Below are 115343 nucleotides of genomic sequence, written 5' to 3'. Positions count from 1 at the left end.
ACAGGCTCTGGTAAAGGTGTTGGTTTTGTAATTCCTAATTTGTTATTTTGGAATGATTCGGTAATTGTGCATGATATAAAATTAGAAAACTATGAAATAACAAGTGGTTGGCGAGAGCGACAAGGACAAAAAGTATATGTATGGAACCCAGCGCAGCCAGATGGGGTAAGCCATTGTTATAATCCACTGGAATGGATTAGTGAAAAACCTGGACAGATGGTTGACGATGTGCAAAAAATAGCTAACCTAATCATGCCTGAACAAGATTTTTGGCAAAACGAAGCAAGAAGCTTATTTGTTGGGGTGGTACTATATTTACTTGCTGCACCAGAGAAAGTTAAATCTTTTGGTGAGGTTGTGCGTACGATGCGTAGCGATGACGTAGTTTACAATCTTGCTGTAGTTTTGGACACAATGGGTAAAATAATACATCCGGTAGCGTATATGAACATTGCAGCTTTTTTGCAAAAGGCTGACAAAGAAAGATCAGGTGTTGTGTCAACTATGAACTCGTCGCTTGAATTGTGGGCAAACCCATTGATCGATACTGCAACTGCATCAAGTGATTTTAATATTTTGGATTTTAAAAAGAAGAAAACTACAGTTTATGTTGGTTTAACTCCTGATAACTTAACTAGGCTCAGGCCTTTAATGCAGGTTTTTTACCAACAGGCAACTGAGTTTTTATGTAGAAAATTGCCATCGGATGACGAGCCTTACGGCGTATTATTTTTAATGGATGAGTTTCCAACACTTGGAAAAATGGAGCAATTTCAAACGGGCATCGCATACTTTCGTGGCTATCGAGTAAGGTTATTTTTAATTGTTCAAGATACTGAACAGCTTAAAGGAATATATGAAGAAGCAGGAATGAACTCCTTTTTATCAAACTCAACCTATAGAATAACTTTTGCAGCCAATAATATTGAAACGGCTAATTTGATATCTCAGCTTATAGGAAACAAAACTGTACAACAAGAATCATTAAACAAACCTAAATTTTTAGACTTGAATCCTGCATCAAGATCATTGCATATCTCTGAAACACAGAGAGCATTGCTCTTACCTCAAGAAATTATTATGCTGCCACGTGATGATCAGATAATTTTGATAGAATCGACTTATCCAATTAAGTCAAAGAAAATTTTGTACTATAGTGATAGCACATTCACAAGAAGGCTGATTAAACCAACACGTGTGCCTACACAAGAGCCATATGATCCAAACAAGGTCTTTTCTGCTGCTAACAAAGATAAGATTAGTAATGAAGAAGAGAGTAATGCTATTGAAGCTGCTGATTATCCTGTTGAAGCTAAAACTGAAGATGCAATATACGATGAGCCAGAGATTGAAGATGGATTTGAAGACGAGGATATTGATGATAAGTTTGAAGGTGGTGATGGGTTTGATGATGAGGAAGACGATGATGGGTTTGATGATGAAGACAGTAAGGATGAATTTGACGATGATGATGAATTTGAAGATGAGGACAAACTAGACGGCAATAAAATCGAGGATAGAGGTTAATTTTACCTATTTTTTAGCTTAGAAAATAATTAGTTTTTTCATATTAAATCATTTTTAATTAATTAGTACTAGATTAGCTATTTTAACTAGAGGAATAGTCATGATGAGTAAAAAAACATTAGCAGTTACAGCACTTGCTTTATTGTTGTCACAACAATCTTTTGCAAGTGAAACAGAAGGATTTTACTTTGGTGGTGGATATTACGGTCAATATTTGAACTTGGGTAAGTTGAAAGCAAAAATTGGAGGCAAAGATGCTAAAGATGATAACCGTGTATCTATAAATGACATAGACGCTCAGAGAACAGAAGGTCAGTTAATAAGTAAGTATAAAGGAGATTATAACCCACCTTTTGCTGCAAATGTAACGTTTGGTTACACAGGAGAACTAGGCAATAATAGCTATAGAGCTGAATTGGAAGGGATGTACTCTTCTGTAAAAGTAGATAATATTGGTTTATCAAGTAATCAAGTAACTGTTTCGTATCTAAAAGACGTTAGTGAGAGTGCTAATAAAAAAACTTATATGTATAAAACTGTAATTAATCATGACCAAGTAGAAAACGCATCTGTAATGGCAAATGTTTATCATTATTGGAAAAGTGATAGTTTATCTTTTTCTCCTTATGTTGGAGTCGGTGCAACAAGAATGACAATGTTTGAAAAATCGTCAATAAGACCTGCAGGTCAATTGAAAGCTGGCTTTGATTATCGTATAAACGAAGATGTAAATATGCACATCGGATATAGAGGTTTTGGTGTTCTTGGTAGTAATGTTGATTTTGAAGCAGAGGTGTTAGGAGAAATGAAAGCAAAGCAACCGGTAAACCCAGATGGAAAAAAGATATTAGAATTGAATAAAAGTCAAAAACCATCGGACCAGAAGTTACACAAAGAAAGTATCAGTATAGGCAATCAAGTGTTTCACACACACGGTATAGAAGCTGGTCTTACTTTTCATTTTGCAAGCAAAGCTTAACTCTGATAGAGACTATTTTCCTGGTAGCACGTCTGCGTCACACGACTGTAGCTGCTAACCAGGTGACAACTTTCTCGTTATCTGAATATTTTCTTTCTTGTAATTCAGGCTCTTTTTTTCTCAGTTCCAGCGTGTAGCGCTGGAACAACAATAAAAAGCATATGGTTATGCAAGAAGTCTACTTTTTATTCTTAATTAACTCTAAAGCCTTCTTCAGATCTATACTTTCAATATCCGCATTCTTGCCCAACGCAACGTTTGTTTTACCGCATTTTATATAGAATCCGTACCTACCGTTGCAGATAAAAACTTCTTTTCCCTTTTCATTAAAACCAAGAGATTTTAGCTCTTTGCGTGGGCTGCTCTCAATAATTTGTATAGCTTCGTTTAATTGTGTGTCTAATACCTCCTTAGAGCTTTTTTTAAGAGAAAAGTATCGACCATCATAGAGAATATAGTACCCAAATCGTCCAAGACCTATTTTTACTTCCTTTCCAGTTTCTGGGTGTTCTCCGATTATTTTCGGCAGGGAAAGTAATCGAGTGGCGGTATTTAGATCAATATCATTAACATTTATATCTTTTGGTACAGAAATCTTTTTTTTCTTTTCTGACTCACTATTAAACTCCAGATAAAGTCCAAAAGGACCTTTTTTGATCATTATCTCTTGGCCTGTCATATCATCTATACCCAAACTTTTTGGATATTCTGAATTGTCATTACTGCCCGTAATTTCTTTTGTATGATTGCATGCAGGATAGTTAGAACATCCAAGAAACACACCGGCTTTTCCAAAATTTAATTTCAATATACCACCAGAGCAATTAGGACATTTTTTACCTATTTCTTCCTTTCCTTCCTCTGAGCAAAACCAATTGACTACCAAATCATGAATACCACTAAAAATCTCATCATGTGTCATTTGCTTAACAGAATTTACATGATTAAAAAATGGCACCCAAAAATAGCCTAGTTCTTTTTTCCAATCTGCATGTCCATTTGAGATTGAATCAAGCCTTTCTTCCATTTGTGCTGTAAAGTCATACTCTACACAACGCTGAAAAAAAGTTTCCAAAAATATAGTCACGATCTTACCGCGGCTGCTTGGAATAAATCTTTTGTTATCCAATGAAACATATTCACGATCTTGTAATACCGAAATAATTGTTGCATAAGTTGATGGGCGACCTATACCGACTTCTTCCATTTTTTTTACTATACTCGCTTCACTATAACGAGGTGGCGGTTGAGTAAAATGCTGTTTCGGATCAACAGAAATCAACTTGCACGCTTCCTCTTCCTTCATGGCAGGTAGCAGGCCTTCATTTTCGGCTTCTATGTTATCTTGATAAACTTTATAAAAACCATCAAAGAATATACTTGATCCACTTGCTCGCAGAATCACTTTCTGGTCAATAGAACTAATTTCAACTACCACTTGATCAAGAATCGCCGATTCCATTTGACTTGCGATGGTTCTTTTCCAGATTAAATCGTATAATTTAAATTGCTCTGGCGTTAAGTAATCCTTAATACTACCCGGTGTTCTATTAATATCAGTTGGCCGGATTGCTTCATGTGCTTCTTGAGCATTTTTGACCTTTTTTACATATTTACGAGGAGACTGCGGTAAATATTTATCACCATATAATGACTTAATTGATCCCCTGATTGAGTTTATAGCCTCATCTGCAATATGAAACCCATCTGTACGCATGTAAGTTATCAACCCTACGGTTTCACCACCAATATTGATACCTTCATATAAATTTTGCGCTACTCGCATAACATTTTTCACATTAAAATACAGTTTATTCACTGCATCTTGCTGAAGACTTGAGGTGATAAATGGAGGAAGCGGGTTTCTCTTAACTTGCTTGCGTTCTACTGTGCTTACAGCATACTGCCTTGACTCGATCTCCCTGACTAAGTTCTTTGCCTCTTCTTCATTCTTAATATCAAATTTTTCTAGCTTTTTATTGTCATAGTGGCTTAGCATAGCAAAAAAAGCCTCATCTTTGCTATTTTGCATTTCTGCCTTTATGCTCCAATACTCCTGTGTTATAAATTTACTAATTTCATCTTCTCGTTCGCATATAAGCTTTAATGCAACAGACTGCACTCGCCCTGCAGATTTGCTTCCCGACAATTTTGTCCACAGCAGCGGTGACAAGCTAAATCCAACTAGATAATCCAAAGCTCTGCGTGCTTGCTGTGCACGCACTAAGTCCATATTAATTTCACGTGGATTTTTTATAGCTTCTTGCACTGCTCTTTTTGTTATTTCGTTAAAGACTACTCTATGAATGTTACTTTCATCATTGATTGCTTTTCTTTCCTTTAGTGCCTCTATCACATTCCAAGCTATTGCTTCCCCTTCTCTGTCTGGATCTGTTGCAAGGTATATATCTGATGTTTTACTAGCTTCCTTGACTAACTCTTTTACATACTTTTCTGCTTTTTCAATAATCTCATACTTCATGGCAAAGTCATTATCAGGATCAACAGAACCATTCTTCGCTGGCAGATCTCTGACGTGGCCAAAAGATGCAGCCACTTTGAATTCTTTACTCAAATATTTACCTATCGTCTTTGCCTTTGCTGGCGACTCAACTATTAATAATGCCATAATTATTAGTACTTAAAGGTAATATGTTGAAATATATAGAATAAAAAGTAAAAAAATATTTTAATGGTCTTTCCAATTTTTCTAAGTAATTGTTTGATGTTCGCAAAAAAACTAATGAAAGAACCTGCTTTATAAATTTTTTCAACTCCCTTACCATAAGGATAACGCTATACTATTTATCTTCGTCTGTGCAGATTAAACGACAAAAGCATAACGCAGTTGTCGTCTTATTTTTAATTTTTTGCACTATGTGCATCTTATTTCTTTACAAAACTTCCAGTTTTTTAACCATATAAGCTGAAACGGGCTGTTTAAGACAGGCCAATTTTCAGGATTAGAGCTAGCTAATAGGGGGTTTCTTTTGTCTTTTTTCTACTTGGTAAATTTCTTGATATTTGTAGCTAAAGTAATTTAAGAGAGGTGTCATCCCAGTGTCGGAGCACTGGGATGACAAGAAAAGGAGTACTGGAATGACACATTCCACCATGTCATTCCAGCGGATGACCAGATTTTTTTATTTGATCCCAGACTGGCTGGTTATGCAAGTTCCAATTTTAATAATATTTACATATAAGCCATACGCTTGAGTTGCAAAGTTCTAAAAAGCAGCCAAAATAAAAATAAGTAGACATTTACAAATTAAACTAAGTGTACAATCAACAAACAAGAGTATTGATTGCAACAATACTCTGTAGAATCGCAATATGGTATGACCATATGCTCTTTATTGATCTGGTTAATATAATTAGTAGAGAATTTTGTTATGCAAAAGATATCTACTACAGCATATTGCAATTGTTTGGAATTGCAGGACTGGGCGCTATGGTAAGACCACTTGGTGCATCTGTATTTGGTCACATTGGTGATAGGTATGGAAGGAGAATGGCGTTAACGATTGCTATCTTGCTAATATCGATTCCTTCTAGTCTCGTTGCGTTTATTCCAAGTTATAGTAAAATAGGAATAACCTCTACTATGTTGCTTCTTACAATCCATCTGATACAAGGGGTTGCACTTGGCGCTGAGCAAGGAGGTAGCTCTGTTTATCTCATAGAGCATTTACCTAATAAGAAAAAACTAGGAATGTTTTTTGGAATAATAAGTTTTGGTCGCTCTATTGGCATATTGCTCTCTGTGGTTGCAGTGATCATCTGTAAAAAAACCACTGATTTTAACGCTTGGGGTTGGAGGCTGCCGTTTATTTTTTCAGCCATTTTAGGATTAATAAGCGCATATAGTATATATACACTAGGAGAAACTCCAGTGTATGAAAAAAATCGAGAACAAAGAAATTTACCTAATTTACCAATAATAGAGCTTACAAAACGCTATAAAAGAGCCCTGATACTTGCCATTTTAATATCTGTACCTGTTAATGTTGCTGTTGGATTTACCATATTTCTTAGAACAATTGCAAAAGAAATAGTGTCTGTTGAAACTTATGTAACAACGTATGTCAACGAAGTTGTACTCATTATAACCAGTATATTAATGCCGATATCTTCAATAATGCTTGGAATTTTAGCTGATAAAACAGGAAGAGAACGCACTGCAATCTTATTTATAGTGATAACAATGGTATTATGTTGTCCTATGTTATCTATTGCATATTACTATAAAAGCTATCTTATAATCATGTTGAGTGTTATGGCTCTTTCTATAATCGAGAGGGGTATTAATCCTATAGGGATAGTTACTGCTGAGCTTTTTCCTACTAATGTTAGATTTAGTGGTGTGAGTTTATCACGTAACATTTCTTATGCCCTGCATGGTGGATTTACTCCTATGATATGCACTGGGTTTACTATAATGTTTCCTAAAATAGACTTTGCTGCTGGGCTTTATGTAATTTTTTGCTTATTAGTCAGCTTAGTAGCAATATTGCAAATAAAACCACAAGATAAAAAGTGTGATTGGTAATTTTCTCTATTTAAATTTATTTCACTTATTTAGCTAATTTTTATTAGAATTATAATTTTGGCTTTTATGAAAACTGCATACGTATGTCAATTCTGCGGTCATAGCACTGGAAGGTGGGTAGGAAGGTGTATTGCATGTGACAGTTGGGATACGGTTGTCGAAGAAATAGTACTAAAAACAGAAACGAGAAGTACATCTGCACCAATTTCAATAAAAGCGTTATCAGATAGTGAAATTATTACCCCCGATCGTTTTTTAACAGGAATAGAAGAGTTAGATAGAGTTTTTGGTGGAGGTATCGTTCAAGGTGCTAGCATTTTAATTGGTGGTGAACCTGGAATTGGCAAATCTACTCTTTTGCTTAGGATTGCAGCTAATGTTGTACAACTTTCCTCTTTTGAATGTCTTTATGTATCTGGCGAGGAATCTTTAGAGCAAGTGAGCCTCAGAGCAAAGCGTCTTAAGATAAATGAACCTAAAATTAAGCTTTTATCTACAGTATCTTTAACTGATGTAGTAGCAACAATAAGGAAAAATAAAAGTATTAAGTTCTTGATAATTGATTCTATACAAACTATGTATGATAGCAAAGTCACATCAGCACCAGGAACTGTAACTCAAGTCCGTACCTGCGCTCATGAATTGACTGTTCTTGCAAAGCAATATAGTGTTTCTCTCTTAATAGTTGGCCATATAACGAAAGATGGACAAATAGCAGGACCTAAAACCCTGGAGCATATGGTAGATACAGTACTATATTTTGAGGGTGAAAATAGTAATCAATATCGCATTTTACGCACTATTAAAAATAGATTTGGCCCTGCAAATGAAATTGGTGTTTTTGAGATGTCTGAAGCAGGACTCATGCCTGTTGATAATCCATCATCATTATTCTTGACCGTACATGATAGAGAAGTAGTTGGCAGCGCCGTATTTGCAGGAGTTGAAGGCTCAAGACCAATCTTAATGGAAGTGCAAGCATTAATAGCAAGGACTAATATGGCAACTCCAAGAAGAGCAGTAGTTGGTTGGGATATTAATAGATTAGCTATGATAATCGCGGTTCTAAGTGCTCGTTGTAAAATGTTTTTGCATGATAAAGAAGTATACCTAAACATTGCGGGAGGACTCAAAATACAGGAACCATCAGCTGATCTTGCTGTTGCTGCTTCCCTTATTTCAAGTTTAGTAAATTTACCGCTACTAACTTCTTCAATAATCTGCGGTGAAGTTGCACTTTCAGGAGAAATTAGAAATGTTTCGCATGCTGATCTCAGACTAAGGGAAGCACAAAAGTTAGGATTTAAAAAAGCGATTATGCCTAAAAATGGCAATTATTCTTCTCATGATATTGAGATAATTAAGCTTGGTCATATAAAAGAGTTAAAAGAGGTCTTCAATCACAATTAAATATTATCTGCATGAACATTTTGCTTGTGGGAAGGGTGTCATCCCAGCTTCCATAATGTCATCTGAGTAGGTGACACTGGCTTCTTTTTTTACTGTTTTTACTGTAATTAAAAATTCATTGGATCTTGATTATATATTTCCTCTGCTATAAGCAATAATTTTTCGCTCTCATCAAAGAGACTTTTTGCGCTAGCTGCTAATTTCTCACTAATTTGTGGTAGACATTGTCATAATATACTCCTTAAATTTTTAAAATATATTTATGTTGGTATACAAGTATCAATATTACATTAATATAATTGCTTTTTAGGCATGAGTGACAAGCTGAAGTGGTTTTTAATTACTCAAAAAACAGAAACGTTTCTATTTCCTACACTTTCTAAAACCATAGGCGCCCATTATTAGCTAAAGTAAAGGTCAAGTATCTGGAATTCTGGACATAAAATCCTCCTGTGTAAAAAAGAGTTAGAAAAAAAATGCAGTGCACATACGACAGATATACACTGAAGAATACATTTTTTAATAAGTTTGATTAAAAAGTCTGCAGACTAAAGATAGATTTTGAGCTCTTAAAATATCTCTATTTGTAATTATAATGAGATTGAAAATATGCGGAAGTAATTTTTATACGTTAACGGCTCACCCAACCCAATAATCACTTGCAACCAGCGTCACATGCTGGAATGAGACCATCTAAAAACGGCTTCTCATGATAATTAAGCTTGGTCATATGAGAAAATTAAAGAGATCTTCAATCACATTTAAACAGCGCTTCAGCAAACTCTTTGCCAGTAAATTCCCTCAGGTCTTCTATACTTTCACCAATTCCTATAGCGTGTAATTTCACCTTATAAGCTTCTGCAAGCCCAATCACTACTCCACCTTTGGCAGTACCATCTAGCTTTGTTACAATTAACCCGGTAACACCAACCATTTTACTAAAGGCCTCTAATTGGCTATAAGCATTTTGGCCAGTAGTTGCATCAAGAACCAAAATAACATCATGAGGAGCAGTATCATCCAATTTCTTTATCGTTCTATGTATTTTTGACAGCTCTTGCATGAGATTTACATTGTTTTGTAGCCTTCCTGCTGTATCAATTAAAACGACATCAACGCTATCTTTTATCGCTTGATTTACAGCTCTATATGCCACACTTGCAGAATCGCTACCGTGTTCTCCAGTAACAATAGAGCAATCAGAACGTTCTGCCCAAATATTTAATTGCTCACTCGCAGCAGCTCTGAATGTGTCGCACGCAACAAGCATAACGGATTTTCCTTTTTCCTTATATTTATAGGCAAGTTTACCTATAGTTGTAGTTTTTCCATTACCATTCACTCCGCACACCATTATTATGTGTGGTTTTTTATTCAAAATGAGCGGCTGCACAACAGGGTTTAATATTGTTTCTATTTCGCTCATTAACTGCTGTGTGATAATGTTATGTTCAACTTCTGATTCAAATTTGATACTTGCGAGCTTATCAATAAGCAATCTAGAAGTTTTATGACCTATATCCATGCTAATCAGCAGCTCTTCCAGATCATCTAAAAGCGACTGATCTAATTTTTTTTTGCCAGAAAAAATATTTTTTACTCCATCACTAAAACGGGAGGAGGTTTTTAATAGTCCTTGATAAAGATTACTGAATAAACTCAAGAAATACTCCTTTCAAAATTACCATATAAAGAATGACATGCACTATATGTATTTGTAAAGTAAATACACTCGTAACCTATATATTTTGTGAGTAAAATGTACTGCTTGCTAGTGTATTTTACTTTAGTTTTTAACCTAAATATGTTATAATGTAAGTAATGGTTTACGGGTAATCTATGAGTTATAATGAGAAAATTTTAGATCATTACGAAAATCCAAGGAATGTTGGTTCTCTGGATAAAAATGATCCAAATGTTGGTACTGGTTTAGTTGGTGCACCATCATGCGGAGATGTAATGAAACTGCAAATAAAGGTCAACGATAAAGGTGTTATTGAAGACGCAAAATTTAAAACTTTTGGTTGTGGTTCTGCTATAGCTTCAAGTTCTTTGCTTACAGAAATGATCAAAGGAAAAACTATTGAGAATGTAACAAAGATAAAGAATACTCAAATAGTGGAAGAATTGTCTTTGCCGCCAGTAAAGATACACTGTTCAGTACTTGCTGAGGATGCTATAAAAGCTGCTATTCATGATTATCAAAATAAACAAAAACATTGAGGAATATGAGTGAATTTCAAGGAGTAAATTCTGTTAAAAAACCTATCACTCTAACTGCAAATGCAGTAGAGAGGGTAAGGTTTTTATTGGACAAAAAGAAGCATGCTAACCTTGAAGAAGCAATAGGAATAAGAGTTCTAATTAAGCAAAAAGGATGCTCTGGTTTAAAATATGATATTGAGTATGCATATGATGTTCGTCCTTTGGAGTCGGTAATTGAAGAAAGCTGCAGTGATGATCAAAAAGTCAAGGTGCTGATCGATCCAAAATCTATCATGTTTATCCTTGGCTCTGAAATGGATTATGTAGAGGAAAAATTCTCATCAGGTTTTATTTTCAAAAATCCTAATGAGAAAGGAAAATGTGGTTGTGGAGAGAGTTTTCATGTCTAGCAACCATTTCACATTATTTGGAATTGAACCGGCTTTTAACATCAGCTTTGATGAGCTGGAGAAAAAATATATTGAGCTAAGCAAAACTGATATAAATGAAAGAGAGTCCAAAAGTATGGAAAATATCAACAAAGCTTATCAGGTACTGAAGTCACCGCTAAAGCGTGCCGAACATTTGTTGGATCTTTTTGACGTAAAAAGCAAAAAAGAGCATCTTGATCCTGAAATATTAAATGAATCAATGGAAATAAGAGAATACTTTCTAGACTGCGATGATTTACAATTTGCAAGTAGGATGATTGATGAAAAGGTAAAAGATTGTACTAAAAACCTAATTAATGCTTTTGCTACAAAAAATTTTGATGAAGCTGCTACGCAAGTTTTTAGATTGAGATATTTATATAAGTCATTTGAGGAGATAAAGGAAAATGCGGCCAGTTCAAATTTCTGAACCAAGTTTAAATGAGGTAGTTTTTGGTATAGATCTTGGAACTACTAACTCTTTAATTGCCATGGTAAATAAAGCTGGCAATGTAGAAATATTTAAAGATGAGCAAGGTCGTGAACTATTACCTTCTGTCATTTCATATGAAAAGGATGTACTAAAAGTAGGCTACGATGTTGGCGAAAACGCTATCTGCTCTATAAAACGCTTAATGGGTAAAAGTGTTAAAGACTTGCATAAAGAAGGTATCAATTGTAAAATAGATAACGAAAGTGAAAAAGTTATTAGGGTAAAATGCTCAGAAGAAAAGTATCTCACTCCTATTGAGATCTCTGCTGAGATACTAAAAACTCTATGCAAGAGGGTAAAAAAATTCACAGGGATGAAAGTTAACAAAGCAGTGATTACTGTACCAGCTTATTTTGATGATTCAGCACGTAACGCAACCAAATATGCAGCAAAATTAGCTGGCATAGATGTTCTTCGCCTCATTAATGAACCAACCGCTGCAGCACTTTCTTACTCCATTGAAAAGAACAATAACAGTGGCATATATGCAGTTTATGACCTCGGTGGTGGAACATTTGACATTTCAATATTAAAATTACATCAAGGAGTGTTTCAAGTTCTTGCAGTTGGTGGTGATACTAAACTTGGTGGTGATGATTTTGATCATCTACTTAGTTTAATCGTGCTTGAAAAGTATAGAGAACAGGTAGGTTTAAATAAAAAATGCTCTAGTGTCATCCCAGTGCTCCGACACTGGGATCCAGAAAGTTTGATTGCAAGTGAACACACCAGAAAGTTATATAATAAGAACTGGATTCCAGTGTCAAGCACTGCACCATCTGATACAACTACCTACAAATTACAACATTCATACACTAAAACTGGTATCTGCAATATACGTGCTATAAAAGAGTACCTAAGTGAAGATACCTCTGGCACTTTTGAATTCAGCATCAATGGTGAATTATTTAAGTGCAAAATTACCAAAGAAGAATTCGAGCAAGCAATCAGTCCTTTGGTTAATAAGACTATAAATATAGTTACTCGTACTATAAGCAACATAGATCTTAAAATCGATGATATAAAAGGGGTAATTTTAGTTGGTGGCGCAACTAGAGTGCCATTAGTGCAAAATTCACTAATCAAACTCTTTGGCAATAAAGTGCTGAATGATGTGGATCCGGACAAAGCAGTTGCCAATGGGGCAGCTTTGCAGGCTCATTATTTAACTTCAAACTCAAAAGATAGGAATATTCTCCTTGATGTGCTGCCTTTATCACTTGGCATAGAAACTATGGGGGGAATAGTTGAAAAAATTATACCAAGAAATACACCACTACCAGTTTCAGAAATAAAAGAGTTTACAACTTACGCTAACGGGCAAACAGCAATGAAAATTCACGTTTGTCAAGGAGAACGTGAAATGATAAAAGATAATAAATCTCTAGCACTATTTGAACTCAAAGGTATACCACAATTGCCTGCAGGTTCTGCAAAAGTTGAAATAGGATTTACAGTTAGCATTGATGGAATATTGACTGTCACTGCAAGAGAAAAAACTACTGGAGTCGAACAGACAGTTAAAATAAATTCAAGCTCTGGCTTAAATGAAGAAGATATTCAAGATATGGTCAATCAGTCAGTAAGTAACTTTGATGAAGACATGAAGGCTCGTTCCCTTGCAGAGGCTAAAATTAACGGTAACAAGCTCATACATCTAGTTGAAAATGTTTCCACTGAGCAAAAGTTAAAAATTTTACTACAGAACGCAAAAGACGCTTTACAGGAAAATGACTTAGACAACATTAATAATGCTATCTCTGAGTTAGAAAACTCTGCTTTAGAATTATGCGAATCAGCAGACAGATAGAGTTCATACAACTTTGTGAAGTACCCTGTCAAATCTCAGAGCAATAGGTAACCTAAAATCAAACGGCAACCAATCAACTTTGCCTAATTTAAACGATAAACCAACCATGCTTACGCGTCCAACTATATTTTCAGTTGGTATTAACCCAATTTCAGAAAACCTGCTATCAAAAGAATTATTTCTATTGTCTCCCATAACAAAAAATTGATCATCAGGCACATAATAAACTGGAGTATTGTATGATAACTTATTAGAAAGATTATCTATTAGAATTTCATGCTCCTTGCCGCTCGGGAGTGTTTCGATGTATCTTGCTATATTACGCTTTGACTCATAATCAAAAAAATTTTCAATTTGTCTTCGTTTTACTTTCTGATCATTTAAATATAACTCCCCCTCTATCATTTGCACTTTATCGCCCGGTATTCCTATTACCCGCTTAACAAATCTAATGCTGTCATTTCTTGTAGGCTTGAAAACTATTATATCACCACGCTCCGGAGGGGTATAAAAGATTCTACCGCTAAAGATGTTTGGAGAAAATGGAAAAGAGTGTTTACTATAACCATATGAATATTTACTAGTAAAAATATAATCTCCCTCAAGTAGAGTGCTTTTCATTGAACCAGAAGGAATATGAAATGGCTCAAATAAAAAACTACGTATTGATAGCGCAATTAGTAGCAAAAAAAACAGTGAAGATAAAAACTTTCTCGTTCTTGCTATCCGGTTCTCTCTCAATTCTTTCAATTTTATTTTCTTTATAAATTTAAGCTTATCATAACACATAAAAGTGGTAATGTGAAATTTTACTCATGGGTGTTATTGCTCTTTTTCGAAAGTCGAAATAAGCTCTCAAGTAATTGACAGTGATTGATAACCAATAGACATCATTTGCTATGCAATATTGTATAAATCACAATGCTAGTTTTACTAAAAATTATACTATTTTAGATATAATTATAGTATTTAAACTTAAGGTATAGGGATGAACCCTACAATTAGAAAGGTTTTTTGTATTCTACTTATAGTATTATTTATTTCTTTTTCTCATGTTGGAAGTGCTGCTAACTCTAATGACGATACAACTGCTCAAGTAATATGTAATATTATTGGCTACGTTTGGGGAATAGGTGGACCGCTTATGACCGTAGTGATAATAGGAGCAGCTTTACTTGCAATATTTGGTAGAATGCCGTGGCCTGCTCTTTTCGCCCTCGGTGTATTTTGCGCTGTGTTTTTTGGCGCTAAAACTATTGTCATAAAAGTAATGGGTGGTATAAACTCTACAAATGCCTCTTTTATGGAAGAATGTGGAACGGGAGATAAAAAAAAGAGTCAATAGGACTATTTCTTTCTAAAGCAGACTTGGTGCACAGCTTCAACTATATCTTCCACTTGTGGTAATGCTTTCTTTTCTAGGTTTGCAGCATAAGGTAAGGGGACATCCTTGCCGGTTACCCGTACAACCGGAGCGTCAAGGTAGTCAAATCCTTGTTCCATAATCATGGCTGAGAGTTCTGCTCCTATTCCTGCAAATGGCCAACCTTCTTCTATGCTTACTAATCTATTGGTCTTCTTAATAGAGTTAATAACTGTTTCAGTGTCAAGTGGTCTTAAGGTTCTGAGGTCGATAACTTCAGCTTCTATTCCTTCACTAGAGAGTAAATCTGCCGCATTTAACGCATCCATTAGTTTCAATGAAAAAGCAGTGATAGTTACATCCTTTCCTTCCCGTATAACAGCAGCTTTGCCTATCTCAAGTAGATAATCTTTATTTGATAGCTCAGAGTCAGGAACTTCATGCTCATGTCCATAAGCGATCTCGTTTTCTAGAAATATTACCGGATTAGGGTCACGAATTGCAGCTTTAAGCAGACCTCTGCAATCGGAGGCAAAGTAAGGTGCTATTACTTTCAAACCTGGAACATGCGAATACCAAGATGCAAAGCACTGAGAATGTTGTGCGGCAACTCTTGCTGCAGCTCCATTTGGTCCACGAAATACTATAGGGCATCCAAGTTGTCCACCCGACATATAATTTGTTTTTGCTGCGGAATTCACAATTTGGTCGATAGCCTGCATAGAAAAATTAAAAGTCATAAACTCGACTATTGGCCTCAGTCCAGCAAATGCTGCTCCAACAGCAAGACCAGCAAATCCATGTTCAGTAATGGGTGTATCAACTACCCTATTTTCTCCAAACTCTTTCAGTAATCCTTTCGTTACTTTATAAGCACCATCATACTCTGCAACTTCTTCACCCATGATAAATATATCAGGGTCATTTTGCATTTCTTCTCTGATCGCTGTGCATAAAGCTTCTCTTACACTTAAGATTGCCATTTGTAAACCTGTAGATTTCAACTGAAATAACTATATCAAAATTACCAGGAAGCGCACAAGTTAAGTTTTACAAGCATCATGTTGCACTGAGCATTGAATACTTACTTCTTTTAATTCAGTAGGTTGCGGTGATAGTGCGTATGTAACTCCACCGACTATCAATGAAGACATCACAGAAGTTGCAATCATCAATAGAATTGGTAATTGGAAGGCTATACTAAAGGCAACACCTACTGTCAACATGATTGTAAAGTTTACAGAAGCAATTTTTAAGAAAGACAGTTGTCTTTTTTCTGTTTTTTCTAGTAATACTTTATTTGCTTTGGTTTTGCTTAATTCACTATTAAGTGTTGTATTTTTACTTTTTAGATCTTGTATTTGTTGTTTTAGTGATTGATTCTCTTCACTGAGTTTATCAAGTACTTCTAACCTATTCTCATGTCCACCCATGCAATTCTTTACCCGTTTTAATTCCTCATCTGCCTCTTGTAATTTCTGGATTTGGCTATCTCGCAACTGAATTTGAGATGGCAAACTTTCTAAAGTTTGATTATCAACTGCCTCGTCGTGATTTATTTCGGAGCAGGAAGAGGTATTAAATGTAGTTTCAAGTTCTAGACCGCTGTCATCACTACTAACACTTTCGTCAATAGGAGTCTGTTTACCACTACATGTAGCACTTTTTCTTTGCGGTGACTCAAATTTTTCTACCATATTCTTAACACTAACACGTAAGTCTTGCTCACTTACTAAACTGTCACTACTTTCGCACGTAACAGGAGCCTGTGCACCACTACGTATGGTATCATATTGTTTCACAGAATTTATAACATCTGCTGGTGCAGCAGTTTTTTTCTCATGCTTTGTACAAAAATTTTGTTCTGCTTCCTTTAACATTTTTACTATAGCTTCTTTATTTTCTATATTACCAACCACCTCCCTTGGAGTCTTATTTTTGCTTTTTAATGAAGGATTAACTCGATCATCACTTAGTAGTTGTTTTACCATGCTTTCATGTCCACAAGAAGCAGCAATATGCAAAGCAGTTAGCCCATCATTTTTAGAACCATCTTTTACTCGAGCGCTAACACTTGCTTTCTTTTTCATTAGAAATTCCGCTATCAAAAGATTGTTGCATGCTGCAGCAAGATGTAACAACGTCCAATCTTCTGCAGCTTCTTCTGAAAATTTTATACTAAATTGATGTTCTTTACTAAAATTTTTACTAAACTTGTTGTACTCTCCTGCATCTTTTCCTTTTAACTCATTCTTTATTCTTTCAAGTAAATTATCTTCATCCAAATCGCTACTTTCACTTACCTCATTTATTATTTCAAAAAACTTCTCCTTCTCTATTACCATAACCTTTCCCTCTAAATTTATTTTTATCGCTGCATAATCTCACAAAAAAGTTAAATTTATCAAAATTCTATATTTTATATAAAATAAAATTTCCTGTTTCCAAAAATTGGTAAGCATGTTTTTGATGAGATTGTAGAAAACATACTTTTATGACACCATTTGTTGTACGAACTAACTTGGCGAAAACAGATGTTTATATAGTTGTATGGCAAAATGTTTTGCACTAGTTGTGCTACTTCGTTTTCCGTAATAGTTGAAAAAATTAGTAGAAAGTTGTTGTAAGTTTATGTATTTTGAGGCTGTAATGGTCAAAGGTACATGAAGTATGATCAGAGTTAAAGGTGCAAGAGAGCATAATTTGCAGGGTATTGATGTCAATATACCAAAAAATAAGTTAGTTGTTATAACTGGACTAAGTGGTTCTGGTAAGTCTAGCCTCGCATTCGATACGATTTATGCAGAAGGCCAACGCCGATACGTCGAAAGTCTATCGGCTTATGCACGTCAATTTCTTAATATTCAAGATAAACCTGACGTTGAATCGATCACAGGCCTCTCTCCTGCAATATCAATTAACCAAAAATCGATCTCAAAAAATCCAAGATCAACTGTTGGAACCGTTACTGAAATTTATGACTATCTACGCTTAATATATGCGCGAATAGGCATTCCTTACTCACCCGCAACTGGATTGCCAATAACGAAACAGACTGTATCTCAAATTGTAGATACTATTACAGCATTACCTTTAGAAACTAAAGTATATATAATTGCTCCTATTGTACGTGGTAGAAAGGGAGAGCATCTAAAAGAGATACTGGAAATTAAAAAGCAGGGTTACGTAAGACTAAAAATAAACGGTGAAATATGTGATATAGATGACTTGCCTAAGCTCGATAAAAACAAGAAACATGATATTTTTGTGATTGCAGATAGAGTGTCCATATCAGATGATATAGGAAATCGACTACCAAGCAGTATAGAATCAGCATTGAGACTTGCCCATGGCTTAATGTATGCAGAAATAGTTAACTTACCTGATAACCACAATTCCGAGTATAAAAATGGTCAAACTTTAACTTTCTCAGAGAATTTTGCATGTCCTGAGTCTGGCTTTACTCTTGAAGAAATAGAGCCAAGATTGTTTTCTTTTAACAGCCCCTACGGTGCATGCAGTTCATGCAATGGGCTCGGTAAAAAGCTAAGTGTTGATGCAAAGCTAATAGTGCCAGATGAAACGCTCTCGATATCTGAAGGTGCTTTAAAGCCAATTGGATCAATATTCCGTCAAGTGCATACAAACTATGGATTGCTAAAAAATGCAATTCTGTCACTGGCTGAAAATTGCAAATTTAGTCTTGATGTTCCGTGGAAGAATATAGACCAAAAAGTGAAGGATTTAATACTTTTTGGCTCTAGAGAAATGAAATTTCAAGGTTTGGTCAGTATCCTAGAACGCCAGATGGATTACGATGCATCACTTATTGATAGGTATTGTTCTGTTACTGACTGCAAAGAATGTGCTGGCTATAGATTGAGAAAAGAAGCACTTACAGTGAAAATTGATGAAAAACACATAGGTGAAATATCAGGGCTCAGCGTCGATGAATCCCTTGATTGGTTTGAAAATTTGCCAGACAAGCTCACAGAACAACATAAGCAAATTTCAAATAAAATATTAAACGAAATAATCAAAAGGCTGACATTTTTAAAGAATGTAGGGCTAAATTACCTTACACTTGACCGTGAATCTAGCACTCTCTCTGGTGGTGAAAGCCAGAGGATCAGGCTTGCTTCGCAAATTGGCTCTGGTTTAACAGGAGTGCTATACGTGCTTGACGAACCCTCAATTGGCCTTCATCAATGTGATAATGATCGATTAATTGCCACACTTAAAAATCTGAGAGACATGGGTAATACTGTGATTGTTGTTGAACATGATGAAGACACAATAATGGCTGCTGATTATGTGATTGATATTGGTCCTGGAGCTGGTGTAAACGGAGGAAAAGTTGTTGCAGAAGGAACACCAGATCAGTTACAAAAAAATTCAGAGAGCATAACAGGACAGTATTTAAGTGGAAAGAAGGAAATTTCAATTTCAAAAAGAAGAAAGCAAACAACTCAGTTCATAAAGGTAGTTAATGCTTGTGAGAACAACTTAAAAAATATAAATGTTGAATTTCCTATAGGGAATTTTATTTGTGTTACTGGAATATCAGGAGGAGGGAAATCAAGTTTAGTGATAGAAACATTATATAAATACTCAGCACACAAGATAAATCATTCATCTGCAAGGCATGGTCAATGCGACAAAATAGAAGGCCTTGAGTATATAGATAAAATTATAGAAGTTGATCAATCGCCAATTGGTAGGACCCCAGCATCAAATCCAGCAACATATGTTGGTATGTTTACTCACATCAGAAATTGGTTTGCAGGTCTCCCAGAGTCGAAGGCACGAGGTTACAATATAGGCCGATTTTCATTTAATACCAGGGGAGGAAGATGTGAAGCTTGTAAAGGTGATGGGCATTTAAAGATCGAGATGCATTTCCTACCGGATGTTTATGTGAAATGTGAGCAATGTAGAGGACAGAGGTATAACCGAGAAACATTGGAAGTTACTTACAAGGGAAAATCAATTTCTGATGTGCTTGATATGACAATAGATCAAGCATGTGACTTTTTTGAAAATCTTCCAATGATAAAGGAAAAGTTGATTTCTTTACAGGAAGTAGGGCTTGGCTATATAACGCTTGGACAGTCGTCAACAACGTTGTCCGGGGGTGAAGCACAACGAATAAAGCTGTCTAAGGAACTATCAAAGCGATTTACCGGGAAAACATTGTATATTCTCGATGAGCCAACAACTGGGTTACATTTTGAAGATGTAAATAATTTACTGAAAATACTCCATAGGCTAGTTGATTTAGGAAATACTGTTATAGTTATTGAGCACAATTTACATGTTATAAAAACTGCTGATTACATAATAGATATTGGTCCAGAGGGTGGAGTAAAAGGTGGCGAAGTGGTTGCTGTAGGAACTCCAGAAAAAGTTGCACAGACTCCAAAAAGCGTTACAGGCAAGTATCTTAAAACATATTTATTGGATCAAGTATCGACTATTTCTTAATAATTAGGTTATGAGGAGCATTTTAAAAGGTATACCTAACATATTTAATTCATGAATCTTCTCTTATTAAAAAAAGCTACAGATCTCATATTTCCAAACGTATGCGTAAGTTGTGAACGTATAATTGATAAAAGTTATGATTTATGTAGTGAATGCAATAAAAAAATCAATTTTTTAACTAAGCATTACTGTAATGTTTGTGGTGTAGTAATTCCAGATAACATTGATACATGTGGTAAATGCATCAGTAACCCTTCACCATTTAAAGTATTAAGATCAGTTTTTGCTTATGATGAACATAGCAAAAATATGATTATAAATTTTAAATTTTTTGATAATTTAAATTATGTGAAAGTCTATGCAAAGTGGATGTACAAAGCTAACAAAGACATGTTTCAAAATGCAGAGGTCATAGTTCCCATACCGCTACATAAAATACGCTTATTTAAACGTAAATATAATCAAGCAGCATTGCTCGCGAAGGAATTAAGTAAGTTATCTAATTTATCTTATACACCATTTGCAATAAAACGTATTCGTCACACCAAACCTCAAGCTGGTCTTTCACTTAAACAGCGTGAAAAAAATTTGAAAAATACTTTTAAAGTAAGTAACAGCGAAATTATCAAAAACAAAATCGTGATATTGGTTGATGATGTAGTAACAACTGGCGCAACCGCAAGGTCTTGCTCTCAGGAAATTTTAAACTCTGGTGCCAGAGAAGTGAGAGTGCTATCGCTTGCAAGAACTGTATGAAAATCAGCTTTAAGGTATAATTTTCATTTTTGAAAACTGTTTAGTGTCTTAGTACTAACTTGTGTATCATTCCTCTTAAAAAAAAGTCTAGTTATAGTGTATACGGAGTCTATAATTATAGCTCTTTTTCTAATAGTTCGAATAGCTGAATATTCTTTCTGGCTAAATTTTTTATAACAAACCAATGGTTTGATTAAAATCAGGAGAATATGGAGGCAGATATATAACTTCAGCACCGACACTTTTAACAAAGTCACTTATTTTCTATGAAAAGTTGCATTATCCAAAATCACCCAGCAAAAAGCTTGAACTAGCTATTAAAAACGTCTGTATCGCAATAGCCTTCAAAAATCATAGGCGCCATAATTTTTCCCTTATTCAAAGCTGCAATCATATTTTTGAATACTCACTGCATTCAGAAAAAAATAGGTACATGCTAGTGTAATAGCACTGGATGTAATAATTGGAACAAGTAAAAAAGCCTCTATTAGTTTTCTTATAGAGCTGGCTGGTTTAATGCTGTTATTATTCAATGATGCAAAATAATTTTCACTAAGGTTGGCCATCCATTTTGCGCCAGATAAGACCCTCTCACTATTTTTTTAGATAAGTTGACTTGTATTTGCTTTCCCATGTTTATAATTATGCTAATAATAAATATGATAAGATCAGTATAAATTTTTTACTTCCGTGTTTTTTCTATTGTTGTTTATAATGACTATAGTTACATCACATATTTCTTTCAATTAAATGGATCAGTTATTTATTGCAAATCACTGACTTTTTTAATGGATTCTTTTTCTAAATAATTTACAAAAATGTGTTTACTTTTGTTTGTAATTGTGTAGTAACTGCAACGTAAAGTTATAGGAGGTAAAGATGAATTTTGAAAATCTGAAAAAGATATTAAGTGCAATTGATAAAGATGCAAGTGTAAATAAAGATAACGTAATTAATAAAATAAAAGAGGTATTGCGAAGGGAAGATACAATAGCGTATCAAGAGTGGGAAAATAAAAATTTTAGTATAAATCATACATTCATCCAAAGTGATCCTGATGCCGAATTTACATTATTAATTGCAGCTGCAGCATCTAGCTGTAAGGATTTAGTGAATGTTTTATTAGATAGGCATGCGGATGTTCATGTAGAAGATGAAAATAGAGAGACTGCTTTGCATCATGCCGTTTATAGTAGATGTGTAGGTGTAGTAAATGCTCTACTAAAAAAAGGTGCTGATGTTAATGTAAAAGACAGAAGTGGTAGTACTCCTTTGCATTATGCTACTATATATGAACTCATAGATGTAGTAAATGCTCTACTAAAGAGAGGTGCAGGTGTTAATATAAAAGATGGAAATGGTAGTGCTCCTTTGCATTATGCTACTTTAAGTAACCATGTAGAGGTAGTAGATGCTCTGTTAGCTGAAGGCGCAAGTGTTCATGTAAAAGATAGAAATGGTAGTACTCCTTTGCATTATGCTGCTAAAAATGGCTATTTAGAGATAGTAGATGCTCTACTAGACAGAGGTGCAGATGTTTATAAAAAAGATAGTTTGCAGAAAACTCCTTTGTATTATGCCATTATAAATCACCAAGAAGATACGGTAGAGAGTATAAAAGGGTTTTTAAAAAATAAAGTAGTTCAAGGTAGTGTAGTTGTTGGTGGCTTAGTTGCCATGTTAGGGAATTTTGTAACATCGACGCTTTTTATAACCGAGACAATGGAAATTACATTAACATCTGTTACGGCAGCAATAGCTGTATCTGCATCAACAGCATTAACATCTGGTTATGTTAAATATCTAATGTCAAAATTCGATAACGAAATAAAAGAAATAAAAGAGCGACAAAACGTAATGGAAGGGAGGCAAAGCTTAACAGAAGGGTGGCAAAGTGTAGATCTACAAAGCATACGTATACATAATGCTCTTTCGTAAATTTTTACTTCCGCACTTCTTTAGTGTTGCTTATAATAACTATAGATTTAGATCTTAATTAGAGGCTTTAATTACCTACTTTAAGTTATTGAATTTCTTATCATAGCATCTATCATTCCAGTACCCTGGAATGATAGAAAAAGAACACTGAATTAAAAATACAACATACCATCTTATATCTTAATACTGCATAATACCTCGATCATAGATTGATTAAGGATGCCTTAAGTTAGTCTTGCTTTACTATGAAAAGCTTGTACTCTTTAAATGTATTATTTATAAATTAACTGTTTATAAGCTAAAATATGTCTAGTAGAGCTAATATACCTTTTTTTATAGCTGGTGCTATTGCTTCTCTTACATTAATTATCTGGAGTTTTTGCTGTAGCTCCTTACGTTGCATTTTTATCTTCAGTTGCAGCTTTAAATATAGCTCCCCCTGTTATTTTTATTTTATTTGCGCTTTCTGCAGTAGTAATTGTGTTTTCATATAAAATGATTAAACAAAGTAAAAAATCTCAAGAAAACTCGAAAGCTGAAGTCAAAGAGCTAAATAAAGAGTCAAGTAAAGAAGAAAATAAGCTGACTCCAATTAAAGAAGAATTAGAAGATGGAAAGGATAAAGAAAATAAATACGGGTTTAGTGGTCTAGAAGAAAAAGTTCATAGAATTTCAGAGAATTTTGTAACGAAAGATGAAGTGAATGGGTTAAAAAAAGAGGTTAGTGATCTTTCTGCAAGGTTAATTAATAGTCCTACAACAAAAAATGAAGTAGAAGTAAAGCTGAATATGGAATTTTACGCAAAAGGTGAAGCAAGAGGATGGAATACAACATTTGATAATATTATATTACCAAGTGACATAAAAGAAAAGTTGAGAGGAATTTGTGAGTCAAAAAGCGGAGGATATCTCTTGTACAGTCCACCAGGAACTGGTAAGACTAGTATTAGTAAGGCAATTGCAAATCAAACTAAATCTCTGTTTGCGTTTATGTCTGTTTCTGCGTCTTGCTTGTCTAGTCAAAGGAATATAGATCAAGTTTTTGAGAAAGCAGAGACAAACAGTCCTTGTATGATTTTTATAGATGAGATTGACGGAGTTGGTAAAAAGCGAACTGTTCATGAGGATGCAGGGCCTTTAACTTATTTACTCACTAAATTGGATAAAGAGTTTTTATCCTCAAAAAATATAACGGTAGTTGCTGCAACTAATCATAAGAATCATTTAGATCCTGCGCTTATTAGGGGTGGTCGTTTGGAGTGTATTGAGGTTCCTGGGCTGGATAAAGACGATACACGTCAAAAAATATTACAAGAACGGCTCGAAAAATTAAAAGATAGCGATATGAAAATTCTTGTACAGGCTAGTAAGGGATTCTCAATGGCAAATCTGATTTGCTTAATCGATAAAATAAGCGAAACTACAGAAAAGGAAGGCGAAATAAAATATCTTCGCACTTTCTGTAAAAATTTCAAGAAGAAGCATAACATAAAAGATGAGCCAGATAAGAAACATAGTAACGGGAAAACTAAAAACAAGTATATAAGGCTATCATCTGGAAGCTTATCTAGAAGTTCATCAGTAAGCTCTTCATTGAGTGATGTATCTTCTCGAGGAAGTAATCGGCAAATTGAGGAATAAGGAGAATTACTACATAGTCTGGCCATGCAAGTGACACAAATGTCATTCCAGTGCTTGACAATAGTTTTTATCCAGAAGGGTCATTGAACTTCTAAAAGAGTGTCATTCCAGTATCACAGTACACAGCTATTATCTATCAGAAGGATGTCATTCCAGTGCCCAGACACTGGGATCCAGGAGTTTTATTAAACTTGCAAGTATAAAAGTAGCTGCTTTATGTTGAAATACAACGTTTTTGATAATGATAGAAAAATGGATCCCAGTGTCAAGCACTGGGATGACAGGAAAAGGAGGCACTGGCATCCCTTTTCATGGACGCCAATGTCAGCTACTTGCATGACACCATTCAAATCATGTCATTCCAGTGCTTGACACTGGAATCTATATTTTTCATGTAGGCCAGTGTCAGCTACTGACATTTGCTAACTCAACAATTCAAAACAATCTATCAAAAAGGAGAATATTATGTCTACAATAATTTTATCATCAATTTTAGGTCAAGCAGGTAGTATCTTTGGTCCAATTGGCCAAATTATCGGCTCAGAGCTCGGGGCTCTGCTTGGTGCACAGCTTGATAGTGCAATGTTTAGTCTTGATGCTGAGCAAAAGATAACGCATGGGGCGAGGCTGAAAAATCTGCAAGTTCAAACCTCAACTTATGGCAAAGCAATTCCAATTATCTATGGCACTGCTCGCATTGCTGGAAACATTATTTGGTCACAGCCAATAAAAGAGGAGGCGATAACCACTCAAAATAAAACAGGAAGAGGTATAAATATTACATATAACTACTATGCAACACTCGCAATTGCAATTTGCAAGGGGAAAGTGGAAAAATTAAATAGAATCTGGGGGGGTACAAAATCGCTTAGCTTTGACCAAATAGATTATACTTTTTACCACGGTAGAGAAGACCAAAACCCTGATCCGTTTATGTTATCAATCGAAGGTGAGAAGAATGTACCAGCTTATAGAGGAATATCTTACATAGTCATCAAAAATTTCCCTTTGGCAGACTATAGTAATCGTGTTCCGGTGTTTACATTTGAAGTGCAAACTGCACTGAAGCTCAGTGGATTCTCAGTAGCAGAAAACATTAAAAATATCAATATCATACCAGGTTCAGGGGAGTTTGTGTATGATACGAAAATACAGAAGAAAATTGCACGAGAAAAAATAAGCAGTAGTCAATATATTCCCTATGGACCGGTACAAAGAGTAAATCACAATAATCACACAAAAAAGAGCGATGCTATGCTTTCTTTGGACCAATTGAAGGAAAGTTTACCAAATGTTGAATGGGCATCGGTAGTGGTTAATTGGTTTGCAAGCAGTTTGAATATCAAAGATTGTAAAATATATCCTGCAGTTGAATTTCAAGACGATTCTGCTATAGTGCCTGATGATTGGCAAGTAGGAAATATAACCAGGGATAATGCCCAGCTCATTTCAAAAGATAATCATGGAAATCCAAGATATGGTGGTACAGTTAGCGATGCAGCACTAATAAGATATATAGAAGAGCTGCATAGCAGAGGTTATAAGGTGATGCTCTATCCAATGCTCTTGCTTGACACAAAAAACAAAGAGTGGCGGGGAAAATTGAGCGGGCCTCCTGAAGATATAAGTGATTTTTTTGAGAATCAGTATAGTAAATTCATAGAGCATTACACGAGCATTGCCAAACAAACTAAAGTGGAAGGGTTTATCATCGGGTCTGAATTTGCGCAGCTTACCAGAGTAAAAGATGTAGAGGGTAACTATCCTGCAGTAGCAGAGCTAGTTAAAGTTGCAAAGCAAGTAAAGCTTCAGCTTGGAAAAGAAGTAAACGTAACTTACGCTGCCGATTGGAGTGAGTATCATTCATATGATGGTTGGTATAATATGGATGAACTATGGTCTTCACAGTTCATCGATGTTATTGGCATAGATGCTTACTTTCCACTCACCGATGGCGAAGAACCTCCTTTTGGCTATTCCGCGGAAGGTGTAATCTATGGTTGGAGCAGCGGAGTAGGGTATGATTATTTTTACGATTACTCAAAGAGTGAGCCTGAGAAAGTAAAGTATAACGACAGCATGTATGCGTGGAAAAATATTGAGAAATGGTGGAGTGAAGTTCATGTAAATCCAGGTGGTAGTAAAACAAAATGGCAGCCAAAAATGAAGAAAATATGGTTTACCGAATATGGATTTCCCAGTATGAACGGCTGCACTAATGAGCCCAATGTGTTTGTTGATAAAGGTAGTATAGAGAGTAAATATCCACGATACTCAAACGGAGAGGTGAGCTTTCTTTCGCAGAAAACTGCAATCGAAGGAACATTAAAAAAGTGGCAAAGCTCAGAAATGGTGGAGAAAATGTTCCTCTGGGCGTGGGATGCAAGGCCATTTCCTTATTTCCCCAATTTATGTGACATGTGGGCTGACTGCCATAACTGGCAGACCGGGCACTGGATTCAGGGAAAAATTTCACAACTTAATGTTTCCGATGTTTTGTCTGATCTGTTGCAAAAGGTAGGTCTCAAAGGCGATCAGTTTGATACAAGTGATGTTAAAGGATTACTATCTGGGTATGTAATAAATGATCAGCAACCCGTACGCTCAATTATTAAAATGCTGCGAAGGTGCTATTTTTTTGATGTGGTTGAACAGAACTCAAAACTGAAATTTATTCAAAAGGGCAGGGGAGTGACAACTGGTATACCAGTTGACGAAACTGTTTTCAATCACAATCCCAAGCTGATACAGCTTAGTCAATTAGATTTAAACAATAGGATTAACATCGTTTATTTTAACCGCAATTTTGGCTATCCAATTGATGTGAAATATGCTGAACTGCCAAAGCAGGGCAATGCTGCAACAGTTGAAATACCTCTCATTATGGAGGAAGGGGAGGCGCAAAATATAGCTGAAGTTTTACTTTATTCTTCGTGGCAAGAGAGAAATGTATACAACTTTAAGCTCCCGATAAAATATGCATGGCTTTTACCAAGTGATGTCATAGCAATTTCAGATGGCGAGAAAAGACATACGATGAGAATTATAAAAACAAAGTTTGAAAGCATGTCCATTCAAGTAATGGGAGTTGGTTATGATCCCTCTATATACAAGCTCTCCTTTCCTTCAACAAGATCACTTATGCTTAAAGAATACCCTCCTTCTCACATCAGTAAATCTATCGTAGAAATGATAGATTTACCGCATATTAAAGGTAATATCGCAAGTTTTACTTTAATTAGTGAAGAGGAAGGTTGGAAAGGAGCAACACTTTTTATTTCGTATGATGATAAAAATTATAAGCCCATCGCGAGCGCAAACATACAATCTACTTACGGATATGTAATCGAATCTACCGATGAGGGAATTACAGTAGTGCTACGTTTTGGTAAGCTAGACGTCATGAATCCAACTGTGTTAGCGCTGGTTGGAAAAGAGGTAATAAAATTCCAAGATGCCAAGCTTATAGATAAAAATAAATATAAGCTTAGCAACCTAATTAGAGGTCAAGAAGGGACTAAGAAATATGAACACACTGCAGGTGAAAAATTTATTCTACTTGATGATTCAATAATTTCTTTTGAAGTGCAAAAAGGGAGAAAGTTTTATCTTAAGGCAGTCACTTACGGTGATTCATTAGATAATACGGAAACAAAAATTGTAAACTGAGAGAGCGTAAGTGAAATCTTAATGTCTACTTGCATTTTATTAAAAAATCCACTATATTATAAATATAGCAATATAGTGAGGTAAAATTATGACTAATAGTGTAAATGAATTATCAAATAAAGCACCAATAATACTAACATGGGTGCCAAGAGTGCATGGTGCATCTTTACCAGATGGTAAAAATAGTAGATTGAATTATTTAGATATAATCAAGAATCATAAACTAAAGAATGAAGAGGAGAGGGATATATATCTGATTATCAACGGCCCAGGGTTTAAGCAAAGCCAAATAGATAATTTAAAGCGTGAACTGAAAGGAATTGAAGGAGTACATGTTATAGACTTGCATCAGTATGACTGGAGCGAAATAGATCAAGGATGGAAGATAGATGGTAAAGATACTAGTATCAAAGATTTCTTTAGAGATATGTATAACATGACAGGTGAACAAAGAACATACTTTGCTGTTGAAATAGATACTTTTAGATTAGTTGCTCTGGCACTCTTAAAGCAGTTTACGGAACATGAAGGTGGAATATATATAGACTTTGATTCTTTAAAAGCCATTGACACTCATATAGGGAAGGATATAACAATCCCTGAGGGAATATTGTTGGGACCGATTGTTGTAGGTATTAACGATAGTGGAAAAATCGTTTATACACAGTTAAATAATGACTTAATTGCGATAAATGATTTAAGCATAGCAGTTGATATCTTATCTAAGTATAAAAGTGAAATACTAAGTCAAAAAGAAATGTGCGGTAAATTAGTAGAGTATTTACCTTCAGCTATAATTAAACTAGGTGATTGCATCAGTATGCTTGAAAAAGAGGAAGAGATGAAAAAGGAAGAAGAGAAAGATGAAATAAAAAGGATTATCAAAGAAGTGAAGAATCAGAAAGAGTATGCAGAAAGGTGTGTAGAAGATTTAAGCAATGGTAGAATAGCGACGTTATATGAACAAGCTTTTTTTCCCTTCCTTACCCAATTTGGAGAAAATTTAGGTCAACGAAATGTTGTGAGGATAGTGCATGATAAATTAATTGGTCAAGAAGAAAGCAAATGGAAGTCATTTGCTTTTGGAGAGAACAATGGTAACTATTCTATGGGTCTAGTAAATAGTGATGTATCCTGGATGAAAGGAAAAGATCTATACCGTGAACGAGTAGATAATAAGCTGGAAGGAGCAGAAGTAGACAGGGTAGCAATGGAAGATCTATCGCTTGCATAACAGTTATTAAAGAACTTTCTATATTTAAAACAGAAAGTTCTTTAAAGCAGAGGCTGTAAACTTTAACTTATGACGGAAACAAAGATTCTAAATAATTGACAATTAACGTAATATTTGCTAATATTAATATAAATGTAATAGAGGGTAACATGTCAAGAAAAGTAATTAATACGTTGAAATCTAAAGTAAAAGAGCTAAAATATAAAGATTTAAAAGCTCCAATAGAACCAGAAAACGAGGATAACATAAGTTCTGGTTATTTAACATGTATTGATCTTAAAAGAGAACAAAACCTTACTATTAATGGGCAAGTAATAACTAATGATTTTATCAATACACTATTCTCAGATAATAGGGGTATGATTTTAGAAGGTGAAAATGGACAGAACAACTATCGTCCATTTCTCAAACGAGTTTTTATAGAAATGTTCGAACATGTTGGTGCAGCAACTCCCAATAACTCTATTATTGAAGAGTTGATAACTAACTATAATCAGGCAGGATATTCTAGTTGTTTGTGTTATCAGCAGCAGAGTGCTCTTAATCCGTTTGATTTGTTGATACTAGGTAATGAAAGAGAACAAACAATTGGTATGGATTGTGATAAACCTGATTGTTTAAAGTTCAGTTTTAGTCAAAGAACTAAATGTGTCTTTGATAATGGTCTGATTATAAAATGCAATTTATCCTGTTCAGCAGAGTTTAAACTAAAATGTAAGGATGGAAATGTGACATATGAAGATGGTAAAGTGTTGCTTACAATCCCTAAAGAGTTAAAAGACTACAAAGCTGGCGATGACAGTCTGCTTGATAAGCTTACTGATATTATTAATAAGCTTGTTGAATACTTTAAAAAGCTCTGCGAGAAATTGGGCTTTAAGTTTGATACAAGGATAGAGTATGATTCTGAGCATAATATAAACATAGAGCACAACCTTGGCAAGCCACTGAAGGTGATAGATGAGCCAGATGTATATGCCGTCAATGGCTTGAAGCGCAAAGCACAATAAAAGTATTTGTTTAGGGGAATGAGGACTCCCTTTATTGTTATTCAAGTAGCTAACACTGGGGTCCAGAGCAGGCAATAAGAACTGGTCACGTGCTGGAATGACAAGGAAGAAAGTGCTGGTTTGAAATTAAATTTTCTGGATTTTAGTGTCACAAATTGACCCTATAGTTTTCTTTTCTCGTCTAACTGATTCTATCACTCTGCTGAACGGATGCCAATAAAATTGTCTTCTTTTAAAAGAATGTGAAAGCAATTGGTTGAATTTTTTTACTAATGTTTTATTATGCCGTGAATGTTGTGAGGTAAAACAATGATCGGTAATATAAAAAAATTATCAAATAAAGCACCAATAATACTAACTTGGGTGCCAAGAGTATATGGTGCGTCTCTACTGAATGGTAAGAATAGTGATCTTAGTTACTTAGATATAATCAAAAATCATAAATTAACAAATGAAGAGGAGAGGGACATATATCTGGTTATAAATGGTCCTGGATTTGAAGAAAATCAAATAGATGAGTTAAAGCGTGAACTGAAAGGAATGGAAGGAGTGCATGTTGTAGATTTACACCAATACGACTGGAGCGAAATAGATACAGGATGGAAGGTAGATGGTGAAGACATTAGCATAAAGGATTTCTTTAAGAATATGTATAATATGTCAGAGGAGCAAAGGATGTATTTTGCTGTTGAAATAGATACCTTTAGATTGATTGCTCTTGCTCTTTCAGAAAAAATGACAGGAGAGAAAGGTGCAATATATATAGACTTTGATTCTTTAAAAGCCATTGACACTCATATAGGAAAAGACATAACGATTTCTAAGGGAATTTTGTTAGGGCAAGTTACTGTACATGTTAATCAAGAGAGCGGCAAAATTATTAAAACGGATTTAAATAATGACTTGATTGCAGTAAGTTGTCCAAGTATAGCGATTAATATTTTAGCTCAATATAAAAGAGAAATACTGAGTCAAGAAAAAATGTGCTATGAGTTGGCAGAACGTTTATCTCGGTTTATGCAAAGAGAAGAATCACAATTTTTTACCGCATGTAAAAGATTGGAAGAAGAACAGCTGTGGGATTATGAGACGAAGAGATTAGTGAGAGTTATTAAATACGGATTAAAGAAGATAGAGTGTACAATAGGTGATCTCAAAAATGGTGAGATAAGAAAATTATATGAGCCACGGGTGTTAAGGTATATGCAACATCCTGAAGTAAGTATGAATTTGGGTCAATTTTATACTGTAGAAGTAATTCGTAGTGAATTAATTGGTCAAGACGAAAGTAAACTGAAGCTGTTTTGCTTCGAAGAGGACAATGGCAATTACGTTTGTACAATAAATGGTGACCTATCTTGGGCTAGAGGAGCAAACTTATACCATAAACAGGTAAAAAGTGAGTTAGAAAAAGTACAAGTAGATCAGATGGAATTGGAAAATCTATCGTTAGAGTAATCAAGTGTAAACCGGAAAGTAACTCAGGTTACAGTTGATAGTCTATATTATTAAAAGGTTAATAGTTATATATATATTATAGTATAAGAGCTATTAATAGTATATATGTCAAAAAAAATGATTAATGAGTTGAAAGATAAGGCGAGGGAGAGGAGATATGCTGATTTGAAGTCTACAGAAAGTTCTGATTATAGAACATATAAGGATTTGGATATGGACTTCAATAGTGAATATGAATTTGTTTGTGACCTTGTTATTAATGGGAAGGCAATAACTAATGATTTCATTAAAAATTTATATTTAAAACATGAAAATCTCATTACAGAAGATAAGGACAAAAAAGGGAGTTATCGTCTGTTTCTTAAGCAAATCTTCACGGAAGTATTTGTACACGCCGGTGCAGCAGTTCCAAATGACTCTATTATGGAAGAATTGATAACTTATTATAACAGGTCTGGGTACAAGCAATTCTTTTCTTCTCAAAGTCAAGCACTTCGTTCTTTTGGATTGTGCATGTATTCATTCCACTATTTAATTCCTTCTTACAGAGAAAGGACCTGTATAAGTTGTGAAGATCCAAATTATCTGAAGTTCAGTTTTAGCGTAAATGATGGTATATATAACGGTAATAAAATTTTAGTATGTGATTTACAAAACTCAGTGGAGTTTAAACTAAAATGTGAAGGTGAAAATGTGATATATGAAGAAGGTAAGGTTTCTCTCACTATTCCTAAGGAGCTGAAAAATTACAAAGCAAATGATAAGAATTTGTTTGACGTTATTATTGAGTATTTTCAGAAATTTTGCGAAAAATTTGGATTTCACTTTTTTGAGGAAAATTTTGAGTATAATCTGGATAAGCCACTTGGAGTATTAAGTGATATAAATACAACCAAAGACAAGAATCTAAACTTGAAGAATTTAAAATAAGATATTGAAATCTCCGCTTTTTTTAATAAGGTGAGTATAATAAAAAGTAAATCAAGTTTTACAGAAAACCTTTACTTATGATGAAAAGTACGTAATACGTATATAATATAAGATTGTGATATGTCAAAAAAAATAGTTAACGCATTGAAATCTGAAGTAAAAAAGCTCAAGTATTCTGATTTAAAATCTATACCAATGAAATCAGGTGGTTGGAGTAGCATAAACTCTGGTTACAACACATATATTGACCTTGATAGATCACACAACCTTACTATCAACAAACAAAAAATAACCAATGAGCTTATCGAGGAGCTATATTCAAAACATAAAGATCTCATTTTAGGGAATGAAAAAGGGAAAAGAAACTATTGTTTGTTTCTTAAAGTAGTCTTTATGGAAATGTTTATACGTGTTGGTGCAACAGTTCCAAATGACTCTATTATAGAAGAATTGATAACTAGTTATCATCAAGAAGGATATAATCATTTTTTGTTTCTGCGTTTATTAAAGGCTCTTTTTCCACTTGGCTTGCTTGTGTTAGATTCTGATATAATAATAACTTATAGTATGGATTGCCATAGTTCCAATTGTCTAAAACTCAGTTTTAGCATGGAATGTATAAGGGTACTTAGCAGTGATCTTGCTAGTGATATCAAAACACCAGGTTTTTACAGTTCAGTAGAATTTAAACTGAACTGTAAGGGTAGAAATGTAACATATGAAGATGGTAAAGTGTCTCTTATTATTCCGAAAGAGCTGAAAAATTATAAAACAAGTGGTAGAAGTTTGTGTGACATTACTATTGAGTATTTTCAAGAATTTTTTGGAAATTTGGGATTTAAATTTGAGACAAAAGTGGAACATAGTCTAGGGGAGCCACTGAAGGTGTTAAATGATGTAAGTGTGCTTTGCTCTCAGTTAGAATGTATCCGTTCAGCAGAGTGGTAAAATAAATTAGACGAAACTAATAAGTGGGTATCATGAAAATCCAGTCTTTTCATGCAAAAAAAAATGATGTCATTCCAGCGCGTGACCAGTTCTGATTGACTAATCAGTCTTCTGGATCCCAGTATCAAGTACTGGGATGACAAGAGTAAAGAGGAAACTGGGATGACATTATGAAGGCCTAGCAATTTATGACGGTGTCATTCCAGCGCGTGACCAGTTCTGATTGCCTGGTCAGTCCTCTTGGTTTCAGTGTTAGGCTACTCGAATAACAGGTGTTACTGAAATAACACCGATGGGCTACTGGAAGGATAAGAGGCTACTTGAATGAAAAGAAAGGGAGTGCACATTTCTTTGAACAGATAGGTTAAATTAGGTTGAAGTTTTAGCAGCAGCAAGTCTGTTAAAATCTTCTTCAGCGTGGTACGATGACCGCGTTAATGGGCTTGATGCAACTACCAAGAAGCCTTTAGAATAAGCAATATATTTATAATGCTCAAACTCTTCTGGAGTAACATATCTATCAATTTTTGCATGCTTTGGAGTTGGTTGCAGATATTGACCAATTGTAATGAAATCAACTTCGGCGCTACGTAAATCATCCATAACCTGAAAGATTTCTTCTTTTGTTTCTCCAAGACCAACCATAAGCCCTGACTTCGTGAAAAGTTTAGGATTAATCTGTTTCACCATCTTTAGCAAATATAGTGAATGAAAATAACGAGCTCTTGGTCTTATTTTTGCATACAGCCTTGGTACTGTTTCGATGTTGTGGTTATAAACATCAGGTGATGCAATAGCTATTGCTTCAAATGCTCCTTTCTTATTTAAAAAATCAGGAGTGAGAATCTCTATTGTTGTTTCCGAAGTTATCTTTCTAATTTCTTCTATACACCTTATAAACTGATTTGCACCACCATCTGATAAATCGTCACGGTCAACAGAGGTAATGACAACGTGCTTTAAATTTAACTTTTTTATTGCTTTTGCTAAATTTTCTGGTTCATGAGGATCGAGCTTATCAGGAATGCCAGTTGCAACGTTGCAAAACGCACAAGCACGAGTACAAACAGAACCGAGAATCATCACAGTAGCATGACGTTTATTCCAACATTCACCAATATTTGGACACGCAGCTTCTTCGCATACTGTATGTAAGTTATGTAGCTTAACAGTGTTTAAGGTTTCATTGAATACTTTACCAGCTGGAGCTTTTGCTCTGAGCCATGTAGGCTTACTATGCATCTGAAACAGCTAGCTCTACCTCTTGTTTTGCTAAAACTTTCTTTAATCTTCTTTTTATCTTTTGCGCTTCTTTACTTAGTTTAATTGTTTTTGTGTTGAGCAAGAAAGCATCAAGATCACCTTTGTAATCTATAGTTCTTAAAGTTCTTGTCGCTATACGAAAGCTAAACTTTTTTTCTAATATATTACTCGTTAATGTAACTTTATGTAAATTTAAGAGAAAGGTACGCTTTGTTTTACGATTTGAGTGCGATACCTTATTACCAAAAGACTTTTTTCTATTTGTTAATTCACAAATTCTACTCACTTCAATATACCAATTTATCCTATGTAACTAGGTTAACCTTATATAGTTAAATAGTCAACTCCCTTGCTTGATTTTTATACCGTATACTGCTTTATAGCCAAAAAACACTGTAATTTTTTCTATTACAAGAGAAACCATATGCTGCATTTCTAATGCTTTACTGCCATTTGTTACTAACAGATGCAGAACACCAGAATTTACGTTTTGTGCGTATGAGATCTTTTGTGGTTTTGTACATTCTGCTAATTCCTCTCCAACTATACTTTTCCAGTTTAAAATAAGACGTATTTCATTTTTGCTGATCTTATTTTTCATGCATTTTAATGCATAGTTTTCTATTATAGATTTTAATTTCTTTGGCCCGCTATATTTAAACATCTTTCCAGTGCTTAAAATTAAATTATATTACAACTTTCTTATACAAAAAACTAACTTATTGTTTTCATGATCCTCGGCCTCACACATAAAAAGCAGTATTTGTATATCTAGCATTTGCCAGAATTTTGTGTTTCCTACCTTGTAATCATTTTTAATTTTAATTTGTTAAATTATTATGAAGCTAATTAAAATTCGGGTAAAGTATAGTATTTCCAAGAAAATTATCTTTTTACTGTATGCAGTAATTTTCTTATAGCTATCTGTTTTTTAAGATCTTTCTGCAATCCAAGCTGCTTGAATGGCCTCTAATATTTTTTCATTACAATACTTTTCATCATCATCAAACTCCTTCAAACCCAAGATCTTTTTCTTAAGTTCAGTGAATCTAATACTAATTATATCCTTATTGGGAAACTTCTCTTCTAGAGCTTCTGCAATATCTTCTATATCAAGCCATTTCATACTTTTTTGATAAATTAAACTGGTGCCCATGGGGAGACTTGAACTCCCAAGGTCGCAAAACCCACGGATTTTAAGTCCGCTGCGTCTACCGATTCCGCCACACGGGCCTTATGTTGTTTATCTAGAGTAAAATTCTACTACTAAATTGACTTCCATGTCTGCTGAATAGGGGACTTCGGAATATTGAGGCGCTCTCAAATACTTCACTGAAAGTGCTTTGCTATCTGCCTCTAAATAATCTGGAGCCTTACGTTCTTGTTTTTGTTCAGCCTCTATTAATATAGGAATTTTTGCTGCTCTTTCCCTTATTTTTACTATATCACCAGGCTTCACTCTATAACTTGATATGTTAACCACCTTATCATTAACTGTAACATGTTTATGAGATATAAGCTGTTTTGCCGAGTAAATTGTTGGCACAAAACCAGAGTGATATAAAACAGAGCTTAACCTTGATTCTAAGGCACCAATAAAATTATCAGCCGTATAACCCTTTCTTTTGTAGGCATCTAAAAATGTACGTCTAAGCTGCTTACTTGAAATTGCATAGTAGAACTTAAATTTTTTATGTGCAGCAAACTGCTTACCAAAATCAGATAACTTCTTAAATCCAAGAATACCATGCTGACCTGGAGGGTATTTTCTTTTATTGACCGAATCTTTTGCTCTACCCCATAAGTTTACACCAAGCCTGCGACTGATTCTATACTTTCTATTGATAACAGTTGTCATACAAAAATTCTCACAATCTAACTATAAATTATTAATGATTTTAACATTAAGTGTCAACTTGTTTTTGCCACTATGATATAGTATACTTCACTTTTAAGTTTTCCTATTAATACATGAATCATCTACTACTAAAATCCATGGCAAATGCTGTCCGCTTTTTATCAATTGATGCAGTACAAAAAGCAAATTCTGGACATCCAGGTATGCCACTTGGCATGGCAGATGTTGCCACTGTATTATTTGCTAAATACCTAAACCATAACCCTGATGATTCTCAATGGATCAGTAGAGATCGTTTCGTCTTATCAAATGGTCACGGTTCAATGTTGCAATACTCTATATTATATCTGACAGGCTACATTAGTATAGATGAACTAAAAAACTTCAGGCAACTTACATCAAAAACTCCAGGTCACCCAGAATTTGGCTTAACTTCTGGTATAGAAGCAACAACAGGCCCGCTTGGTCAAGGATTTGCCACTGCTGTTGGCATGGCACTTGCTGAATCGATTCTTGAAAAGCAGTTTGAAATCAGTCACTACACTTATGTAATGCTAGGAGATGGCTGTCTTATGGAAGGTATAAGCCATGAAGCAGCGTCCCTTGCTGGGCATCTTAAATTAAATAAGCTGATAGCACTTTTTGACGACAATGACATCTCTATAGACGGCTCTACTAGCCTCTCTTGTTCTGATGATGTAGAAAAGCGTTTTTCAGCGTATGGATGGAATGTTGACAAAATCGATGGGCATGACTTTGATGCTATATCCCTTGCAATAGAGCAGGCACAAAAGTCTGATAAACCTACACTAATCTGTTGCAAAACTATTATCGGAAAATTTTCGAGCCGTGCTGGCACATCTTCTGCTCATAGTGGTGCCTTTACAGAGGAAGATGTAAAACAGATGAGAGAAAAATTGAATTGGAACTATGAACCATTTTATGTACCAGAAGATGTGAAAAACGCTTGGATGGAAACAGTTAAGAGGGCAAAACAAAACTATACATCCTTGATCAATGAAGAACTACAAAGAAGACTTGAGAAACGTTTGCCGAATAACATCGAGAGTGATTTGGCTAACCTGAAGAAACAAATATGTGAGCTCATGCCAAACGAAGCTACTCGATCTTCTTTCGGCAAAGTAATGGAAATATTGACTAAGTCTATGCCAGAACTAATTGGTGGCTCTGCTGATCTTACCGGTTCAAATTGTACTAAATATAAGCACATGCAGGCAATAGATAGTAATGATTATGGTGGCTCTTATGTCCACTATGGAGTGAGAGAGCACGCTATGGCAGCTTGTATGAATGGTATGGCTCTTCATGGTGGAATTATTCCTTATGGTGGAACTTTTTTAGTATTTTCCGATTACTGCCGCCCTGCTATACGTCTTTCAGCTTTGATGAAACAGCAGGTTATATATGTAATGACTCATGACTCAATTGGAGTAGGGGAGGATGGTCCAACTCACCAGCCAATAGAGCATTTAGCTTCTCTGAGAGCTATACCAAATCTGTATGTTTTTAGGCCAGCAGATGCAATTGAAACTTTGGAGTGCATTAGCATTGCATTGGAAAAAAAAGAATCTCCATCGTTATTTGCACTTTCAAGGCAAAATATTAATTACATGCACTCTTATACTGACCAATTGGCCAACCTATCAAAATTTGGTGCATATATACTATGCGAATATTCAGGAAAGCTAGAAGTGACGATATTTGCTACCGGATCTGAAGTTGAAATTGCAGTTGAGGCAAGAGAAAAATTACAGGAAAAAGGTGTAGGTACAAGGGTCATTTCTATGCCGTGTTGGAGGCTTTTTGACGAGCAAAGTGATGAATATAAAGGGGTAGTATTAAATAATGACAGCATCAAAGTTGCAATTGAAGCTGGAAGTGAAGTGGGTTGGCATAAATATATAGGTTCAAACGGTATATTTATTGGCATGAAAAATTTTGGAGAATCAGCACCTTATGAAGCTCTTTATAAGCATTTTAATATTAGCGCTGATTATGTAGTAAAATGTGTTTGTGAATAACACTTTTTGTCATTACGCTGCGCATAAAATTACTTAATGAACTCAGCCAATACCGTTATTATGATAAGAAAGCTGGTGAAATGTTTCGAGTAACTTTTTCGTTTCTATGATCCACTTGGCGGCAAGAATAAAGTTTTAATCGTTCCATGGTTTCTGTATAATTTTCAAAACTTAATTGGTATATATGAAGGTAATAATAGGTAGCGCTAGTAAACGATTAGGAGATTCAATAGCAAGTGGGCTAAATGCTCAGCTATTCCCCAATCAGGTGTCAAGATTTGCCGATGGTGAGGTAAATGTAGAAGTAGCAAATGATCTACGTAATCAAGAAGTATATATAGTACAATCTCTTTCTTCCCCTGTAAATGATAACCTTATGGAGCTTCTGCTTACAATTGATGCAGCAAAGAGATCTGGAGCCAAGAGAATAACAGCTATTATTCCTTATTACGGATACAGTAGGCAGGATAGGGTTATTAAAAACAATAATATGCAATCTGCTTTAAGTGCTAAATTAACTGCAAATCTTATTCAAATAGCTGGTGCAAACAGTGTTGCTGCTATTGATTTGCATTCAAGTCAAATTGAAGGTTTTTTTGATATACCAGTTACTAATCTAAGCTGTTTTGAAGTATTTGTTAACTCTATATACAAGGAAAACTTGGCAATAGTTGCGCCTGATGTTGGAGCAATTGGCAGAGCTCGTGCTTTTGCAAAGATTTTAGAGGAAAAACACAAGTTGGATAATGATATTGTTGTAGTAGATAAATATAGAGAAAAAGCAGGTACATCTGAGGTAATGAATGTAATCGGAGAAGTTGCAAACAAAAATTGCGTCATTGTTGATGATATAGTTGACTCTGGCGGAACATTATGTAATGCAGCTCTTGCTTTAAAAAATCGAGGAGCAAAGTCTGTAGTTTCGTGCATTACACATGGAATACTTTCAGGAAATGCAGTTGAGAAAATCTCTTCCTCTTCTCTGGATAAATTAGTAATTACGGACACCGTATTTCACAAATTTGAAAAAAATGATAAGATAGAGGTTGTTTCAATTGCAAATATTTTAATTTGCTTTATGCAAGGAGGTAAAAGTGCCAGCTAGATCAACAGAAGATGTTATCACTTCGTTAATAGAATTTGCAAATAAGAGAAAAATAACAATTACTAAGGAAGAAATGCTTAAAACTGCACAGCTTGTGAGGATTAAGTTATCCGATGATGAGATTCAATACTACTCAAAAGAACTGACAATGCTGGATTGGATACATGATACTTTGTTGAAAGTTAATACTGAAGGTGTTTCTCCTATGCGTTATGGAACTATAGATAAGGATATTCATGTACGCGATGATATTATAAATTCTCAAAACATTAAAGAAGAAATATTATCCAATACAAAATCAGAGCATGGGTATTTCGTAGTACCGAAGGTTATAAACGATTAAGATAAAGCAAGATTTATACCGATTTTATAGATCTACTTTCAAAAATAAGACCAATCTGGTAAAGAAGCATTCGTTGGAGTAAAAACCATTTTTTGATTTTTCTTTACTAAATCTACTAAATATAATTTAGAGTTGCTTGGTGATTCTGCGTTAGTAAAGATAATTTCTCTGCCATTTGGTAGCCATGCCGGAGATTCAATTTTATGTCCCTCTGAAAGCAAGCGCTCTTCTTTGCCATCTGGCTTCATAACTCCTATGTAAAATTTTCCTGACTGAATTTTTGTAAAAGCTATCAGATCTCCTTTTGGCGACCAAACAGGTGTAGCATATCTTCCATTTCCAAAACTAATTCTCTTGGGTTTTTTGCTTTTTTTAGTGAAATCTATGATATATAGTTGCTGACTTCCACTTATATCAGAACTAAAAACCATGTACTTTTGATCTGGAGACAAAGAGGGAGAAGTACTTATAGCTGAACCTTTAGTAATTTTTTTTGTTCGTTTACTGCTTAAGTCTAGAGATAATATATTTGTTTCACCACTCAATGAGTGGGAAATAAAAAGAGATTTACCATCAGGAGAAAATCTTGGTGCAGAAATAACTCCTTCAAATGCGCTGATTATTGATTCAGTGTTATCTTTTAAATTTTTTAATATTATATAACTTTTACCATTTGTGTATGATATATAAACAATACCCTTTCCATTTGGTGAAAATCTTGGTGTTGACACAAATTTCTCACCATTTGTTAAGTACTTTATATTACTTCCATCTTGATTCATCACAGCAATTTTACGGACGGATTTGTAATTGCTATCTTTTTCTTCAGCGATATATGTAATTTTTGTATTGAAATGCCCTTTCTCACCAATCAATCTATCATGTATCAGATCTGAAACAAGATGACTAATTTTCCTCCAGTCTTTTGCTAGAAAAACAACCGACTGAGTAAGCAATTCTCTGTTTGTAAAGCTGTCAGATAAACGAAAAGATAGCTCTAAATTTCTGTTTGATACTTCACTTAAACTTATTGTGACTACAGTATCGCTTTTCCAAGACTCAACTTTCGCGTCACGTTTCACATTAAATAAGCCACAATTAGATAGATTTGTTTCAATTACTTTTGTGATGCTTTCACTTAGCTCATTTTCCACTTCTGTCTTGCATGCACATTTAGATACAACAAGATCAATATTACCAATATTGCTTTTTTTTATATCAACATATAAAACAGCTTTTGTGGAATAAGGAATAAATAACGAAATAAATAACACCAGTTGAACGAATAGCTTCATTAGATTTCTTGCATTACCTCCTTTCATCTCAGCAAATAGCTTACTTTTGAAGTTAAACTGCATGACAGTAGAGTAAATCAATTTCTGCAGTACTTGACACTGGAATCCAGAAATTTGACTGCAAGTAAGTGCACTGAGGTGGCAAGCATAAAAGTAGCTGTTTTATTCTAAAATAAACGTCTTTGACAAGGTTGCATGAAAAACTGGATTCCAGTGTCAGAGCACTGGGATGACACTCTACTGGTGGAGATTGCTCTAAAACTACAATGTTTGCCTGGGCGTTGAGATGGCACCCTTCTGGTAGATTCAAATCACAATGTTTGTATAGTTGTGTGATCTGACACTGATTTTTTTTTACGGATTCCAGTATTGCATGCTGAAATAACATCAAAGAATACATTGTTAACTTCTTACTCAAATAATGGTTAATAAAAAGAGGTATATTTCTATACCTGTTCTATTTGGACTTCAATTATAGGTCTTTTTAGTAAATATTCCTTTAAGATACTAAATATTGAACTTTCAATCTTATTTCTTATTTTTTTTATCGGCTGTGAGTCAAATGCTGACTCAACCTTCTTTATGATCTTTTGCATAATGGCTGCATCTTTTTGCGCTTCGAAAACACCAGGTGCAAATACTTTTGGCTTAGCAAGCAGTTTATTTTTCTTGTTTACAACTGCTGTCACTACGATAGCTCCGGCATCTCTCATTCTCTCACGCATTTTTATAACGCTGCATTCTGGATGACGGAGTAACATACCATCAATACCAAAGTAGTCGACATCAATGGAGCTAACTTTTTCCCCATTTTCCAAATTAACAATATCACCTGGTGCAATCATTATTGCTTTTTTCACACCGCACTCTTTAGCAAACTTTACATGTGCATCCGTATGAATATACTCACCATGAACCGGAATAGACATCTTAGGTTTTATCAAAGAATACATTTCCCTTAGCTCTGCTTTTACTGGATGCCCGGAAGCATGAACATTCTCTGTTTTTTCAGTAATAACTTCCACTCCCATCTCAATAAAGGCATTGAGCGTGTTATGTGCACGAGTTTCATTGCCAGGAATGATTTTTGATGAAAAGATCATGGTATCACCTTGCTGCATTTTAAATGCTTGATGACTCTTAGAGGCAAGTCTTGCGGTAGCTGCCAGTGGCTCACCTTGACAACCTGTGCAAAGTAGCACCAGCTTTTCCCTTGGAAAATTTACTGCCTCCTTTGCTTCTAGAAACTCAGGAGAATCAGTTAAATAACCACTATCCTGAGCAACTTTCACTATTCTCCATAAAGATCTGCCAAGTAAAACCACTTTTCTATTTAGTGCTTTTGCAGCTTGGCTTATTGTTTCAATTCGCGCCACATTCGAGGCAAATAGCGAGACAGCAACCAATTTTTTAGACCGCTTTATTATATTGTAAATATTATCATAAATTTCACTTTCTGATTCAGGGTCGTGTTTGCTCAGTATGTTTGTTGAATCACAAATTGCTGCAAGTAGATCACCTTTATCGCCAATTTCTTTTAAACGCTCTATATTAGAAATTAATCCAACAACAGGTTTTGGATCAAATTTCCAGTCCCCAGTATGAAGTGCACTACCTGCTTCAGTGCTAATTAATATTGAATTTGCCTCAGGAATTGAGTGAGTTACATTTATAAACTCAACGGTAAAAGGACCCAAATTTATGCTGCCATTTATGTCTACCTCTTTCACAGGTACCACACCTTCCAATCGAAACTCCTTTAGTTTCTCCTTGAGAAAATTAACTGTAAACTTTGTTGTATATATGGGACATTGCAAATCTTCCCACAGATGAGGCACTGCACCACAGTGATCTTCATGTGCATGTGTAATTATTATTCCAAGCAAATCTTTTTTTCTTTGAGCAATAAAATCTACATCAGCAATGAGTAGCTCAACACCTGGCATAGTTTCATCTGCAAAACCGATACCAAGGTCGATCATAATCCACTTGCCTTGATAATGATATAGGCTAACGTTCATCCCAATTCTTCCTACTCCTCCAAGAGGAAGAAATAAAAACTCATTTTTGTTTATGTTCATTAATTTTAAATTATTAAAATGCGAGGATACCAAAACTTCGACCTTAAATAAAGGAATTTATCACTTTTGCATAACTTAAAAAAATCTTTTCACTAAAAGAGAAGGCTTTCAAATTGGTAAAAAGAATTAAGTGTAGACAGCTACCTCTTTATATCATTTAGCAAATTTCTCATTTTTTTTTTACTTTTCCAAAGAATCCTTCAGATTTCTGCTCTACACTTTCATGTTCCTCTTCCTCAAGCGCTTTTAATAGCTCAATCTGCTTTTGGGTTAAATTCTTTGGATTTAAAGTCTCAACTATTACCTGTACGTATAAATCACCACGAGCATGTGAGTTCATATATGGCATACCCTTTTCCCTACAACGTAGTTTGGTACCAGTTTGAGTGCCTTCAGGGACCTTTACTTTTATTTTAGCTCCATCAATTGATTGAATATCGATTTCACCACCAAGTACTGCTAGTGTCATTCTTATAGGCACTTTACAGTGTAAATCTGCTCTATTGCGAGTGAAGATCTGATGAGTAGCTATTTTCACACATACGTATAAATCTCCGCTTTTTCCACCTCTTGCTCCAGCTTCTCCTTTACCACTGACCCTTACCTTAGCTCCTTCTTCTATGCCTTTTGGAATTGAAACGGAGATATTTACTTCATCTCTTTTACGCCCACTTCCACCGCATTTCTTACATTTATTTTGTATTATTTCTCCTTCCCCATAGCATGTAGTACACGTTCTTTCAATGGTAAAAAAGCCCTGTTGAGTTCTAATTCTACCGCTTCCCTGGCATGTGTTGCACTGAACTGGTTTGATTGCTCCTTCGCTACCTGTGCCTTGGCATGTATTACATTTTATATTTGTCACATAATGTATAGGTGCTTGTATTCCTTTAAATGCATCTTCCAAGGTAATTTTAAGGTCGTAGCGCAGATCTGCTCCAGATACTCCTGTTGTACTTCTTTTTGTTCTTGACCTACTTGTACTGCCGCCGAATCCTCCACCAAAAAAATCGTTAAATATATCACTAAAATCCCCTCCAGCTTGGCTGAAATCAAATCCACCGGAAGCACCATCGTGACCATAACGATCATAACCTGCTCTTTTTTCAGAGTCAGATAGAACTTCATATGCAGCTGTTACTTCTTTAAATTTTTCCTCTGCTTCCTTATTACCAGGATTTCTGTCAGGATGATATTTTAATGCTAGTTTTTTATATGCTTTTTTTATCTCGTCAGTACTAGCATTTCTGCTCACTTCTAGCAGGTCATAGTAGTCTTTTTTGTTCATATATAATAGCTCAGTATTTTACCTTTAAAGATAGGTATTACATATATGAATTTCAAGTATGACCTCTATTTCCTATAAAATATGGTGCACCCTGAGCGACTTGAACGCCCGACCTTTTGATCCGTAGTCAAATGCTCTAATCCAACTGAGCTAAGGGTGCTTGCACAAAGCTGACTTTAACAGATTTTATAGCTTATTTCAATTGGTTTAGCTAAAAATAAAACTCTTATCATGTATGAAACCTGTAAGAAATTGTACTAGCTCTCTTAAAGGATAACTTAAGTTAACAGTTTCCAATTACTTTGATTTTAGAACCGCTATCCGAATAAGAGCTTTTCACATTATACTGCCAAGCTGCTAACAAATAGCGGAATGACGGTTATAGTTAAATCTAAACTATTTTGGCTATATCAGAAGACGGGTTATGCAGAAACCTTAAAATACTTCTTGCTTGCCAAGGAGAATAAATACATTCCTACAAACAAGCAGATACTCAATATCGATGCATAGGAAAACTTGAAAATTAAATCTTTAATATATATTGATAAGCATTTACCTGCAGAAATTTTGTATAGTAGTCCAACACAAATAATCGTACTATCAATGACCGATGCTATAATTAAAGTGATGAAATTTGCCATATGAAAATTCAATTTCGACTTTAATTCTTCAAAAACAACTATGCTTGAGAGAAGAGAGATTAAAATTGGAGTATATAGAACCAGTATCATAAAACCAAAATTTTGCAATTTAAAAAGACAGCATATCACTGTACACACTATTAAGCTGTAAGTAGCTTTGCTTCTACCATAAAACTCAACCATTGAGTTTACAACTAAAGTAGCTCCCACAAATAAGGCAGCACATATCATTAATTTATTTGAAGTGTTAAGTAAAGAAAGACTGATAAGCAAGAGTATTGATAAAATGGACATAATCACCTACCCAAATTTAATAATATGCATTTATTTTAATCAGACATTACACATAATGAAAAATTTGTCTAGCGTAATCAAAAGTTATTTAAACTAGTACCTAAGTCTTTCAAATCTATTCTTATAATATCCTTTATATTGAGAGCTTTCTCCTCTGTCACTTTTCCAATACATGAAAAAACTATACCTTTAAACAATTCTTCAAACTTCCGCTGATTTTGCGGGGCAATGGTTACTAATATTCTACTTTGCGATTCAGAAAACATTATTATCTTGTTTATTATGTCTGTATTTTGTGTTTTTCCTATTGGTACTAGTGAAAGATCAATTTCAGCACCAAGGTCTCCTGCAATTAGCGATTTTGCCAAAGCAATAATTAAGCCGCCTAAGTTTGGTGCAATTGCAGAGACAATTATGCCATCTTTTATTGCCTGGTTGTAACGTTCATACAACTTCCTAGCGCTCTTTGCATTAACTTTTGGCACGTTGTTATTATCTATTCCACTATATAACTGATATTCAGATCTACCAAGCTCATCGTAGGTTGTACCAAGCACATATATCAAGTCCCCTGGCATTTTCACATCAAGCGATACCGCATTTTCAATATTGTCTATAATTCCAATTGCTGAAATGAGTAGTGAAGGTGGTGCAGATATCATCACTTTCTCGCCATTTTCATCATATCCCTTGAAGTCATTGAACATACTGTCTTTTCCGGATATGAATGGTGTTTTAAATGCAGTTGCAAAGTCGTAACAAGCCTCTGCAGCTCTCTTTAGTTGCCACAATCTTTCTGGATTATAAGCATCACACCAGCAAAAATTATCGAGCAACGCTAGATGATTTATATTTCCTCCTGCAGCTACGTAGTTGCGTATGGCAGTGTCAATCGCACATGCTGCCATGTGATAAGTGTCAATTTCTCCATAACTTGAGCCAAATCCCTGCGATTTTACAACACCTTTGTTTGAAGAAAGGACTGGCCTCGAGACAACAGCTTCGCTGCACACTCTTCCCTTGCCTTGCAGTGGTTTCAGTATTGACGATCCTTGAACCTCATGGTCATATTGCACCACTATAAACTCTTTGCTGCGTATGTTTGGTCTGCTTAGCATTTCTTTTAGTTCAAAGGTGTCATGCAAGTAGCTGAGACTGGAATCCATTTCACGCTCAGTTCTACCATCGTATGGGTTTTGGCGTAAAATGTTTGCAGGCTTTACCTGCTGGATCCCAGTGTCAAGCACTGGGATGACAGCAAAGGATACAGCAGACTCCTTAGACCACGGTTTCGTCTGTAAATGCACTTTGGGATTACCGTCATGCAGAAATTCAGTTTCGATGTCCATTATTACTTCTCCTGGGGGACATTTAACAACGGCTTTGCCACTTTTGTTGAATTCTCCAATTACACAGACCTCCACATCATGTGTTTTCATGATTTGCTTAAACGCAGGAAGATTTTCTTCTGGCACTGCTAAGGTCATTCTCTCTTGTGATTCTGATATCCATATTTCCCACGGAGCCATACCATCGTTTTTAAGGAGAACCTTGCTCAAATCAACTTCAAATCCGTCTTTTCCCATTTCACCAATGGACGATGATAGACCGCCTGCTCCATTATCCGTTATTGCATTATAAAGACCAAGATCTCTTGCTTTTACGACGGCGTTGGATAATTTTTTTTGTGTTATAGGATCACCAATTTGCACAATTGTTGAAGGGCTGTTTCCCGACAATGCCTCTGAAGAAAAAGTTGCACCGTGAATTCCGTCCCTTCCAACTCTTCCACCAATAATTACGATTTTATCACCGTTTTTGGGTTCTTTTATGTGTGAAGGTGCATTATTTATATTCCGTGGAATAATTCCGATGCTTCCAACAAAAACTAATGGCTTTCCACAGAATCTATCGTCAAAGTATACCGATCCAAGTTGCGTTGGAATACCGGAGCAATTACCAGCAACATTAACACCGTGAATCACTTCTTTCATTATATATTTTGGTGGTAAGATTTTATCAGTACGCTCTTTATCTCTATAAAGTTTGCCTTTTGATTCTTTGGCAAAGCAAAAGTAATAAGTATTCATGATAGGTTCTGCACCTTTGCCAAAACCGACTATATCTCGATTAACTCCAAGCACTCCAGTCATTGCTCCACCGAACGGATCGAGAGCTGAAGGACTATTGTGAGTTTCAACTTTATCTACAATCAAGTAATCGTCATCAAAAATTATTCCTCCTGCGTTGTCGGAGAAAACTGACACGCATATGTTAGAATTTATCTCACGCGTTGCACGCTTAATATAATGAGCATATAGACCATCTTTTATTTCATCAATAGGGGAGCAAAAAATATTGTGTTTACAATGTTCAGACCAAGTCTGTGCCAGAGACTCAAGTTCAATATCATATGGATTTCTACCGAGTTTTTTAAAGTAATCCTTTATAGCTTTCATTGCTGCCAGCGAGAGCCCTAAAGTGCCATTACCATCGATTCCATCTCTGCTGATTTTTTCAAGCTCTTGGTCACTTACATTGAGTTTGACAGATTTTGCTCCATTATTACCTGGTGTCATCCCAGTGCTTGACACTGGAATCCATTCTTTTTTTTCCTGGTCACGCGCTGTAATGACACCAACTGGGGTATTTTGTTTACTGTAATACTTCCAATGGCAATTGCCGTTTTCTTTATGGAAAAGTGTGCAATATTCAGTAATAGGATTGAATTCCTGTTTTATGTCATCTTCGGTTGGAAAACCTCCTTGACTTAGAATCAATTTTGAACTTCTTGCCTTGATAGAAACACTTTCATCAATGTGGCGTTTGCTCATTAGATATTCTCTAACAATTTGTTTTGCCGTGTTTCCTACGTTATCGGTCATGCCAGGTAAAAAGCTTATCTCCAAGCCCCACTTTGCTTGTGATTCTATGAAGTTATATTGAACTTCTTCAAGGTTTTCATTGTAGGAATAATAACGGCAGTCTTGTATGGCTTTATTATAAAATAGCCCACAAATTTCTTCATGTAATTTTGATGGTAATTCTTTGCTTATGTAAATCAAGTAAACATTAACTACCCTTCTGCGGCTAACTTGTTCACATTTATTAAAAACTTCTATTCTGATGTTTGCCATGTAATATTGTGAAAGACTTTAATATATCATAGCATAAGAAACTGCGAGCACATTTATATTTTAAATAATTTCTATACAATAAAAGTGTTGTATTAATTGTTACTGTTAGTGGGAAGAGTTTTTACTGTTAATGTGAATGAGTCCCTTTTTGATGTGCTGGTTCAGCACATATTTTCTGAATATGAAAGAGAAAAAATTCCCGAGATAAAGATCATACTTCCCTGCAAGAGGGATGTTATAGCATTGCTGAGTGCATTCAAGAATTACAGAACTATAATTTTGCCAGAGATAGTTTCACTAGAAAACATTGATGAAGAAGATTTAATATTAAATCTTGATAGAGTTAAAGTTATCAACCCAACAAAAAGAACACTGCTACTCATTCAATTTATATTGGAGTGGAATAAAAAAAACAATGATAATTTTCCAATCGATCTGGTTTACAGTTTGCCGTCATTGCTTCAATATACCCAAATAGAGGGTGATTATCAACTTGATGAGCACTCAAAAAAAGTAGGGAATTTCATAAATTTACTTATCAAAACTTGGAGTAAAACTTTAAAAGGTTTGGGAGTAATAGATATACTAAAGCATAAGAATGACTACATAAACAATATGATAAACTTCCTGCAGAAAGATCAGCATATGATCTTTATTGGAATTGGAAAGGGTGAAATCTACAAGTTATTGATTAAGGCTATATATGACCTGCCATTTGGAAAGATAATTCTACCTAACCTGAATTTGAAAATGAACGAAAAAGATTGGAAATCACTTGATAAAAAACACTATCAACATTGCCTGAAAGATTTACTCGATTATTTAAAAGTGGATAGAAGGGATGTTAGTTTTCTGTCAGAAGCGTGTTCTGGTGTCATCCCAGTGTCAAGCACTGGGATGACAGAAGAAAGGGCTGGGATAACAGGAAGTCCTGAGGAATATCTTGATTATATCTTCGATACAACTGCTGATCTAAGTGAAGTTGGTGGCGGATCAATTGAAAATATTGAAGTCATCACTTGTGATTCAAGGGAGGAAGAAGCACAAGTGACGTCACTAATTATAAAGAATGAAGGTTATGAAAACGCTTCTTTGTTTGTCTTTGATAAATTACTTGCAGATCGTATGGCGTGTACCATATCGGAAAACTATTCTTATGTGACGCTTCTGCTTTATAGTATTGAGATTTTGAACTCAAAATGGAACGGTGTGGCATTGCTTTCTCTTCTTAAACATAGGCTAGTGACTTTTGGTTACGCTCAAGAAGAGTACACTCGTATTTTATCTGAGTTTGAGATAGAAGTATTGCGTAGCTTTAATACAAATGGTCTTAAGGATATTATTAACGCTATTAATACTTGTAAAAAGCTAAGACATAAAGAAGATATATTAATTATTATCAGTAAGTTAAAGATTATATTTAATCCTTTACTGTATCTTGTAAATTATCCCATTTTTGATGTGGCATCAGCTCATTTGCAGTGTGTTAATGTCCTTTCTAATATCAATTTTTTAGAGCTAAATGGTGAAATAGGTAATTTTACTCGTGATTTCTTAAATGCATGTGAAGATGTAGCAATAAAATGCTCCTTAGAGTTATATAGCCAAATCCTGATATTATTTTTAAAAAGGAAGTTTTTTTCTCCAGAAAATAACTTAGATAAATTCAGCTTATATCACAATAAGGTTGTAGTACTTGCTGGATTTAATGATATACCAAATTTTCAGAATCCGTTTTTGAGTGCACTGAATAGAGAAAAATTTAACCTTCCTTCTGTGCAAGAAGAGCAAGGGTACTTTTTGTATACTTTGCGCAATTTATTTGGTGCCGGCAAGGTTTATATTACGAGGCTAGTGAGTGATAGAAAATCAATTCTATTGCGCCGTTTGGAAGTTCTGTTACAAGAACCAAAATATCCTTATCGCAATTGGCTAAGAATATTAAATACACCTGAGTGCATTGTTCCATGTACTCAGCCTATGCCAAAACCTAAAACTGAAGTGAGGCAAGCAAAAATGCAAGTGATGTCTTGCAGTGCGGTAGAAAAACTGATTCGTAACCCTTATTCATTTTATGTTGAATACATACTGAACCTTAGACAGTTGAAAGACTTAAATTTTAAGCCATCGATATTGGAGTTTGGCACTATGGTACACAATATTCTTGCAAGATATTTACGCAACGAAAAGTCGCTGATGAATATTGCACGAGAAATATTCTCGTCTAATCGATTCCACTTTTCAAATATGTGGTGGGTAAGGTTGCAGAGGATAATTCAATCTTTTGTTGAGCTTGATAGGACTGGAAACAATCAAGTTGAGTTGGAGAAGAGCTTTTCCTATCCGATATTTCATATTCCAGCGCGTGACACACAACTGCGCGGATGCTGTACAACTTCCACTAAGAATAAGGGTGTCATCCCAGTGCTTGACTACTTGGATCCAAAAAATTTGATTGCAAATGAACACACCAGACAATTGTGTAATAAGAGCTGGTCAGATACTCGAATGACAGAAGAAATTTTATTGACAGCAAGATGTGATAGAGTTGAGTATCTACCAGGTGGGCAAGTAGCAATTATAGACTATAAACTTGGTTCACCACCTTCCAATGAGGAAGTTATGTCAGGATTTTTCCCGCAATTAATTTTACAAGCTTTAGCAGTGGAATACACAACAAAAAAAGAAGTCTCGGAGCTTGCTTATTGGAAACTTGATTATGATAAAATAAAGGTTATTGCTTTGAAAGATTATAGACAAAAAATGCATGAATTTCAGAATATTCTACCAGATTTCTTATCTAATTATTTAAGAGATACTACTCCCTTCATTGCCTCTCCTTATTTTGATAAATTCCTGAGATTTAACATCTACAAACAACTAGAAAGGATAGGGGAGTGGTTATAAATTATATCTCCTCTCATCCAGATCAAAATAGCTGGTTGTACAGCTGGTTTACTAAGTGCAGTAGGAGAATTACTAGATTGTGATATAGACTCATCTTTGCTAGACTCAAACAACCATAAAAAAACACTAAAAAGTGATTCAATCAATTTTAGCCATTAAAACTTGAATAGTGGCTAAAATAGCTTTAAATTGTATATTTATTTTAGAGGGGTATATGCCATCACAAAAACAGCTAAATGCGCAGCTAATTGATGCTGCTAAAAAAGGACAGCTAGATTTTGTTCAGCAAGCTATACAGGGTGGAGCAATTATTAATACAATAGATGATGATTATGGGAGAACTGCTTTAATATGGGCTGCTGACAATGGTCAACTAGAGATATTACAATACTTGATAGAAGAGGGAGCAAATGTTAATGCAGAATCTCCGGGAAACATAACTGCTCTAATTCATGCTGCTGCCCATGGTCATCTTGAGGTAGTACAACTTCTAATAGCAAATGGAGCTGATTTAAATGTGAAACGTCAAGGTCAATTCTCTGCCCTAACATATGCTATTGTAAATGGCCATACGGAGATAGCAAAGCTTCTAACTAGATATCATTTAATAGCTAATCTTGATATGTCAATACCTCGCTTGCCTCTTCCTACTTGTATACCAGAGTTATCATCTTATTGGTATGACTGTAAGGATGAGCTCAATAAAATGAAGGAAGAAGATAGTGAATTATATAATTTTCTTGTAAGTAAGAGAATTAATGAACAGGTAAGAATTTGGACAGAGAGTGAGACAATACGAAATATTGCACAAGATAGATTAAATATAGAATACTCAATCTATGCTAAAGATTTAACAGGTAAAATAGAATTAGTGATATTTTTTCTTAACAACAGGGAAATAATCAATTCTTTATCGTGGTATTATAAGGTAAGAATTCAAACAATTGATCAGGTAAAAAGGCTACTTGATCGTTTCACAAGAGAACATGTAGAGCTTGAAGTAGAAATTGTTCCAGCACAATTAAACTTTAATACTCAAGAGTTACAACCCCCTAAACTAAAAACATTATCATTTGCACAAATGATTAACAATCATGCAGGATTATTTTCAGCTGCCAAAAATGGTCAATTAGAAACAGTAAGATACCTGATAGAAAAACAGAAAAAAGATATTAATTCAACAGATCACTATGGAAGAACTGCTCTAATGTGGGCTGCTGGAAGTGGCTATTTAGAGGTAGTAAAGTACCTGATAGAAACAGCAAAAGCAAATGTTAATGTGAAAGATGGCTATGAAAACACTGCTCTGAATTATGCTACTAGAAACGGGCATTTAGATGTAAAAGAATATCTGAAAAGTCATATACAAAAAGAGCTACGGAAGAAATACGTCTGCATTGGTGTTAGTGGTATAGTAGGTTATGTTGCAGGTATGACAATATCATGTTCTGCGGGAGCAGTGATTACAGTTTGTGCAGCATCAGCGACCGTTAGTCTAGCGTTAGGTGCAATGTTGGGTTATATGATTGTAGAAGTAAAAAAAGAGAAAGCAAACAAAGGTATAGCTTCTGCGCTTAAAGATGTTTTCACTATTCAAGCTCTAAGTAGAATAGCCTTATAGAGAGTGAAAGTAGGTTTATTGCTTAAGGTTGCATGATTGCCTTAATAACAATAAAAAAATAATAGAAGCAAAAGATATGGCTTGAAAATTTTCTAAGGTCTTCACTAAAAATGTCTCAACTTGACACTGAAATACAATTTGATTTAATTAATTCATATATGTAGGTAACGTCAAGCACTAGAAGGAGGAAATATGGATAAAAAAATTAGGATAGAATCAGATAGCTTAGGAGAAGTAAAAGTACCAAGTGAACGTTACTGGGGAGCTCAGACTCAGCGTTCTTTGGAAAATTTCAAAATTGGTACAGAGAAAATGCCAGAGCCCCTGATTAAAGCGCTAGCAATAGTAAAACTTGCAGCAGCACGTGTTAACATGAAACAGGGTAGCATAGATAATAGAGTAGGGGATGCAATCTGCACAGCGGCACAGGAGGTAATAGACGGTAAATTTAATAATCAATTTCCGCTTGTTGTTTGGCAAACCGGTTCTGGAACGCAGACCAATATGAATGTGAATGAAGTGATCAGCAATCGTGCAATAGAAATTTTGGGCGGTGATTTAGGTAGTAAGTCTCCAGTGCATCCAAATGATCATGTAAACTGTGGTCAGTCATCAAATGACACTTTTCCAACAGCAATGCATATAGCAGTAGCAGAGCAAATAAACCGCTTGCTTATTCCCAATCTTGAAGAATTATATAAAGCGCTAAATAATAAGGTTCATGAATTTAAAGATATAATAAAAGTAGGGCGTACTCATCTGCAAGATGCAACTCCTCTAACACTTGGGCAGGAATTTTCTGGCTATGCAGTTCAGATTAAAAAGGGAATAGAGAGAGTAAAGTCAACTCTAAGCAATGTATATGAACTTGCACAAGGTGGTACCGCGGTTGGCACGGGAATCAATACTAAAAAGGGTTTTGCTGAGGATTTTGCTAAAGAAGTGGCAAAAATCACTAATTTTCCATTTATTTCAGCAAAAAATAAGTTTGAAGCACTAGCAGCAAATGATGCTTTAGTTGAGCTCAGTGGAGCACTCAATACAGTAGCAGTAAGCTTGATGAAAATTGCAAATGATATAAGGCTACTTGGTTCTGGTCCAAGATGCGGGATTGGAGAAATAATGTTACCAGAAAATGAGCCTGGCTCTTCAATCATGCCGGGTAAGGTGAATCCAACTCAATGCGAAGCAGTGACTATGGTATGTGCTCAAGTTATGGGAAATCATGTTGCAGTGACAATTGGTGGCTCAAATGGTCACTTTGAATTGAACGTGTTTAAGCCGGTGATAATTTACAATGTTTTGCAGTCTATAAGACTTTTAGCTGATGCAAGTTTAAATTTTGCAGAGAAATGCGTAGTTGATATTAAAGCAAACGAAGAAAGAATAAAGGATTTACTAAATCAGTCGTTAATGCTAGTTACTATATTAAATACGCATATAGGATATGACAATGCAGCAAAAATAGCGAAGCTTGCTTATAAAGAAAATATCACTCTAAAAGAAGCAGCAGCAAAACTTCAACTGCTCACTGAGGAGGAGTTTGAAAGGATAGTGAAACCAGAGGAGATGGTAGGTTAATCTACCACCTTTTTTTGTCCCTAGTTAATTGTGGTAATATGTATGGAACTTTGCTGGTTGCTCTACATATACCTCTTCTAAATCACTTAGAGCGTGGTCATTGTGATTAAAGCCATATCTCTTAACCATCTCATCTAGCGTAACAGAGCTTAGAGAGAAACTGAACTCTGGCAATGGATTCACATTTGAGGATTGCAGACTAGTTACTCCATTTATCAAATAGTTATAATACTCTGGGGATAATTGCTCACCTTCTAGGCTATCTGATATATGCTCATTCGACGTTAAACTACTACTAACTGTCGAATTTTCTGTTACAGTATTGCAGAATTGATTATCGAATTCAGCAAAACCCAGAAATGGAATTACTGTTTGGCTACATGATTGATTCTCTTTGTCAGAAGAAAGTTCTAGTCTAGTATCAAATGTATGTTCAACAACTGTTTCCTCGAACGCAGGAGATATAAGAGAGAAATGTGCTGCTGGCAAATCATCTCTGTTTTGTACTAACGGTTCATTGGAGTTTTCAGTACTTAAGTTGCTTGAACTCTCTTTATTGCTTAAGTAAAAATTCTTTAGGACAAGCTTAGCTTTGACAGTTGATTTTGTCTCTAAATTTACTTTATAATCTTCTTTTTGTTGGGGATTCAGTTGATTAAATAGAATTTTAAATAAAGTCGATGTGGGATTAATACAATCGAGTGTATTGAAAGCAAACTCTTGAGGTAACTGATTAAAGATAGAAGGTGCTTCTTCCTTGTCTAGTGCATTTAGTATGCCGGACATAGCTTTAGAGCCTTGAGGCTTTGCTTTAACATGCTCTATATATTCATTTTATGGTTAGTGCTAAGGTTATTAAATGCCTTTCTAAGTTTATTTGTTTGGTGAGAGTTAATTAACTTGTTTAAATTTTTCACCACTTCGTTGCTTATACTACCATGCATTTCTTTACCACCATCAAAGTTAATATATTAATATTATATGAGATTTAATGATAAAATCAATATAAAATTTTTAAAAATTAATTATTTTTATTATAAAAACAGGAATTCTATTAATTTTTTTCCTGATTTGTGTCTGTTTTGCTTTCTATAGCTAACCCAAATTAGGTTTACCGGAACAAATTTTATAAATAATTTAAGTTAGCGCGTGACGCTGGAATGGCTTTGTTGCACCACTCAAGGAAAGAACAGGCAGTTACTGATGGAATTTGTTATAAAATAGATATTTAGCCGACAAAGGAAAAATATGCCAATAAGAATGAAAGTCAGTAACTGCAATGAATATAACAAATTTCTTCAAGAAAGGGGAAATGTTTTTCATTATATCAACGATGCCATTGAAAATTGGTACGAAAATAGTCCAAAAGTAGCAGGTGGCAACAATGTCTACAGCGACAAAGTAGTGATTCTAATTCACATAATAACCTATCTATTCAGGATTGGTCTTAGGCAAACAGTGGGATTTATAGAGAAATATCTTGAGCAAATAGGGAAAATTTTGCAAATTATCAGCTATTCGCAGGCTTCAAGAAGGTTTAAAAAGCTTAATATCAAAATCAACGACTGCAGAGTTGATAAGAACGATATGGAAGATATTGAAATTGCTATAGATAGTACAGGTATCAGCATCTACAATAATATTCCAGGCCATAGTAAGGCAAATGGTACAGATAGAAAGTATCGCCGCTATGAGCAAACAAGATGTAATGCTAGAGATAGGTAGTAAAAAAGTTATAGCTGCAAAATACAGTAGTGGAGTTTATTCCGACCACTATGGAGCCTGTGATCTTATTGAAAGAGTGGATACCAAGTATAACATAAGCACGATATATGCAGATAGATCGAAAGAAGTTATACAAACTGTGCGATGAGCTTGACATAAAGACAAGGATTCCTCCGCAAAATAATGCAGTAGAGCATCCAAAGTTGGATTATATGAATGAGAGAAATTCTACAATCAAGCTCATAAAGTCATATGATGAAGATGGTATGAAGAGGTGGAAAAAAGAGATAAATTATTGGAAGAGATCTTATATAGAAAGTTTTTTCTCGCGACTGAAGCAAATATTTGGATTTAGTTTTAGGAATAAATCTGAGATTAATCGTGAGAAGGAACTGCTACTCAAGTGTTATTTGCTTAACAAATTTACTGAAATAGGCATGGCTAAGTTTGATATAGCTTCATGAATTTATTATACATTACCCACTATTGTAAGTTAAAAATATGATATAAAGGAGATAAGAGGGAAGATAACCCTACTCACTATAGGAATAGAGTTATCACGGGCGTGTGCGACCGACCAACTGTTGGTATTATAACCGTTCGGATCAAGGTACACTAGCCCATCTCTCGATACGTTTGAATAGTTGCATGGGACATATGTATGCACCCGTTTACAATCTTAAATTAATTAAAACTAATCGAGGTTATTATGATTACATCTTATCAAAATTTTATTGGCATTGATATTGGAAAATTTAAAAATGTTGTTGCAGTTCACAAACAGAAGAACGCTGTCGAATTCGACAATGATACTGCTGGCTGGCAACAATTGTTTCAAGATTTTTTAAATATCTTACCTAATTCTTTAGTAACTCTGGAAAACACTGGAAAATATGAGCTTGGCTTAGCACATTTTCTTGTTGATAAAGATATTGCTGTACATCGAGCTAATACTCGCAAAGTAAAAAGCTTTGTTCTATCTCATGGAACTTTAGCAAAGTCTGATCAATCAGATGCAAGAGCCCTTGCTCAGTATGGGTTTGAACGCTATAGTACTCTATCTCTATTTGCACCTATGTCAAAAGAACAAACAACCTTAGTTGCACTTTGTCAACGTCGTGATGACATTACAAAAATGAGAGCTCAAGAGAAATCTAGGCTTGCAGCACCTGAAAACGACCATATAAAAGAAAGCTGTCAGAAAACTATTGAATTCTTTAATAGCCAGATAGATGAGCTCAACAATACCATACAAAAAATTATTGATGAGAATCCAGAGTTACAAAAGCGCCAAAAAATCCTTAAAACAGTTCCAGGAATAGGTGCAAAATTATCTCAAGATTTTCTGTGTCTAATGCCAGAACTTGGTTATGTAAGTAGGGGAGAAATTGCAAGTCTTGCTGGAGTTGCACCTCATCCGAAAGAAAGTGGTAAAACTATTGGTTATCGCAGAATAAGTGGTGGCAGAAGCAACGTTCGTGAAAAGCTTTTTACAGCTGCGATGTCTGCTTCAAGGTCTAAGTCTGCGCTTGGTGCCTTCTATTCAAGGCTTGTTGGTAAAGGTAAAAAGAAGATGGTGGCTATGACAGCTCTAATGCGTAAAATCATAGTAATTGCCAATGCGAGGCTTAAAGAAGCAGTCAATGTGAATTAAAAAAATCTGCATAGAAAATAGGTTAACGAATATGTGGATAAATACGTCTACACACATTTAAAGTATTTATACACATATTCGTTAACCATAAGATCTAAGCAGTAACTGTTGTTTGATACAAAATTTTTCTATGATTAAGTTAGGGTTTTTATTGTCAAAAATGCACTTTTTACTCGAATAAAAAACAAAATTACAAACAAAAGTTGTAATGAAACTAAATTCAAAAAATTTTAAAAAACATAGTTGATCCGAAGAGCTGTGCAACAAAGCCCACTGGAATCCAGATTTTTAGCTATGGTCAAGCCATAGGATGACAAATTAGACCCCAGACTATGCAAGAAATCTAAGGCGAATTATCTTTCATGGTCTGTCTTTGTTTTTTCTACTTTCGTGACAGGAGTTACCAATGGATTATCAATTTGCTTTAAACCTTCACTTGCGCTTTGGTCTTGATTTGAAAGGAGCTTATTTTGTTGTTGCCCTTCATCATTTGAAGTGCTTTTTTGAGTAGTTCCTTTTATATCCTCTACACTCTTTTTATCTTCACCAAAAAGTTTTTTGAATATTTTCTTCAGAAAACGTACCAAAAAGCCTTCTTCTTTTTGATTTTCTTTCGGTTGAGCTATATTTTTCTTTTCACTCAACTGAGATTTTTTATTATTAGATTTTTTTTCTGTAGCATTCCTATCCACTGAGACTTGTTTTAACGAAATTTTAGGCTTTTTATCGCTCGGTTTATCTTTTATAGGATCTTTGCTTACTGAAGGTTGTAACTTAGTTACTGTATCTGTTTGAACAGAAATCTTTTCTTGTTGAAAGTTTCTATCTTCTGAAACAGATCTTCCAGAAGTATTTATTTCGCTAACTGAGTCACGAATTTTGTCTGTTTGCACAGAAATCTTTTCTTGTTTATTTTGATCAGAAATTTTGCCTTCTAATGTAGTTTGAGATTTTTTATTACTTTCAAACTCTGCAACTTTTTTACTTGTAAAAACGTCTTTTCCTTCGAATTTTTGTTTAAATCCAGCAATCTTTTTAAAATCTTCAGCTATTTTTTTGGCTGCACGATCCATTCGACCTTCAAGATTATGAATCAATTTTTTAATAATCTTCACTTCATCTTTACGCCCTTTTTGAGCTTTAAGCTCCCGGTGCAATTCAACAATAATTTTTACTTTATCTTCCAATGAAGAATTTTCTGGAAAAACATCTTTAAGTTCCCGATTCAATTCGACGATCTTTTCAAAATCTTTAGCTACTTTTTTAGCTGCACGGTTCATTCGATCTCTAAGACTACGATTTAATTTTGCAATAGTCTTGATTTTATCTCCCAGTGAAGAATTATCTGCTGCAGAAATATCTTTTAACCTTTTCCCGGGATTTTCTTTGGTTACTTGCCTTTTGTAAGCTTTAAGTTCCTGGCGGAAATCATTGATAATCTTCACTTTATCTTCCAGCGACGTACCTTCTGGAAAAGCACCAGCAAAGACATCCTTGAATTTCTTCTCAATATCTTGTGTATCTTTAAGCTGTGTCATACCCAACTAAATAAAAGCTTATACTAAAATCAGTATATTAGTTAATTATGTAAAAATGGTTAAGACACAAGGAGCACCTCATTTATGCTTTTTTCATCAAAATATCATTTACTTATTAACTTAAAATACGTCACAATATAAAAATGAAAAATAGCCCGTTAGCAGTAGTATTCGATTGGGATAATACCTTAGTTGACACTCAAGATAATATTTCTAATGCTATTAAGCATACTTTAGATTTGATGGGATCTGGCAGTAAAGTTGTTGATAGAAATTCTCATGAATCAAGAAAGAGCTACATGGTCAATTTGTTTGGTGATCAGTGGAAAAAAGCGAACCAGATATATCAAAAATACCTAGATAGTGCACTGTTACAAAATATTACTCTGAACGAGGGAGTAGAGGGAATGCTCCAGACGCTGAAAAGCCACAATATTTACCTAGCGATAGTTAGCAATAAGAAAAATACTAATTTACGTCAAGAAGTTGCCTACTTTAAACTAGATTCTTACTTTGAAAGAATAGTTGGATCATGTGATACTGCAGAAGATAAACCATCTGCAACTCCACTGCTATTTGCACTAGAGGAGAGTACGCTACCTGTAAATAGAGAAAATGTGTTTTTTGTTGGTGACAGCATCACAGACATTCTATGTGCACAAAATGCAAATTGCTTACCTATTGTATACGGACAATCAATAAGAGGTTATGAAGATTTGTTATATTTTCAACATTTTAATAAACTTACAGAATTCATAGTAAAGTATTTGAAAGATAGGTGGTAATGACAGAGATCGCTAGTGTACACAGGCGCTTTTGCGCATATTTAATAGATGTAGCAATTTTATTAATTCCAACCTTACTAATTGTGTTGTCATTAGGGGATTTTCCATTAATTTTACACCTGTCATACATGTGTATAAATTGTGGCTACTTTACATATTTTATATCTTCAACAGCTCAAGCAACTCCTGGTCAACAGTTAATGAATATATATACTATCACTTTAGATAGTTCTAAAATAGGTTTGAGCTTAGCATTTGATCGCACTATCTCTCAGTTTTTTCTTCCTATGCTAAATAATTCAATTATCACCTTTATCAAACTTTTTCAAACATCAGTAAATGCTTTAAGTACACTAGAAGTGATTATAGTGATGCTTACCTTCAGTTGGTATTTAGTTGCTTGCTTCTCTCAGAGGAAACAGGCATTTCATGATGTGCTATTTGATACGATTGTTGTGAGAAAAATAAATTGATGTGACCTTGATTGTTATGTAGATTACATTGGTATATTAGCTAAAGAAAGGTTATGAATAAAGAAATAGTAGAACATTTAAATAAATTACTTACAAATGAGCTGACTTCTGTACGCCAGTATCTTTTGCATTTTGCGATTCTTAAAGATAGCGGAATTAATAAACTTGCAGAAAAGATGAAAAACGAGCTTAATGAAGAACTTGAGCATGCAAATAGGCTAGCAGAAAGAATTTTACTGCTTAAGGGCATGCCAAATTTTCAAGATACAAATAAAATCTCAAAGTATGAAGGAAAGTTCACAAAAGATACAATGCAGAAAATCTTAGAAGATAATTCTAACTTAGAAGAAGAAGGTATCAAGGGCATCAAAGAGGCAATTTCCGTTGCTGAAAAAGAAAAGGATTTCGTGAGTGTAATGTTATTAGAAGGACTACTGAAAAATGAGGAAGAGCACTTACATTGGATCAAAGAACAGATTGACCTTATTGAGCTTATGGGTATTGAAAATTACTTGAGAACACAAATATAGAGTGTTAAGAAAAACAGTATTTATTTTCATTATACCTTTTTTACTTCTTTTTTCACTCGGGTTATGGCAGTTATTTAGATTGAGCTGGAAGAATAATATTATCAAAAATATGGATCTTCCAGTTATTCATCTACTGCCTAGTGATAATCTTTCAAAGTTTAACTACAGAAACGTTAAAATCGACGGAATTTTAAGTGATATAGAACTATATGTTTTCGCAGGTCAACGTGGCTATCATGTGCTGTCTCCTATGTTGCTTATCAATGGACATTACATGTTAATAAATAAAGGAATAGTCAGAGAAAAAAAAGAAGAAAAAGCAAAAATTGAAAAAGTAGCTGCTGATGGCGTTTTGTATTGTGATGGTAGCAAAAATTGGTTTATCAAAAATGATATTGCTTCAAATACATGGTTTACCTTAAGTACAGAAGAAATCTCCAATGATCTAGGTATTAAGCTAGAGAAATGTATATTGTGGCAAGACAATTTTGGTGGCAAATTGACTATACAGCCAATAAAGCATCTTGAATACGCAATTACTTGGTTTGCACTTTCCTTGATTTGGCTCATTATGTGCGTATTTTACTATAGGCAAAATATATATAAGTCGTAGAGATACAGTGTGGAAAAAGAAAAGCTACAAATAGAAAAAATGCAACAAAGTGGAAGAAAATACTTATTACAAGGGTTAGTGATATGTCAGTGTTGCAAATCCGTTTATTATGGAATGAGTAATGCTAAGGGAGGAAGAAGTTACTATCGTTGTCCTGGAAAACGTTTTGGTGAATGTAACAGCAAATCAATACGCGCAGATATACTAGAAGGGGTAGTATGGGAAGAAGTGAAGATGTTAAGAGGGCATATAACGAAGGAAAAGTGTGATTTATCAGAGGTAGATTGGGAGACTAAATTTAATATAATTAGAAAGTTAGTTCAGCGTATTGAAATTGATGATGATAATGTACATATGGTGTTTCGATTAAAAGAACTCGCTCTCGAAAGACAAAAAGAAGATATTCAACCTTGTACCAGAATTATAAAGAATGTAGTGCTATCAAATGCAATAGGAATGCATAAAGTTAGCAATGCCCTGGCTGCAATATCAGTTGCAGTGAAACTTGGAATTAGTGATGAAGAGATTAAAAAAGGTCTTTTGGAATTTAAAGGAGTAGCAAGGAGATTTTCTTTAATTGCCGATATTAAAGGTGTTAAGTTAATTGAGGACTATGCTCATCATCCAAATGAAATACAGGCAACCCTGTCAGCAGCACGTTTGACCACTAAAGGAAAGGTAACAGGAATTATCGAGCCGCTTCGTTTTGCTCGTATTCGTAATTTTTTTGATGAGTTCGTACGAATTTTCATGATGTTTGATTATGTAATTCTCACTCCTGTCCATCCTCCAGAAGATAAGCCTATTCCTGGCTGTGGAATTGATGATATACAAAAAACCTTGATCAGTAATGGGTTTAATGATGTGAAGATTATGAATGATGCTTTACTCATTTCACATTTTATTAGTAATTCGACAAGTTCAGGAGATGTAGTATTATTTATTGGTGCTGGTAGTAATATAGCTAAACTAGCGAAAGAAACTGCAAAGCTGCTGCTAGTAAAATAAACTTAAGCATTGGTGATTTATATGATAAAATTGTGTAGTAAAACTGGATCCCAGTGTCTAGGCAAACAACTGTACAGACATTGCGATATGGGGATAGCTTCCATTAAGAATGGTGTCATCCCAGTGCCCAGACACTGGGATCCAGAAGACTTAACTTTAAATAAGTGGCTGTATAATAAAAACTGGATTCCAGTGTCAAGCACTGACCATCCGCTACTCAAATTACCTGTATATTGCAATGTTCGTACACTGAAATGTTACAGCGCTGGGGTGACATTTCCCGAACGTGAACACAATTGTGAATCTAGTGGAGGTTTAGCATGATGAAAAAGACGATCAGCAGTGTATTTGCAAGAGAAATTTTAGATAGCAGGGGTTACCCAACAATTGAGGTAGAAATAGAACTATGTGATGGAGCAACAGGTAGAGCCGCTGTCCCTTCTGGGGCTTCGACCGGTAAACTAGAAGCATTGGAGCTGAGAGATCAAGATGAAAAAAGGTATTGTGGTAAAGGAGTGCTGAAAGCTGTTCAATCTGTGAGTGGAGTGATAGCAAATAAAATCATTGGCATGGATGCAGCAAACCAGAGTGCAATTGATAAAGTTTTAATTGAACTAGATGGAACAAAAAATAAATCTAAACTTGGAGCAAATGCAACTTTGGGTGTGTCTCTTGCTGTTGCAAAAGCAGCAGCAAACAGCTTTAAAATGCCGTTATATAAGTATTTGGGAGTAGGGGAAGAGCAGATGCCAGTTCCGCTAATTAACGTCATTAATGGTGGAGTACATGCAGATAATAAACTCGATTTTCAAGAATTTATGATTCTTCCGGTTGGTGCTGAAACTTTCAGTGAAGCAATCAGAATATCTGCAGAGGTATTTCATAACTTGCGCAGCATTCTTAAGAAAAAAGGTTATAGCACAAACGTAGGAGATGAAGGTGGTTTTGCACCAAACATTGGAAGCACTGAAGAAGCTCTTAATTTGATAATTCAGGCTGTTGAATCTGCCGGTTATTCGATGAAAAATCACTTTGCACTGGGTCTTGATGTTGCTGCATCTACTTTTTATGAAGATGGAGTTTATAAATTTGAAAACAGAGAACTCACTTCAGAGGAATTGGTTCAGTATTATTTTGACCTTGTAGGCAAATATCCAATAATTTCTATAGAAGATGCAATGAATGAAGACGACTATGAAGGTTGGAAATTACTTACTGCAAAATTGGGAAGTAAAATTCAATTAGTCGGGGATGATTTATTTGTTACAAATTGTGAACTAATAAGTAAGGGAATAAAGGAAAAAATGGCAAATTCTGTACTAATTAAACCAAATCAAATAGGAACACTTACGGAAACTTTTGCTGCTATTGAAATGGCAAAATCAAATGGCTATAGGGCTATTATTTCGCATCGCTCAGGTGAAACAGAAGATACAACGATATCCCACATAGCGGTTGCATCGAATTGTGGACAAATCAAGACTGGCTCGCTGTCGCGTTCTGATAGGCTTGCAAAGTATAATGAATTAATGAGAATAGAAAGTTCATTAGGAGAAAATGCTAAATATTATTGTGGGTTAGCATGGACTTCATAGACGAAGTTAAATTATATTTAAAAGCAGGTGATGGTGGCGATGGTTGCGCGAGTTTTCGTCGAGAAAAATTCGTTGAATTTGGTGGCCCAAACGGTGGTAATGGAGGCAGGGGAGGAGACATAATTTTCATCAGTGATGCAAATCTCAACACTTTGCTTAATTTTCGTTGTCGAAGACATATTAAAGCAAGTAGTGGAAAAAGTGGTACGAGTAGAGATAGATCTGGCACGGCAGGAAAAGATATTATACTTAAAGTTCCAGTTGGTACACAAATAATCGATGAAGAAAGTGAGGAAATAATAGTAGATCTTGATAAACCTGACATGGAATTTCAAGTAGTGAAAGGTGGAAAAGGTGGGCTTGGAAATACTAACTTTAAATCTTCCACCAATAGGGCACCAAGACATTTTACCCATGGTCAGCCCGGCGAAGAAAGAAACATAGTATTGAAGCTAAAAGTTTTATCTGATGTTGGCATTATTGGTATGCCAAATGTAGGTAAATCTAAATTTTTAACCCGCTGCTCGAATTCTGATACGAAAGTAGGCGATTATGAATTTACTACTATAAGACCACATTTAGGTGTAGCAAAAGTGGATTATAGCGAAATTGTAATAGCAGATATTCCTGGAATAATCGCTGATGCTCATCTTGGAGTTGGGCTCGGACACAAATTTTTAAAGCACATAGAAAGGTGCAAAATTTTACTGCATTTAATTGATGTAACGCGCGATGACGTTATCTCAGCTTATAATTGTACACATAATGAACTGAAGCTTTACAATAGCGACCTTATTAAGAAGGAAGAAACTGTTGTGTTAAACAAATGCGACTTATTGGAGGAAGCAGAAATTCTTGAGAAGAAGAATCATTTAGCCAATTATCTTGATAGAGAAGTACTGTGTTTATCAATCGACGATGATTTACAGCCCATTCTGAGGTTATTGAGTGAGAAAATGAAAAAAAGCGACCCTAAAAAAATTGATGTGTATGATCCTTTTAAGACATGAATTTTTTATTTAACAGTTGGTCACTTAAGGTAAATCCGATTCTTTCAGTATATTAAACACTGCAATTGACCTTGATCCCATCTTTAGCTATATTCACATTTGTAGGTGTCAATTCTTGGCTTGGGTAGCTTTGAATTTTCTTTAAGGACTTCGTATTGTCAATAAAAGCAACATCATTATGAGACCACATTTCTTTATGATCGAACATTCTTTTATTTAGAACTGCTACTAATTCACTTAGTGTAAGGTTAAATCTAATACCATCATTAGGGTCAAAAAATGTAAAATCATTGTTTCCATTCTTTCTTATTAACATAGAATGACCGTGAAATTGAGTTGTTGTTCTTTTAAAAGTGCAGAACTTGATATAATTTCCGGAACCAATACTATTAATATCTTTTTCAAGTATTTCTTTTTTTATACAATAAGACCCACTACTACTATTATAATTGATTATTTTTAGTTGATTAGGATATGTTAATATATTACAAGGATAAATTCCAAATAAAAATGCCAATGTTTTTTCGATTAAAGATGAGGTTTTTAATATGTGTGAATGTACTGTGTGTGTTTCTAGCTCACTGAGAATGTTTTCATATCTACTTTTTTCTGTAAGTTCTTGTGATGAGCCTATATCAAGTAGTAAATCGTGTTCAGTAACATAATTGCAAAGTATATCACATAACCCATCGAACTCTTTTTGAATTTTTGCAGTTAGGGGATATTTATAGTTAGAGGTTACATTTATTATGTCACCTTGTGAGAATTTTATATCTACTTTCTTTACATAGAGATTGTTTATATCAAGCACATTTCCCAATCTGTTAATGTTGTTTCTAATAGCATAATACATTGAAAAAATACCAACCACAGCAGATAATAGAGCAACAACACATAGAATAATGATTGTAGGTAACGTTAAACTTAAGGCAATCATGGGCATTACTGATGCTATGAAAGCTACACCAGCTATTGTTGAAATAACCAGAAGATTAGTATTACTTTTGTTAAAGATCTCTCTACTTTTCTTCATAAGAAGAAGATTTTAATACTAAGAACTAATTTATTATACTATATGTAGTAGTAAATATCAATAGAAATATTATTAATAAATCAAATTCTTTTATATAAGAAATAGGACTAGACGCTTAAAAAGCTTTTATCAAAAGCATTTGTGCTATAGAAACCTTATGTCTATTTTATTGCTAATTAAAATATATACAGCTGCAAAAAGAGCCAAATTTACCCTCATCGTAGGAAAGATTCAGAAAAAATGTAACGCACATACGACAGAGATTAAGCATATGTGTGCACCCATGTGCGCTGAAGAAGATACGCTACATTCTTTACTTAGTTTGATTATTTGATAGAAAAGTCTGCAGACCAAGATAGATTTTGAGCTCTAAAAATACCTCTACTGTGAGTATACTAAGATTAGATAAATAGGCGAAGTAATTTTTATATTAGTTTTTTAGTTGCCAATCAATTTGGAGTTCAATAACTTGACATTTATTCAATACTACTGTATAATAAACATGTGTATTTTTTATACACTATGGCAATAAAATTACCTTGTAATAGGTGTATTGGACCCGAGGGCAGTACTCGGCGCCTCCACCATATTTTTGATACGGGGGCGAATAAGGATCGACATGCATAGTAAAGATGGTACCTTTGCTCGGTTAGATACCACCGCTAAGAGTTCATAATTTAGATGCAAACGATAACTTTGCTGCCGAAGACAATGTTGCATTAGCTGCTTAATTTAGGCACTATAACTTCATTGCTATAAGCACGGTTTAGGGAACGCCGGGTAACAGAAGTTCCCCCAAACATGTAAGGGTTATATGGATAAAACAGATTATCAGAAGTCGCTTAGTTATGCTAAATTTCAAGTTATCAAAAAGGCTTTGAATACTATATTAGATAATGTTTTTACTCCTCACTTAGAAATAGTATTTTTTACGCGCTTTAATGGTGTTGTCATACCAGACTACTTGAAAGAATCATACCCTACTCAAATGCTTATTATATTACAGCATCAATTTTTTGGTCTAAAAGTTCTTGAAGATAAGTTTAGCGTCAGTTTGAGCTTTCGTGGAAAACAAGAACAAGTCACTGTACCGTTTTTTGCTATTAGTGAGTTTCATGATAAAATTTCAGGAGATATTTTAGTATTTAGCGTTGATTCTGATAAAGAATACGAAAGTGAAAAATGTGCTGAAAAATCATCAAATGGTAGTATTATATCTATAGATCAACTTTACGATAAGTAGTTGCTTAATTTTATAAATAAAAAATATTGTATCTGTTCAGGATATCGACAAGACCATAGAGTAAAAGTGAGTTTATAACAAATGGTATCATTTGAGTAGCTGACATTAGCTTTCACATAAAAAACGTTATAAAGCGCTTTCATGTTTACCAACTTAGTGCCAATCTGGATCCCAGTGTCTGGGCACTGGGATGACAACAAAGGGGCTACTTGAACAGAGGCTATTTAGGTAACAAGAGGTGACAAGAAAAGAAGCGCTGGTTTCATACGTACCTGAACACTTATCCTGCATGTAATAAACATGATCAAAAAGCTATTCATACAGTACACATCTCTCCGTTAATTTATCAATAAGTTTTTTATCCACGTGGAATCAAAGGGTATAATATCTTATAGCTTATTGTTTACACCTATTTCAGCATAAAAATTATTGTGGGGCTTGATTTTATACATATCACTACACATAATAGGTTTTAGTGTAAATTAGTAATATGCATCCAATCATATACTTACTTAACCTGTTACTTGATCTTTACAGCTTCGTTCTAATATGCTCAATTGCTCTCGATTTGTTGATTAAATTGAATGTAGTTAACATGTATAATGAGATTGTAAGCAGCATAATGCAAACTTTAAACAGACTCACTTATCCTCCACTAAAGGTTATCAGAAGGTATATACAACCATTCAATGGATTAGATTTATCCGTGATGATATTGATAATAGCAATTCACTTTGTAAAATATACAATTACTTATTACTTTAAGTAGATGTTAAAAAAACAGCTAAAATCAGCGATATACTTGTCACTATTAATGTATATATATATATCGGTTTTTAGCTATAATTATAAAGATCCATCCTTAAATACAGCTACAAATCAGGAAGTAACAAATTTGGGCGGAGTAGTAGGTTCATATTTAGCTGATATATTGGTTCAATTTCTTGGACTCGCTAGTATTACAATAGCTACAACCATAGTTTACTTTTTAATTTTCAGAGCATCATTGCTGAAAATTATCTACCTAACGTTAATCAATGTAGCAATATATGCTATATTGTCGCAACTTTCGCTTGGCATTACTGCTAGATACATGCACGGTGGAATAGTCGGTAATGCTCTAATTGACCACTGCCCGTTTTACATATTCACAGTAGTAGCATCAATAGGTATTGTAGGATTGATTGGTTGGAAGAGAACGGTTTATTCTTTGCTTTTCCTATGTAAAAAAATATTTTCCCTTTTTACAAAGGTTCTGTTTTTCAGGTTACGTAAAACTACTGATTATTCAATAGCACCATTAGTAGTAGAGGAAAAATATATAACCACTAAACAACAACCGAAAGAAAGAAAGAAAAAAGCTGCCGAAGAAATTGTTAAACCACCTTCTAGCGAGTTTGAGTTTCCAAGCATTCACTTACTTTCCAAAGCAGAAGAATCTTTGCAGAGAAAACAGTTGAATGCATTAGAGAGCAATAAGAATTTATCTCTGCTCGAACAGGTTCTGAGTGATTTTGGCGTGCAAGGAAAAATTATAAGTGTATGTTATGGACCGGTTGTGACTTTATACAAACTTGAACCACAAGCAGGTACAAAATCTGCAAGAGTGATTGGTCTTGCAGATGATATTGCACGTTCAATGAGTGCACTTTCTGCACGTATTTCAATAATTCGTGGACAAAATGCCATGGGAATAGAATTGCCAAACAAGGAGCGAGAGATTGTAATGCTGCGTGATTTACTTGAATCGCCAGAATACCAAAATGCAAACTTAAATCTTCCAATTGCGCTTGGCAAGGAAATAAGCGGAAAACCAGTTATTGCAGATCTGACTAAAATGCCCCACTTGCTTGTTGCCGGAACTACAGGGTCAGGTAAGTCGGTTGCAATTAACACGATGATTCTGTCGCTTGTTTATCGACTAAGTCCTGATGAATGCAAGATGATAATGATCGACCCCAAAATGCTCGAGCTTTCAATATATGATGCAATACCGCATCTAATAACGCCAGTGGTAACAGAGCCAAAAAAAGCTGTTATTGCTCTTAAGTGGATAGTGAAAGAGATGGAAAATCGCTATCGCATGATGTCATATTTAAATGTGCGCAATGTAATAAACTATAATCAAAAAATTACAGAAGCGATGAATAGCGGAATAGAGTTGGAGCGCGTTGTACAGATTGGCTTTAACTCAACAACGGGTAAACCTTTATTTGAAAAAATACCACTTAAAATGGAGACATTTCCGTATATTGTGGTGATCGTAGATGAAATGGCAGATTTAATGCTTGTTGCTGGCAAAGATATAGAATGCTCTATTCAACGTTTAGCTCAGATGGCTCGTGCTGCAGGAATACACATCATAATGGCAACACAACGCCCATCTGTAGATGTGATAACAGGTGTGATAAAAGCAAACTTTCCAACGAGAATTAGTTTTGCTGTTACTTCTAAGATAGATAGCCGTACAATACTTGGTGAACAAGGGGCCGAACAGTTACTCGGTATGGGTGATATGCTTTATATGGCCTCTGGTGGTAAGATTATTCGAGTGCACGGTCCATTTGTAAGTGATGATGAGGTGCAAAATATAGTTGATCATCTGAAAACGCAAGGTGAGCCAAACTACATGGAGGAAATCACTCAAGAAGATGAAAATTCTTTCGCGGAATCAGAAGGTGAAACAGAAGATGAAGAGAACGATCTATACAAGCAAGCAGTGGCCATCATTCAGAGAGATCAAAAGGTTTCAACTAGTTACATTCAAAGGCAACTTAGAATAGGCTATAACAGAGCTGCAAATATTGTTGAAAGAATGGAGAAAGAAGGTATTGTCAGTGCTCCGAGTTACTCAGGAAAGAGAGAGATATTGGTAGAATAACCCTTAACTTAAACCAAAGAAAGTTATTTTAAGATCAATAGATCTCTTGCATAACTGGAATTCAAAAGTTCCAGCGCATGACCAGATATTTCTTATTGGATCCCAGTTGTATAGTGTTTAATACTAAATTAACTACTAAAAACGTACAATAGTAATATATTAATTAGCTAGGGGGTTAAAAATGGGTATAACCAAATTTGTATTCGGTTTTGATAAATCGGATGTAACAGCATTGCAGGAAAGTCAAAATATTGATGCTAAAAAGTTTCAAGAAGTATTTAGCGCATTAAAAGAATGGCAAGAAGCTCAAAAGATAGATGCTAAACAGTTTGAAGAGGTATTTAGTGCATTAAAAGAGTGGCAAGAAGCTCAAAAGATAGATGTTGAGCAGTTTGAAAAAGTTTTTGGTGCATTAGAAGACAAGATTGGTACTGAGCAGTTTCAAGCTATGCAAGAGCACTTAAGCGGCTTGCAAGAAAAATTTACAGGCTTAGAAGAAAAAGTAGAAACATTTGCAGACATGGTAGGGGGACAAGAACAAGCAATACTAACTTGTGCCATAGTCAGTGCTGTTGCTGCAATAGCTGTAACTAGTTTTGTTGCATTCTGTATCTATCAGGGAGTTAAGCTTGATAAAGAGAAGAAAAACGACTTGTCTCAAGATATGCCAAGCGGAAAGTTTAATAATGTGAATGATACCGAAAAACTGAAGAATAACTTACAGCAAGGAAGAGTGTAATGCTCTTCTTGAAAGGGTGTTACGTAAAATTTGTAACACCTTAAATTTCCTTTAGATTATGTAGGTTTTGGTAGTAAATTTTTTAGAAAGATGTTTGTATTATAAAGTTGGTAGAGATTCTGATTTACTTGAAGTTTGTTAATTGGTATCTTTTAAAGCACAATATTCACTATAGTATGCTTAAGATCTTTTCTAAAGTTTTATTTATATTAATACTTTTGGTTTCTAGTTTCTTTACTGTACATAATGTTGAAGCGAAGTCTAAGGTAAAGTTCAGTAAGAGGTACATACCTCCTGGTAACCCTGGTGGTGCAAACTTTCATGCAGACGAGGATTTTGCTGAGTCATATAAACTGTATGAGAAGCGTAGGGAGCTCCTCAAGAAAAAAAAGTTACAAGATCTAGCTATGAATAAAGAAGATCTAATCAAAAAATTAAAAGAAAAAAAAATTGCTAGCCTTGATAACGAGCCAAACAACGTGGGAGCTTGCATAGTTGAAGATGGGGAGGATGCTATGATCAATCAGCATGGTATTAATCTTGCACGTTTAAAGGGTGCTGTATTTATAGATCAAGAGCCAGTTTCTCAGTATGAAAGTAAGCAGCATAAAAAAAGTGAACAACAAAAAGGGAAAAAAGTTACTTCAACACGAGAAAAAAAAGTTTCCCCTATAAATGTTACTATAAAAGAAACTCCATCAAGAAGAACGTGCTCTCATGATTCTATTACTGATCTAAATAGAACACCACAGCATAGTTTAAATGGTTCAAGTTCATTTGGCAGTGTAGTTGACACAGTAAAATAGTGTCACGATTAATAATATGCTAGATAGAGACCTGACATTGAGTGATGATGCATATGAGTCATCGCCGGTTTCCATGCATAAAACTCATACTGTAAAAGTTGGACAAGTGAAGATAGGTGGAAATAATCCTATAGTTGTTCAATCCATGGCACTTGGTGCACATATAGATTCTGACAACATAAAAAGTAGTGCTCAGAAATATGCAAAAGAAGTAATAGAACTAGCGCATGCAGGTTCAGAATTGGTGCGAATTGCTTTGAACTCAGAGGAAGTAGCAAAAGCAATACCTTATATAGTAGAGGAAATAAATAAAGAAGGCTTTGATGGTAAGATATTAGTAGGCTGTGGACAATATGAGCTCTACAGGCTGATTCAGGATTATCCAGACAACATTAAAATTCTGGGTAAAATTAGGATAAATCCAGGTAATATAGGCTTTGGTGATAAACGTGATGAAAAATTCGAAAAAATTATAGAGTATGCAATAACGCATGATCTTCCTGTCAGAATTGGAGTAAATTGGGGTAGTCTTGATAAGTACCTTTCACAAAAATTAATGGATGAAAACTCCTTATCTAGTAATCCAAAAACTTCTGATGTTATATTACGTAAGACGCTTGTAATGTCTGCTCTTGGTAGTGCAAAAAAAGCTGAAAAGATTGGCCTTAATGCAGAGAAAATAATCATTTCATGTAAAGTCAGTAGAGTGCAGGATTTAATTTTAGTTTATACGGCACTTGCAAAATCTTCCAATTATGCGCTGCATTTGGGTTTAACCGAAGCTGGTATGGGTAACAAAGGCGTAGTAAATACCACAGCAGGGCTTACTTATTTATTGCAAAATGGTATTGGAGACACTATCCGGGCTTCTTTAACTCAGCGCCCTGGTGAATCACGCACTAATGAGGTGGTAGTATGTCAGGAAATACTGCAGTCTATAGGTTTGCGCTACTTTAACCCTCAGGTGAGTTCATGTCCTGGTTGTGGACGCACAAGTAGCGATCGTTTTCGTATATTAACTGAGGAAGTAAATGGCTACATAAAAACTCATATGCCGGTATGGAAGAAAAAGAATCCTGGTGTAGAGTATATGAACGTTGCTGTTATGGGATGCATAGTAAATGGTCCTGGAGAGAGCAAACATGCAAATCTGGGGATCAGCCTGCCTGGGTATGGAGAAAAACCTGTTTCAGCAGTCTACAAAGACGGCAAATATTTCAAAACTTTACAAGGTGATAATATTTTTGAAGAATTTAAGGAAATTATTAGTGATTATGTGGAGAAGCATTACACATAAGCCTTTCACAAGTTTGTACTTAGACTACATTCTGTAAATTAAATGCAAAAATGGTATCTATTGAGTGGATGTCAAATTAGACAATAAAGAACGCCAATTTAAAAACTAGATAGTATCTGACAGGGTTCCTTTTGCCTTTTTTCTATTTGAGAAATTTTTTAATATTGAGATTGACTCTAAGTAGTATAGAGATGTTATTCCAGTATCAAGGACTGAAGTTTCCTGATCTACAATATTTGTACAGTTATGAAATAGACGTAATTTGACATAAAAAGCTTTACTTTTTGAAATTTTGGGTTACGTTTAATTTAACATATTTCAGTGGGGAATTTATTGTAGGTAGAAAGGAAGCTTTAAAAATATTAGGTTTTCAATCAAGCGATGCGCCCAGTGAACAAGAAATTAAATCAGCGTATAGAAAATTAGCCTTGAAATATCATCCTGATAAACATTCAGGTAAAAATGAGGTTGTGAAGAAACAAAATGAAGAAAAATTTAAGCAGCTAGGTTCTGCATATGAATTTCTTACTAAGGAAAGCATAGAAGAGGTTACAAATCTAACTGACGAAAATTTAAATGAAATTAATTCGCCTGGAGATTTGAGGTTTTACTTAAGTAGGGCTCTATATAATCAGGATATAAAGTTTCTTGAAAAGCTTTTTTCCAAATTCAAAAGCAGTAAAGATGGAAGATTTGGTGATTACATCAATGAAAAACTTATTTATATTTACTTTCCATTATCTATTGCTTTAATGCAAGCTAAAGATTCAAGAAATTATAGTATTTTGAAACTTCTTTTAGAAAATGGTGCTGATCCTAATATAAAGCTATTACATAATGAAGCTTCGTTATACTATTGTAGGGTTATCGATGACAGCAGAATTGTAGAGTTATTGTTACAATATGGTGCTGATCCTAATATGTTAGATAAAAATGGTAAAAATCCGTTGTTTAAAGCGTTTTTGTGTGATGATGATCATACTATGGAAATACTTTTGAAATATGGTGCTAATCCTAATATGTTAGATAAAAATGGTCGAGTTCCATTATATCAAGCAATCAATTGTGACAACGATAAACGCGAAAAATATGTAGAGTTGCTTCTAAAGTATGGTGCTGATCCTAATCAGAAGGTTAATGGCTCCAGAGTTATAGAGTGTGCTCCATATTTCACTAATAATGGTGTAATGAATTTGATTAAAACGCTTACTCTGCCATACGGTAACAATGATAAAGTTAAAAGGTTGATGGCTGAGTACGGTGGAGTTGATAGACGTTATCTACGTGATCAAACGATACTGACTTGTTGTTGCTTAACAGTAGCTTCTGCTACTTTTTTTAGTATAGCTTCTCCTTGGTGTTATATACCAACAGCAATATTTGCACTTGCCGCGTGTTTTTTCATTAAAAATGCTGTACATGCTGCATTTTTTGCAAAAGAACCTTCTACTGAGTTTACCGAAGCTAGAGCTTGTCCAGAGATTAGTAAAAGGCTATAATATCTAAAGTTTTAGTGCTGGGTAAAGATGAGAAAAAAGCATCCAGCAGACCTAAGTCAAAGGGAATGGACAAGAATAGAAAGCTACTCCAGAGTATCATACAGGAAAGGAGGAAGGTCGTCAAAGTATAGCAAAAGAGAAATATTAGAAGCAATTTTCTATGTATTGTGTATAGGTGTAAATGGCGGTATTTACTATGTGATGGGATACCAAGGAGAAAATTTAAAAAATCATATAAAGGAAGAATATGGTATGGATATTGAGATTGTCAAAAGGCCTTCATGTAGGTTCTAAGTCAACAAAGACACACCGCCTTAGCTACTACCAATGAGGGGTTTAAAGTGCAGCCAAGAAGGTGGGTTGTAGAAAGGACTTTTGCTTTAGGAATAGAAGACTATCGAAAGAATAAGATTTATTCACTGAAAATTTCATATATCTGGCTATGAGTAGAGTTATGTTAAGGAGAGAAATATGCTTGAATTTGCGAACAAGTTCTAATCATTAATGTTATACACGTTCTTTTCTTTTTCTATTCTCTCTTGTTCTTCAATACAATACATAGCAAGCGGATTAGCTTTAAGTCTTTCGACTCCTATTTCTTCTCCCGTTCCATCGCAGTAACCATAAATGCCTAATTTTATTTTTTCCAACGCCTCCTTAATTTTTTCTTTTCTATCTTTTCGGCGCTTAATTAATTCTCCATTTTCACTATCAGAATAAATACTACTATCTTCTAGATCTTGTTTCTCCAGTTCAGAGAGTATTGATTGTAACTTTAAGCTAAAGTATTCCAGTTGTTTTACGTTCATATATTCTTCATTTTCTGAAGGAACGTAATCTTCCGGTAACTTTATTTTTATTAATTTTTCCATAGCATTATCAATAAAATATATTAAAACTTATATAACTTGTAAACACAAAAAATTATACTACCCTCAAAGTAAACACTATAATTTATAATAAACATTTAAAATCCTGGTATGATTAGTTTGGTAAAAAAATTAGTAATAAATGATAATAATCTTACTTATATAGTATGTATTTTTATTATAATGTTAAGTTTATCTTCATATACACTTGAAAACAACAGTAAACAAGAAGTCATATTAACATTAACATGGATATGTGCTACATTTGTTTTGCAGATCTCTACAAATAATTTATTTACATCTGATTATCATGATGGAATATTAGAGCAAATCTTTTTACAGCCACTCTCTTCTAGGCTGATAGTTGCTTATAAAATCTTCGCTCACTGGTTGTTATTTGGGTTACCGATTTCAGTGATTTCTTTCATGTTCAGCTTTGCAATTCTAGGCAATAATATTGAACATTCAATAGCAGTTGGAGTGTCTTTATTATTTAATACGCTGATAATCATTAATATTTCAGCTACTGGAAATGCATTGATGATTGGTCGAAATAACTTAGCATCAGGAGTGTCGCAAATTCTTGTTTTGCCAATGATAATGCCAACTTTTGTATATTTCAAATTGCTAACTCAATTTGAAAATTTATCCTTGAATATTTATACACTACTAATCACCATCTTAGTTTTTGTCATTTTAATTGTTAACAGCACTATAACTACTCACATAGCATTAAAATTTGCTGTGGAGCAGGATTGAAAAAACTTACTAGTTATAGCCCTTCTCATAATAGTCCAAAAAGAGTAAGATATGGATTGATAGTAGTGGAAGGTAAGGATGCCAGTAGCAAATAGTTATGACTTAAGAAAAAAGGTAATGGAAGCATTGGATGAAGGAGAGAGTGGAGAAACTGTTGCCAAGAGATTTAAGATCGGAAAAACAACTTTATATGAGTGGAAGAAAAGACGTGAGAAAACGGGAGATTTTCAATCAAAAAAGCTTGGAAGCGTGGCATAAAATTACCGACTGGAATGCATTTGCCGAATTTGCAAATGAGCAAGGTGGCAAAACTCAGTCAGAGATGCTGGGGCAATATTAGTAGACAAACAATTCATCGAGCACTTAAAAATATAGGATTCACAAGAAAAAAAAGACCTACGGATATAAAGAAAGAAATGAAGAAAAGCGAGCTCAATTTTCAAAGGTTATAGCAACAAAAGAACCTAAAGAATTAGTGTATATAGATGAGTCTGGCATTGATAACACTGAACCTATGGGTATTGCCAGAAAGGACAGCGGTTTTATGCCCTAAAATCTGGAAAGAAAACTCAACGAATTAGCATGGTTGCAGCCTTAAGTGGAAGAAAAATAATTGCTCCGTTAACCTTTAAAGGCCACTGCAATATGGATATCTTTAATAAATGGTTTGAGCAGTTTCTGACACCGATTTTGGAACCTGGACAAACTGTTATCCTTGATAATGCTACTTTTCATAAGTCTAATAAGATTTGCTAAAGGAGTTGGTGCAGAAATTTTATATCTTCCTCCATATTCTCCAGATTTCAACAAAATTGAGCATTATTGGTTTGCTATAAAAAACAGAACCAGAAAAAACATTCCTTTATTCAAATCTTTTCGTCATGCTGTCGATTCTTCTTTCTTATGACCTTTTTGGACTATTATGGGAAGGGCTATATTTACTTGTATCTGCTTAGTTAAGGGTGTTAACTTAAGTAGAGATGGAGACATTAGACTTCTTGCATGAATTACAGCGTGTGAAACCATTATTGGATTTCAGACTGGCTGGTTATGCAAGAAATCTAATATCTATCGAAGAGTCAGAAACTTTTATAACTTACCTTTAATCAACCTAACCCATGCGTGCCAATCTCTCTCACCAAGATTGCTTTCGAAAGACAGAAGATCCTTTACGGCTTTTGAGCAAATTTCTTCACTTGGAATTGACAACTCCCTATTCATTGCTAGCATCAGGCATTGAGTTTTACAAGCTTGTTCTAAGTGATACGTATAAAACATTGCTTCTTGTATAGTCTGACCACATGTTATAGATCCATGATTGCGCATTAACATCACAAAATTTTCTTTCAAATCAGCTATTAATCTTTTTCCTTCTGTATCATCAAGTGCCAGGGAATTATAATCATGGTAAGATACCTTATTATAAAAGTGCAGCGCCCACTGACTTATTGGGAGTAATCCATCCTTGAGAGAAGAAACTGCTACAATAGAAGGTGTATGTAGATGAAAAATTGCTTGAATATCTTTCCTTGCTTGATAAATGAAGCCATGGATTACATAGCCAGTTTTATTATATTGATATTCTTTGCCTTCAATTATATTCCCATCAAACGATACTTTCATCAATGAACTTTCATCTACTTCATAAAAACGTATACCAAACGGATAAACATAAAATGACTTTTTATCTTCAGAACGTACAGAGAGATGAGTATACGTATGATCATCTAATTTAAGATAAGATAAAATTTGATAGGCGTTAACTAGGTCTCTTTTCAACTCACTATTTGTTAATAACATAGCTCTTGACTAAAATTTTCTAAAGATTTATACGTAAAAAAAAGTTTATTACAAACTAAAAGGTGAACCTACGTTAAAATACTAAGCACTTTTACTTGCCTTAGGTGATTAGAGTTTACATTTCTAGATTACATAGTATTTTAACTATAAAAGCGACTTTTTATGTAATGTTTCATATGTTTTAAAGCCTTGTTTTTATGTTATTATAATTGTAGGTTTTAATATTAAAAATAATATGATAAACGTTGAGATAAAAAAACAGCTAACAAAATTTTTCATATATATCACTGGTCTTCCAGGAAGTGGTAAACTTTCTACAGCAATAGTATTATCTAGTATGATAAATGCAGTAATTGTAAGTGGACTTGAATATAATCAAACTTCCAAAGAAGCTCGAGATAGAATATATAACACTACACATGTTATGTTTCAGGCAATAGAAGCCTATCCTATTGACTCAAAAAATTATATATTTGTTGATGAATTAATTAAAAATAATGATTACAACATAAGAATATATAACTCAGTAGTAGAACTTAGTAAAAAAATGAGCACAAAAATCCTCCCTATAGTACTTAGGTGCAATCCATTGATATTACAAGAGCGTACTATATCAAAAAAGCAAAGAAAAAATAGGAAGGTTACTAATATAAATAGTATTAAATTTAGGGAGGAAGATTTATTTGTACCACAAAATGCTATAGAGGTAGAAAATTCAAATATGAGTATAAAAGAAGTAGCAGAAGAAATAGTAAGTCAGATGTACAAACTTGGCCAAATTAATAGTGTTTACGCAATAGGCAACGATTTCATATACTGAGGCTCATTTAAATATAGAGCCTCAACTCCATTTAATTTTTGTTTATTTTTTAGTCTATAACGGACTAATAGCCCTGCATGGCTAGCATCCAACTTTGGTAAACTGCAATCCATATATGTAATGCAGTGCGTTTCAGGCTGGAGTTCACTTACTACAGCAGGATTTGATAGCGGTAACAAATTGAAATCAAATAACTGCGTATAAAACTTTTGATCATCTTCGATTATAGCTTTAATATTTTTTTTGCTATTTGTACAAAGTAGCGATATTGCATATGCTTGAGCTTCCAGGGCACTAACCCCATATAACGGCTTATTTGTAGCAAGATTTATACCTTGTGCAGTTGATATACCAACTCTGATTCCAGTAAAACTTCCTGGTCCAACTATCACTGCTAAATGGTCTATTTTATCGTAGCTGTAATTATGCTTATCAAACAAAGTATTCAGTATTTGAAAAAATGATTCTGCATGACTATTGTTTGCAGAATTGCGTTCTACAAAACAATTACCATCGTAATCAATTACTGCTATTGAACTACCAGCACCTACAGTATTAATTGCTAGAATGGACATCACTTAAGCTTATCATAGAGCTTTGTAAACATCATAGTGAACGCACCGTTACCCATAACATTTGCTGAAGTTATTATTGGGTCAAACACTATATACAATGCTGTAATTAATGAAAGCATCTCTGGGGAGAATTTAAGATACTTCTCAAGAACGGGCAACATTACCATAATCCCTCCCGCTGGAACTGCAACAATAGCAAATTTAAATAACAGAAAGTAGAGAAGGAAAGTCACATAGTCTGTTGCAGACAATGCACCACCAAAAGTCATTATCATTGATAGTATTATAATAAAAAAGCAATCACCTACTAAATGAAAGCTAGCGGTTATTGGCACAACAGACGATGCTATATCATGCTGCTTTACATTTTTTTTGCTTCCTTCAAGAGTAAGCGGCATAGCTGCATTACTAGACATTGTGCTCATTGCAGTAATAAATGCTGGTATCATATTACCTATACTAGCTATCCAGCTTGTGATCTTGAACGAATTTGCTGCTCCATATAAGAGAAAAACATAAAGGTAGGTTGCAGATGATATAATAATAAAAATTATTGAGTAATCCTTAAATATTATGGGTAAAACCTGATCATGTTCCATTTTTAAAGCAAGACCAAGTACAAACATTGGAATAATTGGCGTCAAAAATGTCTTCAAAATAAAGAGAGTTAAATCTAACATTTTGTTCGAGAGCTCTTTGCTTTTTTTTGGTAATATTGTGGACACTAATATGCTTAACACAAATCCACAAGCAAGGGCATAAAAATTAGAAAGCAATGCAGGTATCCTAAATGACCATAAAGGAACAATTGTTTCTTCATATGTTATATCTTGTATTGAATAAGTGTTTTGTGTGATGAAATGCCCAACAGAATAAGCTATTAAACTTGAAGCTAGATTCGACAAGAAAATCGTTATAATAAGTAACAATATAAACTTTATAGCCGACTGCTTAAGATTGTTAACACTACTAAAGATTAATGCAAAAACAATAAAAGGCATTATAAATAGTAAGATCTCTTTTATACTAAGGCTTATTGAATACAAGAAGGTTTTCACTTCCATTGGAACTAGATGACCAAAGAATACAACCGAAGTGATAACAGCAAGTAAGGTTAGTAATTGTAACATATTCTAATATAGCGATACCCTATGGAAATACATATGATAAATTAGCTGCTAAGTAAAGTAAAACTGCCTAGAATATTTGCATTACCTTCTAGTACTTGAATGAGATTTCAAATTACAACGTTTCCACAAAGTATATAATTAACATCCACACCTTTGGTCAAGTTCCATTCACGCTTTATTACATTATATTCCATACCAGTCATATCTTGTAGTGTTACATTGTTCTCTCTTAGATGATTTGCAATTTCTGATGGCTTGAGAAATTTATTCCAATTATGTGTGCCTTTTGGCAGCCAGTTTAATATGTACTCTGCGCCGACTATTGCAAGACAGAAGGATTTAATAGTTCTATTTATCGTCGATATAAAAATTAGCCCTTCTGGCTTCAACAGCTCTATTGCTTTTTTCATGAAAAACTCTAAATTATCGACATGTTCAACCACTTCCATCAACAAAACCACGTCATACTTCTTGTCATTGCTTAGCTCTTCAATGCTAGTGTGTGTGTATTCTATATTTAACCCTACTTTCTTCGCATGCAACTGTGCCACTTTTATGTTTTCCTCACATACATCTATTCCTGCAACGCTAATACCAATACGCGCCATTGACTCTGACAAAATGCCACCACCACAACCAACATCGAGCAATGATAGTTCTTTTAAATCGCATTTTTTTAATTCTTTTATTTTCTCAACGATGTATGATACTCTCACAGGATTCATCATGTGCAATGGCTTGAATTTGCCATTCTCATTCCACCATTCACCTGCTATTTTAGCGAATTTTGATATTTCATCTTCGTTATAAGTTTTTGTGGTTTTTTTCTTGCTAATATTGCTAAGTTTATCAAGGCGTTCTTTATGTCTACTTTCTTTTGAAAATTCTGTTTCGAGGAATTGTTTGACTATGTCTTTTGCTAATCCACTCGCAGTAAACCCTGCACCAAGACAAAGTATATTCGCGTTGCCATGCTCGCGAGCTAATTTTGCGATCTCAACACTATTACATAAAGCAGCGTAGATTCCTTCAAAACGATTTGCCACAGTACTCATGCCCAAACCTGTACCGCAAATTAATATTCCATAATTTGCTTTTTTGTTTGTTATATCTTCTACAACTTCAGCAGCATAGTCAGGGTAGTCTACACTCTTTTGTTCAGCAGTGCAGCCACGGTCTATCACTGTATAATCTAAAGTTTCCAAGTAAGCCTTTATTTCTGATTTTAGTTCATAACCTGCGTGGTCTGAAGCAACTGATATCACATCTGACATATAAGAAATTGCAACTTAAGGGTATTTATATGGGTAATTTATTTTGAGCTTTTTGTCAAGCTCTTCTGATCTTTCTGAATAAATTTCGAGTCAGATATGCATAAATTCTATATAATTTTTATCCTACCACTACTCATTCGGTAAAATGGATCATATAGATATTATAAAGTCAAAATTATTGTTGTCCGACATAGTAGGAAAAAAAGTTAGGTTAATAAAAAGAGGAGATAGTTTTGTTGGACTCTGCCCATTTCATAACGAAAAAACTCCATCTTTTTCGGTCAGCAATGTTAAGGGCTTATATTACTGTTTCGGTTGCTCAGCTCATGGTGATGCGTTTGAATTTATTTCACAAACTGAGGGCTTAAGTTTTAAGGAAGCGTTGGAAAATTTGGCATCTGTTGCAGGTGTTGAGTTACCCAAAAACCTCAGCTTTGCTAAAGAAAATGACAAACTGTTTTCAGCACTGAATTTAGCTGCAAGTTGGTTCGCGCAGAAAAATCGAGGTGTTATGGCTTATTTAAGGCAGCGCAAGATCTCACTCAAAATCATAGATAAATTTAGAATAGGTTATGCACCAAGTTCTGGCTTGAAGGAATATTTGAACTCCTCTGGTATTAAAGACGAGATTTTGATCGATGTTGGGTTAATAAATAAGAATTCTCGTGATTATTTCTATGATCGGCTGATATTTCCTATACACAACATCACGGGCAAAGTTATTGGTTTTGGCGGACGTGCGCTGAACTCTGAGCAACAGCCGAAGTATCTAAACAGCCCAGAGAGTCAGCTCTTTAAGAAAAGAGAAAATTTATATGGATTAAACTTTGCTTTGAGTGAAATACGCAAAAAACAGCATCTATTTGTTGTTGAAGGATATATGGATGTAATAGCACTACATCAAGCGGGAATTAGCAATACAGTTGCTCCGCTTGGTACCGCAATTTCTGCAGAGCAGATAAAAAATCTATGGAAATTTGCTAAAGAAATTTCCATCTGTATGGATGGCGATAGTGCCGGACGTCATGCTGCTATTCGAATTGCAGAACTTGTTCTACCGATACTGGAGCCTGGATACACATTGAAGTTCGTAACTTTGCCAAACAATAAGGACCCATACGATATATGCAATGAGCTAGAATATAAGACAGAAGACGTACTCTCTGCTTTTAACCACTCAACAGAACTGCACTCTGAATATTTATGGCATCACATAATTGGTAGCAATTTGCAAAATTATGAAAAATTTGCTCCGGAAAAATATTCAATTCTTGAGCACAAGTTCATGAAATATGTCAATGCTATCGGTAACAGCAGTATTAGAAGGTATTATAGAGATTATTTTTACAATAAGGTCAGTGAATTAAGAAGAAACTTTAAAAAGCTGATTTTTAATAGCAAAGCAACAAAAGGTGAGTATCTTTACAATAAATCTCCAGAGCTAATTGAAGCAGAGCAAAATCAGGCCATAATTTTGCGTATAGCCGTAGAATTTCCTGAAATCTTGAACCGTCCTATATTTTTTGAGCAATTTTCTCATTTCGAATTTACTAATGAGATGAAAAAATTACAACAGTGCGTAATTAATATGGTAACTAATGAGAGCAACTTTAATAAAGAAATTCTGCTACAGGAGTCTAGTGTTATAAAGTTTATATTTGAAAAAACTAGCGTACTAAATAGTCAATTAAGTGAGAAGAGATCGGCAGAAACTGTCTGGAATAACATAGTATTACGGAAAGAATTAAATGTATTACAAGAAGAAAAAATTAAAGCAAGGCTGGGCGGTAATTTTGACTTAGAGGAAAGGCTAATAGAACAAATAAAGCAAATAGAGGATAGTATACAAGAAATGCAAATGGAATTTATTCAAAAGTAGATGGCTTAAGATGTTCAAAATTATTAGAAAAACACTGTATTAGTATTTGCTTAAAATAGCTTATTCTAGTATATTTCTGGTTTGTTCAACTACGATAAGTGTTTTCATTTCTTCCTCTTATTATCTTTCTAGCCTTATACCTTGGAAGTGGTATTTATTTTTCTTTTATCGGACTTGGTAATCCTCTTCATCAAATTTCACCGTTAGTTTGCTTATTACCAGCATTATTTTTTGCTGTTCTATTCAATAAAAACAAAATTCAACATAGTATTGATACTCTTATAAAAGGTATGGGTAATAAAACTACTCTTACCGTATGTTTGATTTTTCTATTTGCTGGAGCATTTTCTACTGTTACTCAATCGCTTGGTAGTATAAATGTTATTGCTAGCTTAACTATTTGCTTTCTTCCAGCACAATTATTACTTCCTGGAATGTTTTTACTTTCTACTTTTATTTCAAGTGCAATCGGCACATCAATCGGAGTTATTGCACTTATAACACCAATAGCTGTTAATTTAGCACAAAATGGAGCTTTTGATTGTGCAGTGGGTGTTGGAGCTGTGATAGGTGGGTCTATGTTTGGCAGCAACCTTTCAATGATATCTGACACTACTATTGCTGCTACTTCTTCACAAGGAGCTTCAGTAAAGGATAAAATAAAACTCACTTTCAAGACAGGATCTGTTACAGGTCTTATAATACTTATTTATCTAGTAATAATTTCAAATAGTACAGAAGTTGTTTCTATCTCAAGTCTGAATTATTTATCCATAGTCAAAATTATCCCTTATATATCTTTAATAATTATGGGTTTATTTGAAATAAACACTCTAGTAACATTAGCTATTAATATGGTTATTGCTGGGATATTAGGAATAGCTTTTTTTGATTATTCTCTTATTGAATATTCTCGTGACATATATAGGGGTTTTTATAAGATGAATGAAGTAATGATATTTATTCTCTTCAGTAGTGGATTAAGCCACTTAATGTACGAATACAGTCAGAAAAAGATAGATATATTCACCGATAAGGTGAATATGACAAAAACTCAAGCTGAATTTATGATTGCGGGAATATCATCTCTGTTTACTATTTTAGTTTCCAGCAATGTTGTTGCTATTTTATTAACTAGTAATATTGCGAAAAGACTTGCACAAAGATATCACATTGCACCACACCGTAGTGCGTATTTATTAGAAATATTTACTTCTATCACAAAAAGTATCTTACCTTATGGTTCTCACGTATTACTAGCAAGCAGCATTGCCTCTCTGTCACCTATCATCGTACTAACAAAAGTATATTATTGTTTTGTTTTTGCAGCAGTTGCAATAAGTGAAATAGTGATTAATGGCAGACGTCATGCGGTTGTAGCTCCTCAATTACCATAAACAACTCTTTAAATTTTCACTCAATTTGTTGATAAATTAACAAATATTATAATCTTTGCTAAAATACTTATATAGTACCAATTCTTTTAAAGACATAGTATTACTAATGTTATAAAAAATGTATCAAAATAGTGGAGAAAAAAATGCCTGATTATTATGAAATATTAGGAGTAAAAAGAGATGCTACTCATGGTGAGATAAAAAAAGCATATCGCAAATTAGCATTGAAGCTTCATCCAGATAAATTGCTTGAGGAAGTGAAAGAGCTAGATAGGCTAGAAGGAAAGAAGAAGGACGGAAGGCTACTATCACAGTCGGAAGAAGATCAACGGGCTCAACTTGAAGAGAAATTGACAAAGTTCAAGGAAATATCAGTAGCACGCAAAGTGTTATCTGACCCAACAAAAAAAAGCCAGTACGATAGAGGAAAGTATGAGTATGGGGATTGTAGTGATGAACTGGAGTTGTTGCGGGAAGAGATGAGTAAACTTAAACAAGAAGAGAAAAGAGAAAAATTTTTTAATGAAATATATATTATGTATTGTTCGAAAAGTCAAAAATTAATCGAAGAGAAAATAGAAAGGCTAAAGAAGAGTTTAAAAGAAATAGGCAAGATGGGCAAAGCTAAAGAGACTGAAGAACCAACTGAATCCGAATATGTAAGAACTATTCTGGGATTGTTGTTACATATCCAGTCAAATAAGTATGAAGAGTGTGATGATATAATAAAGAAAGTTACAATTGATGCTGGTGACATTACATTTCTAGTGCAATTTGCTATTATGTACGATCGTGTGGCATTTTTCAAGCTCTTTGAAGGAAGGATAGAAATATCACGAAATGAAATCTTAAGCTATGCTTATGAATACCAATCTGAAGAGTTTTTGGATTATTTTTTTAATAAGTACTTAGATAAATTAGATATCAACTATAAAGATAAAGAAGGAAATACAGCTTTACATCATACATTAAAATGGTTGGATTTGGGTAAATCGAAATACCAAGGTTTTGTCAAGTCACTTCTTAGTAAAGGTGCAAGGCTTGATGTTAAAAATAGCAAAGATGAAACTCCATTTGATCTCTTGGTCAATTATGCTACATACTTCTCTCGTAAGGAAAAAGTAGTAGAAAAATTAAATAATCTTTCGGTGGTGCTTAGTGGTTGTAAAACCGATGAGCTAAAGAAGCTAGAAGGTACTTCTGCGTTGAATGAACTAGTAGATACTATTGTTAGATATAAGCATAAAAAAGCTCTAGATCTTCTAGTTGAAAATAACATAAAGATTTCAAGTACTATTTTAGAAGGTATTGTTAAACACAATTGGAAAAAAGAGATTTTTGATTGCTTTTTACATAGAAAGAAATATAATTTTCAGGATGAAAATGGGAATACACCTCTACATCATGCTTTAAGAAACTTACAGCCCTATACGTCAATGCTTCGCAAAGTTGAATCACTTGTGAGTGCAGGTGCGAGATTTGATGTTAACAATGACCAAGGTGAAACTCCGTTTGATCTCTTGGTTGAATATGTTGAGAAGGGGTTTTATGGTCAAGCGTCAAGGTTAAGTTATGCTTGGAAGTTGTTTAACAAATGTGAAAATAAAGATGTACTAAGAGAGCTAAAATATAAAGATGGTACTCCTGCATTAGATAAACTAAATGAGCTTCGTATTAAGTGTCGTAATACTTCTATCATAGTTGCTTCTACGTTAGCAGTAGTAGGAGTTGCTTTAGAAGTAGCTATTGCAGTCTACTCAGGAATGTTAGCGTTAGGGATAGGAATTGGAGTTTGTTGTCTTGTTGTTGCTGCAATCACATACCATTGTAATAGTCCTGCAAATTTATTGAAAGATAGCAATGCTGAAGTTGCAATTAATCAAATGGCATTAGTAAAATTATAACTTAAGATCAGAAGAAATGGCAGATCAAGTTTAATAATGTTAATTCAGTAATATATTTAGTAAAATCTAAAACTAAGAAAATTCTATACTTGCAACTCTGTGAGATGCTGGTGGTATCTATCTTACTTTCTTGATAGGAATACAGATTACAAGAGATAGGCGATGGAATTTCAAAGAGTTTGCAAATAATAGTTATTATTTGTAGAATATAGAAAAGTTAATAGAGATTTTAATAGTATGCCATCCGTTACTTTTATTTTACCTGATGGAAGTAAGAAAAGCTATGAAGCTGCAGAAGGAGAAACTCTGCTTAATTTAGCCCACAGAAGTGATCCAGATCTGCTTGAAGGTGCATGTGAAGGCTCTCTTGCTTGTTCTACATGCCATGTGATTGTTGATTCAAAATTTTATGATGTTGTAGAAACACATAACCCTATATCTGATGAGGAAAATGATATGCTGGACCTAGCTTTCGGTTTAACAGAGACATCGAGGCTTGGATGCCAAATAAAAATCACAAAAGATATTGACGGTTTGTGCGTAACCGTGCCCAGAGGTACAAGAAATATATCATTAGATAAATAAGAGGATAATGCGTAAAATTTTTATCTATATTCTTATCTCCTTACCTTTGTTTATTCCTCTAGCTTATAGTGGTTTTTGGTATTTTTCTGCATTTAAGGTAAAAAGTCTTTTAACTGATTACATTAATGACGAAAAAGTTGATATTTCACATGATTTTAAGGGGTTTCCTTTTAACCTAGTTTTTCGTGTAACGAATCCAAAATTTTCTAATGAGCAATTAACTGTTTCATCTGAAGCTTTAATGATAAAAAACAGATTATTTGATAAGTCAGTATATATCTATATACCAAGCAATAAAGTAAACATTGCTGTCCGTAGTGATGAGAAAAAGAATATAAAGTGTCACACACACGTGAGTAGCCACTTTGTTGTTAAACTAAATGATTTACTATCTTCATTAAAATTCAACAGAAATAGCACTGTAATAGACTATATAGATACATTTCGTTACGAAGATTATGGATTAAAATGTGATGTTTTAGAAAATCAGCAAAGTGTTATAACTGAAGTGAATGATAAAAGTAATTACATTCAATTTCACTTTGATAAAGAACTGAATGAAAATACTAAACTAGAATTTGATTTTTATACTTACCGTTATAAACATACTGCAAGTCCTGAAAATTACCTTAGTGTCGACGCTAAATTAGATTATGAATTTGTAAACCATATTTCAGCTTCTAAGATTAATTTCAACATAGAAAAATTTTTGATTGAGAGTAATAACTTTTCTATTGCTGCGAATGGTGGAGTAAGTAATTACAATTTAGTTACATCTTCATTTGAAGATAAAATCAATGTAGCCATATCAAATTATAAAGAATTAATTTCGTTTGTGACTAATGATTCAAAGACTGCAGATAAATTGGAAAAATCAATATCTTCCTTATCAGAAAAAATCACTAATAACGACATTCAATTTTCAATAAAGTACGACAATAATGTAGGTTCAGGCTTTATTGGAAAATTATCCACTACTGATTTTATCACTCAATTCACCAAGAATGAGAATAGTAATTAGCTTACTTTTTACATTGATATTCCATTTAAGCATAAATGCTTTTACTTTGGATGATAAACTAAGAGACGAAAGCATGGAAGAGCGAGCAAGTAGCTTATTTGCAGTAATAAAGTGTCCAGTATGCTCTGGTGAATTATTATCCGAATCTGAGTCTCAAGTTGCATATGGTATGCGTAAGACAATTCGCAAGAAGATCAGTGATGGATATACTAACGAGCAAATAGTTTCAGAGTTAAAAAATTCTTATGGAGATTCAATTATCATTGTACCACCTGTAAAATCTAGTACCTACATTTTATGGTTTACTCCTTTTATAATTCTTCTTATTGGATGTTTTCTAGTACGAAAATCAGTTCAGAAAATAGATAAAGTAGTAAAAAGATAACTATAGAGTAAAAGTGAGTTTACAACAAATGCAAGTAGCTACTATACGAACATTTGAGTTTAGATCAAAGATTGTAAGGTTAAATCTTCCATCCAAATAACCACGCACTCTACCTGCTTATCTGGGTAGACTTCTTGCACTAAGGTTTTATAGATCAACATTTGCTTTTTTATTTCATTTGATGAGGAAATAGAAACGTTATGGTGTGATTTATAGTCAATTATGATTGCTTTGTCTTCTGTTATGCACAGTCTGTCTAGCCGCACTAATACTGGTTTTCCGTCAATTGTTCCACTAAGTGGAATTTCTGATTTGCCCTCCAAGTCGAACAGGTAATCATATTTTTCATTAAAGGTTAATATTTTGCTGTAAATTTCATCCTTATCTTCACTAGTGTTTATGCTATCAAGATATTTCCTAACCCAATTTTTTCTCCTGTCTTTCTCTATCTTGGGCATATATTGCAATATACTGTGAATTATTAAGCCTCTTGCATAGCTGTCTGTCGTCCCAATGCTCCTTTTTGTCATTCCAGCATTCTCATCTGTCATCCCAGTGCTTGACACTGGCTTTTTTTCTCCAGGTTCCAGCGTTACGTGCTGCAATGACATTGATAGGTTTGATGGAGGTGAAATCACTGGAACATCAAAATAATCACGTTTTTTATAAATAGAAGGGTAGTTTGCATTCATGCATAGCACTTCAACTTTTTCTTTAAATATCGGCTGTAAGTATAGTTTTTTCCTCTCATATAATGCTCCATATTGAATAACTAGATCATACCAAGAGCCCTTTTGCACTGGCTCTTTGCCTAAAATGTATAACTCATCTTCAGCACGCGTAAGTGCCACGTACAGCAAACGCAAATATTCGTTATAATCCTCTAGTTTTTTCTCTCTTTTTACTTGATTACAATAAGCATTACTATTTTTGCCACACCAAAATGGTGCTTCCGTTGCATCAAACAAAATATTTTCGCTGTTTCTTGGTACCGTATTTGTGTCAACTAAAAACACTATTGGAGCTTGTAGACCTTTTGATTTATGAATTGTCATTATTCGTACAGCATTGAGTTTTGATTGCATATCGTTTTTAATCTCAGGATTATTTTCTTTGATCCACTGAACAAATGCTTGAAGAGATGGGTGCTCAAATTGCAATACGAGGTTCATAAATTCGTCTAGAATCTCGAAGCACTCAAGACCTAGCCTTGCAGCAAATTTCTTCCTGCCTGTGCGCAATATATGAGTGAATAGTGTAAGGGGGGATTTTGTCTGAGATAAATTAATTAGATAGTTTAATTCATTAGAGATAATCTCCTGATAATCTTGAAGTTTTTCCCACAACGACTGTTCTTTACGATTGTATGCAATATTGAATAAATCATCCTCAGTGAAGTTAAATAGCGGTGATTTTAAAACATTTGCAAGAGCAAGATCATTTGCCTGGAGGAGCAAAAATTCAGCTAAAGCTATTAAGTCCTGCACAGCTATGTAATCCATAATTCTAAAATAATCTCGGCCTATAACTGGTACATTTACTTTTTTTAGTTCACTTATTATGTAATCAACTAACACATTTCGCTGCCGTACCAAAATCATAATATCCCTTGGTTCTATATGACGATCTTTGGCGACTAAAATCCGCCCTTCGTTTAACCAATTGTGAATTCTTTGGGCTATTGCCTGAGCAAGTAATCGATCCTTTACTACATAATCTTTCCTCTGTGTTAAATGAATTTGTAAGGCTTGCTGCTCTTCCTCTTCATATCCTGGCAGTAACGGCCAAATTTCAATGTATCCTTGATCGTTTTCTCTATATGGAATATGTTTTATCTTGTTATCATTGAAAGATATTTCTTCACGAAAATTGTTAAATATTCTGTCTACAAGCATCAAAACTTCTGGAGTTGAGCGAAATGACTTTTCAAGTTGACATGATACCCAATCTCTGCCACCGGTTTTCGTGTGAAAATATTGCTGCATGTAATTAAATAGATGGGGATTTGCTCCTTGAAATCTGTAAATGGATTGTTTTACATCCCCAACAACGAATAAAGTTCTCTTTTCGTCACCACCGGTAAAAAATTCATTGCAGAGATTTGTTATAATTTTCCATTGACTGATACTATTGTCTTGCGCCTCATCAACAAGAATGTGGTCTATTTTTTGATCTAGATTAAACAATATCCAATCTTTATAGCCTGGATTGCTAAGGAGATTTGTTGCTAAATTGATGATATCATCATAATCAAGCAGTGCATTCTTTGATTTTTCACTATTATATAGATCAACATATACTTTAAATATACTAAGTAAACTACTGGTTCTTCCGAATATTTGATAAGAATTTATGTCCTTTACATGGGTAAACAATGCATTTTGAATGCTTTCTATCATTTGCTCTACGTCTTCAAATTTTTCCAAAGCACCCTTTGTTATAATGGATGATATGCTCTTTTTTTCGTACGATTCTGATTTGAGAAATACTTTAGCTAAGTTCTCTATCTTGTTGTCATCCAAGTAGCTGACACTGGGATCCATATTTCTTTTTTTCTGGATCCCAGTGTCAGCTACTTGGATGACAACATTTGGTACGGACGATTTTCTGCTATTACACCAATCATAAAGTATCGCACTGTAACTCTGATCTCTTTTGCTGCCCTCACTTAATATTTTAGCTAATCTTTTTATCTGCTCAATCGTTTCACTCTGTAAATCGTGAATCTTATCTGGGGCACTTAGTTTATCTTTGATATACCCTAAATTATTTTCTAGAGCTGATCTCTTTATACATAAGGTATAGAGCAAATCACTCAGCTTGTTTTCATCAAATTCAGCTGCAATGATATTTATATCGTCCTGCACAGTTTCATTATGAAGCGTTTTTTCAAATATGATGGAATGCAATTCTTTACATTCGCTCAACGTACAATTTGGAGCGATACCAGCTTCTGTAGGAAAGCTGGAGATTAATTTGTAACAAAAGGCGTGTATAGTTTGAATATTAAGACCAAGATTTTCCAGTTCAGAAAAAAGCCTTCTTGCTCTTGTTAAATAATCTTTATTTTCTCTGGTTACACACTGGGCTAATTGTTCTAAATCTGCGACCAATATACCCTCTGGATATATTGCCCACTTACTAAGTGTACTGTAAATGCGATCCTCCATTTCATTTGCTGCAGCATTGGTGAATGTTAAGCAGAGAATATTTCTCTTATTCTTTAATAGAAGTCTTAATACTCTGTCTATTAAGATCTTTGTTTTACCTGTACCAGCTGATGCACTTACCCATACAGAGAAGTTAGGATTTATGGCATTTGATCTCATTAGGAGTGTATAAAGTTTGACTGAAGTGGCATTTCAAGTATAGTAAATAAGATAGTGTTAGTGAAGATATACAGATGGAAAGTTTTTGTGTAAAGGCTCCTGCAAAGATCAATCTTTTTTTACATATTATAAATAGAGAAGAAAGAGGGTATCATTTAATTGAAAGTTTGGTTGTCTTTGCTAAACTTTCTAATTTTTTAGAGATAAAAGTAGGAGAAAAAAACTTTAGATATGATAACTCTACAGTTGAATTTGTAAATTCTGAGTTTAGAATAAATTATCGATATAATACTATAACGAGAGCAGTGAGTCTACTGCTTAGGCATGCTCCTGTACGCACTAAAGTCACTGTGAAGGTTGTAAAAAATGTACCAATTGCTGCGGGATTTGGTAGTGGTTCCTCAGATGCTGGAGCTGTGATACGCATGCTGGGAGAGCTTTGGAACATTGATAGGCAATTTTTAAATGATATAGCTTTAAGCGTTGGTGCTGATGTACCTGCAAGTATAGATAGTAAGCCAGTTTTTGTCAGAGGTGTTGGTGAGGAATTATGCCCCATTAAACAATGCTCTTTACCCACAAGTCTGGTACTTGTGAAACCGAAAAAAAAGTTTTTGAATACATCAGAAGTATTTTCCAAGTATAAAGAGGATTTCTCTCAGCCAATTAAGTGGAGTGATAACACTGAGGAGAATTTGTTAGAGCTTCTTAAAGAGACAAAAAATGACCTGCAAGAAGCAGCAATAAGTCTTGTACCTGAAATTCAGAATGTAATATCAACACTAGAGTCACAAGAAGGCTCTATACTTTCTCGTATGTCAGGTAGTGGTGTAGGGTGTTTTGGAATGTTTGATAGTGAAGAAAGTGCAAAAGCTGCAGCGGCAAATATCAAAAAGGAATATCCAGAATGGTGGGTGTGCGACACGGAATTAATGGTTTGATTTATGCCCTTAATTTCCAAGAAGAAAAATCTTATAGATGGTTACAGGGAAGAAAGATTTTGGGTAAATAATCAAGAATATCATGGCTCAATTATAATTTTTCCTGAAAAGGTGATTGAATTGAAAGAAAGTGATATAAATAACAAGGAGTATTTTAAATCTTTTTTAACAGAGGAAATAGAGATTTTGATAATAGGTACTGGTAAGATACGCGATTGTTCAATGAAGTCTTATCTTATGGAGCAAAAGAATTTAAATTTTGAATTTATGACGACGGGTTCTGCATGCAGAACCCATAACGTTTTAATATCTGAAGATAGATTTGTTGTCAGTTATCTGATAGCATGTTAGAGATATTTACACAGAGTTTTTTTATAAACAGTCTAATTGCGGTAATTATGATTAGCCTAGTCACAGGAGCTCTAGGGTCATTTATGATATGGCAAAGGTTATCGTATTTGGGTGATAGTTTGTCCCATTCTTCATTGCTTGGTATTGCACTTGCTTTGATCTTTAATATCAGCCCATCGGTAAGTATAATGCTCATTGCAATTATGTTTGCTATACTACTTTCTCTTAATTTTAATAAATTATACTCTGCTGATACGATATTGAACATAGTTACCAATGTAGTTTTATCATCGAGTTTAATACTTATGTCTTTTCTTCCATCAGGTAATAATAGTATTATTAGCTCACTTTTTGGTGACATATTAATGATTGACCAAAGTAATATAATATCAATTTTTCTAACCTCCGTAATAGTTACTTTGATATTAATATTTAGATGGCGCTATTGGCTGATGATTTCGATTAATCAAGATTTGGCAACAGTTGAGAAAGTAAATGTTAATTTTGTTAGGCTAGAATTTTTGATTATACTCGCTATCTTTATTGCAATTTCTGCTCAATTAATAGGAATATTACTCATTGCTGCATTTTTGTTAATACCTGCTGCATCAGCAAGACTCATTTCAAAAACTCCAATGCAAATGATTATTGTTGCAACAGTTTTTTCTGTGATTTCTGGAGTATCAGGTTTGATATTATCTGCAAGTTTTGACTTATTAACTGGACCTGCAATTATACTTATCGCAGCTGTGTATTTAATCATTGCTTATTTTATAAGATTGGTGTTAAGTAGATCGACTTAATTTTGGTCTCGGAAGTTCATAATTCATTAACAAATGAGTGTAACTATCTGAGCGTAAAGTAGTTTTTGCTACGTTGTTTTTATGTGCTAATTGTTAATTTGTGGAGTGAAAGATATGGCCGAAGGATTTTTTTCTAGATATATAGGACAGCCTATAAAAAATTTTTATAATTATGTTACGGGAAAGAAAGAAGTGTCTGATGATATGCAGAATACAGCAAATCAAGAAAGCTCAGAATTGTTGGAAACTGATGTGCAATCAAATGATGTACCACCAAATAGTGATAATATAATATAGATGGCATGAGAATCACGCCATCTAAAGTTAAAAAATTCCTTGAGAAACCCGATACTTTAAGTGGTGTATTAATTCATGGGAGTGACAATAGTAAGGTCGATATTTTTGTACAGGAAATAATTGCCAACTTGAATGAGTATTCAGTTCAGGTGATGGATTTTGCAGTAGTGAATAAGTCGCCTGGCTTGTTATTTTCCGAGTTGGCAAACATTTCGATGTTTACTAAAAAAAGGTTAGTTAAGCTGATAAATGTCAGTGGAAGTATATCTAAAGAGTTAAGAAACATATTGGATCATAATATAGGCGATCATTATATAGTAATGATAGCAAATGATCTTCCATATAGTTCTACAACTAAAAGTTATATGGAAAGCTCAAAAATTTTCGGTGTCATTACCTGCTATAAGGACAGCGGTAGTAATCTTTGTGATATTATATCAAGTTACTTGAAACAAAATGATATAGAGTGCACAAGTGAGATAATCTACCACTTGCAGTCTTATTTTAATCATAGCAAACTGCCTATATATTCAGAGCTTGAAAAATTAGTTTTATATCTAGGAAAAAGAAAAGATCTTAAACTTGCTGATATAGATCTATGCTTTTCAACCTCCGGCAATGATTATGTTACACTTGATAATCTGTGCTCTGCAATAGTGAGTAAAGACATGGGACAATTCATCAAAATTTCCGATGTATTGATATTACAAGAGAATTTTTCACCGATAGCATTAATCCGTATTATATCAAATTATTTTCTACGGCTAGAAAGCGTTTTGCTGTTAATACAAAATGGAATGAATGAACAAGCTGCAATTGACCAGCTGAGTCCTCCATTGTTCTTCAAACAATTGCAGAGTTTTAAATCTCATTTGAAAAGTTTGCAACTTTCAGAACTTAAGAAGATCTTAGAAAATTTGATGAGCTTGGAAGTGACTTGTAAAAGAACTGACTTGGACCATAAAATGATCTTTCAGCATGAGATTAACTATTGGTGTTATTCGTTCAGCAGAGTAGTAAAATAAGGTAGACGAGAAAAAACAACTAAATGTTGTCATGAAAGTAGCTGACACTGGGATGGCTTTGTTGCATCACTCAAGTAAAAAGAGCTAGCAGTTACTGACAAAATTCACTATAAGACAAGCATTTAACCTACGAAAGAAAAATATGTCACAAAAAATGAGAGTCAGTAACTGCCATGAATATAACAAATTTCTCCAAGAGAGGGGAAATATTTTTCATTTTATTAATGAAGCAATTGAGAATTGGTACGAAAAAGGTCCAAAAATGGCTGGTGGCAACTATATTTATAGCGATAAAGTTGTGATTTTAGTGCATATAGTCGCTAATCTCTTTAGAATTGGCTTAAGACAAACGGTAGGGTTTATAGAAGGGTATTTGCAGCAAATAGGAAAAAATTTGCAGATTATCAGCTATTCACAAGCTTCAAGGAGGTTTAGAAAACTCAATATTAAGATCAGTGACTGTAGAGTTAACAAAAATGATACGGAAGGTATTGAAATTGCCATAGATAGTACAAGTATCAGATAATACCCCTGGTCACAGTAAGGAAAATAGCGAAGTATCGCAGTTATAAACAGGTAAGAAAGCTGCATGTAATGCTGGAGATAGGTAGCAAAAAAGTCATAGCTGCAAAATATAGTAGAGGAGTTTATTCTGATCATTACGGAACCTGTGATCTTATTGAAAGAGTTGAAGCTCAATATAAGCACACTGTATGGAGATAGGGCATATAACCGAAAGAAATTATATAAATTGTGCAATGAACTTGGGATAAAGACAAAAATTCCTCTGCAAAATAATGCAGTAGAGCATCCAAAGTTAGACTATATGGCAGAGAGAAATGCTGCAATTAGACTAATAAAGTCATATGATAAAGATAATATAAAGATGTGGAAAAGGCAAATAAACTACGGAAAAAGATCTTATATAGAAAGTTTTTTCTCGCGACTGAAACAAATATTCGGATTTAATTTTCGTAACAAATCTGAGGTTAATCGTGAAAAGGAACTGCTACTCAAGTGTTATTTGCTTAACAAATTTACTGATTTTGGTATGGCTAAATTTGAAATAGTTACATGAATTTGTCGTAAATCACCACTACATGAAGTGTTATGCAACAAAGCCCACTGGGATCCAGAAATATGGGATATGTATAGAAGTTATTTTAAAATACAACGTTTTGGCGAGATTATGGATTCCAGTGTTAGCTACTTGAATGACAGGAGCAGAAACTGGAATGACAAGAAATCTAATATTTTCACATTTCCTGAACAATGCTTATTGGTGTCATTCAAAATACATTCGGTGCATTTAAACCTTTTGTATAATTCTTTGGCTTTCTTCTAACCTTGCAATAATGCTCTCTCTACCGATAAAAATTAATAATTTAGCGAGTTCTGGACCTGTTTCTGTTCCTGTTAAAGCGAGGCGCAACTGCATAAATAGATCTTTTGCCTTTATATCAATTGTCTGTCGAATATTTTTAACCCACTCTGATAATGTGTTTTCATTACAATCACCTTGAGGTAATGTGCTTAGCGCTATTTTTATAAACTCTTTATTAAGAACCACAGGTTCTATACCAAATTTGCATATTTTCCACCATTTGGCCACTTCAGAAAACTTTTCTATATTACTCCTTATAAAATACCAAAACTCTGAGCCAATTTGACTTAAACGATCTTGCACCATTTCAAATGGCATTTGTTGTAGCACTTTGCTATTTAGCTTATACATTTCACTCAAGCTGAATTGTAAAGATGCTGAACTAAATTTTTTGATATCAAATGAGTCAATTAAAGACTGCATATCAATATAAGCTTCTATCGGATCAGATGTTCCAAGCTTTGCTAAATAGCTAGTTAGCGCCATTGATTCAATCTCATCTTCTCTTATGGACTTAATATCCAGCCCGCCTTTCCGTTTCGATATTTTGCTATCATCAAAGTGTAGTAAGGGAAGGTGGGCAAAGATAGGAATTTTCGCTTTTAATGCTTGAATCATTTGAATCTGAACTGCGGTATTAGTTACATGATCTTCCCCACGTACAACATGGGTTACATTAAAGTCAATGTCATCAATAACAGAAGGTAGCATGTACGTATAAATTCCATCTTCTCTTTTTACTACAGGATCGCTGATATGAATTGTTGCAATATTTATTTCGCCTTTAACTTCATCATTCCATTTTACAGTTTTATTTCTATCCAATTTAAATCTGAAATGTGGTTTTCGTCCTTCTTGCTCATAACGAATTTTCTCTTGCTCAGTTAAAAGCAACGCACCTTTATCGTAAACAGGGGGAAAACCTTGTTTTAATTGCAATTTTCGTTTAGTGTCTAATTCTTCTCTTGTTTCATAACATGCATAAATATGACCTTCTTTCATTAACTGTAAGAACACCTCGTTATAGCGCTCAAAACGCTCTGATTGCTTAAAACTTGAATTCCAATTTATGCCAATCCATTTTAGGTCTTCTATGATATTATCTACATATTTGATATCTGAACGCTCAAGATCAGTATCATCAAAACGTAGTAAAAATTTTCCATTTTGATTACGTGTGTACATCCAACAAATGAGTGCAGTGCGTATGTTTCCTACATGTAGGTAGCCAGTTGGGCTTGGAGCGAATCTTGTTAGCATTTAAATGATTACTTTAGTTTATTTTAATTTTATATAAATGTACTGCTAAAGCAAGATTCTTCTTTGTCTTGGTGTTAGTTGCTACAAAGTACAGCGAACATGAAACCTTTTTGTTAGAGTTCCATGATCTGCCTAAAATACTCTGAAAGCACGGCTTTAGTTATTTACTCTAAATATATTATACGTATACTTGTTATTAAATTAAATTTGAAATGATAAGAAATGAGTGAATTTAAATCAATCCGCAATATTGCAATAATTGCACACGTTGACCACGGAAAAACTACTTTACTTGATAACATGTTAAAACAAAGTGGCACGTTTCGTGAGAATCAAGAAGTTCAAGAACGAGTGATGGATAGTGGTGATCAAGAACGTGAACGTGGGATTACAATACTTGCAAAATGTACGTCAATAATGTGGGGTGATGAGAAAATCAATATCATTGATACACCAGGACATGCGGATTTTGGTGGAGAAGTGGAAAGGGTGCTCTGCATGGCAGATGGTGTATTACTACTGGTTGATGCTGCAGAAGGTCCAATGCCACAGACTAAGTTTGTGTTGTCAAAAGCACTAAAGGCAAATTTAAAACCGATTGTGATAATCAATAAGGTTGATCGACCAGACAGCAGAATTGATGAAGTACTAAATGAAATATATGAGTTATTTTTTAACCTTGATGCAACCAACGAGCAACTAGATTTTCCAGTACTCTATGCTTCAGGTAGAAATGGTTGGTGTGCTAAGGAGCTATCTGATGAGAGAAAAGATTTAAGCCCATTATTTTCAACGGTGATAGATTACATAAAACCTTCCGTTTATGATCAAAATGCACCTTTTGCTATGCTAGTTACTTTACTTGAATCTGATAAATTTCTTGGCAGAATATTGACAGGAAAGATTTACCAAGGAATCGCGCAAGTTAACTCAGATCTTAAGGTAATTGATCTTGATGGTCAAGTGGTTGAGCGAGGGAGATTAACTAAGTTACTCTCATTTTCTGGCTTAAAACGCGTTCCAGTAGAGCAAGCTGTAGCTGGTGATATCATTGCCATTGCAGGACTTGAGAAAGCTTCAGTTTCAGACACTATAGCAGCACCAGAAGTTACAACTGCGATCAGCTCAACTCCAGTTGACCCGCCAACAATGGCGATTACTATAAGCGTGAATGACTCACCTTTTGCTGGGCAAGAGGGAACAAAACTTACCTCAACTGTTATAAAAGATCGTTTATATGCAGAAGCAGAAACAAACGTTGCAATTACTGTAACTTTGGCTCCAAGTGGTGAAGCATTTGAAGTAGGTGGACGTGGTGAGTTGCAGCTTGGGGTACTGATTGAAAATATGAGAAGGGAAGGTTTTGAACTTTCAGTTTCACGGCCTCGAGTGCTGTTTAAAGAAGAAGATGGCAAAAAACTTGAACCTATAGAGGAAGTAGTAATTGATGTAGATGATGAGTATAGTGGAATCATCATGGAAAAACTTAGCTTTCGAAAAGGTGAAGTAACTGACATGAGACCTTCTGGTAGTGGCAGAACTAGGTTGACATTTTTAGTGCCATCAAGGGGATTAATTGGCTATCAAGGAGAATTTTTAACTGATTCTCGCGGCACTGGTATAATCAACCGTTTATTTCACAGTTATGCTCCACATAAAGGTTCAATTTCCGGAAGGCGTAATGGGGTTTTAATTTCAACAGACAAAGGCGAAGCAGTAGCGTATGCAATTTTCAATCTGCAAGATAGGGGAATTATGTTTGTTAAGCCACAAGATAAGGTATATTGTGGTATGATTGTCGGTCAGCATAGTCGTGACAATGATTTAGAAATAAATGTACTTAAAGGTAAGCAATTAACAAACGTAAGAGCTTCAGGTAGCGATGAAGCTATAAAGCTTACTCCACCAAAAATAATGACACTGGAGGATATGATAGCATATATAGACGATGATGAATTGGTAGAAGTAACTCCAAAATCTATACGTTTGCGTAAGAAGTTCCTCGATCCAAATGAACGTAAACGTGCAGGAAGGGCGAAGAATAAAGAGTAATCAACGTTCCTGATAAAAATCTGGATGAGCTACTCGGATAACACCATCATAAAGGGAACCAGTGTCAGTTACTTGAGCAGGTACTGGGATGACAAGAGAAGGCTACAAAGGTGTCATGCAAGTAGCTCATCCAGCTTTTTTATAATCATCGAAAACATTGTATTTTAACATTACTTTTATACTTATAAGTTTCTAGGCACTGGATTTGTTGTAGACTTACTCTATCACTTTACCCTCTTATTTTACCACTCTCCTGCCTATATATTTTTATATGAGGATTTTTGCAAAAGTTTCGCATTTTTTGTAACATGATTTTCAGTATGTGTAACCTAAATGCAAATTGATCACGAAACTAGTGTAATTATTGAGGCCATAGAGAAATTTGGTGGTGAGGCAAGGCTTGTTGGTGGATGTGTTAGAGATTCAATTTTACAGCGTGACATTCACGACATCGATCTTGCTACTAATCTGCTGCCTAATCAAGCAGTTAAAGCGTTAAAACTCCGTAATATAAAAACTATTCCAACTGGCTTAAAACATGGAACTATTACTGCGATTTTAAATAAAAGATCCTTTGAGATTACAACGCTAAGGCATGATGTAAAGTGTGACGGTAGACATGCGAAGGTAGAATTTACTAATGATTGGCAAGCTGATGCTTCAAGGCGCGACTTTACGTTTAATGCTCTTTATGCAGACAAATATGGCCATATATACGACTACTTTGGTGGCATTCAGGACTTAAAAGCACGAAAGTTAAACTTTATAGGTAACGCTGAAGATAGGATTAAGGAAGACTATCTACGTATTTTAAGAGCGTTTCGTTTTCACGCTAAAATATGCATAGGAGATTTAAGTGATGAAATATTGGATGTGTGCAAAAAGCATTCGCACATGATTCAAAACCTCTCTGGAGAGAGAATAAGAGAAGAAATATTTAAACTCTTGGAATGCAATGATCCTGCTCCAACACTTAAGAGCATGCAAAAATCTGATGTTTTACAAAAAATTATTCCAAAAGAAGTAAAATGCGAAATTTTATCTTCACCACTTCTTATCAACACTAAACCTCCTACAAAACCCTCAGCGTATGGCCATACGCCTTTCCTAGATCCCACAATCGATGCACTAACAAAATTAGCGTTGCTTATTAGGACTGCTGAAGATAGAGTTAGTCTTGGAGAAGAAGTGAGCAAGTTTTTACGTCTTTCAAATAAGCAAAAGAAAAAGCTATTATTTTTATTATCAAACGATATCAAAACAGAGCTTTCAGAAAAAGAGCAAAAGAAATACATATCTTTATTTGGTAAGGAATTATATTGTGACTTAATGAAGATTTGTGGTATTGAGTCTGGAACAAATGTTGATGAGTATATTTCATTTGCTCATATATTCAATATTCCAAAATTTCCTTTATCTGGGGATGATCTAATAATTATAGGTCACCAGCCAGGAAAAAATTTAGGTAGAAACTTGGAATTGCTACGACAACACTGGGAAGACAGCTCCTACACTTTAACAAAGGAGGAGCTGTTGCTTTATGCTAAAAGTTTTATCTAGACCTTGCTTCTTGCTTCACACTTACCGGAGTGCTATTAGTGTGACTCATGGAAGAGTTAGGTGTGTATTCTTTTTTAGCTTTATCTGTTAATTCATATTCATTGTTTTCTTTTGAAGTTTGAACGCACATTTTCTGATCTGGAGATAAAAATTTATCTCGTATGCTTGATGCTAGTTGTAACAACTCGATATTACTTGAAAAAAATTCCATTCTACCTTTTATTAACTCCTCCGAAACAATTTCTTGGAGATTGCTATTATCTTTGCTATGAAAGTTGTTCAAGACAGAATCTGTAATTGCATTAGCAGCTTCCTCATCCCAACTTAAATTTTTCATGCATTTTTTAATAGAAAGTAACAGCTTGCCTTTTAACACACCATCACGTAACTCCTTATCTATATTTCCAATATTACAATATTTTTTGACAACTCCTTTAACTTCAGCTTCTATGATCTCACTTGCTAATTTTTTCAAATTATTTTTTAATAATTCAAGTAACTTATTGCTTTCAAATTTACCATCACTTTGATTTGATAGAGATTTTATAGTTTCACCAAGCACGTTATGGCAAAAGTGTTTTCCTTCAAGTTCAGGAAAACCTTTTTTCAACTCTCTATTTTTATGAGATAAAAATTCCTTGAGCTTCTTATTACTGAAAAGATCATAAGAACCATTTGAAAAGCTTGACTTCATAGAATGAAAAAGTGTTTTTTTTGTAGTAGATGCTATACTAATTGCATCTACCTCTTTAGTTTTTTTATCCATATCTTCTAACTTTGTATCAACATTTCTCTTCTCTTTTTTCAATTCCAGTAACTCTTGATTATTTAACTTTAGTTGTTTCTGTAACTGTTCTTGCGCAACTGACAAATTTTCCTTTAAGCTATCTATTTTAACTAACAGACCTCTTTTTTCTTCCTGTGGTTTTGTAATATCAGCTTTCGCTTGATATTCTGCTTGCTTACGTTCCTCTTGTAACTGCTCAATCTGCTTCTCTTTCTTTGCAGAAGTTTGCTTTAAGCTATCATCTATTCCAGCTGATTCCCACTCTTTACCTTTTTCTAATGTCTGTACTTGTTCTTGTAACTTTTTATTCTCTTCTTGTGAAGATTTTAATTTTCCCTCCAAATCTGCCTTTTGTTTCTTTATTTCAACGTTACTTTCTTCTAATTTCTGTGATTTTTCCTGCAATTTGTCAACTTCACTTTCTAATTCTTTTTTCTCTTTTTCAATGGTATTTAGATTAGTCTTTTCTTTCTCTAATTGTTGTTTAAGATTCTCTACTTCAGCATCTTTTTCCTTAGCTTGTTCTAATTCTGCTTGTTTCTCCTCAAGTTGATTTTTTAATTCCTTTATTTTAGTATCATATTTGTTTTTCCACTTAATAGCTTTACTTTCTAAATCTGTGTTTTGCGCTCTTAGGCTTTCATTATCTTTCCTCACAGTTTCATTTATGTCTTTATTTTTATCAGTAAGTGAAGTAATTAAAGCGCCTTGTTTGTCTATTTTTTCCTCTCGATCAAGTATGATTTGCTGTTGTTCGTTATTTTTAGTCTCCATTTCCTTTTTCTCTTGTTCTAATACTTCATTTAATTGCGTTAATCTACCTATTTCCCCATCTTTTTCTTCTAACCCTACTGAGAGCATTTCTATTTTATTTGCAAATTCTTTGCTGCACTCAATTAATTCTTTCTGCAAATGTAATATCTCCTCAGACTTTTCCTTGAACTGTGCTAAAAATTCTTCTCCTCTTTTTCGTGCAATTTTTACCAATTCACTATAGTTCTTTTTAAGTCCTGCAAGTTTAGACTTTAACTCTTCATTTTCTAATTCTAAGTCTTCAATCTGCTGTGCTTGTGCTGCAAAAAATTTAGCAAATATTTCTTTTTCCTCTCCTAATGATTTTACTTGTTCTTTAAGTTTAGTAATTTCTTTCTCTTTTTTAGTTAATTCCTGATTTAAATTTGACTGATTTTCCTCCTTCTTACTACCTTCTTTCAACTTTTCTTTTAATCTCTCATTTTCATCCTTCAATTCCTTTTCTCTGTTAGAATTTAAAAGATCATCAGTCTGAACCACATTATCTGCAATATTGTAATGTAGGATACTCTTTGCCCATTGATTCCACTTTTCTGGCAACATTCGTCCAATTGTTTTTAGATATAGCCAAGCAAGCACAGTGGATAAGCTATATTTTTTTTCCTTTTGTTTAGGTTCGTAATTAACCTTATTGTTAGCATTTAGCATAAAATTACCTAATTTTTAAAGTATTGAAGTTATATATATTAATGTAATTATTAAATAAATAATAATATAAATGTTAAATTGTGTGAAAATTTTTATAGATTTTAAGTAGAAATACACATGTTCGTAAGCACAGAATTTGCTTTTTCTATTGCTCTTGCTAACATTTCTTGTTCATTGTGCTGATTTTTCACGTTGATTACCTGAGCTGCCAAATTTGCAGGGAAAGTGACCAAACTAACTTCCCATAGCTCCACTTGTTTTAACACTCGAGCTCCGCTTTCATGATCAACATCATACTCTATTGGTATATAGCCAATCGAAAGCCCGTTAATAGTTCCAGTTTTGAGCATTAAATATGCTTCCTCTGCTTTTTGAATACCAAAAAGCAAATGTGCAGTTATATATAGGCCAATATCATTTTCGCAAATATCCGTAATATTACCTATAGGCTCGCTCGGATTGTGCTGCCAAAGAAGTTTTATCTGACTTTTATTTAAGTTATTCTTAAATGCTCCTGGTAATATCAGATCATTTTGCTTATCAACTATATTAAAAACGCTCGCATAGCCAGAAAATACTCCGTTTTCTTCTATGCTTTTTATTGATAATGGTGAATAGAGAAATTTCTTATTCATAAGTCCTCCTTGTAAATTATGGTATTGGGTTTGCCAGCGCTCTGAGCCAGCTTAAAATGTTGTATAGATTGTTTTCCTATATCTCAGGATGAGTATAAGGCACTACAATATAATTCTATTGTATGCAGTGCTTTGAAAATGTGGAAGTACTTTTTTAGTTATAAAATTTGTCATTTTATATACATAAGGGTAGGGTTTGTTGCACATTGGGTTGTTCAACAGCAGCGTTTTCCAGATTTGTAGAAACAGCTTCGTTTGTAGAATTTTTCCTAGAAGGAAGCCAAATCCCAAAGAAACAGCGGCTATAAAACTATTCATTAATGACTCTGTCCATCTCGTATTCTTGATAGATTTTAGAATATATCATTATTGGCTTCATTCGGGTTTAAATTTCTTCCCAACTCTTCTGATGTTTTCTCCCCAGCATCTTGGGATTTTGTTGATGAACTTTTCTAATTCTTGTGCGTCCATCAACACCTCACTATTAAAGCTTAAGTACAAATTATACAGCACTATAATTGTTTAGTCAAGGTAAATACTAGTATATTAAGTAAATATTTACTATATTAATATGATTGCTTAAATTCACAACTAATTATTTGGGGGAATAAAAAGATTGTGTTTTGTAGGTGATTTGCGTAGCGGAAGGTATTACCCCAGTTTTACAACACCCGGGGTAACGATAAAGAAGGAAGTAGGGAAAGTTATTTATAATAGTTTGAAGCTATTACAAGTTTATATGCTCTGTCCTTGAATATTTGTTTGTTCAATAGTAGTACTTTCCAAATTTGTGGAGATAGTAGCAAACATCCTTCTCGCTAAAGCCGTTGACAATGCAGCACCAATTCCAGCTCCAGTTGCAGCTATAAAACCAGGGCCTAATAATTCCATATTTGTTTCAGTGCTGCTGCTAGTTATATTGTTAATTAACATCATCGCGCCTGCTCCTAAAGCTGCTACTAACCCAATCCTTGACGGTTTACTTGTTGCATCAAGAGAATATTGTACTACTTCTCTAAGCTCTGAATTACTGTTTTTTAACGCTACTGCTATTGATGCTGGTAACATGACCATTATTGGCATGGATAATAGTCCTCCAAGTGTTGCACCAATAATTTCACTCACTTTTGATTTTCCAAGATTAACTCCTAAGGCTGTTATACCTAATACTCCAATTGAGGTGATAATCCTTACATTTCTCTCTTCCATTTCTCTCACATGCGCCTCATATTGTATTGTAGCTTCTGCTACCGCTAACCCAATACTATTTGGTTGCTGTGGAATCTGATTTACTCGCCCTAACTCTTGTGAAGTTTTCCCTCCAATACTTTTGACGGCATCTTCTAAGTCTAATAACGATCTGTTATTTAACCTTACGTTATCTTGACTATCACAAAAGACAATGTAGTCTAAAATTGTCATTCTCAGATTATTCATTTCTATATCATCATTAATATGATCTTTTAATATACTTATAATCTCTAATGCTCGCTCCTTCATATCTCTTTCTTCTTCTGCACTAGCTGGTGCAAGTATGAGAAAAATTATTCCAAGAAAATCTTGTTGTAATTTTTTTAATTGTTCTAAGCTCATAATAATTAACATTAATATATATTATTAAACAATATAGTACTATAGTTACTTAATCAAGATTTATATTAATATATTAAAGTATAAAATACCAAAGAGTAATATCCTTAGCCGTAAAATACAAAAATAACTGATGGGTTCTTTATAATTAGAAATATTAAGGAATTTACTAAATAAAAAAGGTAAAATAAGCCCTAATTGTTATCTACTTTTCAGAGTCAGCTACTTAGCTAACTCTGAAGATTAGGAAAGAGCTATATGCTCTGTCCTTGAATATTTGTTTGTTCAATAGTAGTACTTTCCAAATTTTGTAAAGATTCAAATTCTTCTTGCATATCCAGTATGTCTTCTATTACTTGCTGATCTTCATCTCTTTCTTCTAATTGAAATGCTGCTGCTTCTTGAGGTGCTTCTAGCAGTTTTTTTAATATTTCTGTGCGCAGTTTCTCTGTTATTGATTTCCACTGTAGCATTACTAGCATTTCATTTTGCAGCACTGACATTTTCTGTAGTGTTTTCACTTTTTCTGACAGTCCTTTATTTTCTTTTTGCAATGCTTCTATTTTTCTTTGCTGATACTGATTATCTGAATTTGTCATTGGTAATCCATGCATAACCTACTCCAAGTTAAAATTTAGACATTATTAATTAAGTGATACAGTTTCTTTAGTCAATCAATATATTATAACATTAGGATTAACAACTAAAAGAATAGAATGAAATATCAGGCAATATTCCGTATAATTAAACTTTTAAGATGGAAAAATGACAATTCGTGTAGGAATTAATGGTCTTGGTAGAATAGGCAGAAGTGTATTGCGTGCTATTTTTGAAGTAGAAAACTATAGCGAGCAAATAGAAGTTGTGGCGGTAAATGGGTCGCTCAGTGCTGAGCAGCATGCACATTTGATTAAATATGACTCTGTTCATGGCAAATTTAACGGCGATATTGATTTTAACGAGTCTGAAAATTGGCTATCTATAAATGGCAGGAAATTTTCTTTATATAGAGAACGTAGCCCTGAAAATATTCCTTGGAATGTTGATGTAGTGCTTGAATGCACTGGTGCATTCAACAAGCGTGCGGAAGCAGCAAAGCATAATGCAGAGAGAGTAATTGTCTCTGCTCCAGTTTCAGATGCTGATGTAACTGTAGTTTACGGCGTAAATAACGATATGCTAAAAAAGGAGCATAAAGTGATCTCAGCAGGTTCTTGTACTACAAACTGTCTGGCTCCGATTGTACACGTTTTACACTCCAATTTAGGTATAAAAAGCGGTTTTATGACCACTATACATGCCTATACGAATGATCAAAATATTCTTGATGGCAACCATAGAGACTTACGTAGGGCAAGAGCTTGTGGCCTTTCTATGGTGCCAACTACAACTGGAGCAGCAAAAACAATTGGTTCTGTCATTCCTCAGTTAAAGGGTAAGCTAGATGGTACTGCTATTAGAGTTCCGGTTAGCAACGTTTCTATGGTTGATTTTAAATTTACGACTGATAAGAAGGTAACAGCTGGAGAAATAAATGAAATGTTTAAGAATTCAGCAAATCATGTGCTTTCCGTATGTAACGAGCCTTTAGTTTCAATAGACTTTGTCCATAACCCTTATAGTGCAATTGTGGATTTAGCTGGTACATATGTCACAGGTGATATCTGTAGAGTTGCAGCGTGGTACGATAATGAATGGGCTTTTTCACTGAGAATGTTAGATATAGCTTTATTGTAAAGTATGAACGAAAACTCACAAAAATATGCTTCATTTTATGAGCACTTTGCGGAACTTAGAAAAAGGGTTATTTTTTGCTTTCTATTTTTTTGTGTTACCTTCGGGTTTTGTTACTACTTTAAAGAAAATATATACCGCTTTTTACTTGCACCTTTAATAGAAGTTACAAAAGATAGCAATGATTTTTCTCTAATCTATACAGACTTAACAGAAGCGTTTTTTGTATATCTCAGGGTTGCAATAATGAGTGCACTGTTGTTTTCTTTTCCTGTGTTTGCATGGCAATTCTATATGTTTCTAGCACCTGGCTTATATAAAAGAGAAAGGGCAGTGTTATTGCCATACTTAATTGCAACACCGGTTTTGTTTGTAACGGGAGCCGCTGTAGTTTACTACTACATATTTCCCCTAGCCTGGAAATTTTTTATTGCTTTTGAACATAGCGGTAAATCTTTCGGTATACCAATAGAGTTTATGCCATCAGTTAGTGAATATTTAGACCTTGTTCTTCAATTCGCGTTCGCTTTTGGTACTGCATTTCAAATTCCAGTCATACTAACCTTAATGGTGAGAGTAGGGCTAATCACTGCACAAAGTTTGTCAAATAAACGTAGAATTGCGATAGTAGTAATTTTCATTATTGCTGCAATCTTAACTCCACCTGATGTACTAAGCCAAGTAGGGCTTGCAATTCCAATGTTAGTATTATATGAGCTGTCTATTCTGATATGCAGATATATTGAGAAGAAAGCAAAGGATTGAATTAAGAATATTATTTATAAACAAAGAATGAGCACCGGAGCACTTTTTCTTGAACATTGAAATGGGATTATGTAAACTGCCCTTATTGATTTTTTAGTAGACGCCAAGTGAATTAAAATATTACGAGGTGTGTTATGATAATAGTTGTTGGTGGTCAAAAAGGTGGTACTGGTAAAACGACCATAGCCACAAATATAGCGGTGATGCGTGCTAGGGAAGGTAGAAATGTCCTTCTCTATGATCTTGACCCATTAATGCTAGCTACCTTGTGGGCATCCCAGCGAGACAAGGACAAAAGTTTACCGAAAATTAACAGTATTCACAAGGTGTTAGGCCAAATTAACATTGGTGTAGTAATCAGAAATGAGCTACAAGCTTTACAGTCCAAATATCAAGATATTATTGTTGACGCAAGAAGAGTAGATGAAACTTTAAGGGCTGCCTTATCATTAGCTAATCTAGCTATATTTCCGATTCTTCCATCTGCAGCTGATATGTTGACGTTTAACACTCTGAGCAACTTAGTTAACGGTGCTCAAAGTTGTAACAAAAACTTTCAAGCAAGAATCCTACTTAATCAAATGAATACTAATCCAGTTGTAACCAAAAAAGGAATTGAGAAATGTGATGCTTTTTTAAGCTGTTTTGACAACTTAACAAGGTTCGATAGTTTTTTGAGTCAGCGAATTGCAATTGAAGATGCCTATGGCGAAGGTATGGCAATTGTTGAATCAGCAGACTTAAAAGCAATTAGGGAAATTGAATCTGTTTATGAGGAAGCCTTATCTACTGTTAGAAAATCAGAGCCAGCACAGTCAGTGTTAAGGTTGCCACCTAGTTTACATCAAAAATTGAAGGAAATAGCCTTTATAACAAAAGATACAGTTTCTAACATTGGATTCAGGGCTTTAACGGAATACATTAAAACTTTAGAGAAATAAGAAACCAATCAAAATGAAGAAGAGAGGTTTGTTTCCTTGATTGTCTTTCAACTATTTTTCTGAAGTTGGAGGTTCGATAGGTTGCTGTGTAAAAGATTAGGAAGTAGTTTTGTTAGTGTTGAAAATTATAGCTCTTTTCCTAATAGTCGGAACATGATGGAATAGGTAAAGTAGTGAGGAGATGTGAATGCCAGCAGCATATAGTTATGATTTAAGGAAAAAAGCATTGGATGTAGGGGAAAGTAGAGCATTTGTAGCCAAGAGGTTTAAAGTTAATATTCTATGAATGGCAAAAAGGTGCAAGAAAATAGGCGATTTTAAATCAAAATGTAGATCCAATAGAGCGTGATTGATATCTTGCTAGTAATAGTGTAACAGCTTTTATTAAGATATTTTTTTGCCATACGGCAGCAATAACAAAATTAGAAAATTGATGGCTGAATATGTTGGCATTGATAAACAGTATATTATGCTTCAAGCAATATTTACTTTAGTAGCTTCTACAACTTTTTTTAGTATATTGGTGCTATGTACCAACAGCAGTATTTGCACTTGCTACGTGTTTCTTTGTTAAAAATGATGTACATGCTGCATTTTCTGCAAAAGAACTTTCTCCTGAGTTTGCCGAAATTATTACTGAAAAAGTAGTAAATAATGTTGAGCTCAATGCAGAAGACAACTCTCAATCGAGAAGCTACTTGTATGAGACTGTGTTATATAGCGAAACTAGATTTCACTTTTACACACCTAGATAAGGGGTAAAAGCAGATACTAGAATGACGAAATCGTTATTCTGCTACGCATTATCGCCGTATAACTATAGCTATATATGAACTAAAAAAGTAATATTCACTAGATCTTAATATTTTAGATCTATATTTCAATAAAATATTACAATTAGTATGAATGATCCATTTAAAAGTGAGGATTATAAAAAAAATCTCGATTCTCTGATCAAAGCTATAAAGCTAGGGAATTCAGAGAAACAATATGGTAAAACAGTAACAGATTTATCTCATGCTTTAGAGGGTTTTACAGATAAGGCAGAAGATGTAGCTAAACTTGTTATACGTGATGACTTGAATAATTGTGTAAAGAAGGCAAATAAAAAGCCATTAATTCTTAGGATATTCAATAGAATATTAGGAAGAGATGTTTCGATTAGGAATATAAGTAATTTTATAAAAGATAAATTGCCTCCTTCAACTGCTAGAACAGCAATCGAATATACAGATGTTATTCAAAAAATTTCAGATTTAGAGCGAATAGAAAGAAGTCAAGATAAATATAGGTCATATGGAATAAATTTAGAAAATAGACAGCAAAAGAAAAATCTCTTATATGAGCGAGAAGATTCAGGTTATGGAGGTTCATTAAACGAAGATCCTGAGTATGAAGAAATATCAAATTATCAAGAGGAAAAGAGCAAATCTTTAACAAAAGATTTGCGTAATCTACAATCAATTAAAGAGGAGCCGATTTATGCAACAATTCCTAAAGAACATATAGAAGCAAAAAGAGAAAATAGGAAGAAACAACAACTTCAATCTCTTGCACCACCAAAACCACCAAGAGTACCACCAGTACCAGAGAAAATGTTTACTATCAATCAAAAAATTAGACAAGAACCGAAAAAAGATAAACCTGCAGTACCACCAAAGCCTAAAGATTTAGGCGAAAAAGTAAGCACAGAGCAAAAAATAGTAGTGGAAAAATCAGCTGAGAGTAACCCTACACTACCACTAAAATCTGAAAATCAAGATGGTAAAGAATCAGCAAAAAAAGCTGATGGACCAAAAGTACTAGTAGTTGCTATGAAAAAAGAAGTGACTCGCGAGAGTAGTAAAGTAAAGGCATTAAAAGAAAGATTTGAGCGAAATCAAGTAAAGAACGTGTTGCCTGCTGAAAACAAAACTGCTTCAGTAACACAAACGGATATCAGTGTGAAGAGAAAACAATCTCGTTCATTTCCAGTAGGGAATAAAAAATCTTCGATCAACCATCTTGCCAGCAAAAATTTACCTTCCACGAATGTAAGTGTAAAAGAAATGGTTAAAAAATTTGAAGGGAGAAAAGGTGAAAGATAGTAATATTTGGGTATTTCCCTACTCATGAAAATTAGCTCTTATCATAACATTTTCACAGCCATAAGAGGAAGTTTTTATAAGATTGGGGCTAAAGAAAACTTGCATGTAAATGTATCAAGGTATAAAATTATAAATATTAAGAATGAATAGGTTAGTTATGAATCTTGTAACAAAATCCGCTATCGATTTTACTGCTTCGGCTGTTCTTGCTAGTGGAAAAATAGTTGATGATTTCTGTTTAAGTAAACATATAAAGGATAAGTATGCTGTCCTTTTTTTCTATCCACTTGATTTTACTTTTGTCTGTCCAACTGAGTTGATATCATTTAGCAACAAAATAGAAGATTTTTCAAAACGTGATGTTGAAGTGATAGGAATAAGTATAGATTCAAAATTTTCACACTATAAATGGCGAAACACTCCAGTTAATGATGGTGGTATTGGAGAGGTTAGCTACAATTTAGTGTCTGATATCAAAAAGTCTATATCAAGAGACTATGGGGTCTTATATGATGACTCAATTGCACTAAGAGCAACTTTTGTTATTGATGATAAATTTGTTGTACGTCATCAATCGATAAATGATTTTCCTTTAGGGCGTAATATCGATGAATTCATTAGAATCATTGATGCAATAAAACATAATGAAGAGCATGGTGAAGTATGTCCAGCAGGGTGGAAAAAAGGCAAGCCTGCGATGCAGGCAAGCGATGAAGGAGTGGCTGATTATCTAAACTCACACAGTGCAGAATTATAAATTGAGTACAAAAGTTCTTATTATTGGATCTGGAGCAGCGGGTTATGCTGCTGCTATATATGCAGCACGTGCAAATTTAGAGCCAATTGTAGTAACAGGAATGCAACCTGGTGGTCAGCTTACAATTACTACGGATGTTGAAAACTATCCAGGTTTTATTTCTATACAAGGTCCAGAACTCATGGAACAAAAGAGGTTGCATGCAGAGAAGGCGGGAGCAAGAATAATAGACGATGAGATAAAAAGTGTAGAACAACTTGAGGATTCTAATGAGTATAGATTTAGATCTTGTGGTAATGCTAGTGACTACTATTCGAATGCAATTATAATCGCAGCTGGTGCGCAAGCGAAGTGGCTTGGCCTGGAGAGTGAAAAGAAATTTCAAGGTTACGGAGTTTCGGCATGCGCAACTTGTGATGGTGCATTTTTTAGAAATAAAGTTGTAGCTGTGGTTGGTGGTGGAAATACTGCTGTTGAAGAAGCAATATTTTTAACTCGATTTGCTAAGGAAGTTATACTGATACACAGGCGTGATAACTTAAGAGCAGAGAAAGTAATGCAAGACAGGCTCTTTAAAAATGATAAGATAAAGGTAATATGGAATCATACCGTAGAACAGGTTCTTGGAGAAGAAAATCCAAAAAAAGTTACTGGCATTACAATTAAATCGACAGACATCAATAAAACCCAGGAATTGAAAGTAGATGGAGTGTTTATTGCAATTGGGCATGCACCAAATACAGGTATTTTTAAGGGCTTTGTTGAAATGGATCAGCAAGGTTATATAATTACGAAACCTGGAACAACTCTAACCAGTAGGGCAGGGGTGTTTGCTGCTGGTGATGTTCAAGATAAGGTATATCGCCAGGCAGTAGTTGCAGCAGGTACAGGGTGCATGGCTGCACTTGATGCAGAAAAATTTTTGGAATCATAATTAGTTCTAAAATTTTTAACTAAATTACTTGCAATTTTCTTTGTTTTTTTTATAATTATGTCAATAAATTATAGGTTAGGGAGAATTTAGTATGCTTTCGAGAAGTAATGTAGGTTTTAGAAGAAGTGCTGTTAATGATACAGGATTACGAGCTCAAAATCAAACAACTTCAGGACAATCAATAAAAAAATTATTTAAAGCTATTGATGATGAAAATCTAGGAGATTTTGAGCGAGCTCTGGCAGAAGGTGCGAATGTTAATGCGTTTGATGAGGGATATACACCATTAATGACTATTATCATGGGTGGTGATGATAGTCCTACAAACTTAAAAATGATGACTTTGCTTTTACAGCACCAGAATTTAAATGTTAATATTCAAGAAGCTAAAGAACTCAATACAGCTCTACATCTAGCTTTTCGTATGGAAAATAGGAGTTTCGTACAGATGTTACTTAGACATCCTGAATTGAATCCAGAGAAATGATTATGAAGATCGTTATGGGAGAAGAAAAAGTTACACTCCTAAAGA

At 34.3% G+C, this 115343-nt stretch carries 91 protein-coding genes, 2 tRNA genes, 1 other RNA gene and 8 pseudogenes (1 of these 102 cut by a window edge); 69 read left to right on the top strand and 33 right to left on the bottom strand.

Annotated features, from left to right (window positions below):
• Positions 1-1527 carry the 3' portion of a type IV secretory system conjugative DNA transfer family protein gene (locus tag OPR37_RS04145; protein ID WP_149168822.1) on the top strand. It extends 492 nt beyond the left edge of the window, so the window shows 1527 of its 2019 coding nt (coding positions 493-2019); its start codon lies off the left edge, out of view; it ends in the stop codon at positions 1525-1527.
• A 100-nt stretch (positions 1528-1627) separates the two neighbouring features.
• A complete protein-coding gene (locus OPR37_RS04140; RefSeq protein ID WP_265016831.1) occupies positions 1628-2506 on the top strand; it encodes a P44/Msp2 family outer membrane protein in 879 nt (292 codons plus the stop codon).
• Positions 2507-2684: 178 nt separating this feature from the next.
• Here OPR37_RS04140 and topA read toward each other — a convergent pair whose 3' ends face one another.
• Positions 2685-5135, bottom strand: a complete 2451-nt coding sequence (topA, locus tag OPR37_RS04135; protein WP_264684822.1) for a type I DNA topoisomerase — start codon at positions 5133-5135, stop codon at positions 2685-2687.
• A gap of 648 nt (positions 5136-5783) precedes the next feature.
• Between topA and OPR37_RS04130 the strand changes: the two genes are divergently transcribed.
• Positions 5784-7055: an MFS transporter gene (locus OPR37_RS04130; protein ID WP_052264750.1), complete on the top strand. Its 1272-nt coding sequence runs from the start codon at positions 5784-5786 to the stop codon at positions 7053-7055.
• Positions 7056-7121: 66 nt separating this feature from the next.
• Positions 7122-8465 carry a DNA repair protein RadA gene (gene radA, locus OPR37_RS04125; protein ID WP_019236958.1) on the top strand — a complete coding sequence of 448 codons (1344 nt, stop codon included), beginning with the start codon at positions 7122-7124 and terminating at the stop codon, positions 8463-8465.
• Between the two features lie 751 nt (positions 8466-9216).
• Here the strand turns inward: radA and ftsY are convergent.
• Positions 9217-10128 carry a signal recognition particle-docking protein FtsY gene (gene ftsY, locus OPR37_RS04120; protein WP_019236959.1) on the bottom strand — a complete coding sequence of 304 codons (912 nt, stop codon included), beginning with the start codon at positions 10126-10128 and terminating at the stop codon, positions 9217-9219.
• A 176-nt stretch (positions 10129-10304) separates the two neighbouring features.
• Between ftsY and iscU the strand changes: the two genes are divergently transcribed.
• The 4 genes from iscU to OPR37_RS04100 are packed head-to-tail and all read left to right on the top strand — an operon-like array spanning position 10305 to position 13404.
• Positions 10305-10688, top strand: coding sequence for a Fe-S cluster assembly scaffold IscU (gene iscU, locus OPR37_RS04115; protein WP_007302620.1), 384 nt, complete (start codon positions 10305-10307; stop codon positions 10686-10688).
• A 5-nt stretch (positions 10689-10693) separates the two neighbouring features.
• Complete coding sequence (locus OPR37_RS04110) at positions 10694-11080, top strand: HesB/IscA family protein (RefSeq protein ID WP_006012614.1); 387 nt, start codon at positions 10694-10696, stop codon at positions 11078-11080.
• Positions 11073-11531, top strand: a complete 459-nt coding sequence (locus OPR37_RS04105) for an iron-sulfur cluster co-chaperone HscB C-terminal domain-containing protein (RefSeq protein WP_007302621.1) — start codon at positions 11073-11075, stop codon at positions 11529-11531. Before OPR37_RS04110 ends, OPR37_RS04105 begins: the two co-directional genes overlap by 8 nt.
• A complete protein-coding gene (locus tag OPR37_RS04100) occupies positions 11509-13404 on the top strand; it encodes an Hsp70 family protein (protein WP_265016830.1) in 1896 nt (631 codons plus the stop codon). The genes OPR37_RS04105 and OPR37_RS04100 overlap by 23 nt, the downstream gene beginning before the upstream one ends.
• A gap of 3 nt (positions 13405-13407) precedes the next feature.
• On the opposite strand, the gene lepB is transcribed toward OPR37_RS04100, so the two are convergent.
• The gene (lepB, locus tag OPR37_RS04095; RefSeq protein ID WP_007302623.1) at positions 13408-14193 is read right to left on the bottom strand and encodes a signal peptidase I; all 786 of its coding nucleotides are present in this window, start codon (positions 14191-14193) and stop codon (positions 13408-13410) included.
• 199 nt (positions 14194-14392) lie between these two features.
• On the opposite strand from lepB, the gene OPR37_RS04090 reads away from it, so the two are divergent.
• Positions 14393-14749: a TrbC/VirB2 family protein gene (locus OPR37_RS04090; protein WP_007302624.1), complete on the top strand. Its 357-nt coding sequence runs from the start codon at positions 14393-14395 to the stop codon at positions 14747-14749.
• A 2-nt stretch (positions 14750-14751) separates the two neighbouring features.
• Here the strand turns inward: OPR37_RS04090 and OPR37_RS04085 are convergent, their stop codons facing one another.
• Positions 14752-15750 carry a pyruvate dehydrogenase complex E1 component subunit beta gene (locus OPR37_RS04085; protein ID WP_007302625.1) on the bottom strand — a complete coding sequence of 333 codons (999 nt, stop codon included), beginning with the start codon at positions 15748-15750 and terminating at the stop codon, positions 14752-14754.
• Positions 15751-15810: 60 nt separating this feature from the next.
• Positions 15811-17112, bottom strand: a complete 1302-nt coding sequence (locus OPR37_RS04080; RefSeq protein WP_264684821.1) for an ankyrin repeat domain-containing protein — start codon at positions 17110-17112, stop codon at positions 15811-15813.
• 325 nt (positions 17113-17437) lie between these two features.
• Between OPR37_RS04080 and uvrA the strand changes: the two genes are divergently transcribed.
• Both uvrA and OPR37_RS04070 read left to right on the top strand, forming a co-directional pair.
• Complete coding sequence (gene uvrA / locus OPR37_RS04075) at positions 17438-20251, top strand: excinuclease ABC subunit UvrA (RefSeq protein WP_019236961.1); 2814 nt, start codon at positions 17438-17440, stop codon at positions 20249-20251.
• Positions 20252-20302: 51 nt separating this feature from the next.
• Positions 20303-21007, top strand: a complete 705-nt coding sequence (locus tag OPR37_RS04070; RefSeq protein ID WP_010405036.1) for a ComF family protein — start codon at positions 20303-20305, stop codon at positions 21005-21007.
• Positions 21008-21122: 115 nt separating this feature from the next.
• Here the strand turns inward: OPR37_RS04070 and OPR37_RS04065 are convergent.
• Positions 21123-21404: pseudogene (locus OPR37_RS04065) on the bottom strand (transposase); the annotation flags it as partial.
• 482 nt (positions 21405-21886) lie between these two features.
• Here OPR37_RS04065 and OPR37_RS04060 point away from each other — a divergent pair.
• The 8 genes and pseudogenes from OPR37_RS04060 (at position 21887) to OPR37_RS04025 (ending at position 33835) form a co-directional block, all read left to right on the top strand.
• Positions 21887-22945, top strand: coding sequence for an ankyrin repeat domain-containing protein (locus tag OPR37_RS04060; RefSeq protein ID WP_264684820.1), 1059 nt, complete (start codon positions 21887-21889; stop codon positions 22943-22945).
• Positions 22946-23250: 305 nt separating this feature from the next.
• Positions 23251-24586: pseudogene (locus OPR37_RS04055) on the top strand (AAA family ATPase).
• Positions 24587-25051: 465 nt separating this feature from the next.
• A complete protein-coding gene (locus OPR37_RS04050; RefSeq protein WP_265016828.1) occupies positions 25052-28255 on the top strand; it encodes a glycoside hydrolase/phage tail family protein in 3204 nt (1067 codons plus the stop codon).
• A gap of 88 nt (positions 28256-28343) precedes the next feature.
• Positions 28344-29489, top strand: a complete 1146-nt coding sequence (locus OPR37_RS04045) for a hypothetical protein (RefSeq protein WP_264684817.1) — start codon at positions 28344-28346, stop codon at positions 29487-29489.
• A gap of 149 nt (positions 29490-29638) precedes the next feature.
• Entirely contained in the window at positions 29639-30499 is an 861-nt protein-coding gene (locus tag OPR37_RS04040; protein WP_264684816.1) for a hypothetical protein, read from the top strand.
• A 309-nt stretch (positions 30500-30808) separates the two neighbouring features.
• Complete coding sequence (locus tag OPR37_RS04035) at positions 30809-31957, top strand: hypothetical protein (RefSeq protein WP_264684815.1); 1149 nt, start codon at positions 30809-30811, stop codon at positions 31955-31957.
• A gap of 105 nt (positions 31958-32062) precedes the next feature.
• The gene (locus OPR37_RS04030) at positions 32063-32887 is read left to right on the top strand and encodes a hypothetical protein (protein ID WP_007302637.1); all 825 of its coding nucleotides are present in this window, start codon (positions 32063-32065) and stop codon (positions 32885-32887) included.
• Between the two features lie 120 nt (positions 32888-33007).
• Positions 33008-33835 (top strand): hypothetical protein, encoded by an 828-nt coding sequence (locus tag OPR37_RS04025; RefSeq protein WP_052264918.1) that lies wholly within the window; start codon positions 33008-33010, stop codon positions 33833-33835.
• Positions 33836-34204: 369 nt separating this feature from the next.
• Here OPR37_RS04025 and lipA read toward each other — a convergent pair whose 3' ends face one another.
• The 6 genes from lipA to rpsD form a co-directional block, all read right to left on the bottom strand.
• Positions 34205-35077, bottom strand: a complete 873-nt coding sequence (gene lipA, locus OPR37_RS04020) for a lipoyl synthase (protein ID WP_007302639.1) — start codon at positions 35075-35077, stop codon at positions 34205-34207.
• Positions 35070-35384, bottom strand: coding sequence for a 50S ribosomal protein L28 (rpmB, locus tag OPR37_RS04015; RefSeq protein ID WP_007302640.1), 315 nt, complete (start codon positions 35382-35384; stop codon positions 35070-35072). The genes lipA and rpmB overlap by 8 nt, the downstream gene beginning before the upstream one ends.
• 54 nt (positions 35385-35438) lie before the next feature.
• On the bottom strand, positions 35439-35762 hold the full coding sequence (locus OPR37_RS04010; RefSeq protein ID WP_006012687.1) for a DUF721 domain-containing protein: 324 nt from the start codon (positions 35760-35762) through the stop codon (positions 35439-35441).
• Between the two features lie 267 nt (positions 35763-36029).
• Complete coding sequence (gene iscX / locus OPR37_RS04005) at positions 36030-36224, bottom strand: Fe-S cluster assembly protein IscX (RefSeq protein WP_026097274.1); 195 nt, start codon at positions 36222-36224, stop codon at positions 36030-36032.
• A gap of 20 nt (positions 36225-36244) precedes the next feature.
• Positions 36245-36331: transfer RNA gene (locus OPR37_RS04000), tRNA-Leu, on the bottom strand.
• Between the two features lie 10 nt (positions 36332-36341).
• Positions 36342-36956 (bottom strand): 30S ribosomal protein S4, encoded by a 615-nt coding sequence (rpsD, locus tag OPR37_RS03995; RefSeq protein ID WP_006012690.1) that lies wholly within the window; start codon positions 36954-36956, stop codon positions 36342-36344.
• 113 nt (positions 36957-37069) lie between these two features.
• On the opposite strand from rpsD, the gene tkt reads away from it, so the two are divergent.
• The 3 genes from tkt (at position 37070) to gatC (ending at position 40446) form a co-directional block, all read left to right on the top strand.
• Positions 37070-38998: a transketolase gene (gene tkt, locus OPR37_RS03990; protein ID WP_149168841.1), complete on the top strand. Its 1929-nt coding sequence runs from the start codon at positions 37070-37072 to the stop codon at positions 38996-38998.
• Between the two features lie 184 nt (positions 38999-39182).
• Complete coding sequence (locus tag OPR37_RS03985) at positions 39183-40103, top strand: ribose-phosphate diphosphokinase (RefSeq protein WP_019236386.1); 921 nt, start codon at positions 39183-39185, stop codon at positions 40101-40103.
• Positions 40093-40446, top strand: coding sequence for an Asp-tRNA(Asn)/Glu-tRNA(Gln) amidotransferase subunit GatC (gene gatC, locus OPR37_RS03980; RefSeq protein WP_007302647.1), 354 nt, complete (start codon positions 40093-40095; stop codon positions 40444-40446). Before OPR37_RS03985 ends, gatC begins: the two co-directional genes overlap by 11 nt.
• Positions 40447-40484: 38 nt before the next feature.
• Here the strand turns inward: gatC and OPR37_RS03975 are convergent, their stop codons facing one another.
• From OPR37_RS03975 to OPR37_RS03950, 6 genes are all read right to left on the bottom strand, one after another.
• Entirely contained in the window at positions 40485-41741 is a 1257-nt protein-coding gene (locus OPR37_RS03975) for a Tol-Pal system protein TolB (RefSeq protein ID WP_012481764.1), read from the bottom strand.
• Between the two features lie 446 nt (positions 41742-42187).
• Positions 42188-43822 (bottom strand): ribonuclease J, encoded by a 1635-nt coding sequence (locus OPR37_RS03970; protein ID WP_012481763.1) that lies wholly within the window; start codon positions 43820-43822, stop codon positions 42188-42190.
• Between the two features lie 169 nt (positions 43823-43991).
• Positions 43992-45110, bottom strand: a complete 1119-nt coding sequence (dnaJ, locus tag OPR37_RS03965; protein WP_012481762.1) for a molecular chaperone DnaJ — start codon at positions 45108-45110, stop codon at positions 43992-43994.
• An 82-nt stretch (positions 45111-45192) separates the two neighbouring features.
• Positions 45193-45270: transfer RNA gene (locus tag OPR37_RS03960), tRNA-Arg, on the bottom strand.
• 262 nt (positions 45271-45532) lie between these two features.
• The gene (locus OPR37_RS03955; RefSeq protein ID WP_230440371.1) at positions 45533-45841 is read right to left on the bottom strand and encodes a hypothetical protein; all 309 of its coding nucleotides are present in this window, start codon (positions 45839-45841) and stop codon (positions 45533-45535) included.
• Between the two features lie 281 nt (positions 45842-46122).
• The gene (locus tag OPR37_RS03950; protein WP_265016827.1) at positions 46123-49182 is read right to left on the bottom strand and encodes a phosphoribosylformylglycinamidine synthase subunit PurL; all 3060 of its coding nucleotides are present in this window, start codon (positions 49180-49182) and stop codon (positions 46123-46125) included.
• A gap of 108 nt (positions 49183-49290) precedes the next feature.
• Here OPR37_RS03950 and OPR37_RS03945 point away from each other — a divergent pair, with 108 nt between their 5' ends.
• The 3 genes from OPR37_RS03945 (at position 49291) to fumC (ending at position 55291) form a co-directional block, all read left to right on the top strand.
• Positions 49291-52089, top strand: a complete 2799-nt coding sequence (locus OPR37_RS03945; RefSeq protein WP_179943890.1) for a PD-(D/E)XK nuclease family protein — start codon at positions 49291-49293, stop codon at positions 52087-52089.
• 214 nt (positions 52090-52303) lie between these two features.
• On the top strand, positions 52304-53710 hold the full coding sequence (locus tag OPR37_RS03940; protein WP_264684811.1) for an ankyrin repeat domain-containing protein: 1407 nt from the start codon (positions 52304-52306) through the stop codon (positions 53708-53710).
• Between the two features lie 192 nt (positions 53711-53902).
• Positions 53903-55291, top strand: coding sequence for a class II fumarate hydratase (gene fumC, locus OPR37_RS03935; protein ID WP_017532669.1), 1389 nt, complete (start codon positions 53903-53905; stop codon positions 55289-55291).
• A gap of 24 nt (positions 55292-55315) precedes the next feature.
• Here the strand turns inward: fumC and OPR37_RS03930 are convergent, their stop codons facing one another.
• Positions 55316-56077 carry a hypothetical protein gene (locus OPR37_RS03930; RefSeq protein ID WP_019236381.1) on the bottom strand — a complete coding sequence of 254 codons (762 nt, stop codon included), beginning with the start codon at positions 56075-56077 and terminating at the stop codon, positions 55316-55318.
• Between the two features lie 462 nt (positions 56078-56539).
• Here OPR37_RS03930 and OPR37_RS06330 point away from each other — a divergent pair.
• A pseudogene (locus tag OPR37_RS06330) lies at positions 56540-57480 on the top strand (IS5 family transposase).
• 245 nt (positions 57481-57725) lie between these two features.
• Positions 57726-58670 (top strand): IS110 family RNA-guided transposase, encoded by a 945-nt coding sequence (locus tag OPR37_RS03910; RefSeq protein ID WP_265016826.1) that lies wholly within the window; start codon positions 57726-57728, stop codon positions 58668-58670.
• 353 nt (positions 58671-59023) lie between these two features.
• Here OPR37_RS03910 and OPR37_RS03905 read toward each other — a convergent pair whose 3' ends face one another.
• Positions 59024-60115: a hypothetical protein gene (locus OPR37_RS03905; RefSeq protein WP_264711290.1), complete on the bottom strand. Its 1092-nt coding sequence runs from the start codon at positions 60113-60115 to the stop codon at positions 59024-59026.
• A gap of 236 nt (positions 60116-60351) precedes the next feature.
• Between OPR37_RS03905 and OPR37_RS03900 the strand changes: the two genes are divergently transcribed.
• The 8 genes and pseudogenes from OPR37_RS03900 (at position 60352) to cgtA (ending at position 66222) form a co-directional block, all read left to right on the top strand.
• On the top strand, positions 60352-60993 hold the full coding sequence (locus OPR37_RS03900) for an HAD family hydrolase (protein WP_007302658.1): 642 nt from the start codon (positions 60352-60354) through the stop codon (positions 60991-60993).
• Positions 60993-61466 carry an RDD family protein gene (locus OPR37_RS03895; RefSeq protein ID WP_007302659.1) on the top strand — a complete coding sequence of 158 codons (474 nt, stop codon included), beginning with the start codon at positions 60993-60995 and terminating at the stop codon, positions 61464-61466. The genes OPR37_RS03900 and OPR37_RS03895 overlap by 1 nt, the downstream gene beginning before the upstream one ends.
• Before the next feature lie 53 nt (positions 61467-61519).
• Positions 61520-61996 (top strand): bacterioferritin, encoded by a 477-nt coding sequence (gene bfr / locus OPR37_RS03890; RefSeq protein WP_007302660.1) that lies wholly within the window; start codon positions 61520-61522, stop codon positions 61994-61996.
• A 1-nt stretch (position 61997) separates the two neighbouring features.
• Positions 61998-62609, top strand: coding sequence for an SURF1 family protein (locus tag OPR37_RS03885; RefSeq protein WP_052264983.1), 612 nt, complete (start codon positions 61998-62000; stop codon positions 62607-62609).
• Positions 62610-62618: 9 nt separating this feature from the next.
• Entirely contained in the window at positions 62619-63617 is a 999-nt protein-coding gene (locus OPR37_RS03880; protein ID WP_179943897.1) for a recombinase zinc beta ribbon domain-containing protein, read from the top strand.
• A gap of 120 nt (positions 63618-63737) precedes the next feature.
• A pseudogene (locus OPR37_RS06325) lies at positions 63738-63871 on the top strand (WPE palindromic element domain-containing protein); the annotation flags it as partial.
• 66 nt (positions 63872-63937) lie between these two features.
• The gene (gene eno / locus OPR37_RS03870) at positions 63938-65212 is read left to right on the top strand and encodes a phosphopyruvate hydratase (RefSeq protein WP_264684809.1); all 1275 of its coding nucleotides are present in this window, start codon (positions 63938-63940) and stop codon (positions 65210-65212) included.
• Positions 65200-66222, top strand: coding sequence for an Obg family GTPase CgtA (gene cgtA / locus OPR37_RS03865; RefSeq protein ID WP_254229611.1), 1023 nt, complete (start codon positions 65200-65202; stop codon positions 66220-66222). Before eno ends, cgtA begins: the two co-directional genes overlap by 13 nt.
• A gap of 52 nt (positions 66223-66274) precedes the next feature.
• Here cgtA and OPR37_RS03860 read toward each other — a convergent pair whose 3' ends face one another.
• On the bottom strand, positions 66275-67255 hold the full coding sequence (locus OPR37_RS03860) for a hypothetical protein (protein ID WP_264684808.1): 981 nt from the start codon (positions 67253-67255) through the stop codon (positions 66275-66277).
• A 465-nt stretch (positions 67256-67720) separates the two neighbouring features.
• Between OPR37_RS03860 and ssrA the strand changes: the two genes are divergently transcribed.
• The 9 genes and pseudogenes from ssrA (at position 67721) to OPR37_RS03815 (ending at position 76225) form a co-directional block, all read left to right on the top strand.
• Positions 67721-68053, top strand: a transfer-messenger RNA (tmRNA) gene (gene ssrA, locus OPR37_RS03855).
• A 16-nt stretch (positions 68054-68069) separates the two neighbouring features.
• Positions 68070-68498: a ClpXP protease specificity-enhancing factor SspB gene (locus OPR37_RS03850; RefSeq protein WP_213863728.1), complete on the top strand. Its 429-nt coding sequence runs from the start codon at positions 68070-68072 to the stop codon at positions 68496-68498.
• Between the two features lie 490 nt (positions 68499-68988).
• Positions 68989-69267, top strand: a complete 279-nt coding sequence (locus OPR37_RS03845) for a YggT family protein (protein WP_012481756.1) — start codon at positions 68989-68991, stop codon at positions 69265-69267.
• Positions 69268-71379 carry a DNA translocase FtsK gene (locus OPR37_RS03840; RefSeq protein ID WP_012481755.1) on the top strand — a complete coding sequence of 704 codons (2112 nt, stop codon included), beginning with the start codon at positions 69268-69270 and terminating at the stop codon, positions 71377-71379.
• A gap of 181 nt (positions 71380-71560) precedes the next feature.
• Complete coding sequence (locus tag OPR37_RS03835; RefSeq protein WP_007302667.1) at positions 71561-72118, top strand: hypothetical protein; 558 nt, start codon at positions 71561-71563, stop codon at positions 72116-72118.
• Between the two features lie 176 nt (positions 72119-72294).
• Positions 72295-72924: a TRP75-related protein gene (locus tag OPR37_RS03830; protein WP_012481754.1), complete on the top strand. Its 630-nt coding sequence runs from the start codon at positions 72295-72297 to the stop codon at positions 72922-72924.
• 73 nt (positions 72925-72997) lie between these two features.
• Positions 72998-74221, top strand: a complete 1224-nt coding sequence (gene ispG, locus OPR37_RS03825) for a flavodoxin-dependent (E)-4-hydroxy-3-methylbut-2-enyl-diphosphate synthase (RefSeq protein ID WP_264685037.1) — start codon at positions 72998-73000, stop codon at positions 74219-74221.
• Between the two features lie 332 nt (positions 74222-74553).
• Positions 74554-75720 carry an ankyrin repeat domain-containing protein gene (locus tag OPR37_RS03820; RefSeq protein ID WP_373051521.1) on the top strand — a complete coding sequence of 389 codons (1167 nt, stop codon included), beginning with the start codon at positions 74554-74556 and terminating at the stop codon, positions 75718-75720.
• Between the two features lie 27 nt (positions 75721-75747).
• Positions 75748-76225, top strand: a pseudogene (locus OPR37_RS03815) (transposase).
• Here the strand turns inward: OPR37_RS03815 and OPR37_RS03810 are convergent.
• Positions 76215-76592: a TraR/DksA family transcriptional regulator gene (locus OPR37_RS03810; protein WP_007302671.1), complete on the bottom strand. Its 378-nt coding sequence runs from the start codon at positions 76590-76592 to the stop codon at positions 76215-76217. The pseudogene OPR37_RS03815 and the gene OPR37_RS03810 overlap by 11 nt on opposite strands.
• A 108-nt stretch (positions 76593-76700) precedes the next feature.
• On the opposite strand from OPR37_RS03810, the gene OPR37_RS03805 reads away from it, so the two are divergent.
• Positions 76701-77348: a heme exporter protein CcmB gene (locus tag OPR37_RS03805; RefSeq protein WP_007302672.1), complete on the top strand. Its 648-nt coding sequence runs from the start codon at positions 76701-76703 to the stop codon at positions 77346-77348.
• 78 nt (positions 77349-77426) lie between these two features.
• Positions 77427-78255, top strand: a pseudogene (locus OPR37_RS03800) (IS630 family transposase).
• Between the two features lie 182 nt (positions 78256-78437).
• Here the strand turns inward: OPR37_RS03800 and OPR37_RS03795 are convergent.
• On the bottom strand, positions 78438-79148 hold the full coding sequence (locus tag OPR37_RS03795) for a class II aldolase/adducin family protein (RefSeq protein ID WP_007302673.1): 711 nt from the start codon (positions 79146-79148) through the stop codon (positions 78438-78440).
• A gap of 235 nt (positions 79149-79383) precedes the next feature.
• Here OPR37_RS03795 and OPR37_RS03790 point away from each other — a divergent pair, with 235 nt between their 5' ends.
• Complete coding sequence (locus OPR37_RS03790; protein ID WP_019236376.1) at positions 79384-79968, top strand: adenylate kinase family protein; 585 nt, start codon at positions 79384-79386, stop codon at positions 79966-79968.
• Here the strand turns inward: OPR37_RS03790 and tsaB are convergent.
• The 3 genes from tsaB to ubiG all read right to left on the bottom strand — a co-directional run bounded on the left by tsaB (position 79938) and on the right by ubiG (position 82947).
• Positions 79938-80543, bottom strand: coding sequence for a tRNA (adenosine(37)-N6)-threonylcarbamoyltransferase complex dimerization subunit type 1 TsaB (gene tsaB, locus OPR37_RS03785; RefSeq protein ID WP_007302675.1), 606 nt, complete (start codon positions 80541-80543; stop codon positions 79938-79940). The two genes, OPR37_RS03790 and tsaB, sit on opposite strands and share 31 nt — an antisense overlap.
• On the bottom strand, positions 80543-81673 hold the full coding sequence (locus OPR37_RS03780; protein WP_007302676.1) for a cation:dicarboxylate symporter family transporter: 1131 nt from the start codon (positions 81671-81673) through the stop codon (positions 80543-80545). Before OPR37_RS03780 ends, tsaB begins: the two co-directional genes overlap by 1 nt.
• Positions 81674-81780: 107 nt before the next feature.
• Complete coding sequence (ubiG, locus tag OPR37_RS03775; RefSeq protein WP_052264730.1) at positions 81781-82947, bottom strand: bifunctional 2-polyprenyl-6-hydroxyphenol methylase/3-demethylubiquinol 3-O-methyltransferase UbiG; 1167 nt, start codon at positions 82945-82947, stop codon at positions 81781-81783.
• A 145-nt stretch (positions 82948-83092) separates the two neighbouring features.
• Between ubiG and dnaG the strand changes: the two genes are divergently transcribed.
• The 6 genes from dnaG to OPR37_RS03745 all read left to right on the top strand — a co-directional run bounded on the left by dnaG (position 83093) and on the right by OPR37_RS03745 (position 90118).
• Positions 83093-84826: a DNA primase gene (gene dnaG, locus OPR37_RS03770; protein ID WP_019236374.1), complete on the top strand. Its 1734-nt coding sequence runs from the start codon at positions 83093-83095 to the stop codon at positions 84824-84826.
• 98 nt (positions 84827-84924) lie between these two features.
• The gene (locus OPR37_RS03765; RefSeq protein ID WP_264684806.1) at positions 84925-86223 is read left to right on the top strand and encodes a Na+/H+ antiporter NhaC family protein; all 1299 of its coding nucleotides are present in this window, start codon (positions 84925-84927) and stop codon (positions 86221-86223) included.
• 143 nt (positions 86224-86366) lie between these two features.
• A complete protein-coding gene (locus OPR37_RS06205; RefSeq protein ID WP_319803446.1) occupies positions 86367-88127 on the top strand; it encodes a TomO hydrophobic C-terminal domain-containing protein in 1761 nt (586 codons plus the stop codon).
• 237 nt (positions 88128-88364) lie between these two features.
• Positions 88365-88712, top strand: coding sequence for a ferredoxin family 2Fe-2S iron-sulfur cluster binding protein (locus OPR37_RS03755; RefSeq protein WP_007302681.1), 348 nt, complete (start codon positions 88365-88367; stop codon positions 88710-88712).
• Between the two features lie 7 nt (positions 88713-88719).
• Complete coding sequence (locus OPR37_RS03750) at positions 88720-89733, top strand: hypothetical protein (RefSeq protein ID WP_007302682.1); 1014 nt, start codon at positions 88720-88722, stop codon at positions 89731-89733.
• Entirely contained in the window at positions 89717-90118 is a 402-nt protein-coding gene (locus OPR37_RS03745) for a cytochrome c-type biogenesis protein (protein WP_213863726.1), read from the top strand. Before OPR37_RS03750 ends, OPR37_RS03745 begins: the two co-directional genes overlap by 17 nt.
• Positions 90119-90177: 59 nt before the next feature.
• Here OPR37_RS03745 and OPR37_RS03740 read toward each other — a convergent pair whose 3' ends face one another.
• Positions 90178-93447 carry a UvrD-helicase domain-containing protein gene (locus OPR37_RS03740; protein WP_265016825.1) on the bottom strand — a complete coding sequence of 1090 codons (3270 nt, stop codon included), beginning with the start codon at positions 93445-93447 and terminating at the stop codon, positions 90178-90180.
• 74 nt (positions 93448-93521) lie between these two features.
• Between OPR37_RS03740 and OPR37_RS03735 the strand changes: the two genes are divergently transcribed.
• The 6 genes and pseudogenes from OPR37_RS03735 (at position 93522) to OPR37_RS06320 (ending at position 97942) form a co-directional block, all read left to right on the top strand.
• Positions 93522-94388: a 4-(cytidine 5'-diphospho)-2-C-methyl-D-erythritol kinase gene (locus tag OPR37_RS03735; RefSeq protein ID WP_007302685.1), complete on the top strand. Its 867-nt coding sequence runs from the start codon at positions 93522-93524 to the stop codon at positions 94386-94388.
• Between the two features lie 3 nt (positions 94389-94391).
• Positions 94392-94739 carry an Mth938-like domain-containing protein gene (locus OPR37_RS03730; RefSeq protein WP_007302686.1) on the top strand — a complete coding sequence of 116 codons (348 nt, stop codon included), beginning with the start codon at positions 94392-94394 and terminating at the stop codon, positions 94737-94739.
• Positions 94733-95542: a metal ABC transporter permease gene (locus OPR37_RS03725; RefSeq protein WP_015588476.1), complete on the top strand. Its 810-nt coding sequence runs from the start codon at positions 94733-94735 to the stop codon at positions 95540-95542. Before OPR37_RS03730 ends, OPR37_RS03725 begins: the two co-directional genes overlap by 7 nt.
• Positions 95543-95656: 114 nt before the next feature.
• The gene (locus tag OPR37_RS03720) at positions 95657-95839 is read left to right on the top strand and encodes a hypothetical protein (RefSeq protein ID WP_007302688.1); all 183 of its coding nucleotides are present in this window, start codon (positions 95657-95659) and stop codon (positions 95837-95839) included.
• Positions 95840-95844: 5 nt separating this feature from the next.
• Positions 95845-96864 carry a DNA polymerase III subunit delta gene (gene holA / locus OPR37_RS03715; RefSeq protein ID WP_007302689.1) on the top strand — a complete coding sequence of 340 codons (1020 nt, stop codon included), beginning with the start codon at positions 95845-95847 and terminating at the stop codon, positions 96862-96864.
• A gap of 142 nt (positions 96865-97006) precedes the next feature.
• Positions 97007-97942: pseudogene (locus OPR37_RS06320) on the top strand (IS5 family transposase).
• A 231-nt stretch (positions 97943-98173) separates the two neighbouring features.
• On the opposite strand, the gene gltX reads toward OPR37_RS06320, so the two are convergent.
• Positions 98174-99508, bottom strand: coding sequence for a glutamate--tRNA ligase (gltX, locus tag OPR37_RS03700; RefSeq protein WP_007302690.1), 1335 nt, complete (start codon positions 99506-99508; stop codon positions 98174-98176).
• Positions 99509-99730: 222 nt separating this feature from the next.
• On the opposite strand from gltX, the gene typA reads away from it, so the two are divergent.
• A complete protein-coding gene (gene typA / locus OPR37_RS03695; protein WP_007302691.1) occupies positions 99731-101560 on the top strand; it encodes a translational GTPase TypA in 1830 nt (609 codons plus the stop codon).
• Between the two features lie 333 nt (positions 101561-101893).
• A complete protein-coding gene (locus tag OPR37_RS03690) occupies positions 101894-103120 on the top strand; it encodes a CCA tRNA nucleotidyltransferase (RefSeq protein ID WP_007302692.1) in 1227 nt (408 codons plus the stop codon).
• Here the strand turns inward: OPR37_RS03690 and OPR37_RS03685 are convergent.
• The 4 genes from OPR37_RS03685 to OPR37_RS03670 all read right to left on the bottom strand — a co-directional run bounded on the left by OPR37_RS03685 (position 103113) and on the right by OPR37_RS03670 (position 108207).
• Positions 103113-105368 carry a hypothetical protein gene (locus OPR37_RS03685; protein WP_264684804.1) on the bottom strand — a complete coding sequence of 752 codons (2256 nt, stop codon included), beginning with the start codon at positions 105366-105368 and terminating at the stop codon, positions 103113-103115. The two genes, OPR37_RS03690 and OPR37_RS03685, sit on opposite strands and share 8 nt — an antisense overlap.
• Positions 105369-105469: 101 nt before the next feature.
• Positions 105470-106003: an HK97 family phage prohead protease gene (locus OPR37_RS03680; RefSeq protein WP_007302694.1), complete on the bottom strand. Its 534-nt coding sequence runs from the start codon at positions 106001-106003 to the stop codon at positions 105470-105472.
• 735 nt (positions 106004-106738) lie between these two features.
• The gene (locus OPR37_RS03675) at positions 106739-107596 is read right to left on the bottom strand and encodes a hypothetical protein (RefSeq protein WP_264684803.1); all 858 of its coding nucleotides are present in this window, start codon (positions 107594-107596) and stop codon (positions 106739-106741) included.
• Between the two features lie 251 nt (positions 107597-107847).
• Positions 107848-108207 carry a hypothetical protein gene (locus OPR37_RS03670; RefSeq protein ID WP_019236364.1) on the bottom strand — a complete coding sequence of 120 codons (360 nt, stop codon included), beginning with the start codon at positions 108205-108207 and terminating at the stop codon, positions 107848-107850.
• A 151-nt stretch (positions 108208-108358) separates the two neighbouring features.
• On the opposite strand from OPR37_RS03670, the gene gap reads away from it, so the two are divergent.
• The 4 genes and pseudogenes from gap to OPR37_RS06230 form a co-directional block, all read left to right on the top strand.
• Positions 108359-109330: a type I glyceraldehyde-3-phosphate dehydrogenase gene (gap, locus tag OPR37_RS03665; protein ID WP_019236363.1), complete on the top strand. Its 972-nt coding sequence runs from the start codon at positions 108359-108361 to the stop codon at positions 109328-109330.
• Positions 109331-109333: 3 nt separating this feature from the next.
• A complete protein-coding gene (gene tatC, locus OPR37_RS03660; RefSeq protein ID WP_007302699.1) occupies positions 109334-110092 on the top strand; it encodes a twin-arginine translocase subunit TatC in 759 nt (252 codons plus the stop codon).
• Between the two features lie 134 nt (positions 110093-110226).
• A complete protein-coding gene (locus OPR37_RS03655) occupies positions 110227-111033 on the top strand; it encodes a nucleotide-binding protein (RefSeq protein WP_064085720.1) in 807 nt (268 codons plus the stop codon).
• A gap of 187 nt (positions 111034-111220) precedes the next feature.
• Positions 111221-111373, top strand: a pseudogene (locus OPR37_RS06230) (IS630-like element ISWpi11 family transposase); the annotation flags it as partial.
• Positions 111374-111559: 186 nt separating this feature from the next.
• Here OPR37_RS06230 and OPR37_RS03645 read toward each other — a convergent pair.
• Complete coding sequence (locus OPR37_RS03645; RefSeq protein WP_180708363.1) at positions 111560-111712, bottom strand: hypothetical protein; 153 nt, start codon at positions 111710-111712, stop codon at positions 111560-111562.
• Between the two features lie 223 nt (positions 111713-111935).
• On the opposite strand from OPR37_RS03645, the gene OPR37_RS03640 reads away from it, so the two are divergent.
• The 4 genes from OPR37_RS03640 to OPR37_RS03625 all read left to right on the top strand — a co-directional run bounded on the left by OPR37_RS03640 (position 111936) and on the right by OPR37_RS03625 (position 115298).
• On the top strand, positions 111936-113120 hold the full coding sequence (locus OPR37_RS03640; RefSeq protein WP_007302701.1) for a hypothetical protein: 1185 nt from the start codon (positions 111936-111938) through the stop codon (positions 113118-113120).
• A gap of 157 nt (positions 113121-113277) precedes the next feature.
• Positions 113278-113877 carry a peroxiredoxin gene (locus OPR37_RS03635; RefSeq protein WP_007302702.1) on the top strand — a complete coding sequence of 200 codons (600 nt, stop codon included), beginning with the start codon at positions 113278-113280 and terminating at the stop codon, positions 113875-113877.
• Positions 113864-114811, top strand: coding sequence for a thioredoxin-disulfide reductase (gene trxB / locus OPR37_RS03630; protein WP_012481748.1), 948 nt, complete (start codon positions 113864-113866; stop codon positions 114809-114811). Before OPR37_RS03635 ends, trxB begins: the two co-directional genes overlap by 14 nt.
• A 91-nt stretch (positions 114812-114902) precedes the next feature.
• A complete protein-coding gene (locus OPR37_RS03625; RefSeq protein ID WP_264684802.1) occupies positions 114903-115298 on the top strand; it encodes an ankyrin repeat domain-containing protein in 396 nt (131 codons plus the stop codon).
• Positions 115299-115343: the final 45 nt, after the last annotated feature.

It is taken from the genome of Wolbachia endosymbiont (group B) of Lycaena phlaeas (assembly GCF_947251875.1).
In the GTDB taxonomy this organism is placed as follows: domain Bacteria; phylum Pseudomonadota; class Alphaproteobacteria; order Rickettsiales; family Anaplasmataceae; genus Wolbachia.
This window is presented reverse-complemented; position numbering and strand designations above follow the sequence as displayed.

Coding starts and splice junctions, on each gene's coding strand:
- OPR37_RS04050 (WP_265016828.1), top strand. CDS start 25,052: ATGTCTACAATAATTTTATCATCAATTTTAGGTCAAGCAGGTAGTATC.
- OPR37_RS03830 (WP_012481754.1), top strand. CDS start 72,295: ATGCTTAAGATCTTTTCTAAAGTTTTATTTATATTAATACTTTTGGTT.
- OPR37_RS03675 (WP_264684803.1), bottom strand. CDS start 107,596: ATGAGCTTAGAACAATTAAAAAAATTACAACAAGATTTTCTTGGAATA.
- OPR37_RS03845 (WP_012481756.1), top strand. CDS start 68,989: ATGCATCCAATCATATACTTACTTAACCTGTTACTTGATCTTTACAGC.
- OPR37_RS04100 (WP_265016830.1), top strand. CDS start 11,509: ATGCGGCCAGTTCAAATTTCTGAACCAAGTTTAAATGAGGTAGTTTTT.
- OPR37_RS03955 (WP_230440371.1), bottom strand. CDS start 45,841: ATGATACTGGTTCTATATACTCCAATTTTAATCTCTCTTCTCTCAAGC.
- uvrA (WP_019236961.1), top strand. CDS start 17,438: ATGATCAGAGTTAAAGGTGCAAGAGAGCATAATTTGCAGGGTATTGAT.
- OPR37_RS03745 (WP_213863726.1), top strand. CDS start 89,717: ATGAGAATAGTAATTAGCTTACTTTTTACATTGATATTCCATTTAAGC.
- OPR37_RS04110 (WP_006012614.1), top strand. CDS start 10,694: ATGAGTGAATTTCAAGGAGTAAATTCTGTTAAAAAACCTATCACTCTA.
- OPR37_RS03970 (WP_012481763.1), bottom strand. CDS start 43,822: ATGAACATAAACAAAAATGAGTTTTTATTTCTTCCTCTTGGAGGAGTA.
- OPR37_RS03835 (WP_007302667.1), top strand. CDS start 71,561: ATGGGTATAACCAAATTTGTATTCGGTTTTGATAAATCGGATGTAACA.
- OPR37_RS04085 (WP_007302625.1), bottom strand. CDS start 15,750: ATGGCAATCTTAAGTGTAAGAGAAGCTTTATGCACAGCGATCAGAGAA.
- radA (WP_019236958.1), top strand. CDS start 7,122: ATGAAAACTGCATACGTATGTCAATTCTGCGGTCATAGCACTGGAAGG.
- topA (WP_264684822.1), bottom strand. CDS start 5,135: ATGGCATTATTAATAGTTGAGTCGCCAGCAAAGGCAAAGACGATAGGT.
- ubiG (WP_052264730.1), bottom strand. CDS start 82,947: ATGTCAGATGTGATATCAGTTGCTTCAGACCACGCAGGTTATGAACTA.
- iscX (WP_026097274.1), bottom strand. CDS start 36,224: ATGAAATGGCTTGATATAGAAGATATTGCAGAAGCTCTAGAAGAGAAG.
- OPR37_RS03625 (WP_264684802.1), top strand. CDS start 114,903: ATGCTTTCGAGAAGTAATGTAGGTTTTAGAAGAAGTGCTGTTAATGAT.
- OPR37_RS04010 (WP_006012687.1), bottom strand. CDS start 35,762: ATGTTTAAATATAGCGGGCCAAAGAAATTAAAATCTATAATAGAAAAC.
- OPR37_RS03930 (WP_019236381.1), bottom strand. CDS start 56,077: ATGTCCGGCATACTAAATGCACTAGACAAGGAAGAAGCACCTTCTATC.
- OPR37_RS03690 (WP_007302692.1), top strand. CDS start 101,894: ATGCAAATTGATCACGAAACTAGTGTAATTATTGAGGCCATAGAGAAA.
- OPR37_RS03680 (WP_007302694.1), bottom strand. CDS start 106,003: ATGAATAAGAAATTTCTCTATTCACCATTATCAATAAAAAGCATAGAA.
- OPR37_RS03730 (WP_007302686.1), top strand. CDS start 94,392: ATGCCCTTAATTTCCAAGAAGAAAAATCTTATAGATGGTTACAGGGAA.
- tkt (WP_149168841.1), top strand. CDS start 37,070: ATGAATCATCTACTACTAAAATCCATGGCAAATGCTGTCCGCTTTTTA.
- OPR37_RS03685 (WP_264684804.1), bottom strand. CDS start 105,368: ATGCTAAATGCTAACAATAAGGTTAATTACGAACCTAAACAAAAGGAA.
- OPR37_RS03720 (WP_007302688.1), top strand. CDS start 95,657: ATGGCCGAAGGATTTTTTTCTAGATATATAGGACAGCCTATAAAAAAT.
- OPR37_RS03950 (WP_265016827.1), bottom strand. CDS start 49,182: ATGGCAAACATCAGAATAGAAGTTTTTAATAAATGTGAACAAGTTAGC.
- OPR37_RS03900 (WP_007302658.1), top strand. CDS start 60,352: ATGAAAAATAGCCCGTTAGCAGTAGTATTCGATTGGGATAATACCTTA.
- OPR37_RS03655 (WP_064085720.1), top strand. CDS start 110,227: ATGATAATAGTTGTTGGTGGTCAAAAAGGTGGTACTGGTAAAACGACC.
- OPR37_RS03640 (WP_007302701.1), top strand. CDS start 111,936: ATGAATGATCCATTTAAAAGTGAGGATTATAAAAAAAATCTCGATTCT.
- OPR37_RS03780 (WP_007302676.1), bottom strand. CDS start 81,673: ATGTTACAATTACTAACCTTACTTGCTGTTATCACTTCGGTTGTATTC.
- OPR37_RS03790 (WP_019236376.1), top strand. CDS start 79,384: ATGATAAACGTTGAGATAAAAAAACAGCTAACAAAATTTTTCATATAT.
- OPR37_RS03735 (WP_007302685.1), top strand. CDS start 93,522: ATGGAAAGTTTTTGTGTAAAGGCTCCTGCAAAGATCAATCTTTTTTTA.
- OPR37_RS03975 (WP_012481764.1), bottom strand. CDS start 41,741: ATGAAGCTATTCGTTCAACTGGTGTTATTTATTTCGTTATTTATTCCT.
- OPR37_RS03985 (WP_019236386.1), top strand. CDS start 39,183: ATGAAGGTAATAATAGGTAGCGCTAGTAAACGATTAGGAGATTCAATA.
- rpsD (WP_006012690.1), bottom strand. CDS start 36,956: ATGACAACTGTTATCAATAGAAAGTATAGAATCAGTCGCAGGCTTGGT.
- OPR37_RS03805 (WP_007302672.1), top strand. CDS start 76,701: ATGATTAGTTTGGTAAAAAAATTAGTAATAAATGATAATAATCTTACT.
- OPR37_RS04030 (WP_007302637.1), top strand. CDS start 32,063: ATGTCAAAAAAAATGATTAATGAGTTGAAAGATAAGGCGAGGGAGAGG.
- OPR37_RS04035 (WP_264684815.1), top strand. CDS start 30,809: ATGATCGGTAATATAAAAAAATTATCAAATAAAGCACCAATAATACTA.
- OPR37_RS03940 (WP_264684811.1), top strand. CDS start 52,304: ATGCCATCACAAAAACAGCTAAATGCGCAGCTAATTGATGCTGCTAAA.
- lepB (WP_007302623.1), bottom strand. CDS start 14,193: ATGTGTTATGATAAGCTTAAATTTATAAAGAAAATAAAATTGAAAGAA.
- OPR37_RS04140 (WP_265016831.1), top strand. CDS start 1,628: ATGATGAGTAAAAAAACATTAGCAGTTACAGCACTTGCTTTATTGTTG.
- OPR37_RS06205 (WP_319803446.1), top strand. CDS start 86,367: ATGCCTGATTATTATGAAATATTAGGAGTAAAAAGAGATGCTACTCAT.
- OPR37_RS04040 (WP_264684816.1), top strand. CDS start 29,639: ATGTCAAGAAAAGTAATTAATACGTTGAAATCTAAAGTAAAAGAGCTA.
- iscU (WP_007302620.1), top strand. CDS start 10,305: ATGAGTTATAATGAGAAAATTTTAGATCATTACGAAAATCCAAGGAAT.
- OPR37_RS04025 (WP_052264918.1), top strand. CDS start 33,008: ATGTCAAAAAAAATAGTTAACGCATTGAAATCTGAAGTAAAAAAGCTC.
- OPR37_RS04045 (WP_264684817.1), top strand. CDS start 28,344: ATGACTAATAGTGTAAATGAATTATCAAATAAAGCACCAATAATACTA.
- tatC (WP_007302699.1), top strand. CDS start 109,334: ATGAACGAAAACTCACAAAAATATGCTTCATTTTATGAGCACTTTGCG.
- OPR37_RS03840 (WP_012481755.1), top strand. CDS start 69,268: ATGTTAAAAAAACAGCTAAAATCAGCGATATACTTGTCACTATTAATG.
- OPR37_RS04105 (WP_007302621.1), top strand. CDS start 11,073: ATGTCTAGCAACCATTTCACATTATTTGGAATTGAACCGGCTTTTAAC.
- OPR37_RS03850 (WP_213863728.1), top strand. CDS start 68,070: ATGGATAAAACAGATTATCAGAAGTCGCTTAGTTATGCTAAATTTCAA.
- tsaB (WP_007302675.1), bottom strand. CDS start 80,543: ATGTCCATTCTAGCAATTAATACTGTAGGTGCTGGTAGTTCAATAGCA.
- cgtA (WP_254229611.1), top strand. CDS start 65,200: ATGGACTTCATAGACGAAGTTAAATTATATTTAAAAGCAGGTGATGGT.
- OPR37_RS03910 (WP_265016826.1), top strand. CDS start 57,726: ATGATTACATCTTATCAAAATTTTATTGGCATTGATATTGGAAAATTT.
- OPR37_RS03670 (WP_019236364.1), bottom strand. CDS start 108,207: ATGCATGGATTACCAATGACAAATTCAGATAATCAGTATCAGCAAAGA.
- dnaJ (WP_012481762.1), bottom strand. CDS start 45,110: ATGAACAAAAAAGACTACTATGACCTGCTAGAAGTGAGCAGAAATGCT.
- OPR37_RS03810 (WP_007302671.1), bottom strand. CDS start 76,592: ATGGAAAAATTAATAAAAATAAAGTTACCGGAAGATTACGTTCCTTCA.
- OPR37_RS03740 (WP_265016825.1), bottom strand. CDS start 93,447: ATGAGATCAAATGCCATAAATCCTAACTTCTCTGTATGGGTAAGTGCA.
- lipA (WP_007302639.1), bottom strand. CDS start 35,077: ATGCATAGTAAGCCTACATGGCTCAGAGCAAAAGCTCCAGCTGGTAAA.
- OPR37_RS03895 (WP_007302659.1), top strand. CDS start 60,993: ATGACAGAGATCGCTAGTGTACACAGGCGCTTTTGCGCATATTTAATA.
- holA (WP_007302689.1), top strand. CDS start 95,845: ATGAGAATCACGCCATCTAAAGTTAAAAAATTCCTTGAGAAACCCGAT.
- OPR37_RS03750 (WP_007302682.1), top strand. CDS start 88,720: ATGCGTAAAATTTTTATCTATATTCTTATCTCCTTACCTTTGTTTATT.
- gltX (WP_007302690.1), bottom strand. CDS start 99,508: ATGCTAACAAGATTCGCTCCAAGCCCAACTGGCTACCTACATGTAGGA.
- typA (WP_007302691.1), top strand. CDS start 99,731: ATGAGTGAATTTAAATCAATCCGCAATATTGCAATAATTGCACACGTT.
- OPR37_RS03755 (WP_007302681.1), top strand. CDS start 88,365: ATGCCATCCGTTACTTTTATTTTACCTGATGGAAGTAAGAAAAGCTAT.
- OPR37_RS03635 (WP_007302702.1), top strand. CDS start 113,278: ATGAATCTTGTAACAAAATCCGCTATCGATTTTACTGCTTCGGCTGTT.
- OPR37_RS04090 (WP_007302624.1), top strand. CDS start 14,393: ATGAACCCTACAATTAGAAAGGTTTTTTGTATTCTACTTATAGTATTA.
- ispG (WP_264685037.1), top strand. CDS start 72,998: ATGCATAAAACTCATACTGTAAAAGTTGGACAAGTGAAGATAGGTGGA.
- OPR37_RS03725 (WP_015588476.1), top strand. CDS start 94,733: ATGTTAGAGATATTTACACAGAGTTTTTTTATAAACAGTCTAATTGCG.
- OPR37_RS04080 (WP_264684821.1), bottom strand. CDS start 17,112: ATGGTAATAGAGAAGGAGAAGTTTTTTGAAATAATAAATGAGGTAAGT.
- OPR37_RS03860 (WP_264684808.1), bottom strand. CDS start 67,255: ATGAAGAAAAGTAGAGAGATCTTTAACAAAAGTAATACTAATCTTCTG.
- dnaG (WP_019236374.1), top strand. CDS start 83,093: ATGGATCATATAGATATTATAAAGTCAAAATTATTGTTGTCCGACATA.
- eno (WP_264684809.1), top strand. CDS start 63,938: ATGATGAAAAAGACGATCAGCAGTGTATTTGCAAGAGAAATTTTAGAT.
- OPR37_RS03795 (WP_007302673.1), bottom strand. CDS start 79,148: ATGTTATTAACAAATAGTGAGTTGAAAAGAGACCTAGTTAACGCCTAT.
- OPR37_RS04060 (WP_264684820.1), top strand. CDS start 21,887: ATGAATTTTGAAAATCTGAAAAAGATATTAAGTGCAATTGATAAAGAT.
- gap (WP_019236363.1), top strand. CDS start 108,359: ATGACAATTCGTGTAGGAATTAATGGTCTTGGTAGAATAGGCAGAAGT.
- OPR37_RS04070 (WP_010405036.1), top strand. CDS start 20,303: ATGAATCTTCTCTTATTAAAAAAAGCTACAGATCTCATATTTCCAAAC.
- bfr (WP_007302660.1), top strand. CDS start 61,520: ATGAATAAAGAAATAGTAGAACATTTAAATAAATTACTTACAAATGAG.
- fumC (WP_017532669.1), top strand. CDS start 53,903: ATGGATAAAAAAATTAGGATAGAATCAGATAGCTTAGGAGAAGTAAAA.